At 57.9% G+C, this 115,343-nt stretch carries 99 protein-coding genes, 1 tRNA gene and 1 pseudogene (1 of these 101 running past the window's edge); 58 read left to right on the top strand and 43 right to left on the bottom strand.

Going from position 1 to position 115,343, the window contains the following annotated elements; translation table 11 throughout:
* A protein-coding gene (locus ACR0NF_RS09435) for an alpha/beta hydrolase (protein ID WP_480778143.1) crosses the window boundary here: on the bottom strand, window positions 1-825 show its 5' portion. The gene continues 273 nt to the left of window position 1, outside the view; only the first 825 of its 1,098 coding nucleotides appear in the window; it begins with the start codon at window positions 823-825; its stop codon lies beyond the left edge, outside the window.
* A 99-nt stretch (window positions 826-924) separates the two neighbouring features.
* Complete coding sequence (gene hslU, locus ACR0NF_RS09430) at window positions 925-2,232, bottom strand: ATP-dependent protease ATPase subunit HslU (protein WP_480471319.1); 1,308 nt, start codon at window positions 2,230-2,232, stop codon at window positions 925-927.
* A gap of 189 nt (window positions 2,233-2,421) precedes the next feature.
* Between hslU and ACR0NF_RS09425 the strand changes: the two genes are divergently transcribed.
* Together ACR0NF_RS09425 and ACR0NF_RS09420 are read left to right on the top strand one after the other, a co-directional pair.
* Window positions 2,422-2,823 (top strand): DM13 domain-containing protein, encoded by a 402-nt coding sequence (locus tag ACR0NF_RS09425; RefSeq protein ID WP_480471318.1) that lies wholly within the window; start codon window positions 2,422-2,424, stop codon window positions 2,821-2,823.
* A 104-nt stretch (window positions 2,824-2,927) separates the two neighbouring features.
* On the top strand, window positions 2,928-4,169 hold the full coding sequence (locus tag ACR0NF_RS09420) for an MFS transporter (protein WP_480471317.1): 1,242 nt from the start codon (window positions 2,928-2,930) through the stop codon (window positions 4,167-4,169).
* On the opposite strand, the gene hslV is transcribed toward ACR0NF_RS09420, so the two are convergent.
* Window positions 4,161-4,718, bottom strand: a complete 558-nt coding sequence (hslV, locus tag ACR0NF_RS09415; protein WP_170334334.1) for an ATP-dependent protease subunit HslV — start codon at window positions 4,716-4,718, stop codon at window positions 4,161-4,163. The two genes, ACR0NF_RS09420 and hslV, sit on opposite strands and share 9 nt — an antisense overlap.
* Before the next feature lie 196 nt (window positions 4,719-4,914).
* On the opposite strand from hslV, the gene ACR0NF_RS09410 reads away from it, so the two are divergent.
* Window positions 4,915-5,112, top strand: a complete 198-nt coding sequence (locus tag ACR0NF_RS09410) for a DUF1127 domain-containing protein (RefSeq protein WP_480471316.1) — start codon at window positions 4,915-4,917, stop codon at window positions 5,110-5,112.
* 56 nt (window positions 5,113-5,168) lie between these two features.
* Here the strand turns inward: ACR0NF_RS09410 and ACR0NF_RS09405 are convergent, their stop codons facing one another.
* From ACR0NF_RS09405 to regB, 10 genes are all read right to left on the bottom strand, one after another.
* Window positions 5,169-5,531 carry a Lin0512 family protein gene (locus ACR0NF_RS09405; protein WP_480471315.1) on the bottom strand — a complete coding sequence of 121 codons (363 nt, stop codon included), beginning with the start codon at window positions 5,529-5,531 and terminating at the stop codon, window positions 5,169-5,171.
* Window positions 5,531-5,878 carry a Lin0512 family protein gene (locus ACR0NF_RS09400; protein WP_480471314.1) on the bottom strand — a complete coding sequence of 116 codons (348 nt, stop codon included), beginning with the start codon at window positions 5,876-5,878 and terminating at the stop codon, window positions 5,531-5,533. The genes ACR0NF_RS09405 and ACR0NF_RS09400 overlap by 1 nt, the downstream gene beginning before the upstream one ends.
* A 75-nt stretch (window positions 5,879-5,953) precedes the next feature.
* Window positions 5,954-6,274 (bottom strand): thioredoxin, encoded by a 321-nt coding sequence (gene trxA, locus ACR0NF_RS09395; RefSeq protein WP_480471313.1) that lies wholly within the window; start codon window positions 6,272-6,274, stop codon window positions 5,954-5,956.
* 60 nt (window positions 6,275-6,334) lie between these two features.
* Window positions 6,335-9,694 carry a double-strand break repair helicase AddA gene (addA, locus tag ACR0NF_RS09390; RefSeq protein WP_480778142.1) on the bottom strand — a complete coding sequence of 1,120 codons (3,360 nt, stop codon included), beginning with the start codon at window positions 9,692-9,694 and terminating at the stop codon, window positions 6,335-6,337.
* Window positions 9,691-12,618 (bottom strand): double-strand break repair protein AddB, encoded by a 2,928-nt coding sequence (gene addB, locus ACR0NF_RS09385; RefSeq protein ID WP_480778141.1) that lies wholly within the window; start codon window positions 12,616-12,618, stop codon window positions 9,691-9,693. Before addB ends, addA begins: the two co-directional genes overlap by 4 nt.
* Window positions 12,611-13,297 (bottom strand): nucleotidyltransferase family protein, encoded by a 687-nt coding sequence (locus ACR0NF_RS09380; protein WP_480471310.1) that lies wholly within the window; start codon window positions 13,295-13,297, stop codon window positions 12,611-12,613. Before ACR0NF_RS09380 ends, addB begins: the two co-directional genes overlap by 8 nt.
* Window positions 13,294-14,298: an aminoglycoside phosphotransferase family protein gene (locus ACR0NF_RS09375; RefSeq protein WP_480667718.1), complete on the bottom strand. Its 1,005-nt coding sequence runs from the start codon at window positions 14,296-14,298 to the stop codon at window positions 13,294-13,296. Before ACR0NF_RS09375 ends, ACR0NF_RS09380 begins: the two co-directional genes overlap by 4 nt.
* Window positions 14,295-14,765, bottom strand: coding sequence for a tRNA (adenosine(37)-N6)-threonylcarbamoyltransferase complex ATPase subunit type 1 TsaE (gene tsaE / locus ACR0NF_RS09370; protein ID WP_480778140.1), 471 nt, complete (start codon window positions 14,763-14,765; stop codon window positions 14,295-14,297). The genes ACR0NF_RS09375 and tsaE overlap by 4 nt, the downstream gene beginning before the upstream one ends.
* 41 nt (window positions 14,766-14,806) lie before the next feature.
* Complete coding sequence (locus ACR0NF_RS09365; RefSeq protein ID WP_480778139.1) at window positions 14,807-16,300, bottom strand: PAS-domain containing protein; 1,494 nt, start codon at window positions 16,298-16,300, stop codon at window positions 14,807-14,809.
* A 65-nt stretch (window positions 16,301-16,365) separates the two neighbouring features.
* Window positions 16,366-17,757 carry a sensor histidine kinase RegB gene (gene regB, locus ACR0NF_RS09360; RefSeq protein ID WP_480471306.1) on the bottom strand — a complete coding sequence of 464 codons (1,392 nt, stop codon included), beginning with the start codon at window positions 17,755-17,757 and terminating at the stop codon, window positions 16,366-16,368.
* Between the two features lie 89 nt (window positions 17,758-17,846).
* On the opposite strand from regB, the gene ACR0NF_RS09355 reads away from it, so the two are divergent.
* From ACR0NF_RS09355 to ACR0NF_RS09345, 3 genes are all read left to right on the top strand, one after another.
* Complete coding sequence (locus tag ACR0NF_RS09355; RefSeq protein ID WP_480471305.1) at window positions 17,847-18,464, top strand: SCO family protein; 618 nt, start codon at window positions 17,847-17,849, stop codon at window positions 18,462-18,464.
* Window positions 18,465-18,550: 86 nt separating this feature from the next.
* Window positions 18,551-19,105, top strand: a complete 555-nt coding sequence (locus ACR0NF_RS09350) for an ActR/PrrA/RegA family redox response regulator transcription factor (RefSeq protein WP_050604676.1) — start codon at window positions 18,551-18,553, stop codon at window positions 19,103-19,105.
* A gap of 88 nt (window positions 19,106-19,193) precedes the next feature.
* Window positions 19,194-19,565, top strand: a complete 372-nt coding sequence (locus ACR0NF_RS09345; protein WP_480778138.1) for a VOC family protein — start codon at window positions 19,194-19,196, stop codon at window positions 19,563-19,565.
* Here ACR0NF_RS09345 and ACR0NF_RS09340 read toward each other — a convergent pair.
* Window positions 19,562-20,155: an HD domain-containing protein gene (locus ACR0NF_RS09340; protein WP_480471303.1), complete on the bottom strand. Its 594-nt coding sequence runs from the start codon at window positions 20,153-20,155 to the stop codon at window positions 19,562-19,564. The genes ACR0NF_RS09345 and ACR0NF_RS09340 overlap by 4 nt on opposite strands.
* 207 nt (window positions 20,156-20,362) lie before the next feature.
* Here ACR0NF_RS09340 and ACR0NF_RS09335 point away from each other — a divergent pair, with 207 nt between their 5' ends.
* From ACR0NF_RS09335 to ACR0NF_RS09320, 4 genes are all read left to right on the top strand, one after another.
* A complete protein-coding gene (locus ACR0NF_RS09335) occupies window positions 20,363-20,680 on the top strand; it encodes a hypothetical protein (protein WP_480471302.1) in 318 nt (105 codons plus the stop codon).
* Window positions 20,681-20,782: 102 nt separating this feature from the next.
* Window positions 20,783-22,171 (top strand): adenosylhomocysteinase, encoded by a 1,389-nt coding sequence (ahcY, locus tag ACR0NF_RS09330; protein WP_480660107.1) that lies wholly within the window; start codon window positions 20,783-20,785, stop codon window positions 22,169-22,171.
* A 14-nt stretch (window positions 22,172-22,185) separates the two neighbouring features.
* On the top strand, window positions 22,186-22,932 hold the full coding sequence (locus ACR0NF_RS09325; RefSeq protein ID WP_480778137.1) for an extensin-like domain-containing protein: 747 nt from the start codon (window positions 22,186-22,188) through the stop codon (window positions 22,930-22,932).
* Between the two features lie 367 nt (window positions 22,933-23,299).
* A complete protein-coding gene (locus ACR0NF_RS09320) occupies window positions 23,300-23,641 on the top strand; it encodes a DUF2853 family protein (protein WP_480471299.1) in 342 nt (113 codons plus the stop codon).
* Window positions 23,642-23,851: 210 nt separating this feature from the next.
* Here the strand turns inward: ACR0NF_RS09320 and ACR0NF_RS09315 are convergent, their stop codons facing one another.
* Genes ACR0NF_RS09315 through tsaD form a run of 4 tightly spaced genes read right to left on the bottom strand, consistent with a single transcriptional unit; the run spans window position 23,852 to window position 26,601 of the window.
* Window positions 23,852-24,274 carry an EVE domain-containing protein gene (locus tag ACR0NF_RS09315; protein ID WP_480778136.1) on the bottom strand — a complete coding sequence of 141 codons (423 nt, stop codon included), beginning with the start codon at window positions 24,272-24,274 and terminating at the stop codon, window positions 23,852-23,854.
* The gene (locus ACR0NF_RS09310; protein WP_480471297.1) at window positions 24,274-24,543 is read right to left on the bottom strand and encodes a YciI family protein; all 270 of its coding nucleotides are present in this window, start codon (window positions 24,541-24,543) and stop codon (window positions 24,274-24,276) included. Before ACR0NF_RS09310 ends, ACR0NF_RS09315 begins: the two co-directional genes overlap by 1 nt.
* A gap of 1 nt (window position 24,544) precedes the next feature.
* Window positions 24,545-25,507 (bottom strand): NAD(P)H-dependent glycerol-3-phosphate dehydrogenase, encoded by a 963-nt coding sequence (locus tag ACR0NF_RS09305; protein WP_480778135.1) that lies wholly within the window; start codon window positions 25,505-25,507, stop codon window positions 24,545-24,547.
* Window positions 25,504-26,601 (bottom strand): tRNA (adenosine(37)-N6)-threonylcarbamoyltransferase complex transferase subunit TsaD, encoded by a 1,098-nt coding sequence (gene tsaD, locus ACR0NF_RS09300; protein WP_480778215.1) that lies wholly within the window; start codon window positions 26,599-26,601, stop codon window positions 25,504-25,506. The genes ACR0NF_RS09305 and tsaD overlap by 4 nt, the downstream gene beginning before the upstream one ends.
* 97 nt (window positions 26,602-26,698) lie before the next feature.
* On the opposite strand from tsaD, the gene ACR0NF_RS09295 reads away from it, so the two are divergent.
* The 3 genes from ACR0NF_RS09295 to ACR0NF_RS09285 are packed head-to-tail and all read left to right on the top strand — an operon-like array spanning window position 26,699 to window position 30,257.
* Window positions 26,699-27,412 (top strand): uroporphyrinogen-III synthase, encoded by a 714-nt coding sequence (locus ACR0NF_RS09295; RefSeq protein ID WP_480778134.1) that lies wholly within the window; start codon window positions 26,699-26,701, stop codon window positions 27,410-27,412.
* Window positions 27,413-27,466: 54 nt separating this feature from the next.
* The gene (locus ACR0NF_RS09290) at window positions 27,467-28,759 is read left to right on the top strand and encodes a COG4223 family protein (protein ID WP_480778133.1); all 1,293 of its coding nucleotides are present in this window, start codon (window positions 27,467-27,469) and stop codon (window positions 28,757-28,759) included.
* Window positions 28,760-28,769: 10 nt separating this feature from the next.
* Window positions 28,770-30,257, top strand: a complete 1,488-nt coding sequence (locus ACR0NF_RS09285) for a heme biosynthesis HemY N-terminal domain-containing protein (RefSeq protein WP_480660682.1) — start codon at window positions 28,770-28,772, stop codon at window positions 30,255-30,257.
* A gap of 9 nt (window positions 30,258-30,266) precedes the next feature.
* On the opposite strand, the gene ACR0NF_RS09280 is transcribed toward ACR0NF_RS09285, so the two are convergent.
* The 5 genes from ACR0NF_RS09280 to ACR0NF_RS09260 all read right to left on the bottom strand — a co-directional run bounded on the left by ACR0NF_RS09280 (window position 30,267) and on the right by ACR0NF_RS09260 (window position 35,259).
* The gene (locus ACR0NF_RS09280; protein WP_480778132.1) at window positions 30,267-31,040 is read right to left on the bottom strand and encodes a citryl-CoA lyase; all 774 of its coding nucleotides are present in this window, start codon (window positions 31,038-31,040) and stop codon (window positions 30,267-30,269) included.
* The gene (locus ACR0NF_RS09275; protein ID WP_480778131.1) at window positions 31,037-32,224 is read right to left on the bottom strand and encodes a CaiB/BaiF CoA transferase family protein; all 1,188 of its coding nucleotides are present in this window, start codon (window positions 32,222-32,224) and stop codon (window positions 31,037-31,039) included. The genes ACR0NF_RS09280 and ACR0NF_RS09275 overlap by 4 nt, the downstream gene beginning before the upstream one ends.
* Window positions 32,214-33,725, bottom strand: coding sequence for a tripartite tricarboxylate transporter permease (locus ACR0NF_RS09270; RefSeq protein ID WP_480471289.1), 1,512 nt, complete (start codon window positions 33,723-33,725; stop codon window positions 32,214-32,216). The genes ACR0NF_RS09275 and ACR0NF_RS09270 overlap by 11 nt, the downstream gene beginning before the upstream one ends.
* A 1-nt stretch (window position 33,726) precedes the next feature.
* Window positions 33,727-34,209 carry a tripartite tricarboxylate transporter TctB family protein gene (locus ACR0NF_RS09265; RefSeq protein ID WP_480660676.1) on the bottom strand — a complete coding sequence of 161 codons (483 nt, stop codon included), beginning with the start codon at window positions 34,207-34,209 and terminating at the stop codon, window positions 33,727-33,729.
* A 69-nt stretch (window positions 34,210-34,278) separates the two neighbouring features.
* On the bottom strand, window positions 34,279-35,259 hold the full coding sequence (locus ACR0NF_RS09260; RefSeq protein WP_480660674.1) for a Bug family tripartite tricarboxylate transporter substrate binding protein: 981 nt from the start codon (window positions 35,257-35,259) through the stop codon (window positions 34,279-34,281).
* Window positions 35,260-35,368: 109 nt separating this feature from the next.
* On the opposite strand from ACR0NF_RS09260, the gene ACR0NF_RS09255 reads away from it, so the two are divergent.
* From ACR0NF_RS09255 to ACR0NF_RS09205, 11 genes are all read left to right on the top strand, one after another.
* The gene (locus ACR0NF_RS09255) at window positions 35,369-36,037 is read left to right on the top strand and encodes a response regulator transcription factor (protein ID WP_480471286.1); all 669 of its coding nucleotides are present in this window, start codon (window positions 35,369-35,371) and stop codon (window positions 36,035-36,037) included.
* Window positions 36,027-37,394, top strand: a complete 1,368-nt coding sequence (locus tag ACR0NF_RS09250) for a sensor histidine kinase (protein WP_480471285.1) — start codon at window positions 36,027-36,029, stop codon at window positions 37,392-37,394. Before ACR0NF_RS09255 ends, ACR0NF_RS09250 begins: the two co-directional genes overlap by 11 nt.
* Window positions 37,373-38,371 carry an ABC transporter substrate-binding protein gene (locus tag ACR0NF_RS09245; RefSeq protein ID WP_480471284.1) on the top strand — a complete coding sequence of 333 codons (999 nt, stop codon included), beginning with the start codon at window positions 37,373-37,375 and terminating at the stop codon, window positions 38,369-38,371. Before ACR0NF_RS09250 ends, ACR0NF_RS09245 begins: the two co-directional genes overlap by 22 nt.
* A gap of 77 nt (window positions 38,372-38,448) precedes the next feature.
* The gene (locus ACR0NF_RS09240; protein WP_480471935.1) at window positions 38,449-39,531 is read left to right on the top strand and encodes an MHYT domain-containing protein; all 1,083 of its coding nucleotides are present in this window, start codon (window positions 38,449-38,451) and stop codon (window positions 39,529-39,531) included.
* Between the two features lie 139 nt (window positions 39,532-39,670).
* A complete protein-coding gene (locus tag ACR0NF_RS09235) occupies window positions 39,671-40,504 on the top strand; it encodes an FAD binding domain-containing protein (RefSeq protein ID WP_480471283.1) in 834 nt (277 codons plus the stop codon).
* A 12-nt stretch (window positions 40,505-40,516) separates the two neighbouring features.
* On the top strand, window positions 40,517-41,011 hold the full coding sequence (locus ACR0NF_RS09230; protein ID WP_170752777.1) for a (2Fe-2S)-binding protein: 495 nt from the start codon (window positions 40,517-40,519) through the stop codon (window positions 41,009-41,011).
* Window positions 41,008-43,425 carry an aerobic carbon-monoxide dehydrogenase large subunit gene (locus tag ACR0NF_RS09225; RefSeq protein ID WP_480778130.1) on the top strand — a complete coding sequence of 806 codons (2,418 nt, stop codon included), beginning with the start codon at window positions 41,008-41,010 and terminating at the stop codon, window positions 43,423-43,425. Before ACR0NF_RS09230 ends, ACR0NF_RS09225 begins: the two co-directional genes overlap by 4 nt.
* 100 nt (window positions 43,426-43,525) lie before the next feature.
* Entirely contained in the window at window positions 43,526-44,392 is an 867-nt protein-coding gene (locus ACR0NF_RS09220) for an AAA family ATPase (protein WP_480485002.1), read from the top strand.
* Complete coding sequence (locus ACR0NF_RS09215) at window positions 44,392-45,582, top strand: vWA domain-containing protein (RefSeq protein ID WP_480471279.1); 1,191 nt, start codon at window positions 44,392-44,394, stop codon at window positions 45,580-45,582. Before ACR0NF_RS09220 ends, ACR0NF_RS09215 begins: the two co-directional genes overlap by 1 nt.
* 12 nt (window positions 45,583-45,594) lie before the next feature.
* Entirely contained in the window at window positions 45,595-46,404 is an 810-nt protein-coding gene (locus ACR0NF_RS09210; protein WP_480471278.1) for an XdhC family protein, read from the top strand.
* 107 nt (window positions 46,405-46,511) lie between these two features.
* Window positions 46,512-46,964, top strand: coding sequence for an SRPBCC family protein (locus ACR0NF_RS09205; RefSeq protein ID WP_480471277.1), 453 nt, complete (start codon window positions 46,512-46,514; stop codon window positions 46,962-46,964).
* Window positions 46,965-46,974: 10 nt separating this feature from the next.
* On the opposite strand, the gene ACR0NF_RS09200 is transcribed toward ACR0NF_RS09205, so the two are convergent.
* The 4 genes from ACR0NF_RS09200 to ACR0NF_RS09185 are packed head-to-tail and all read right to left on the bottom strand — an operon-like array spanning window position 46,975 to window position 51,736.
* A complete protein-coding gene (locus tag ACR0NF_RS09200) occupies window positions 46,975-47,979 on the bottom strand; it encodes an aldose epimerase family protein (RefSeq protein ID WP_480471276.1) in 1,005 nt (334 codons plus the stop codon).
* Window positions 47,980-47,985: 6 nt separating this feature from the next.
* Window positions 47,986-48,735 carry a phosphate/phosphite/phosphonate ABC transporter substrate-binding protein gene (locus tag ACR0NF_RS09195; protein ID WP_480471275.1) on the bottom strand — a complete coding sequence of 250 codons (750 nt, stop codon included), beginning with the start codon at window positions 48,733-48,735 and terminating at the stop codon, window positions 47,986-47,988.
* Window positions 48,732-49,349: a response regulator transcription factor gene (locus tag ACR0NF_RS09190; protein ID WP_480471274.1), complete on the bottom strand. Its 618-nt coding sequence runs from the start codon at window positions 49,347-49,349 to the stop codon at window positions 48,732-48,734. Before ACR0NF_RS09190 ends, ACR0NF_RS09195 begins: the two co-directional genes overlap by 4 nt.
* Window positions 49,346-51,736, bottom strand: coding sequence for an ATP-binding protein (locus ACR0NF_RS09185; protein WP_480778129.1), 2,391 nt, complete (start codon window positions 51,734-51,736; stop codon window positions 49,346-49,348). The genes ACR0NF_RS09190 and ACR0NF_RS09185 overlap by 4 nt, the downstream gene beginning before the upstream one ends.
* Before the next feature lie 244 nt (window positions 51,737-51,980).
* Between ACR0NF_RS09185 and ACR0NF_RS09180 the strand changes: the two genes are divergently transcribed.
* From ACR0NF_RS09180 to ACR0NF_RS09160, 5 genes are all read left to right on the top strand, one after another.
* Window positions 51,981-52,943 carry a TAXI family TRAP transporter solute-binding subunit gene (locus ACR0NF_RS09180; RefSeq protein WP_480660656.1) on the top strand — a complete coding sequence of 321 codons (963 nt, stop codon included), beginning with the start codon at window positions 51,981-51,983 and terminating at the stop codon, window positions 52,941-52,943.
* Window positions 52,944-53,050: 107 nt separating this feature from the next.
* A complete protein-coding gene (locus ACR0NF_RS09175; RefSeq protein WP_480471271.1) occupies window positions 53,051-55,675 on the top strand; it encodes a TRAP transporter permease in 2,625 nt (874 codons plus the stop codon).
* On the top strand, window positions 55,672-56,103 hold the full coding sequence (locus ACR0NF_RS09170; protein ID WP_480471270.1) for a universal stress protein: 432 nt from the start codon (window positions 55,672-55,674) through the stop codon (window positions 56,101-56,103). The genes ACR0NF_RS09175 and ACR0NF_RS09170 overlap by 4 nt, the downstream gene beginning before the upstream one ends.
* A 73-nt stretch (window positions 56,104-56,176) precedes the next feature.
* Window positions 56,177-57,925 carry a gamma-glutamyltransferase gene (ggt, locus tag ACR0NF_RS09165; protein ID WP_480471269.1) on the top strand — a complete coding sequence of 583 codons (1,749 nt, stop codon included), beginning with the start codon at window positions 56,177-56,179 and terminating at the stop codon, window positions 57,923-57,925.
* A gap of 95 nt (window positions 57,926-58,020) precedes the next feature.
* A complete protein-coding gene (locus ACR0NF_RS09160; protein ID WP_480778128.1) occupies window positions 58,021-59,226 on the top strand; it encodes an MFS transporter in 1,206 nt (401 codons plus the stop codon).
* Between the two features lie 59 nt (window positions 59,227-59,285).
* On the opposite strand, the gene ACR0NF_RS09155 is transcribed toward ACR0NF_RS09160, so the two are convergent.
* Both ACR0NF_RS09155 and ACR0NF_RS09150 read right to left on the bottom strand, forming a co-directional pair.
* Window positions 59,286-60,761 (bottom strand): NAD-dependent succinate-semialdehyde dehydrogenase, encoded by a 1,476-nt coding sequence (locus ACR0NF_RS09155; RefSeq protein WP_480778127.1) that lies wholly within the window; start codon window positions 60,759-60,761, stop codon window positions 59,286-59,288.
* Window positions 60,762-60,763: 2 nt separating this feature from the next.
* The gene (locus ACR0NF_RS09150; protein WP_480668092.1) at window positions 60,764-62,041 is read right to left on the bottom strand and encodes a 4-aminobutyrate--2-oxoglutarate transaminase; all 1,278 of its coding nucleotides are present in this window, start codon (window positions 62,039-62,041) and stop codon (window positions 60,764-60,766) included.
* Between the two features lie 151 nt (window positions 62,042-62,192).
* On the opposite strand from ACR0NF_RS09150, the gene ACR0NF_RS09145 reads away from it, so the two are divergent.
* The 8 genes from ACR0NF_RS09145 (at window position 62,193) to ACR0NF_RS09110 (ending at window position 71,322) form a co-directional block, all read left to right on the top strand.
* Entirely contained in the window at window positions 62,193-62,759 is a 567-nt protein-coding gene (locus ACR0NF_RS09145) for a cupin domain-containing protein (RefSeq protein WP_480471265.1), read from the top strand.
* 137 nt (window positions 62,760-62,896) lie between these two features.
* Window positions 62,897-63,418 carry a VOC family protein gene (locus tag ACR0NF_RS09140; protein WP_480778126.1) on the top strand — a complete coding sequence of 174 codons (522 nt, stop codon included), beginning with the start codon at window positions 62,897-62,899 and terminating at the stop codon, window positions 63,416-63,418.
* Window positions 63,419-63,488: 70 nt separating this feature from the next.
* Window positions 63,489-63,839 (top strand): hypothetical protein, encoded by a 351-nt coding sequence (locus ACR0NF_RS09135; protein WP_480471263.1) that lies wholly within the window; start codon window positions 63,489-63,491, stop codon window positions 63,837-63,839.
* 113 nt (window positions 63,840-63,952) lie between these two features.
* Window positions 63,953-64,921 (top strand): carbon-nitrogen hydrolase family protein, encoded by a 969-nt coding sequence (locus tag ACR0NF_RS09130; protein ID WP_480778125.1) that lies wholly within the window; start codon window positions 63,953-63,955, stop codon window positions 64,919-64,921.
* Between the two features lie 42 nt (window positions 64,922-64,963).
* Window positions 64,964-67,696: an aminotransferase class I/II-fold pyridoxal phosphate-dependent enzyme gene (locus ACR0NF_RS09125; RefSeq protein WP_480778124.1), complete on the top strand. Its 2,733-nt coding sequence runs from the start codon at window positions 64,964-64,966 to the stop codon at window positions 67,694-67,696.
* Window positions 67,697-67,718: 22 nt separating this feature from the next.
* Window positions 67,719-69,167, top strand: a complete 1,449-nt coding sequence (locus ACR0NF_RS09120; RefSeq protein WP_480778123.1) for a biotin carboxylase — start codon at window positions 67,719-67,721, stop codon at window positions 69,165-69,167.
* An 8-nt stretch (window positions 69,168-69,175) separates the two neighbouring features.
* Window positions 69,176-70,165 (top strand): C45 family autoproteolytic acyltransferase/hydolase, encoded by a 990-nt coding sequence (locus ACR0NF_RS09115; protein ID WP_480778122.1) that lies wholly within the window; start codon window positions 69,176-69,178, stop codon window positions 70,163-70,165.
* Between the two features lie 101 nt (window positions 70,166-70,266).
* Complete coding sequence (locus ACR0NF_RS09110; RefSeq protein ID WP_480471258.1) at window positions 70,267-71,322, top strand: glycosyltransferase family 2 protein; 1,056 nt, start codon at window positions 70,267-70,269, stop codon at window positions 71,320-71,322.
* Here the strand turns inward: ACR0NF_RS09110 and ACR0NF_RS09105 are convergent.
* Window positions 71,319-74,498 carry a glycosyltransferase family 2 protein gene (locus tag ACR0NF_RS09105; protein ID WP_480778121.1) on the bottom strand — a complete coding sequence of 1,060 codons (3,180 nt, stop codon included), beginning with the start codon at window positions 74,496-74,498 and terminating at the stop codon, window positions 71,319-71,321. The two genes, ACR0NF_RS09110 and ACR0NF_RS09105, sit on opposite strands and share 4 nt — an antisense overlap.
* Before the next feature lie 334 nt (window positions 74,499-74,832).
* Between ACR0NF_RS09105 and ACR0NF_RS09100 the strand changes: the two genes are divergently transcribed.
* The 6 genes from ACR0NF_RS09100 (at window position 74,833) to ACR0NF_RS09075 (ending at window position 83,042) form a co-directional block, all read left to right on the top strand.
* Complete coding sequence (locus tag ACR0NF_RS09100) at window positions 74,833-75,867, top strand: GSCFA domain-containing protein (protein ID WP_480485001.1); 1,035 nt, start codon at window positions 74,833-74,835, stop codon at window positions 75,865-75,867.
* Window positions 75,868-75,879: 12 nt separating this feature from the next.
* Window positions 75,880-76,686 (top strand): class I SAM-dependent methyltransferase, encoded by an 807-nt coding sequence (locus ACR0NF_RS09095; RefSeq protein ID WP_480471255.1) that lies wholly within the window; start codon window positions 75,880-75,882, stop codon window positions 76,684-76,686.
* Window position 76,687: 1 nt separating this feature from the next.
* The gene (locus tag ACR0NF_RS09090; protein WP_480778120.1) at window positions 76,688-78,466 is read left to right on the top strand and encodes an FkbM family methyltransferase; all 1,779 of its coding nucleotides are present in this window, start codon (window positions 76,688-76,690) and stop codon (window positions 78,464-78,466) included.
* 436 nt (window positions 78,467-78,902) lie between these two features.
* Window positions 78,903-80,249, top strand: a complete 1,347-nt coding sequence (locus tag ACR0NF_RS09085; protein WP_480471253.1) for an HAD hydrolase-like protein — start codon at window positions 78,903-78,905, stop codon at window positions 80,247-80,249.
* A gap of 242 nt (window positions 80,250-80,491) precedes the next feature.
* On the top strand, window positions 80,492-81,670 hold the full coding sequence (locus ACR0NF_RS09080; RefSeq protein WP_480471252.1) for an aminotransferase class III-fold pyridoxal phosphate-dependent enzyme: 1,179 nt from the start codon (window positions 80,492-80,494) through the stop codon (window positions 81,668-81,670).
* Between the two features lie 352 nt (window positions 81,671-82,022).
* Window positions 82,023-83,042 carry a GlxA family transcriptional regulator gene (locus tag ACR0NF_RS09075; protein WP_480471251.1) on the top strand — a complete coding sequence of 340 codons (1,020 nt, stop codon included), beginning with the start codon at window positions 82,023-82,025 and terminating at the stop codon, window positions 83,040-83,042.
* A 97-nt stretch (window positions 83,043-83,139) separates the two neighbouring features.
* Here the strand turns inward: ACR0NF_RS09075 and ACR0NF_RS09070 are convergent.
* A pseudogene (locus ACR0NF_RS09070) lies at window positions 83,140-83,349 on the bottom strand (transposase); the annotation flags it as partial.
* A 224-nt stretch (window positions 83,350-83,573) separates the two neighbouring features.
* A tRNA-Leu gene (locus tag ACR0NF_RS09065) sits at window positions 83,574-83,660 on the bottom strand.
* Window positions 83,661-83,858: 198 nt separating this feature from the next.
* Here ACR0NF_RS09065 and ACR0NF_RS09060 point away from each other — a divergent pair.
* Entirely contained in the window at window positions 83,859-84,842 is a 984-nt protein-coding gene (locus ACR0NF_RS09060) for a complex I NDUFA9 subunit family protein (protein WP_480778119.1), read from the top strand.
* Here the strand turns inward: ACR0NF_RS09060 and ACR0NF_RS09055 are convergent, their stop codons facing one another.
* Window positions 84,843-85,646, bottom strand: coding sequence for an undecaprenyl-diphosphate phosphatase (locus ACR0NF_RS09055; protein WP_480668085.1), 804 nt, complete (start codon window positions 85,644-85,646; stop codon window positions 84,843-84,845).
* Between the two features lie 229 nt (window positions 85,647-85,875).
* On the opposite strand from ACR0NF_RS09055, the gene ACR0NF_RS09050 reads away from it, so the two are divergent.
* From ACR0NF_RS09050 to ACR0NF_RS09015, 8 genes are all read left to right on the top strand, one after another.
* Window positions 85,876-87,309, top strand: coding sequence for an NAD(P)-dependent oxidoreductase (locus tag ACR0NF_RS09050; RefSeq protein ID WP_480668084.1), 1,434 nt, complete (start codon window positions 85,876-85,878; stop codon window positions 87,307-87,309).
* A 29-nt stretch (window positions 87,310-87,338) separates the two neighbouring features.
* Window positions 87,339-87,773: a GFA family protein gene (locus tag ACR0NF_RS09045; RefSeq protein WP_480471247.1), complete on the top strand. Its 435-nt coding sequence runs from the start codon at window positions 87,339-87,341 to the stop codon at window positions 87,771-87,773.
* Window positions 87,770-92,302, top strand: coding sequence for a glutamate synthase large subunit (gene gltB, locus ACR0NF_RS09040; RefSeq protein WP_480778118.1), 4,533 nt, complete (start codon window positions 87,770-87,772; stop codon window positions 92,300-92,302). Before ACR0NF_RS09045 ends, gltB begins: the two co-directional genes overlap by 4 nt.
* Before the next feature lie 184 nt (window positions 92,303-92,486).
* A complete protein-coding gene (locus ACR0NF_RS09035; RefSeq protein WP_480778117.1) occupies window positions 92,487-93,437 on the top strand; it encodes a Hint domain-containing protein in 951 nt (316 codons plus the stop codon).
* Window positions 93,438-93,475: 38 nt separating this feature from the next.
* The gene (gene mtgA / locus ACR0NF_RS09030; protein WP_480471244.1) at window positions 93,476-94,216 is read left to right on the top strand and encodes a monofunctional biosynthetic peptidoglycan transglycosylase; all 741 of its coding nucleotides are present in this window, start codon (window positions 93,476-93,478) and stop codon (window positions 94,214-94,216) included.
* 60 nt (window positions 94,217-94,276) lie between these two features.
* Entirely contained in the window at window positions 94,277-94,942 is a 666-nt protein-coding gene (gene fzlA / locus ACR0NF_RS09025; RefSeq protein ID WP_480471243.1) for an FtsZ-binding protein FzlA, read from the top strand.
* Between the two features lie 56 nt (window positions 94,943-94,998).
* Window positions 94,999-96,036 carry a tRNA epoxyqueuosine(34) reductase QueG gene (gene queG / locus ACR0NF_RS09020; RefSeq protein ID WP_480471242.1) on the top strand — a complete coding sequence of 346 codons (1,038 nt, stop codon included), beginning with the start codon at window positions 94,999-95,001 and terminating at the stop codon, window positions 96,034-96,036.
* Window positions 96,037-96,098: 62 nt separating this feature from the next.
* Complete coding sequence (locus tag ACR0NF_RS09015) at window positions 96,099-98,102, top strand: hydantoinase/oxoprolinase family protein (RefSeq protein WP_480471934.1); 2,004 nt, start codon at window positions 96,099-96,101, stop codon at window positions 98,100-98,102.
* 24 nt (window positions 98,103-98,126) lie between these two features.
* On the opposite strand, the gene msrA is transcribed toward ACR0NF_RS09015, so the two are convergent.
* Window positions 98,127-98,639 carry a peptide-methionine (S)-S-oxide reductase MsrA gene (msrA, locus tag ACR0NF_RS09010; protein WP_480471241.1) on the bottom strand — a complete coding sequence of 171 codons (513 nt, stop codon included), beginning with the start codon at window positions 98,637-98,639 and terminating at the stop codon, window positions 98,127-98,129.
* The gene (gene msrB, locus ACR0NF_RS09005; RefSeq protein ID WP_480668080.1) at window positions 98,639-99,085 is read right to left on the bottom strand and encodes a peptide-methionine (R)-S-oxide reductase MsrB; all 447 of its coding nucleotides are present in this window, start codon (window positions 99,083-99,085) and stop codon (window positions 98,639-98,641) included. The genes msrA and msrB overlap by 1 nt, the downstream gene beginning before the upstream one ends.
* Before the next feature lie 143 nt (window positions 99,086-99,228).
* Here msrB and ACR0NF_RS09000 point away from each other — a divergent pair, with 143 nt between their 5' ends.
* Entirely contained in the window at window positions 99,229-99,750 is a 522-nt protein-coding gene (locus ACR0NF_RS09000; RefSeq protein WP_480471239.1) for a glutathione peroxidase, read from the top strand.
* On the opposite strand, the gene ACR0NF_RS08995 is transcribed toward ACR0NF_RS09000, so the two are convergent.
* The 5 genes from ACR0NF_RS08995 to ACR0NF_RS08975 form a co-directional block, all read right to left on the bottom strand.
* Window positions 99,726-100,613: a DMT family transporter gene (locus ACR0NF_RS08995; RefSeq protein ID WP_480471238.1), complete on the bottom strand. Its 888-nt coding sequence runs from the start codon at window positions 100,611-100,613 to the stop codon at window positions 99,726-99,728. The genes ACR0NF_RS09000 and ACR0NF_RS08995 overlap by 25 nt on opposite strands.
* Window positions 100,614-100,724: 111 nt before the next feature.
* Window positions 100,725-101,012: an HU family DNA-binding protein gene (locus ACR0NF_RS08990; protein ID WP_010442901.1), complete on the bottom strand. Its 288-nt coding sequence runs from the start codon at window positions 101,010-101,012 to the stop codon at window positions 100,725-100,727.
* A 130-nt stretch (window positions 101,013-101,142) separates the two neighbouring features.
* Entirely contained in the window at window positions 101,143-102,606 is a 1,464-nt protein-coding gene (locus ACR0NF_RS08985) for an AMP nucleosidase (RefSeq protein WP_480778116.1), read from the bottom strand.
* On the bottom strand, window positions 102,603-104,405 hold the full coding sequence (gene ade, locus ACR0NF_RS08980) for an adenine deaminase (protein ID WP_480778115.1): 1,803 nt from the start codon (window positions 104,403-104,405) through the stop codon (window positions 102,603-102,605). Before ade ends, ACR0NF_RS08985 begins: the two co-directional genes overlap by 4 nt.
* 167 nt (window positions 104,406-104,572) lie before the next feature.
* Window positions 104,573-105,448: a LysR family transcriptional regulator gene (locus ACR0NF_RS08975; RefSeq protein ID WP_480778114.1), complete on the bottom strand. Its 876-nt coding sequence runs from the start codon at window positions 105,446-105,448 to the stop codon at window positions 104,573-104,575.
* Window positions 105,449-105,562: 114 nt separating this feature from the next.
* On the opposite strand from ACR0NF_RS08975, the gene ACR0NF_RS08970 reads away from it, so the two are divergent.
* Together ACR0NF_RS08970 and ACR0NF_RS08965 are read left to right on the top strand one after the other, a co-directional pair.
* A complete protein-coding gene (locus tag ACR0NF_RS08970) occupies window positions 105,563-106,318 on the top strand; it encodes a class II aldolase and adducin N-terminal domain-containing protein (protein WP_480471234.1) in 756 nt (251 codons plus the stop codon).
* Between the two features lie 23 nt (window positions 106,319-106,341).
* Window positions 106,342-107,328: a sterol desaturase family protein gene (locus ACR0NF_RS08965; protein ID WP_480668077.1), complete on the top strand. Its 987-nt coding sequence runs from the start codon at window positions 106,342-106,344 to the stop codon at window positions 107,326-107,328.
* 26 nt (window positions 107,329-107,354) lie between these two features.
* Here the strand turns inward: ACR0NF_RS08965 and ACR0NF_RS08960 are convergent, their stop codons facing one another.
* Window positions 107,355-107,987: a class I SAM-dependent DNA methyltransferase gene (locus ACR0NF_RS08960; protein ID WP_480471232.1), complete on the bottom strand. Its 633-nt coding sequence runs from the start codon at window positions 107,985-107,987 to the stop codon at window positions 107,355-107,357.
* An 87-nt stretch (window positions 107,988-108,074) separates the two neighbouring features.
* Between ACR0NF_RS08960 and ACR0NF_RS08955 the strand changes: the two genes are divergently transcribed.
* Entirely contained in the window at window positions 108,075-108,941 is an 867-nt protein-coding gene (locus ACR0NF_RS08955) for an SDR family oxidoreductase (protein ID WP_480471231.1), read from the top strand.
* Between the two features lie 39 nt (window positions 108,942-108,980).
* Window positions 108,981-109,964, top strand: a complete 984-nt coding sequence (locus ACR0NF_RS08950) for a glycosyltransferase (RefSeq protein ID WP_480471230.1) — start codon at window positions 108,981-108,983, stop codon at window positions 109,962-109,964.
* On the opposite strand, the gene ACR0NF_RS08945 is transcribed toward ACR0NF_RS08950, so the two are convergent.
* Window positions 109,961-110,743, bottom strand: coding sequence for an aldolase/citrate lyase family protein (locus tag ACR0NF_RS08945; protein WP_480471229.1), 783 nt, complete (start codon window positions 110,741-110,743; stop codon window positions 109,961-109,963). The genes ACR0NF_RS08950 and ACR0NF_RS08945 overlap by 4 nt on opposite strands.
* A 64-nt stretch (window positions 110,744-110,807) precedes the next feature.
* Window positions 110,808-112,424: a GMC family oxidoreductase gene (locus ACR0NF_RS08940; protein WP_480471228.1), complete on the bottom strand. Its 1,617-nt coding sequence runs from the start codon at window positions 112,422-112,424 to the stop codon at window positions 110,808-110,810.
* Between the two features lie 340 nt (window positions 112,425-112,764).
* Here ACR0NF_RS08940 and katG point away from each other — a divergent pair, with 340 nt between their 5' ends.
* The gene (katG, locus tag ACR0NF_RS08935) at window positions 112,765-114,966 is read left to right on the top strand and encodes a catalase/peroxidase HPI (protein ID WP_480660586.1); all 2,202 of its coding nucleotides are present in this window, start codon (window positions 112,765-112,767) and stop codon (window positions 114,964-114,966) included.
* Window positions 114,967-115,343 lie beyond the last annotated feature (377 nt).

Below are 115,343 nucleotides of genomic sequence, written 5' to 3'. Positions count from 1 at the left end.
CAGCCGTTCACCCTTGGTCGTGCCACGCAGCCTGGCTGAAATATTCAGCAGCTTGTCCTTTTGCGAAACCATTACGATGAACGGATCGGGCGGCGTTCTGATCGTATCCATTTGCGAACGGAACAGGTCCACATCCAGATCGGGCGAGATCAGAACGACCCCTTCAAGATTGCGGTTGGACCAACCGGGTTCGCGCAATTCGGCCTGGCGCATCATTTCCATCGTCAACGCGGTTCCCATGGAATGCGCCACCAGAACCACGCGCCGGACACCGATGGATTTCAAATGGCGGACGGTTTGTTCCAGCCCGTCACGCGCGAACAGCATACTGTCCAGATCATAGGCATAGCCATAACCTGTGGCCTGGCTCGGCCAGGAATAGACCATGGTTGCGCCCGGAATCTCAAGATCGCGCCTTAGCTGAGCAGCACGAAACGCGGTTTCCGCCTGGGTCGTGTTGTAGCCATGAATGAAGATCGACACTTCATCCATGCCGTGCAGGCGGGATCTCAGATCGGTTGGTCCCTGCAATTCTTCCACGCCCGCCATGACGAATTGCTTTTTCGGGTTTGGATTGGCGTAGGAAAAATCCAATGTCCCCGGCGTATGGTTTGGTGGGATCGAAACTGTCATTTCGAGAAACTGCAACGTCTCACCTCGTCGAAATCCGTAAGAGCCATCAGGCTCGCGCGCACGGGTTGTTGTCGCATAGATGGTTTCCGGCGTGCCGACGCTTAGCGCTGAGGGCACGGTTTCAGATATCGTGCGGTCGACACATGCGGTCAGCGTCACCGCCATTGATGCAATCAAGATATAATGAAGCACGATAACAGCCCTTGGGATTCCTTCCCCAAAGCTAACGGATTCCCGCCCTGCGTCCAGCGCCACAGGGCAGCAATAGCGGCGAAAACCGGCCTGTCCGTGTTACAGAACGTAACGGCTGAGATCGGTTGATTTGGTCAACTCGCCCAGATTGTCCTCAACGAACTGCGCATTCACCGTGATCTCGGCCCCAGCCTGATCGGGTGCGTTGAACGAGAGCTCCTCGAACACGCGCTCCATCACAGTATAAAGGCGCCGTGCACCGATATTCTCGACGCTTTGGTTGACGTCTGCCGCGATGCGGGCCAGAGCGGCGATGCCGTTTTCGGTAAAGCTGACGGTGACCTCTTCGGTGCCCATCAGGGCGGTGTATTGACGGGTCAGGGCGTTGTCCGTCTCGGTCAGGATGCGCACGAAATCCTCTTCGGTCAGTGCGCGCAGTTCGACGCGGATCGGCAGGCGGCCCTGCAGTTCCGGCAACAGGTCCGACGGCTTGGCGATGTGGAAGGCGCCTGAGGCGATGAACAGGATGTGGTCGGTTTTCACCGGGCCATGTTTGGTGCTGACGGTGGTCCCCTCGATCAGAGGCAGCAGGTCGCGCTGCACCCCTTCCCGGCTGACATCGCCGCCGCGCGCGTCCGAACGGGCGCAAACCTTGTCGATCTCGTCCAGGAAGACGATGCCGTTCTGTTCCACCGACTCCAGCGCCACGCGGCTGACGGTTTCATCATCCAGCAACTTGTCAGCCTCTTCCCCGATCAGCGCATCATAGCTTTCTGCAACGGTCATGCGTTTCTTGACGGTACGCCCGCCGAACGCCTTGCCAAAAATATCGCCCAGATTCATCATGCCCATCTGGCCTCCGGGCTGGCCGGGAATGTCGAACATCGGCATCGGGTTGGAAGTATCCGACAGTTCCAGCTCGATCACAGTATCGTCCAGCTCTCCTGCTTTCAGTTTCTTGCGGAACATATCGCGCGTCCCTTCACGGGCGTCTTCGCCAGCAATTGCAGCGATCACGCGATCTTCGGCAGCCTGATGGGCGCGCGCTTTGACGTCTTCACGCATGTATTCTCGGGTCTGGATGATCGCCGCATCGGCCAGATCGCGCACGATCTGCTCCACATCACGGCCCACGTAACCAACCTCGGTAAACTTGGTGGCCTCGACCTTGATGAAGGGCGCGCGGGCAAGTTTGGCCAGACGGCGGCTGATCTCGGTCTTGCCCACGCCGGTGGGTCCGATCATCAGAATATTTTTTGGATAAACTTCATCGCGGATGTCATCCGCCAGCTGCTTGCGCCGCCAGCGATTGCGCAGCGCCACGGCCACGGCGCGTTTTGCGTCTTTCTGCCCGATGATAAAGCGGTCCAGTTCCGAGACGATCTCGCGCGGGGTCAGGTCGGTCATGTCAATTCTATCCGTCTGTTTCGCAGCGGAACCTAATCATGCGGCGCGAAAACACAAGCCGATCACGAAAAACTCACGTCCAACACACGGAGATTCGTATTGATGTGAATCGCCGGACGCCTAGCGGCTGCCGCATAGTTCCTTGCGTCGGGCAAGACTGCCTGCGTTAATCAATGGAGATACCTCATCATGATGACTCGTCGTTCGCTTTTTGTGAAAGCTGCCGCCACCGGTGCGGCGCTGACCTTGGCCAGCACCGGTGCCGCGTTGGCTGGTGGTGCCAAAAAGAAGGGGTCGTTCGAAGGCCGCTCGAACCATATCACAACCGGTTCAGTGAAACTGGTCAAAGATGGCGAACGTTACATTGTTGAGCTGGGTGACGATTTCTCGCTGGATGGCGGCCCCGATCCGCGCGTGGCCTTCGGCAAAGACGGCACCTATGCTCCTGACAGCAAGCTGGGTGCGCTGCTGAACCTGACCGGCAAGCAATCCTACGCCGTGCCGCCTACTATGGATGTGTCGGGCTATAACGAAGTGTACATCTGGTGCGAAGTTGCCGGTGTGCCGCTGGGCGTTGCATCGCTGAAGTAAACGTCATGGTCAGAGGCTGTCTTTCCGGCCTCTGACACGCCGTTAGGTAACCAAGCCGCACTCTGATACACTCGCCCCAAGGCATTGGAACCGGGGGCGTTTTTATGACCAAGATTGCCAAGATCACCTTGTTGTTCGTGGTGTTTGTCGACCTGATCGGGCAGGGGTTGGTCTTTCCCATTATCAACTCTCTGATCATGGAGACGAAATCCGGTTTTCTGCCGGAAGGCACGCCCGAAGGCCGACGGCATTTCTACTACGGCCTGGTGATCGGTTGTTTCTTCCTGTCCTGGTTTCTGGGTGTTGTCTATGTCTCAAAAGTCTCGGACTCGATCGGACGCAAGAATGCCCTTCTGGTCTGTCTGGGCGGTGCGCTTGCCGGATACGCCATCACCATTGCCGCACTGTTCATGAACAGCCTGCTGTTGCTGATCATCGGGCGTTCGATCACGGGGTTCACTGCAGGAAACCAGCCAATCGCGCAGGCGGCGATGATTGACGGCAGCACCGATGCGGCCGACCGGGACCGCAACATGGGTTACATTGTGACCGGCGTCAGCTTTGGCCTTGTTGGCGGCCCGATTATCGGAGCGGTTCTGTCAGACGCCGCCCTTCTGGGCAGCTATGCCACCCTGAAAACACCGTTCTACGGCGCTTTCGTTCTGGTGCTGGTCGCCATCTTCCTTGTGACGACCTTCTTCAAGGATACCCGGACTGAGCGTGCACCCTTTGTTTTCCGGCCCCGTGACATCACCGACAGTCTTATTGCCGTGCGCGGTCATCCGATGGTTCTGAAAATCCTGCCGGTTTACTCGTTCTTCATGATCGCCAACGTGACATTCTATGTCTTCGTCGACAATTTCCTGACCAGCGCCTTTGGTTACGGCGTGATCGGAGGCAGCATGGCCATGGTTGTCATCGGCTTTGCGCTGGCCTTTTCAAGCACCTTCCTTGTCAAACCCGCACAGGAACGATTCAGCAAGCATTCGATCATCTATACATCGCTGATCGTGATGATCATTTGTGGCATCGCTTTTGCCTTCAGCCCCAATGGGGTCTTCAGCTATGTGCCGGTCTTCCTCTTCTATTTCCTGTTTGGTGTCGCCTACCCGACCATGCTGGGCCTGTTCTCCTCCAGCGTCAGCGAGGCGGATCAAGGCTGGGTCATGGGTGTGACCACCGCAGTCTTCTGTCTGGCGGGCGGTGTAATGTCTCTGATCGGGGGCGGATTGATGAGCATCGATATCCGCGTGCCCTACTACATCGTGGTTGTCGCCGCGATCTGCGGGCTGATCGGCATGCACCGACGCTGGAAAGGTAAAGAGATCAAGGCGCTCTTAGCCTGAGATCGTCTCGACCGTCAGATTGCCATTGGTATAGACGCAGATATCAGCAGCAATCGCCATCGCTTCGCGCGCGACCTGTTCGGCCTCTTTGTCGCTGTCCATCATTGCGCGCGCTGCGGCCAGCGCAAAGTTTCCACCCGATCCGATGGCGGCCACGTTATGCTCAGGCTCAAGCACATCCCCTGCCCCGGTGATGACCAGCAGGTCCTTGCCGTCGGTGACGATCAGCATCGCTTCAAGCTTTTGCAGATACTTGTCGGTGCGCCAGTCCTTGGCCAGCTCGACCGAAGCACGGGCCAGTTGGCCGGGCGTCGCTTCCAGCTTGGCCTCCAGCCGTTCCAGCAGGGTAAATGCATCCGCGGTCGATCCGGCAAAACCTGCCACAACCTCAAATCCGCCCGGCGACAGGCGGCGCACCTTGCGGGCGGTGCCCTTGATCACGGTCTGGCCCAGGCTGACCTGCCCGTCCCCGGCAATGACAACCTGCCCGCCCTTCTTGACGCCAATAATGGTCGTGCCGTGCCATCCGGGAAAATCGCTGTCTGCCATGGAAGCCTCCGTTTTCTCTGGCGTTCTATATGGGCCGCACGCGTCGGCGGCGCAACCGTTCTTAAACCGCTCAAAAGATATGCAATAGGCGCAAACCGGGACTGTTGAGTCAGCATTTGTGAGACTCAGTTGCCCGAGTTACATCAGCCTCACAACCGACAACGGGTCGGCTGTTTCTGTTATAAGGAATACGCACATGGCTAACGCAATCGCAAAAACCCATGCGCCGCTCGGAGCAGTCACCATCCTGCACGCAGTGGACGCAATCTTCCATCGCCTTGAAGACGTTGTCGAATGGCACCAATCGCGCAAGACGCGCAAGGAATTGTCACGCCTGACTAACGCTCAGCTGGATGATATCGGTCTGAGCCGCGGCGACATCGCCAAGTTCTGATCTGGCTTCAAACGGAAGCACAAGACAAGCCGCTCGACCGAGCGGCTTTTTCTTTGTCATCTCAGTACGTATTTTCCCGCCTGCGACGGTACAAAGGCCTCGATCGCGGCGGTTGCAACCACGTGGCGGGTGCCCGCTGCGTCATCCAACACATCCTGTCCGCCCGGAACCGCGAGCACTTCGGCGCGCCCCCTTGGCAGGTCCGCGGCGACAAGAGCGCAATCCACCTTGTCTGGGCGCTGGACGCCGATCGTCACCTTCACACGCATTTCATTGTGATCAATTCCCAGAGTCGAGAATAACGTGATTGAAGAATGGTGCAGCGCGTCCTGCACCGCGCGCCGGGCCGCCTTGGTATAATCCTGACCATACAGGTCGTTCCCCATACCCATTTCCAGAATGATGCGCTGTTCTTTCATCACGCGCCCTCCATATCGAACGAGACCGCAAGGGCAGCGTTGGCAATGACTGTGCGTCCCACACCGTCCGGCTTGTCGATATCCAGGCCGCCTTTGGTGACAGAGATATTTGGCGTCCCATAAGGGAATATAGCCTCAAGCTTGCCGATCTCGACCTGTTCAGGCTGCTGCACTCCGATCTCGACATCGATGATCATGGCTTCTTTTGGAAACCCAAACAGATCTGCCATGTTGATCGAGTTGTGCCACAGCGCATCCTTGATCGCACGCAGCGCCGCCTCGGTATAGTCGATACGCCGCAATGATGTGCCCATCCCGAATTCCACAAGCACCCGTGTCTTGGCCATCCGTCCTTCTCCGATATCTCAACAAAAAAGGCGCCCGATTACAGGCGCCTTTCATCGTATACTGATCACATCGGATCAGATCGATTCATCAATCCAGCTTTGCAGCGCGGCCTTGGGTGCGGCGCCGGCGCGGTTTGATACAACCTGACCGTCCTTGAAGATGAACAGCGCCGGAATGCCACGCACGCCCATGGCGGCGGCTGAGTTCGGGTTGCTGTCCACATCAACCTTGGCGATCTTCACCTTGCCGCCGTATTCCGTGGCCAGCTCTTCCAGAGCGGGGCCAATCTGCTTACAGGGTCCGCACCATTCGGCCCAGAAATCCACCACAACGGGGATGTCAGAGTTCTTGACTTCGGCGTCAAAGGTATCGTCGGTAACGGCAACGGTCGACATATTCTGTCTCCTGAATGGGGAATGCTTGGGCACAGAACCTAGGTGCCGCATTGAGGGAGGTCAAGATATCGAGTGGTGTGCCAGAGCATCTGTCACAAGATCGTGTGGCAACCACATAAGCTGCGCGCTGCGGGTCCAGAGGATCGCAGTCCGGATCCGGCGATCAGGGTAAATCTGCGCCAGCGCATGAGCATAGGCCCCCATCTGGCGCAACAGCCCGTCCGGACAGGTGCCAGCGCTGTCTGGAACAGTGGCATTTGATTTGAAATCAATCGCATGGATTTCGGTATCAGAGATAATCAATCGGTCGATGACGCCATGCATGCGGGTGCCATTCAGATCAGCAGAGATCGGAACCTCGGCCAGCGCCTCCGGCGCAAAAACCGCTTTCAGGTGATCCGCAGCCAGTACCGTTTCCGCCTCGTGAAACAGCTCTTGCCGATCCGCCTCGTGCATATCGGGTAGTAACTGCGTGCAAAGCTGTGGCCATTGGCCGCTGTCAACAGTGGGCAAGTGTTCGAGCAGCAGATGCAGGCGCGTTCCACGCAATTTCGCGGCCTCTTCATCCTGTCCGGCATCGCCGGGCAGCGCCTTTGCACCGCCTAGATCGGAAGGGCTGAGCGTTTCCGCAGGCGTGGGCGGTTCCTTTGCCATGTTGTGGAACATCTCGGGAAGGGTTTGGTCTTCGGGCATCTGGGTACGATGCTCAATCAAAGGCAACGCTTCCCAATCGCCATGCTCCAGTCGTTGCGTCTGCGTTCCGGGTATTTGCGTCGCGCCGGCACGGGTCATTGCGGCTTCAACCATCTGATACCAGCTGGTGCCGTCCTTGCCGACATCCCCCGCAGCAGCCACGATCAACCACTTTTCCGCTCGTGTTAGAGCCACATATAGCAGGCGAAGCCGTTCATTTTCCTCTCGTTGACGGGCCTCTTCCCGCGCCGTTGCGACAAGGGCGGGCGATGCATCGGACGGCACTTTCCACAGTGGTGTCTCTCCGGCCATCATGATCTCGGCATCACGCGGAGGTTGCCGTTTGCCCGTATCCGGTAGGATCACGATCGGTGCTTCCAGCCCTTTTGAGCCATGCACGGTCATCACCCGGATCATGTTGCCGACACCGCTCATCTGTCGTTTGATCTCAAGATCATCGGTCTGCATCCAGACCAGGAACCCGGTCAGGCTGGGGATATCCGTGCGCTCATAGGCCAGTGCTTGTGACAGCAACGCGTTGATCCCGTCCTCAGCCTCGGCCCCCAACCGACCGAGCAGCTTCCTTCGTCCGTCATGTCGGGTCAGAATCCGTTCGATCAGATCATAGGGGCGCAGAAAGTCGGTCTGCCCGCGCAGGTCATTCAGGATGACGAGTGTCTCGGGGAATTCTTCGGCTCGCTTGCGCAGTGCGGCCCACAGGAACCCCTCGTCCCGTCTGTGCGCCAGATCGAATAGTTGCTGTTCTGACCATCCGAACAGAGGCGATTTCAGCACGGTCGCCAGCGACAGGCTATCTTCGGGCGTGGCCAGAAAACTCAGCAGCGCGGCGAGGTCCTTGACCGCGAGTTCGGCACCGACTTTGAGACGGTCAGCGCCTGCGATGGGCAGATCTGCCGCTTTGCAAGCGCGAATGATTTCGGCAAACAGGTCCGAGCGGCGCTGAACCAGAATGAGGAAATCCCCTGGCTGCACCTTGCGGCGTACAAAATTGCCGGGTGTGTCGCCATCTTCCGGAATGGTCTCTTCGTTGTCGATCAAGTCTTTAATCGACTTTGCCACCTGCTCGGCCAGAACCACAGTATGGTGTCGCGCGCCGGGTCGATCTACGGGGTCGGTCCAGTCGCCTTCCTCGTCTTCTTCGACCTTTTCAACCACGGGCCACAGGTCGACGCGACCCGGAAGATCACCCTTGAACGCGCGGTGCAGCGCGTCTTTGTGAAACCCGGCCTCAGCGCTGTTTTCGAACAGAATATCCACCAATCCGAGGATCGCGCTGGACGATCGGAACGAATACTCCAACGTCGAATCCCACAGTTTAGAGCCTGATTCTTGCAGTTTTCTCCCAAACTCGGCCTGCATCTGATCGAAAGCCTGTGGATCGGCACCCTGGAAGGAGTAGATTGACTGTTTCTTATCCCCAACGACGAAGATCGTACGTTCAATCCCGGAGCGGGCCCCCTCCCCGCTGGTGAATTCCTGCGCCAGTTTTTCGATCACGTCCCACTGATCCGGGCTGGTATCTTGCGCCTCGTCCACAAGAATGTGGTCGATGCCACCGTCGAGGCGGTACAGAACCCATTCCGCCACCGTCGGGTCGTTCAGAACCTGCCGTGCGCGCAGGATCAGGTCGTCGAAATCAAGCCAGCCGCGCAGCTGTTTGCGCCGCTCGTATTCCGGTAGGAAGGCCGCGGCAAAGCGGTGTAAAACAAGGGTTTTCTGCGCTGCAACCAGCGCCAACCGTTGTTCTCGCGCAGCTTCGACGCGCAGCATCAGCGCTTCCAGCTGTGGCATACGATCCGCCAGCACGCCTTCGCGCAGCGCTTTGGTAGGAAAACTGTTGATCTTGGCAGAGAACGGCTCCTTTGCGCCTTTGCCGGTCAGCAGCACGTTTTCCAGCAGCGGCAAGTGACTAAGCCGGGCGTCGGAGAACGCGGCCAGTTTGTCGGCAGCCTTTGCATTGTTACCGCCGCTTTCGGTCAGCGCGGGCAGCATGGATTGGATCAGCTCAACCTCACCACCCAGATAAACCCGGCCCAGCAGCGCATTTTCGTCAAAACCTGCAGGCAGTTCAAACAGTTGCAGCACATCATCCCACTGCAATGATTGTGCAAAGTGGCTGCGTTTCTGTGTGACAGCGGCAGTCAGTTTTTCGAAGCCGGTATCGGTGACGAACCGGGCGACATCTTCGATCAAAGCAGCCTGCGGACCCTCGGCAAAGTCCTCGACAATCTCTTCGCGCAGCAAGGCAGCGGCGCGGTCCTCCATCTCGGCGAATTGCGGGCTGACCCCGGCCTCAAGCGGAAACCGCCGCAGCAGCGAGGCGCAGAATGAGTGGATGGTCTGGATCTTCAATCCGCCCGGTGTCTCGATGGCGCGGGCGAAAAGGGTCCGCGCTTGCGCCAGACGGTCTGGATCAATCGCACCAGTCACGCCGAGTTCGAGCAACTCGCCCTCAAGGTCGCTGTTGTCTAGCATCGCCCACTTACCCAGTCGTTTGAACAGCCGGTTCTGCATCTCGCTCGCGGCAGCTTTGGTGTAGGTCAGGCACAGAATATGCTGCGGCTGCACCCCATCCAACAACAACCGCGCCACCCGGTCGGTCAGAACCCGTGTCTTGCCCGAACCCGCATTTGCAGCAAGCCAGGTCGATGCATCCGGGCGGGCGGCCTGCACCTGCCGCTCGGTGGCGTCGTTGCGCGGGCTCATCTCAGGTCCTCCGGGCAGGTGTCGGCTGAACGGTCCCATTCGCCAAACCGGGCCAGATGATCATAATCACCGGTATCGGTATCCTTGTGCAGCATTCGACGAGAGGTGAAGCCCTGATCAGGCTCTAAATAAGTGGAAATGAGCTGTTTGAGTTCGGCCAGAACCTTGTCTGCCGGCTCTTTCGACAGCGGAGCATCCACCTCTTTATACGCGCCACCCATGCCAATGAAGACAGCTTGGGCCACCGGCAGCGGATCGAATCCTTCAATCCCGCCTTGCTCGGCAATCGCGGCTTCGATCAGGAGTTGTTTGTCGAACTTGGCCTGCTGGCTTTCAGACGGAGGCACGCCGGTCTTGTAGTCGATGATCCGCATCGCGCCGCGGCTGTTCAGATCGATCCGGTCGGCGCGGCCCGAGATGGTGAAATCCAACGGCGCAAGCGCCAGTTTCATCATCACTTCAAAGGCCACAGGCCCACCATCGCCGCGGCGCGAGCTTTCGGCGGCCAGAAAACTGTCGGTGATCCGTTCAAGCCGCGCGAGCCAGAGCTTTCGCGCCGTGGGCCAGGCGACGTGATTTTCCAGAAGTGCCTCGGCGCGTTTCAGGAAGTTTTCGCGGGTCAGCAGGGCCGGGTCCAACACGCTGTCACGTACGAACTGCTCCAGTACCTCGTGAATCACGATCCCTCGCAGCAAGGCATCGGGCGCGCGGACTAGAGGGTCCAACGGTTTCAGGCGCAGAACGTGGCGGGCATAGATCGCATATGGATCGCGGATCAGGCGCTTGATCTCGGTGACGCTCAGGCGCCGGGGCCGGGATACCACGGGGGGCCGCGGCGAGGGCCGGTGCGCCGCGTCGATCCGGGGAGCATGTTCCAGCGCCTCAGCCCAGCCCAGCAACTTGGCCCCTCGTGCACGCATCGCATCAAGGGCGTCGGTGCCGCCTTGGTCCGGCAAGCCCTGCAACAGGTTCGTCAGACGGTTGAGCCATCGCGACGGGACAGTTTCCGCATCATCCGAACGGGTGGAGCGGGACAGGACCACTTCGGTCGCTCCCACCGCCTGTTGAAAGTCGTGGGCCGACAAGCCGATACGGCGTTCGGGCAGCAACAATCCCGCAGCATTGCGCATCTGCCGGTTCAACCAGGGATCAGGCGCAGGGGCTTCGGGCCAGCTTCCCTCATTGAGGCCGCCAAGGATCAGCAGATCGGCGCCCTGAACCCGTGCCTCAAGGGTCCCCCAGATCATCAGATGCGGATGGGGCGCATCGCGATCACGTACCTCTTCGCCTGCCAGCAATGCACCCAGCAGATCCGCAAAATCATGCGCCGTCATCGCGCCGCCATGTTGCGCCTCAGTGTCCAGAGCAGCCATCACCGCCAGCGCTTTTTGACCGGCGTTTTTGTCCCAAAGCGTGCCGGTCTCACCATTTGATCCGGCTGAGATCGCTTCCGCCAACTCGCGCAAATGGGCAACCCAATCAGCCAGTGGGCGCTCTGCAGGGCTGTATTGGTCGCAGAAAGACTGGATCACCCAGCGGACCCAGTCCTCGGGCGCTTCTGCACGGATGGCAAAGGCGGTCAGGCTGGCGCTGTCGGGAAAAGGCGGGCCGTGGCGGCGCAGGTCGAGCTCCAGATCGCGGGTACGCAGCAGGTGCGCGCCGCGATCCGCCCCATCATGGCAGAGCGGATGCTTGAGCAGGGTCAGCAGTGCCTCGGCATCCAGCCGACGGGCAAACAGGCCCGCCACGTGGCGCAGGAACCGCCCCGGAGGCGACAATTGCAGCGGCAGGCCCGCGCTATCATCAGGCAGGATGTTCCAGCGATCCAGCGCAGCGCTGACCTGACGGGTCAGCATCCGATCGGGCGTGATCAGGGCGGCGGTCTGGCCGGTCTCGGCGGCTTGGCGCAAACGCAGGGCTATCGCCAATGCTTCGGCCCGGGGCGAAGTGGCCTCGATCAGCGTCACGTCTTTGGTTGCGCCCTGCAGATTGGTCAGGTTTGGACCTTCGGACATCCATGCATCGGTGACCGGGGCAGGGCGTAAGGCAAGCGAAATCAGCTTGTTACGTGCGGGCGAGGGGGGCTGTTCCTCTGTCCAGGGGTGAATCTGATCGGGTGTCAGATCAAGTTCGTGCATCAGCTTGCGAAAGCGGTATTGCGGATGATCTTCCGAGGTCAGAGCGTCATCGAGATTACGCCAAACCTGCCTTGGCTGGTCGAAATCATAGCCGGGCAGCACCAGCGCCCCTTGTGGCAGGCGCGCGATAGCTTGCATCAGCATCATTGTTGTGCCGCGCGATCCGGTAGAGCCGGCAAGGATGATCGGGTGGCCTGGAGGGGCCTCTTGCCAACGTGTGATCAGTGTCTCGACCACGCGCCGTTGCCGCGCCTGCGGGTCCATAGCGCCATCGCCTGCGTGCATGAAATGATCCGCGATACCGATGAAGGCCTGCGCGCGCGCCCAGTGGCCGGACATATCGCTGACATCCAGATTGCGGATCGCGTCGGGAGGAACGCCTTCGCCCTGCATCTCATCAATCAGCGCCGCCAGACTGTCGGACAAATCGAACAATGACGACCGCGCCGCCAGATCGGGCTGCTGATCCAGCAGCTTGGCGATCAGCTGAGTCAGTTCCAGCCGTCGCCGTAGCGGTGGAATTGCGGGCGGCACCTGCGCCAGATTGGCGCCTTCGCCCAGATCGGTGACCAGAGACAGCTTTGGCAGCAGGCAAGGTGGCCCCTGATCGAACAGCTCTCGCACGCGTCGCGCCATGCGGCGCGTGTTGACTACCAGCTGAACCCGCGCCAGTGCTTCGGGCGGGTGTGTTTCGAACCGTTTGCGCAGCCCGTCGACCAGCACACGGGGGAAGTCTGCACCCGGCGGGACGGCAAAGACCCGCGGCTGGAGGCTGGGCTCAAACATCGGCGATCAGACCTTCGGCGAGTGCGACCCCTTCGGGTCGGCCAACGTCGCACCAGCGACCGGGGTAGGACAACGCAAACAGGCGGCGGTCCTCCAGCATCCGATCCCACAGGAGATTCAACGAGAACACATCCTCGGCAACATCGTGCAGGCCTTCGGTTTTTAGAATTTGTGCCCCGCCATAGACCAGACCGGCGCCGCGGGTGATCCGACCGGTGTTGTCTTGCGCGAAATCACCCGGTCCTGAATGCCCAAGTGTTTGGCTTGTCGGGATGCACATGAGCAGCGCATCCATTTGGTCGGGGTCCCACCGCTCTTGCAGCATTTGCAACGGGTTGGGCCCGGCCCAGATCGCATCACTGTTGAGTGTAAACACCGGATCCGGCCCGAGCATTGGCAAAGCGGCCTTTAACCCACCTCCGGTTTCCAGAATCTTTGGTACTTCGTGTGATAGCAATACCCCTTTTGGGTCCAGATGCCTTGTCAACTGATCCGCGTGATAATGCGTATTGGCCACGACCCGCAAAGGCTGCAGCGGAGTGATCAGGTCCAGCGCGTGGTCGATCAGAGGCCGCCCGGCCACCTCAATCAGAGGTTTGGGACGGTTCTTGGTCAGCGCACCCATACGCGTGCCGAAACCGGCGGCAAACAACATTGCAGCCTTTGGTGCACGGGTCATTGCGACCTCAGCTTTGCAAGATTTTCAGGGCTGGGCGGGGGCAGGGCATCGCGCAGCAGATCGGCCACCGAAACAAGCGCCGGATGTTCCAGATCGCGCATCAGATGGGCCCAAGCGGCAGGGATCAGATCGACATAATGCGGCTTGCCATAGTCCGTCGCCAGCCGTGCGAACCCACCCAGGATGCGCAGGTTCCGCTGCGCACCCAACACTGCATAGGCGGTGCGAAAATCGTGACCATCGACACCAGTCGCCGAGATATAGCGGTCGATCATCCGCATCTCGATCCCGGCGGGTACATTGCGGCGCACGTCCTGCAGCAGGGACATCAGATCATAGGCGGGATGACCCAGCATCGCGCTTTGAAAGTCCAGCAGGCCGACACATGCGATCCCCTCGCGTTCGGGCAGCCAGATCAGGTTTTCGGCGTGATAATCGCGTTGTACCACCACCCGCGCGCCGCCGGTTTCCCGGTGCAGGATATCGGCAAAGCGCAACTCGAACCGCGTGCGCGTCTCGGTATCATGCGCGCCAAGAACGCCTTGCGCGTATTTGGTGAAAGACAATGCCGAAAATTCGGTCATCAGGGCGGGGTCGTAGCTGTCCAGTGACAGTGTCGGCCCCGCATGCAGATGCACCAGAACGTCCGTTGCCGCATCATAAAGCGTCCGCTCTTGCGATGGGTCGTCATCAAGCACGCGGGCAAACAGCGCATCGCCCAGATCTTCGAGCAACAGGAACCCGTATTCGGTATCTTCGGCGTAGATCTCCGGTGCGCTCAGGCCAAGCGATCGCAGGTAGTTTGCCATGCGCACAAAGGATTCAACATCTTCACCCTTGTCAGGCGGGGCATCCATCAACACGGCGGTCTGCCCTGTTGTGGGATCGGTTAAGCGTTCGTATCTGCGGTTCGACGCATCCCCGGCCAGAGGTGCTTGTTGCGCACCGCGCCATTTTGTTTGTGCAATCAGCGCTTCGGCCAGAATCGCTCGGTTCGTCATGGGGTCTTCTCCAGCCTGGACGTCCACTTCGGGCTGGTCCAGCTCAGTTCCAGATGCCGTAGGTCCTGATCGTCCGGGTCAGTTAAGAAGCGGATCAACAGCGCCGAATGCGGTTTCAGCGTGTCCAGTTTCTCGGGCCATTCGATCAGGCAAATGCTGGTTTCGAAGGCGTCAACCAGGCCCAGCTCTTCGATCTCTTCGACCGATGAAAGGCGATAGAGATCCGAGTGCCAGACCTCACCAACCTTCGTGTCATAGACCTGTACGAGCGTGAAAGTGGGCGAAGGGACATCTTCGGGTACGGCAAGAACGGATTGTATCAAAGCTCTTGCGAAATGAGTTTTGCCGCTGCCGATTGCCCCATCCAGCAGAATGGTATCACCCGGCCGAAGTGCACCCGCCAAATTGGCGGCGAGCGAGGCTGTTTCTTCGGGGGATTTCATGGTCAGAGTCAACGGCGCAGTCATGGCGCCACAATGAACCTGCGCCCGGTCGGCTGCAACCCGGTTCAGGCACTGATTTTCTGTGGCGCAGCGCGGCTTTCCAACGCGTCCAGGGTACCGAAACGAACGATTGTTGCACCGTTCTGCATCGGGTTGATTGTGCAGGTCAGTTTGGCCCCGGTCTTCAGGGTCAGATCAGCCGACCATTCGGCACGATTCTCGCGGATGTTCACGAAATCCCGAATCTCACCCAGAACTGGCGTTGCGGTGCAATGATCCTGCCATTGGCGCGTCACTTCCAGCACTGTCGCGCAGTCCAGTCCGGCCTCTTCTACCTCGCCCCAAAGCATGTGGTAGGCAAGATTTGTGAATGCCAGTGTTCCGTCATCCGCAAAGACTGCGATGGCATCGGCAAGCTTGTCGAGGATTGACTGCATCAAGTCCATCTCGGACCGGAAACGCCGGGTCAGAGTGATTTCGGCCGTGATGTCTTCGAACAGAAAGGCAACGGCGCCGTCCGGATGTGGACGGCCGCTGACTGAATACACCGACCCAGAGGGCAGCGACCATGTCTCTTGGTAATTGCCGTCTTCTGCGGCCTCGATCAGGTCGTTCATCTGCCGACGCCAGCTGCGGTAGTTCTTGGGCTCTGGCATCATGTGCTGATCCCGCAACCGGTCAAAGAAGCTGGACAAGCCCGGTCGACAACTGAGGAAGTCTGGCGGCAGCGTAGTCAGATCGATCAGCGCAGGATTGAACAAGGCCAACTGCCGGTTCCGGTCAAAGATTGCCAGTCCGATTGACAGCTGGGCGAAGGTCTTGGTCATGGTCTGAACGAATTTGCGTTGGGCAGTTTCAGCTTCGACAATCGCATTGATATCAACCGCATAGCACAGCTGCCCCTCATCGCGGATCACGCGGGTGAGGTCGAACCAGAGCCGGGCATTGCTGTCTTTCACCGCAACAGAAACGCGGGATTTCCGGCCCAGCTGAGCATCGTCCGTAGGCGCGGGAACCAGAGGTTCGGTCAAATCCGCATCGGGGCCGCCAACCTTGCGCACCAGCGCGACATAGGCAGCATTGCACCAGCTGACTCGATTGGAGGCATCCAGCAGCCAGACCGGATAGGGCGCCTGATCCATGGCCAGTCGGATCGGGTCATTTACATCCCGACGCTGAGTATGTGTCTGCCCGGTCAGGTCTCGCAGTTCGACGCGAATTATACCTTCGATCCATTCGCACTGCACCTCGCGGTCTACGGTGCAATCAATAGCGGATACCACCAGGGTACGGTTGGCGCGCACCGTGTCGGGGGTTTCGGGAAAGGCGGGGAAATCGCGCTGCAGCAAGCGTTTGAGATCGGCCCAGGAGTTGACCGTTTCAAAGCCGTTCAGGGCGATGTCGGAATGGCTGATCAATCGGGTGCCGTCGAACAGAAACACGGTGTCAGAGCACAATCCGTAGTCGTCGCGCCGTGGTGTCGGGCGTGGCGATAGCCAACGAATGGCAAAGCCTGCAGAAACCAGACTGATCGCAGCCAATATGATCCAGTCGGCCATGGATTGCGCACCCCGATTACCTCATCCGGACCTATATGACCAGCAAGTGTTAACGGGGTGTTAACTCAGATCTGAAACGGCTGGTTGGCGCCCGAGGGAACCGGCGTGTCACCGATCTGAGCGTCGATCAACTTGCGCGGCCAGACGACCTTGACAATTGCACCGCGTCGCTCGGGCTGATCCGTCAGGTTCTGATAGGGATCGGAGCCATTGGCGAAATAGAGCTGAGCCCCGCTGCGTTCCAACAACGTTTTGGCGATGAACAGGCCCAGGCCCATGCCTTCGTATTCGGGCCGGCTGCTGCGATCCGCCCGCCGCCGCCGCATGAAGGGATCGCCGATCCGTCCGATGATGTGAGACGGATACCCGCGCCCGTCATCCATGATGCAGACGGTGATCAGTTCCGAGGTCCATTCGGCCTCAACCCAGACAGTGTCACGTGCGAAGTCCACCGCATTCTGGATCAGGTTGCGCAGCCCGTGAATGATCTCGGGCTTGCGCAGGATCGAGGGTTGTTGCACGTCGCCGTCCAACACCGGACCTTCGGCAAAATGCACCTCTTTGCCCCGGTTGATGTGAGGTTCCGCCGATTCATGGATGACTGTCGACAGGGGTGCCTGACGCAGATGCAGGTCGTCTTTGCCTGCCCGTCCCATGTCGCGCAGAATATCGCGACAGCGGTCGGCCTGTTCGCGGATCAGGGCGGCGTCTTCCTTGAGCTCCGGCCGGTCGTCAAGTTCTTCGATCAGCTCGGAGCTGGCCAGCTTGATCGTGGCCAAAGGTGTCCCCAGCTCATGCGCGGCAGCGGCCACCACACCACCCAGATCGGTCAGCTTCTGTTCCCGCGCCAGCGCCATATGCGTGGCTGAGAGCGCCTCGGACATCGATTGCACTTCGGAACTGATGCGGTGGGAATAGGCGCCGATGAACACGATGGCGATGATGATCGCGGCCCAGTTGCCGAACAGCAGGATATCGGGGATATCCAGAACCAGCCCTAGATTGGTGCGCAGGGGCAAGTGAAACTGCGCCAACAACGTGGTCAAAATCACGGCGACCCCGCCGATAATCAGGGTTGAGCGCGTGCTCATGACGCTTGCGGAAATCGTTACCGGACCAACCAGAAGCAGGGCAAATGGATTGTTCAGCCCACCGGTGAGATAGAGCAGGACCGACAGCTGCGACAGATCGAACAGCACCATCAGAAAGTTTTCGAACTCTGACAGGCGCTTGTTCTCTGGAAACAGTAAGATGGCTGTGAGGTTGCCCATTACCGAGACGCCGATGGCAAAGTAACACAAGCCAAGCTCCAGCTGGACGTGGTAGTATTGCTGGGCCACCGTTATCGCAGTGAACTGGCCGACGATCGCGACCCATCGCAATAGGATCAGCGTGCGCAAACGAATCCAGGTGCTGCGTTCTTGTCCGCGCCAGAGGCTGGTCTTGGAATCGGTCATCGGTCGATTATGTCCTATTGCGTCGGCTCCTCATGTTGATAGGAGTGCGGGCCGAACCGATCAACAACCTTCGCATCAGGATAGTCCCAATGATTCGTCTTTACGCCGTGCTCGCAGCTGTTGTTCTGGCCGTTGGCGTGGGTGCAATGTGGCTGCTGACGCGCGGCGGGTCGGATGACAAGTTCGCGCAGTGCCGCTCAAGCCAGATTGCAGGCGGAACGGCGGCGATCGGCGGCCCGTTCGAGCTGATCAACAGCAAGGGCGAAACCGTGACCGACAAGGATGTGATCACCGAGCCCACATTGATTTATTTTGGCTATACTTTCTGCCCCGATGTCTGCCCCTTCGATATGTCCCGCAATGCCGAGGCCATCGATCTTCTGGCCGAGCGCGGGCTATCGGTAACGCCTTTGTTCATCTCGATCGATCCCGACCGCGACACGCCCGAGGTTGTAGGTGACTATGCCTTCAACCTGCATGAGCGCATGATCGCGCTGACCGGATCGCCAGAACAGGTCAAGGCTGCCAGCAAGGCCTATAAGACCTACTACAAGGCTCAGGACAAAAGCGACGAGTATTATCTGGTCGATCATTCCACCTTCACCTATCTGGTTACGCCCGAGAATGGATTCCTTGAATTCTTCAAGCGCGATGACACGGCCGAGCAGATGGCGGACAAGGTGGGCTGTTTCATTGATCAGATCTAGCAGGCAACGGGTTGTTTGACCTTTGGGGTGGCGCTGCTATTACTCATGTTCGAGCCAAAGGCATGAAATAGCGGAAAGACCAACATATGGCAGACAGTTCCCAGCTTGACATCGGCCCTGACAAATCGCTGCTCCTGGTAGATGATGACGAGCCGTTTCTGAGACGTCTGGCCAAAGCCATGGAAAAGCGCGGCTTTGAGGTTGAAACCGCCGGTTCCGTTGCCGCAGGCCGCGCCATATCCACCGCCCGCCCGCCTGCATATGCAGTTGTCGACTTGCGCTTGGAAGACGGCAATGGCTTGGACGTCGTCGAAGTGCTACGCGAGAAACGCCCTGACAGCCGGGTTGTGGTTCTGACCGGTTACGGCGCGATCGCCACTGCGGTCGCAGCGGTCAAGATCGGCGCAACGGATTATTTGTCAAAACCCGCTGACGCCACTGATATCACCAACGCATTGCTGGCCAAGGGCGACGAACTGCCCCCACCGCCGGAAAACCCCATGAGCGCGGATCGCGTGCGCTGGGAGCATATCCAGCGGGTCTATGAGCTGTGTGATCGGAATGTTTCTGAGACGGCGCGGCGCCTGAACATGCACCGCCGGACGTTGCAGCGGATTTTGGCGAAGCGTAGTCCTCGCTAAGTGTCAGTCACCGCTTCGTGATTTGCTAACTCGGGCTTTGTTTTCGAGTGTCCGCGTCGAAACATAAAACAACGCAGGAAACTCGAAAATGATTGGCTATGTAACCATTGGCGTCTCGGACATGGAGCGCGCCAAGAAGTTTTATACTGATTTACTCTCGGACCGGGATGCCAAGGTGACGTTCGATGCAGGGCGCATTGCATTTATCGGCAATGAACCCGGTGCGCCAATGTTGGCCGTATGTGAACCCTACGATGGTGCGGCCTGTGCGCCGGGCAACGGCACGATGGTGGCCTTTCCTGCAGACTCAAAAGAACACGCTCAATCATTGTATGAAAAGGCAATCAGCTTGGGTGCTACCGACGAAGGTGAACCCGGTCAGCGCGTTCCGGACGTGTTCTACGGGGCTTATGCTCGCGATGCAGACGGCAACAAGCTATGTTTCTACATCTTTGGCTAAATCTGTTTTAGCAGAGACTGATGTCGATCCGTATACGCCCGTCGCACTTCGACCGGCGGGCGTAATTTTATCTCCAAACCCTCCATCACTGCTTTATCAGGTCGACCAAAAAACTTCGTCGCTTCGGCCTCGGAAAAACCCGCGATCTGCGTTGCCTCCATCCAGGCGCTGATCTTGTCGGCCTTCTTGATCTGCCGTTTTACCGTCTTCGGCACCTCCGCAGGCAATCCGAACCTAATATGGATCGCCGCCGCCAGACGATCATCCAGCGCGCCGTAATCCGGGCCGACGGCGGATTTGACGGGCGAGATCATGTCTCCGATCACATATTCCGGCGCATCGTGTAACAGGGCCGCCAATCGCCATTTCACCGGCGCTTTGGGCGCGATACGGCCAAAAAGCTCTTCGACCAGCAAGGAATGCTCGGCCACGGAATAGGCGAAATCACCCGCCGTTTGACCGTTCCAGCGCGCCACAAAGGCAAGTCCATGGGCGATATCCTCAATCTCGATATCCACCGGTGTGGGATCCAGCAGGTCCAGCCTGCGGCCCGACAGCATTCTCTGCCATGCGCGGGGTTGTGTTGCCATTCTGCCATGCCTTGTGAAGTGGGACACATTAAAATCGTATTTTTCTGCTATGATGTACTTGTCAGGATCACCAGCTGCCAACGTTTTCTTGAGCATTCGTGCTTTGAAACCGAACCAACCGATCCCGACATCAAGGACTGAGGGGGGTGCTGACTCCTTTCAGTTGCGCCCCTCTCGAAACGAAACACGTATCGAAAGGAGCTTGCTATGTTCAAGCGTTTGTTTGCAATCGCCCTGACCTTTGGAATGGCTGCCACCGCGCCGCCTGTTTTTGCCCAGAATAACTGTGCCGATCGAGAGCAGCTGATTTCCAAGCTGCAGGACAACTATGCCGAAGAACTTGCCTTTGGTGGTCTGCAGAAATCTCGGGGCGCGCAGTCGGTGATGGAGGTCTGGACCTCGAAGGAAACGGGAAGTTACACCGTACTGGTCACGCAACCCAATGGCATAAGTTGTATCGTTGCCGTTGGCACGGATTTTTTCCAAGCGATCCCGAAGATCAAGGTCGAGGGTACGCCGAGCTGATTTTCAAGGCGTAGATTCCCGTTTCCGGCCATCCACATTGCCTCCTGTCCCAAGGAATGCTAGGGGCAGCCCGGACCGAGATTTACCGGAGTGGAGAACCTGATGGCCGGGGACTATATCGTTAAGGACATTTCATTGGCGGGCTTTGGCCGCAAAGAACTGGATATCGCTGAAACGGAAATGCCGGGGCTGATGGCCCTGCGCGCCGAATACGGTGACAGTAAACCGCTGAGCGGTGCTCGGATTGTGGGCTCGCTGCACATGACCATTCAGACGGCGGTTCTGATCGAAACGCTGGTCGCGCTGGGCGCGGATGTACGCTGGGCGTCGTGCAACATCTTCTCGACACAGGATCACGCAGCTGCGGCGATTGCCGAGGCGGGTATTCCGGTATTCGCGATCAAGGGTCAGACGCTGGAAGAGCACTGGGACTATCTGGACAAGTCCTTCCTGTTCGAAGATGGCCCGAACATGATCCTCGATGATGGCGGCGACGCAACGCTATACATCCTGCTGGGTGCTCGCGCCGAAGCCGGTGAGGACATTATTCCGGTTCCCGGTTCGGAAGAGGAAGAGGTGATCAAGAAGCAGATCGCCAAGCGTATGGCGGCTTCGCCCGGTTGGTTCACCAAGATGCGTGATCAGATCCAAGGCGTGTCTGAGGAAACCACCACCGGTGTGAATCGTCTGTATCAACTGGTGAAAGACGGCCACCTGCCGTTCCCGGCGATCAACGTGAACGACTCGGTCACCAAGTCGAAATTTGACAATAAATACGGCTGTAAAGAATCGCTGGTCGACGGTATCCGCCGCGCCACTGACACCATGCTGGCGGGCAAAGTTGCCGTGGTCTGCGGTTATGGCGACGTGGGCAAAGGCTCGGCCGCTTCGCTGTCCGGTGCCGGCGCGCGTGTGAAAGTGACAGAGGTCGACCCGATCTGCGCGCTGCAGGCTGCGATGGACGGCTATGAAGTGACATTGCTGGAAGATGAAGTTGCAACGGCGGATGTGTTCATCACCACCACCGGTAACAAGGACGTGATCCGCATCGAGCATATGCGCGCGATGAAGGACATGGCCATCGTCGGCAATATCGGCCATTTCGACAATGAAATTCAGGTGGCCAGCCTGAAGAACCACAAATGGACCAACATCAAGGAACAGGTGGACATGATCGAGATGCCCTCGGGCAACCGCATCATCCTGCTGTCCGAAGGTCGTCTGCTGAACCTCGGCAACGCCACCGGTCACCCCTCGTTCGTGATGTCGGCCTCGTTCACCAATCAGGTTCTGGCGCAGATCGAGCTGTTCACCAAGGGCGATCAGTACGAAAACAAGGTCTATATCTTGCCCAAGCATCTGGACGAGAAAGTGGCCCGCCTGCATCTGGACCGCATCGGTGTGAAACTGACCAAGATGGACAACGAACAGGCGGCTTATATCGGCGTTGCACCGGAAGGCCCTTACAAGCCTGAGCACTATCGCTACTGATTGCTGGTCCGGGTATGACCGAACCTTCTGGACGCCGCCGGGTTTTTCATCTGGCGGCGTCCTTTTTTTCTCTTCTTGTTTTCCTTTTTGTCTTCGGTGCGGGTGGTTACTGGCTATTGGCGCATCCTCAGTCTCCGGTGCCGGTGCACTGGAACCCGTTGCGCGATCTGAGCGTGAAAGCCCCGGTGACGCCAATCACGGCACTACAGCTGCGCAGAGCCCTGGCGGATGAAACGCAATGTCGACTGGCTTTGACTCAGGCCGATGTTGCGTTCACCGAGATGGAGGATCTGGTCGTCGATCAGAATTGCGGTATCGCTGGACGAGGTCGGCTGTCGGGCCTGGTCAGCGCCGACGTCAGGGCGGTCGAGACACGCTGCACCACCGCCTTGCGATTGACCATGTGGGAACACCACGTCGTGCAGCCTGCCGCGCGGGATATTCTGGGCACTGATGCGCGCGCCTTACGCCATATTGGCAGTTATAATTGTCGACGGATGCGCACCGCGCGGGGTGCAAACAATGGATGGAGCAGTCATGCGACCGCAGATTCGATTGACATCGTGGGCGTGGAACTGGGCGATGGGCGAACCCTTAGCCTGATCGACGACTGGTCCACACCCGGCCCCGAGGCTGACTTTCTTCATCAGATCGGGCGCGGCGCATGCGATTGGTTTCGCGTTGTTCTGGGTCCGAATTTCAACCGCTTGCATGCAGATCATTTCCACTTGCAAGGACCCGGTTGGGGCTATTGCCGATAGATGTTCCGGTCCCGCCAAACAGGGTCGGGAAAGGGGTCGGCGACCACTGACCGCTCGAAGCGGGCGGTCTTGTTGGATTTCTTGCGAGGATTCCTCTCCATTGTTCGGAACAGATGAGCGGAGCTTGGATACACTCTTCTGCATCGACACGAACATGCGCCCATCGGGTCCGATCGCCAAATCACCCGAGGGCACCGATTTTTCGAATTCAAGACAGGTTTCCAACTCGGTGGCAGAGTGATTCCGCTTACGGGGAATGTGCGGAATTTTTCCCTTTGTGTGAGCATATCTTCTGGCTAGGCTGCCTGCATCTGTTTTTAGGATATGAAAATAACACCACAACATCTGTACTACGGGAGAGTGCTTAATGGGAAAACGCGACGAGCTGATCGCCAAGTATGCCGAGGATCTGAAATCCAAATGTGGCGTGGATGCCGATATGGACTTGCTGACCAAGGTGACCATTGGCTGTGGTCCGGCCATTTATGACGCTGATGCTTCGACGGTGGCGGCCAGTCAGGAAAGCGAGCTTGAGACGGTCAAGAACAACTTCCTGGTCAAAAAGCTGGGTCTGGCTGATGGCCCTGAGCTGATGGAAGCGATCAACAAGGTTCTGGAAACCTATGGCATGTCCGAGCGGAACAAATACCGCGCCGTCGTTTATTACATGCTGACCAAGCATTTCGGCAAAGAATCGGTCTACGGCTGATCCCGGTACCAAGCCTGCAACGCCCGTCGAAACACGGCGGGCGTTTTGCATTTGAGATTTAATTTAAGGACTTGGCGTTTGAAACAACCGCCGGAATTCGGTTAGGGTCAGGTCGTGACCAGGACGGTCAGAACCAGATAATTCTATACACGTGTGGTGAGTTGGGAGCACGTGGGGTAGGGAAGGTTCTGCGCTGTCAGGGCCTTCCCTTTAATCCGATTTCGTCTCGCCCATGGCGCAGATCAACGCCCATTCTTCATCAGCAACGGGTTGCACAGACAGGCGCGAATTCTTGACCAGAACCATGTCATCCAGCCGTCCTTCTGCCTTGATCTGATCCAATGTGACATGCGTGGTGAAAGGGCGAACGGCCTTGATATCCACGCATTCCCAGCGTTCGTCATCGGTGGTGCTGTCGGGATGGGCTTCGGCACAGACCTCGACGATGCCGACAATCGCCTTGTCCTTTTGCGAATGGTAAAAGAATCCACGGTCCCCGACCTTCATCTGCCGCATGAAATTACGCGCCTGATAGTTGCGGACGCCATCCCATTCCTCGCCCGCATCCCCTTTGGCGACCTGCTGATCCCAGCTCCAGGTCGAGGGTTCGGATTTGAACAGCCAATATGCCATCAGCCGATCACCCGCTTCCATTGGATCAGCTCGACTGAGTCGAACAGTCCGGCCAGCGCATAGGGATCGTTGCGCGCCCACTCCTGCGCTTCGGCCATATCTTCGACATCCAGAACGATCAGAGAGCCAATCATGGCTTCCCCATCCAGCAACGGACCAGCCTGTGCCACCACGCCGGTCTCTTCGAGATAGGCCAGATGTGCGGGACGGTTATCCAGCCGGGTTTGCAGAGCGCCGGGTTTGTCACGGGCGATCAGGGCGATGAGCATCTTATTCCTCCTTGAGTGGGCGACCCAGCAGGGCCTGAATCGCGTCGGTCACACTGTAGGCACCGCTGCTGAGTTTCGCCACCGTTGTGCTGATGGGCATATCCAGCCCTTCGGATGCGGCGATATCAGACATGGCTTGCGCAGTGGCGACGCCTTCGACGGTCGTTGCACTGTCAAAGGGCTGATTTAGACCCAAACATAGGCCGAAACGGTAATTTCTGGACAATTCGGACGAACAGGTCAGCACCAGATCACCCAGCCCGGACAGCCCCATCAATGTTTCTGGCTGCGCACCGCGCAGGGCCGCAAAGCGTTGCATCTCGGCAAACCCGCGCGTAATGAGCGCGGCGCGGGCGCTGTCGCCCAATCCGGCCCCAATCGCGGCTCCGCAGCCGATCGCCATAACGTTCTTTAACGCGCCGCCAAGCTCGGCCCCGACCGTATCTGACGTGCGATAAAGGCGCAGGTTCGCGGTTGTCAGCTCTTGCTGAAGGGAAGTGCCCAGTGCAGCATCCGCGCAGGCAAGCGTCAAAGCGGTCGGCAGCCCTCGGGCAATATCGTCAGCAAAACTGGGCCCGGTCAGAAGTGCCGGATGCGCATCGGGGATTGTCTGCGCGATGACTGAGATCGGCCCAAGACCTGAAGACTGCTCAATCCCTTTGCAACAGGCCACGATAGTCTTGCCCGGCAGTAAAGCTGCGTGGTCTCGCAGCGCCCCGCGCAGCTTTTGCATCGGAACGGCCATCAGCAGGACGTCACTTTGTGCCGCGACCTGGATGTCTGATGTCACACGGATCGCATCCGGAAGTGAGACGCCCGGTAGCCGGGCAGCGTTCTCGCGATTTGCCGCCATCGACCGCGCATGTTCCGCGTTGCGTGCCCACAGGGTGACAGGCCCGTTTCCCGCGAGTGAGATCGCCAGCGCAGTCCCAAACGCCCCCGATCCCAATACAGAAACGCTCATGCCTTCGCCCCTTTCTTTCCGCTGCCCAGCATTGCCGGGCTGGTCTGGTCCAGCGGCCAGCGAGGGCGGGCGGTCAGGTCCAACCCATCCTGTGCGCCGGCGCGGAAACGCTCCAGACCTGCATAGGCGATCATCGCAGCGTTATCCGTACACAGGGCAAGCGGCGGGGCCGTAAATCGAGCGCCACAGTCTTGTGAAACAGTCTCTAACGCTGCACGAATTGCTGTATTTGCCGCTACACCCCCGGCCACTGCGATGACTGGCTCCAAAGGGGCGGCTTCGAGGTAGAGCGAAATTGCACGCCGGGTTTTTTCGGCCAGCGTATCCACTATGGCCTGCTGAAATCCCGCGCACAGATCGGCGCGGTCTTGCCGGGTGAGGCCTCCCTTCTCGGCCACGATCTGATCGCGCATCCGCATCAGCGCGGTCTTCAGCCCGGAAAATGACAGATCGCATCCGGGTCGATCTAGCAAAGGCCGTGGGAATCGAAATCGTTTGGGGTCTCCTACGCGGGCTTCGGCCTCGACCGATGGTCCGCCGGGTTGGGGTAGCCCCAACAGGCGCGCCGTCTTATCGAAGGCCTCACCGGGCGCATCGTCTATCGTTCCGCCCAATCGCGTGAACCGGTCCGACCCATGTGCGATCAGGTATTGGCAATGCCCGCCCGAGACCAACAGCATCAGGTAGGGGAACGCAATTCCGTCGGTCAGGCGAGGGGTCAAAGCGTGGCCAGCGAGATGATTCACTCCGATCAATGGCAGCCCGGTTGCGGCGCTCAGACCTTTGGCGCACATGACGCCGGACATGACCCCTCCGATAAGGCCGGGGCCGGCAGTGACGGCTATGGCATTGAGATTACCAAGGCCAATATTAGCCTGCGTTAGAGCCTGTTTGACACAGATATCCAGCTTTTCCGCATGCGCCCGCGCCGCGATCTCGGGCACGACGCCCCCATAGGCGCTGTGCAGATCGGTTTGACCATGTACCACGGATGACAGGATCTGAGGCAGCGCGCCTTCACCGTGGCGCACGACGGCTGCAGCTGTGTCATCGCAGCTGCTTTCCAGCCCGAGGACTGTAAGTGTTTGCACCATTGGCCCGATCCGTTGCATCATGATTGGCAAGCGGGGTATCACCCTGCGCGGATGCAAACAATCCCAAGGCCGAAGGCGCCGATAGTTGTATTTGTTGATGACCCGCCCGCGTGCCGCCTCTGACAGGTTCGTCGCGCAGCTACCGGACCGCGTCAGATCGCAGGTCTCGGTTCTTGTTTCCCCACTGTTGGAGATCAGACCCATGGCCGTCCCGGTAGAGACGGACGGTATCGGCGGGTTGATCTTTACCTCGGCTAACGGAGTCAACGCAGCGGCCGCGCTGGGCGTAGATCGAGACCTGCCCGCGTGGTGCGTGGGTCCGTCAACCACAGAAGCGGCGAAAACCGCAGGTTGGATGGCCCAAATGGTGGGCGCAACTGCTGAAGAGTTGGTCGCGGGCCTGTTACGCCTCAGACCCGGCAGCCCATTGTTGCATCTGCGCGGAGAACACAGCCGCGGCAATATTGCTGAACGGTTGACCGGTTCGGGCCTGACCACGCGTGAACAGCCGGTTTACCAGCAACATTTGTTGCCGCTGAGCGATGAGGCGTCTTTAGCGGCTGAAGGCAACCAACCGGTTATTGCCCCTCTTTTTTCACCCCGCTCGGCGCGACATTTTGCCGAGGTTTGGGCCGGGACTGCGCCTCTGTGGTTGGCTGCAATCAGCGATGCAACGGCGGAACCCCTTAATTCCTTGGCTTTCGAGAGGTTGAGGATCGCGAATGAACCGACTCCGGACCAAATGCAGAAAGCCGTTAAAAAACTTGTGAAACATGCGATGCGGGTTGAGAGCGCGCCGGGTGCAGATTAACTTGGTCTGGTCTGTTGTTCATGTGTTTTTGGAATCGATAAGGGGAATAAGGCGGTGGCTGATAAGAAAAAACCCGATCAGGAACCGGTCGAAGACCCCAAAGTTGAAGAGGTGGCAGGGGCCACCGAGGCCGAAAGCACTGCCGTTTCGGATGAGAAGTCTGTTGACGCCCAAGAGGCTGCAGATGAGGTAACTTCCGAAGCCGAAGCCGAAGCCGAAGCCGAAGCCGAAGCCGAAGCCGAAGCCGAAGCCGAAGCCGAAGCCGAAGCCGAAGCCGAAGCCGAAGCCGAAGCCGAAGCCGAAGCCGAAGCCGTCGAAACGACTGCGTCCCCAGAAGAAACCGCGCAAGAGAAAGTGATCGAACGCACCGTAGAAAAGCGCGGTGGGTTTGTGCCGGCTTTGCTGGGTGGTGTCGTTGCTGCCGGGATCGGATTTGCCGTGGGTAGCAGTGGGTTTTCTTCTCAGGGGACCGACAGCGCGGATGCGATTGCCGCACTTGAATCGAAGTTGACGGATCAATCGGATCAGATCACCAAGCTGACTGAATCTCTGAGCGACGGCCCGGATGTCTCGGCCCTGACCGATCAGATCAAAGCGCTTTCAGACAAGCTTGCGCCCGTTGAAACGGATCTGAGTTCGGTGAAATCCAGCGTTGATACGCTGGCGGGGCAGGTCAAACCGTTGGGAGACCGCCTCTCAGCGCTTGAAGCGAATCCGATTGAGGCGGGCGTTTCGCCTGAAACCGCCGCTGCTTTTGAGGCTGAACTGAAAAAACTGCAGGATTCGCTGGCCGCGCAACGCAGCGAAGTTGAGAAGATGGTGTCTGATGCGCAGGCGCTTGAAGCCAAAGCCTCGGCTGAGGCGCGCGCAGCGACCAATGCCGCGATCCTGTCGCGATTGCATGGCCAGTTGGATGCGGGTCAGCCGTACACAGAATTGGTTACCGAATTAAAGGCCGGTGGTGTTGATGTGCCGGATGCTTTGGTCGGTTCTGCGGATAACGGCGTCGAGACGATCTCAGCCTTGCGCGCCTCTTTTGCTCCGGCGGCGCGGACGGCATTGGCGGAAGCGCGGGACGCGAATAAGGGCACTGGCCTGGTCGCATTCCTGCAGCGTCAAACCGGCGCGCGCTCGGTCACCCCGCAAGAAGGCGACGATCCGGATGCAGTCCTGTCGCGCGCTCAGGCGGCGCTGTCGGATGGTGATTTGTCCAAGGTGCTGAGCGAATTGAACTCTTTGCCCGAAGCGGCGCAGACCGCGTTGGCGGATTGGGCGCAGGCGGCACAAACGCGGCTCTCGGCTGTTGAGGCTGCAAATACGCTGGCTTCAAGCCTGAACTCGAACTGAAGGACCTGCCATGCTGTGGTCATTGTTAAAGATCCTTGTTTTTGTTGCGATTATCGGTCTGCTGGCCATAGGTGCAGGGTACCTGATGGAAACCAGTGGTGGGGTGCAGATCACCGTCGCGGGCACCGAATACACGCTGGGGCCGCTGCAATCGGTGATCGCGCTGGGCGTGCTGGTGTTTGCGGTGTGGCTGTTCTTCAAGCTGCTGACGCTGTTGATTGCGACGCTGAAATTCCTCAACGGCGATGAAACAGCCCTGTCGCGGTATTTCGACCGCAGCCGCGAGCAGCGCGGGTATCAGGCGCTGGCGGATGGGCTGATGGCGCTGGCCTCGGGCGAAGGGCGCACAGCGATGACCAAGGCCAGCAAGGCCGAGAAGTTGTTGAATAAGCCTGAGCTGACCAACCTTCTGGTGGCGCAGGCCGCCGAGATGACGGGTGATACCAAGAAGGCGGAAGAGACTTACAAGAAGTTGGTGACCAATAATGCTACGCGGTTCGTGGGTGTGCGCGGGATCATGAAGCAAAAGCTGGCTTCGGGTGATGATGACACCGCGCGCAAGCTGGCCGAAAAGGCGCTGGCGCTGAAACCGCGCCATGAGGAAACGCAAGATATCTTGTTGAACCTGCAGACCAAGGCGCAGGATTGGGCCGGGGCGCGGTCGACTTTGACCTCCAAGCTGAAGGCGGGTCACCTGCCGCGTGACGTGTTCAAACGGCGTGATGCGGTTCTGGCCCTGTCCGAGGCCAAAGAGATTTTGGCAGACGGGGCGACGGTCGAACAGCAGGAACACGCGATTGAGGCCAACCGCCTGTCACCCGATCTGGTGCCCGCTGCCGCGATGGCGGCGCGGGCCTATATCGAAAAGGGCAAGGCGCGGGCTGCAACCAAGATTCTGAAAAAAGCGTGGGAGGTGCAGCCGCACCCCGATCTTGCCCATGCCTTTGCTGAAATCGCACCCGAAGAAACGCCGGAACAACGGATCAAGCGGTTTACCGCGCTGACGCGCATCCACCCGGAAAACATGGAAACCCGCCTGATCCTGGCCGAGCTGAACATCGTGGCCGAGGATTTCCCCGAAGCGCGTCGCGCGCTGGGTGATGTGGTTGAAAAGCAGGGCGATGCGCGCGCTTACACGCTGATGGCGGCCATTGAGCGGGGTGAGGGTGCCTCGGACGCGGTGGTGCAGGGCTGGCTGGCCAAAGCGCTGAATGCGCCGCGCGGGCCGCAATGGGTTTGTGACAACTGTCATGACATTCAGCCTGAATGGGGTCCGGTCTGCCAAAACTGCGGCAGCTTCGATACGCTCAGCTGGCAAACGCCCCAGACGCCTGAGATCGCAAGCGCGACTGGTGTGCATATGCTGCCGCTGATCGTGGGCGCGCTGGAGGATCAGTCTGAGGCCGAAGAAGAACCGGAAGCCGAAGCGCCCGAGGCGGAAGAGGTGATTGAGGTCAGCGCCGAACCGGTTGAAGTTGAGGAAGAGAAACGAGCTTAGCGGTTTGCGCTAGGAGGTTTCGCCCGTATAGGTCCAGCGGTATTTAGGCGGGGTGGGTCCTTTGTTGCGCCCACCTTGCTGCATCTGCTCCCATGCATGCGCCAGAATTCCGACCGAACGTGACAGGCAGAACAGACCGCGCGCAAGGGGCGGGGCAAATCCCAGCTCGGCATAGATTACGGCGGTGGCTCCATCGATATTCATCGGAACCGGCTTGCCTTTTTGCCGCCAAAGCGCAGCTTCCACAGCGCGCCCGATTTTCATGTATCGCCCTTCACAAGCTTCCGCTTCGACGGCTTGTTCGACCAATTCCATCAGTTTTGGCGCGCGCGGGTCGGTCGGAGTGTGAAACCTGTGGCCAAAGCCGGGCAGAATCTTTCCGCTAAGCGCGGTCCAGTCATCCAACGCGGTATCCAGGTCCTCGGAGTGGGTGTCTATGAAATGATATAGCTCGACCGCTTGCTCTCCGGCCCCGCCGTGGACGTCGCCCAACATATTGACTGCGCTGGCCATGGCGTTGTTCAGAGGTAGGCCGCAGGTCACCGCCATCCGCGCGGTCGCGATTGAGGGGGCTTGCGGGCCGTGATCCACGGCTGCGACCAAAGCTGCTTCGAATAATCGGGCCTGTGCGGATGTTGGCCTGTCACCACGCACCATCAGCCAGATCATTTCTGCGAAGCCAACTGTGCCGATCAGGTTTTCAATCAGCTGACCACGCAATGCAATCCGCCCAGGTTCCATATCAATGATGGCCGTCTGCCACCAGTCGGCCACGTCACTCATATGATTCCCTCTTTCTGCAGGGCGTCGATCTCGGCGTCTGACAAGCCCAGCTCGGACCAGATCGCAGCGTTGTCGGCGCCAAGTACGGGTGGGGCGGTTTGGGGCATCTTGCGTTGGCTATCCATGACCACCGGACTGCCCGCCAGACGCATGTCTTCACCGTAAGCCGAGAGAGTTCCGATCAACCCCCGGCCCTCCATTTGATCATCCGACAGTGCCTCAGGCACCGTCAAAACCTGCCCTGCAGGTACGCCGAGCGCGTTCAATTCGCGAACCCAATCTGTGGCTGGTCGGGTGATCAACGTGCGTTCGAGCTCTTGCCGAAGGGCATGACGGTTTTGTTTGCGATCTTCGCGAGTCTGATAGTCGGGATGGGTTAGCAAATCCTCTCGGCCCAGATGTCTCGCCAAGGTCAGCCACTGTTCATCCCGATTGGCCGCGATGTTGATCGGGCTGTCGGATGTGGCGAAGGTTCCTGACGGGGCTGAGGTCGTGTTTTCGTTGCCATGGGCACCCGGCTGAACACCCCCCAATATGTAGTTCGAAACAACCCATCCCATTGTCGAAATAACAGCCTCGGTCATGGCAACATCGAGAAACGCCCCGCGTGGATTGGCGTTCAAGGCCGCGCTGATGGCAAAGGCTGCAGTCAATCCGCCTACGGTATCCGCCAAAGGATAGCCGACGCGATAAGGCGCTGTATCGGGCGCGCCGGTGATGGACATGACTCCGCTGAGGCCCTGGGCAATCTGATCATAGGCCGGATCGTTACGGCGTGGACCGTTCTGACCGAACCCGCTGATCGCGCAATAGATCAGGTTGGGATATTCAGCGCGCAAGACCTCATAACCCAGCCCCAGCCGGTCCATCACGCCAGGGCGAAAGTTCTCAACCAAAACGTCTGCGGTTTGAACCAGCCTTTTAAGCAGTGCCTTTCCCTGCTCGGCCTTCATGTCTAGCGTGACAGACTTCTTATCGGCGTTTTGTGCCAGAAAGCTGATGCCCATTCCGGCCTTGTTCAGGTCGGGATCCGCGCCCAGCACGCGGGCCAGATCACCGGTGCCGGGGCGTTCAACCTTGATGACCTCGGCCCCCATAAGCGCTAGTTGATAGCAACAATAGGGGCCCGCCAGAACGTTAGTCAGGTCAAGGACGCGGACCCCCGAGAGCGGCTCAGTCGCCATCGGCCACGCCTGCCGCCCGCGCCTTTGCACGACGTGCGCGGTAGCTTGGCAGCAGGACCAACAGCACGGCGATGACCAGCAAGCCCAGCGTCATCGGGCGTTCCCAAATGAAGGCGATACCGTCGTAGAGCTGCATAGAGCGGGCGAAGTTGTCCTCCATCATTCCGCCAAGGATGAAGCCGATCAGCAGGGGCGCCAGCGGATAATCCGCAAATTTCAGCGCTGTTGCGCAGACCCCGAACCCGACGAGTATCAGCAGTTCGGTGGCGTTGTTCTGCCCGATATAGGCCCCCATAAGGGTGAAGAACAGAATGAACGGGATCAGATAGTTGCGCGGAACGGCCAGCACCTTGGCGATATAGGGGATCAGCGGCAGGTTCAGGATCAGCAGAACGAGGTTGCCGATGAACATCGACATGATGACTGCCCAGAAAATCTGTGGTTCGTCGATCATCAGACGCGGACCCGGTGTAACGTTCAGGGCGATCAGCGCGCCCAGCAGGATAGCGGTGGTACCAGAGCCGGGAATGCCCAGTGTCAGCAGCGGTACGAATGAACCGGTACAAGCCGCGTTATTTGCCGCTTCAGGCGCTGCAAGCCCTTTAATAGAGCCTTTTCCAAACTCTTCCTGCTCTTCTTTAGGGGCAATGTTACGCTCGACCGCATAGCCAAGGAAGCTGGCGATGGTCGCCCCCGCGCCTGGCAGGACGCCGATAAAGAATCCCTGAGTCGATTGGCGGCCAATGACCGGAGCGATGGCTTTTGCCTCGTCTTTCGTGATGCGCAAGTCTTTGATTTCGCCATCATCGCCTTGTAGGTCTTTGGGCTTGAGGACAAGGAACAAGGCTTCGGGTAAGGCGAACATCGCCATGGCCAGTGTGATGAAACCAAAGCCCGATTGCAGGTCCATGATACCCATGGTGAAGCGCGGTAGGTTGAACAGTGCACCTTCGCCAACCGTGGCCATGATCAGGCCGAGGATGGTCATGATCAGTGCCTTGGCCACCTGACCCGAACCCGCGAAGGCGGCGATCGCAGATAGGCCGACAACCATCAGTGCGAAATATTCGGCCGAATGGAACAAAAGCGCGACCGACGACAGGGCAGGGGCGAACACCATCAACAGAATTGCACCCAACGTCCCGCCGGCGAAACTTGCGATTGCAGCGATGGTCAGAGCTTTGCCGGCCTTGCCTTGTCGCGCCATCGGATAGCCGTCAAAGCTTGAGGCCACGGTGCCCGCGACCCCCGGCGCGTTCAGCAGAATGGATGAGGTCGAGCCGCCGAAAATCGCGCCATAGTAGACGCCCGCCAGAAGGATCAGAGCAGCGGATGGGTCTCCCATCGAAATCGCAACCGGGATCATGATCGCGATGATCGACATCGGTCCCAGCCCGGGCAGCATGCCAATGAATGTGCCAATAAGGCAGCCCGCGACGACCATCAGCAGGTTTTGAAGCGAGAAGGCCGTTTGCAGACCGATCAGAAGTCCTTCGAGCATGTCAGCCTCCCAACACGCCCGGCAGGGGACGCATGTAAATTCCAAGAACTTCCTGAACCAGATACCAGACTGCTCCGGTTGCGATCAGGGCCACAGGCACCATGATGTGCCACTTGCGCTCGCCCAGAATATACGAGCCGAGGATTAGGAAGGCCGAGGTGGCGATCAGAAAGCCGACCGGGCGCAGACACAGTGCATAGACGACCATCAGCACCAACAATGAGATTGCCTGCCCAAGGTGGTATTCGCCGAGACGGCGGTAATCGATATCCGCCTCTTTCAGCTCGCTTTTTTCAAAGCCCAGCAGGATGATCGTCGAGGCGATGATCCCGAGGATGGACAGGACCTTTGGGAAGGTACTGGGCCATATCGGGTTTCTTTGCATGAAAGGGGGCAAGCTGCCGTCCATCGTAAACCAGGCCGCATAACCGTAGGTTAAACAAATCCCAAGCAGAACAAGCGCGATCCAGCGATCCAGCGCCATGGTGTCCCCTCCCATTTTATTGTTGTGTGTTTTGGGGCAGAGCGGTGGCCCGCTCTGCCAAAGCCGCTTTTAGAGGAAGCCCAGTTTCTTCATCAGATCGCTGATCTGCTTTTCTTGATCTTCAAGGAACGCCGAAAAGTCGTCGCCTGAGTTATGGATGTTCACCCAACCATTCCGCGCGCGTACTTCTTCCCATTCGGGTGTGTCATACATCTTGGTGATGGCGTCCTGATAGGCTGCCAGCTTGTCCTCAGGCAGTCCGGGGGCTGCGAAGAAACCGCGCCAGTTGACGAAGGTGGTGTCGATCCCTTGTTCCTTCATGGTCTGTGCGTCCGGGGCGGCATCCACGCGCTCCTCGGCGGTTACGCCGATGATCTTCACCTCACCCTGATTGGCCAGATCGACAGCTTCCGAGAAGCCAGTCGACAATGCCGCGATCTCACCAGACAGCAGCGCCGCCATGGCTTTACCACCTGCATCATAGGGGATGTACTTGACGCCCAGCGCATCTTTGCCAGCCGCTTCCATCACCATGGCTGCCACCAGATGGTCCATGCCGCCCGGAACCGAACCGCCGCCAATGGCCGTGGCACCCGGATCCGCGTCATAGGCTGCCAGCAGGTCTGCCATCGAGTTGATCGGGCTGTCCTTGCCAACCACGATGGCCGCATAGTCGCCAATGGTGCCTGACACCAGGGTCAGGTCGCGGAAGTTATGCGGGAATACACCCGTCAGCGACCGGATCACGATGGGCGTCGAGTTCACCATCAGGGTTCCGTGATTGCTTTCGGCGTTTTCGATCAGATAGCCGATGGCCTTACCGCCGCCGCCGCCCGACATGTTCTCGTAAGACGCGGTGCCGACAAGGCCCGCATTTGTCAGCGCCTCTCCGGTCCCGCGCGCGGTTCCGTCCCAGCCGCCACCGGCGCCGCCGGGGATCAGAAAGTGGATGCTGTCCACAACCTGGTCCTGCGCCAGCACGGGGCCGGTCAGGCCGACTGCGGCCACAGCTGCGATCAGGGCGCGACGGCCCAGTTTGAATGTTGTCATGATGTCCTCCCATTTGACATCCGGCCGCGGGGCGGCTCAGATTATTGGGAAGTTTAACCACACGAACCTGACATCAACCTGTCACGCGTTAGGATACGCCCCCACCCTCATGAAATTCCTTCTGGTCGAAGATAATCTGGATCTCGCAAACGCGATGTGTGCCCGTATGCGTTTGGATGGACATGTCGTTGATCATGCAGCGAAATTGGACGATGCAACGGCCTATGCCGAGATCGAGGAATACGACCTGATCCTGTTGGATATCATGCTGCCTGACGGGGACGGGCGGGACTTTCTGGAGCGTCATCGGGCCCGTGATCCTGATACGCCTGTCATCGTTCTGACCGCGCGCAGTCAGGTTTCGGATCGAATCGGATCGCTCGATCTGGGGGCGGATGACTATGTGACCAAGCCCTTTGATCATGCCGAATTGGAGGCCCGGTGCCGGGCCGTTCTGCGCCGTAAATCCGGAATTGCCAAATCAAGGATTGAGGTCGGCGGGATCGTGTTTGACCCGGTGGCCGGTCATCTGAGCGTCCGGGGTGAGACGATATCCCTGCGTAACCGCGAGCTGCGAATGATGGAGCTGTTCATCAACGCGCCGGGGCAGGTTTTTTCGAAACAGAAGCTGGCCGACAGGTTGTTTTCTTACGACGACAACGTCTCGGATAACGCGATCGAGGTCTATGTGGGCCGATTGCGCAAGCACCTTGAAAAGTCCGAGTTGAAAATCACCACCCTGCGCGGGTTGGGCTACAGGCTGGATCATGACGGTTAGCCCGGCTGTATCAGGATCGCTCAGAAATCGTCTTGTGCTGGCACTGATCAGCGGCGCGGCGCTGCTGGCTGTTCTATTGTTCTTCGCGGTTCGAAATTATGCAGCACAAGTGGCGCAGCAGGGGCAGGACAACATCCTTGGTGCCTCGGCGGCGTCGATCCTCGATGCGGCGGCGCTGCGCGACGGGCAGCTTGAGATCGATATTCCCTATGCCGCATTTTCCATGCTGGCGACGCCATCGGATGACCGGGTTTTCTATGCGATCTATCAGGATGGTGCGTTCATATCGGGGTATGAGGATCTTGAGGTCGCTCAAGACACGGATGACGGCAATTGGACCTTTGGTGCGGGCGAGTTGCGGGGCGAGCGCATTCGGCAAGTCAATGCCAGTCGCACTCTGGTCGGTCTGGGCCGTCAGACAGAGATCGAGGTCGCACTTGCGCAGACACAGGATGCATTGGCCGAAACGCTGGATCAGATTTCGCGTAACGCGGCCTTTCTGGGGATCGGGTTTTTCATACTGACAGCAGCCCTGTCCTTCTGGGTCACAACCGCAACCATCGGACAGCTGAACAAGCTGACGACCTCGGTGACCCGTCGCGGACCACAGGACCTGAGCCCGTTCCGAAAACCGGTGCCCAAGGAAATGGCCCCTTTGGTGTCTTCGCTGAATTCATTGATGGGGCGATTGGATCAGTCCCTCAGCCAGTCGGAAGATTTCATCGCTGAGGCGGCGCATCGGGTGCGCACGCCCTTGGCGACCGTCCGGTCCTACGCCGAGGCGACCTTGCAACGTGTTGAACGCAAGGAAAACCGGGAAGCCCTGCGCGCGATGGTGCGTGCCATCGACGAAAGCTCTCGGGCGGCAGGGCAATTGCTGGATCATGCCATGATCACATTTCGCGCCGATCATCTGGAACGAGAGGATCTTGATCTTGTCGCCCTGACCCATGAACTTGTGCAGCGTTTGACGCCCATCGCCGAGATGAAAGACCTCTCGTTATCTCTGATAGGTGATGCATCGGTGCGGTACTCGGGCGATCCGATCCTGCTGCAGAACGCTGTGCGCAATATGGTCGATAACGCATTGAAATACGCGCCCTCCGACAGCACGGTCGAAATCAATGTCACCGCAATGCCTCAGACCCAGATCAGCGTCAAAGATTCAGGCCCCGGATTTCCGCCCGATGAGATCGGCATGCTGACCCGCCGCTTTGAACGGGGCCAGAATGCCACCGGAACCATCGGCTCGGGTCTGGGTCTGACCATCGTGCAGGACGTGGCGACCGCGCATGGCGGCACGCTCGTTTTGACCAATCAACCAGAGGGCGGCGCATGCGTTACTTTATCGCTCTGATCCTGCTTCTGCTGCCGAGTTTCGGAGCGGCCGAGGACTGGGAGGATCGTCAGCTGTTCAACGATGGGGCGGAGGGTGCGCCTCTGCGTGTCATATCAAGTACCGACACCGTTCTATTCGCACCGTTCATCGAGGACTTTGTAACCAGAAATCCCAATGTTAGTGTCGAATATTTGGTTTCCGGAACTGCCGATATTTATGAGCGCGTACGTGCGACGCCTGATGCATTCGATATCGTTATTTCCAGTGCGATGGATTTGCAGTTGAAGCTCACCAATGACGGTTTTGCGCTGCCACTGGACGATATGCCTGTTCCCACTTGGGCGCAGTGGCATGACAGTCTGTTTGCCTTCACTTCCGAGCCTGCCACCATCGTGGTAAACCGCGCCGCCTTCGAAGGTCAGCCCATTCCACAAACACGTCAGGGCTTGATCGAGGCGCTGCGTGAACGGCCCGAGACGTTTCGGGGTAAGGTCGGTACTTATGATGTGCGGCAGTCCGGGCTGGGCTATCTGTTTGCCACGCAGGATGCGCGCGTGTCGGAAACTTATTGGCGTTTGATGGAGGTAATGGGCAGTCTGGATGTCCGGTTGTATTGCTGTTCCGGGGACATGATCCGCGATCTGGCCGACGGAGAAATTCTCGTTGCCTATAACGTGCTGGGTAGCTACGCGGCGGTTCAGGCCGAAGGCAAAGACGCGCTTGAGATTATATTGCCGTCGGATTTCCAGACCACGATGATGCGAACGGTCATGGTTTCGAAGGCGACACAAAGACCTGAAGTTGCCGAAGCTTTCGTGCGTTATCTGATTACTGGCACAGCGCAATCGTCACAGCGACCACCACTGCCAGTCTTGTCTGCGTCCGCCGACGGTGAGCAGGAAGCAATCGGATTGAACCCGGCGTTGCTGACCTATCTGGATGTATTGAAACGCAGAAAATTCATATCCGCCTGGGAGAACGCCGTTATTCAATAGTGATGCCAGCACCGATTGTACCGGGCGATTCCGTTTGCTAACGTCGCCCTCGCGTCGGGGAGGGCGTGACAACCCAAATGCTGGACTATTCACATAACGCCTGGCTTGTGGCGGCCTCATTGGCCGTGGCGCTAATGGCCGGGTTCACCGGCCTCTACCTGACCCATGGCGCATCCCGGCTGGACAGTCAGCGACGCAAGCTTGTCGTTGCCCTAGCGGCGGTCATTCTGGGCGGTGGGATCTGGTCGATGCATTTCGTTGCTATGCTAGGTCTGCAACTGCCGATCCTGTTCTATTATGACGCTCTGATCACTCTGATCTCTGCTCTGGTGGCGATCCTGATGGTCGGGCTGGCACTGCTGCTGCTGCATTTTCGCCCGCGCACGTCGCAGACAATGATCGGGTCCGGGGTGATCGTGGGGCTCGGGATCGTGGTGATGCACTATATCGGCATGGCCGGAATGCAATTGTGCCGCCCGGTCTACAATGTTCTGGATGTTTTGCTTTCGACGCTGGCCTCGGTGATGCTGTCCGTGGCGGCCATCTGGGTCGCCTACGGCAACCGCACGCAGCGCAACATCCTGCTCGGAACGGTCTGCTTCGGGCTGGCCGTGTTTACCATGCATTTCGTTGCAACCGGTTTGACTGACTTCGTCGCCAGCGACAGTGCTGGTGGCGCAGGGCCAGTGCTGGATAATCAGGTTCTGGCGATGGGTGTCACAGTTTCGGTTTTTCTGATCTGTGGTGCCTTTCTGTTAACCGGGATTTCGTTCATCGAACCAAAAGAACAACCAAGTAGTGAGCCTGCGCCTGAACCGGCGACATTGCGCGCCGGTGTCCCGTTCGAGCGTGAGGGTCAGACCTTTTTCACCGAACCCGCCAGTATCGCCGCCATTCGGGCTGAAGGGCATTATACCGTCCTCTATATCGATGCCGAAAAACTGTTCTGTCCATGGTCGATAACCGAGGCAGAAGCGCGGTTGAAACCCGACGGTTTTTTGCGCGCCCATCGCAGTTATCTGGTGAACCCCAAACACGTCTCAAGTTTTGAGCGTCACAAGGACAATGGCACCTGTTATTTCGACGGTGTCGATGCATTGGCCAAGGTACCGGTTAGCCGGTCGCGCCTGACAGATATTCGCGAGGCGCTGGGCGTCTAATCGCAGCTCGTGCAGCTTATTCGCATTTCGTGAAACAAGCTGCGCGCCCTGTTTCTACATTCTGGAACGCCGGAGTGCGCCGTCCTTTTCTGACCTCAGGGCCCCCAAGGCATACCGCTCGGACCCAGGGAGGAAAAACATGATACCAGCCGGTTTTGAGTATCACCGGCCAGGCGACATCGCCTCGGCCATCGGCATTTTGCAGGAACACGGAGACGAGGCGCGCGTGATCGCGGGTGGGCACAGCCTGATCCCGATGATGAAGCTGCGCATGGCCGAGATGGGCCATCTGATCGATCTTCAGGCCATCGAGGAACTCAAGGGAATTCAGGTCGGGTCCGACAACGTGACGTTGGGTGCGATGGTCACTCAGCACGAAATGATTACCCATGACGGTCTGGCTACGGCCATCCCCCTGATCCGCGAAGCGGCATTGCAGATCGCTGATCCTCAGGTGCGCTATATGGGCACGGTCGGCGGCAACGTCGCCAATGGCGATCCGGGCAATGACATGCCGGGGTTGATGCAGTGCTTGAATGCGACGTTTGAGCTGTCTGGCCCCGATGGAAATCGTAGCGTTGCGGCGCGTGAGTTTTATGAGGCCGCCTACTTCACCGCGCGCGAGGATGAGGAAATCCTGACCCGGATTTCAATTCCAGTGCCGGGCGCAGGCGTGGGTCAGGCTTATGAAAAGCAAAAGCGCAAGATCGGAGATTATGCGACTGCAGCCGCCGCTGTGATGGTCGGAAATGGCACAGCCTCGGTCGCGATGACCAATCTGGCCGACACGCCAATCTGGTCCGAAGGCGCGAGCAGCGCTTTGGCGGGCGGTGATGTCGAAGGCTGCGTGGCCGCAATGCTCGACGCCATCGACCCGGTCGAAGACAATCGCGGCCCCGTCGAATTCAAGAAACACGTGGCCGCCGTCATGCTGCGCCGCGCCATCGACCGTGCGCAAAGCCGCGCGGGTTGAGGAGGGGAAACCATGTCAAAAATGCACGTCAAACTCACCGTGAACGGCAAGCAGGTCGAAGGTCTGGCCGAGCCGCGCACATTGCTCATTCACTTCCTGCGGGAAGATCTGAAGATCACCGGTCCCCATATCGGTTGCGAGACCAGTCATTGTGGGGCCTGCACCGTGGATATCGACGGCAAATCCGTCAAATCCTGCACAACCTTTGTGGCACAGGTGAACGGAGCCGATGTCACCACCGTTGAAGGGCTGACCAATGACGATGGCAGCCTTGGGGTTTTGCAAGAGATGTTCCGCGAACATCACGGGCTGCAGTGCGGTTTCTGCACGCCGGGTATGATCACCCGCGCGCATCGTCTGCTGCAGGAGAACCCGAACCCGACCGAGGAAGACATCCGCTTTGGAATGGCGGGGAACCTCTGCCGCTGCACCGGATATCAGAACATCGTCAAGGCGATCTCGGCCTCGGCTGACATGCTGAACGCTCAGAAGGAGGCTGCGGAATGAACGACCAGACTCTGACCCCCGAAGAACGCGCCGCCAACCTCAAAGGCATGGGCTGCGCCCGCAAACGTGTCGAGGACGTGCGATTTACCCAAGGCAAGGGCAACTATGTCGATGACATCAAACTGGACGGGATGCTGTTCGGTGATTTTGTGCGCTCCCCCTACGCACACGCCCGTGTCGTCAGCGTGAACAAAGAGGCGGCCTTGGCTTTGCCCGGTGTCGTTGCCGTTCTGACTGCCGAGGATCTGTCGCCGCTGGGCCTGCATTGGATGCCGACGCTGGCCGGTGACAAACAGATGGTTCTGGCCGACGGCAAGGTGCTGTTTCAGGGCCAGGAGGTTGCCTATGTGGTGGCCGAAGATCGGTATATCGCAGCGGATGCGGCGGAGCTGGTCGAGGTGGAATACGAAGAGCTGCCCGTCATTACCGACCCGTTCGAGGCGCTGAAATCCGACGTTGTACTGCGTGAAGATCTGGAAGGTCAGACCGAAGGCGCCCACGGCCCGCGCAAGCATCACAACCATATCTTCACTTGGGAACAAGGCGACAAGGACGCGACCGAAGCGGTTCTCGCCGAGGCTGATGTGGTTGCGGAAGAGATGGTCTATTACCACCGCACCCACCCTTGCCCGCTGGAGACCTGCGGCTGCGTGGCGTCAATGGACAAGGTGACCGGCAAGCTGACGCTCTACGGTACGTTCCAGGCCCCGCACGCGATCCGGACCGTGGTAGCGCTGATCTCGGGGATCGCTGAACACAATATCCGCGTGATCAGCCCAGATATCGGTGGCGGTTTCGGCAACAAGGTGGGGGCTTATGCGGGCTATGTCTGCTCGGTCGTGGCCTCGATCGTCACCGGCCAGCCGGTGAAATGGGTCGAGGATCGGATGGAGAACCTGATGTCCACCGCCTTTGCCCGCGACTACTGGATGCAGGGCAAGATCGCCGCGACCAAGGATGGCAAGATCACCGGGTTGTGGTGCCATACCACTGCGGATCACGGTGGCTTTGACGCCTGCGCCGATCCGTCCAAGTTCCCGGCGGGGTTCATGAATATCTGTACCGGGTCGTATGACATCCCGACCGCTTATCTGGCCGTCGATGGGGTCTATACCAATAAGGCTCCGGGTGGTGTGGCTTATCGCTGTTCCTTCCGAGTGACCGAGGCCGCCTATTTCATCGAACGGATGATCGAGGTTCTGGCCATCAAGCTGAACATGGATGCGGCCGAGCTGCGCCGGATCAACTTCATCAAGGCTGATCAGTTTCCATATCAGTCCGCGCTGGGCTGGGAGTATGACTCGGGCGACTATCACACCGCCTGGGACAAGGCGTTGAAAGCTGTCGACTACGAGGGCCTGCGGGCTGAGCAAGCGCAGCGGATCGAGGATTTCAAGGCCGGCAAGACCCGCAAACTGCTGGGGATTGGCCTGACGCATTTTACGGAAATCGTGGGCGCGGGACCGGTCAAGAACTGCGACATCCTTGGGCTGGGCATGTTCGACTCGTGCGAAATCCGCATCCACCCGACGGGCTCCGCCATCGCGCGGCTGGGGACGATCAGCCAGGGTCAGGGCCATGCCACGACCTTTGCCCAGATCATCGCCAGCGAGATTGGTCTACCCGCGGATGATATCACGCTTGAAGAAGGCGATACGGACACCGCGCCTTACGGGCTTGGAACCTATGGATCGCGGTCAACGCCTGTGGCAGGTGCTGCGACGGCGATGGCCGCACGTAAGATCCGCGCCAAGGCGCAGATGATCGCAGCCTATCTGCTTGAGGTCCACGACAACGATGTCGAATGGGACGTGGACCGCTTTGCCGTCAAAGGCGCGCCCGAGCGGTTCAAGACCATGAAAGAAATCGCCTTCGCCGCTTACAATCAGGCCATTCCCGGCTTGGAGCCCGGTTTGGAGGCGGTCAGCTATTATGATCCGCCGAATATGACTTATCCGTTCGGAGCCTATATCTGTGTCATGGAGATCGACGTGGATACCGGTGAATGGGAAGTCCGACAGTTCTATGCGCTGGACGATTGCGGCACCCGGATCAACCCGATGATCATCGAAGGCCAGGTCCATGGTGGCGTGACCGAGGCGCTGGCCATCGCGATGGGTCAGGAAATTGCCTATGATGAGATGGGCAATGTGAAGACTGGCACGCTGATGGACTTCTTCCTACCGACCGCGTGGGAGACGCCGAATTATACCACCGACCACACGGTAACGCCGTCTCCGCACCATCCGATTGGCGCCAAAGGCGTGGGCGAAAGCCCGAATGTGGGTGGTGTGCCTGCATTCTCGAATGCGGTGCATGATGCATTCCGGCCTTTTGGGTTGGTGCAGAGCCATATGCCGCATGACCACTGGCGGATCTGGAAGATCGCCAATGGGTTGGGGATGCATGGGTGATTGAGGTCGGACCGGCTATGGCCGGTCCGACCAAGCAAGGGGGCGCTGCCCCCTTGGACCCCCGGGATATTTTTAGCCAGATGAAGAATGGATCCTGGTTTTGACTTTGAATGATGTGCAGAACGGTTTGGTCGTGCAGGGCTATGTCGCCGATGAGCGATTAGCGATGGCGTTGCATTTGGCGCAGGCTTTGGGTCGGCCGTTGCTTTTGGAAGGGCCCGCCGGCGTGGGCAAGACCGAGGTCGCCAAGGCCGTGGCAGCGTGGCGGGATACGCGTTTGATCAGGCTGCAATGCTACGAAGGGTTGGATGCCAGTCATGCTATCTATGAGTGGAACTATCAGCGGCAATTGCTGGCGATCCGGGCCAGTGAAGCGCGGGGCGGAACCCATGAGGCGCAATTGTTTTCGGACGAGTATCTACTAAAACGTCCTTTGTTAGAGGCTATATCTGAAGAAAAGCCCCCGGTTCTTCTGATTGATGAGATCGATCGCGCGGATGAGGAATTTGAAGCGTATCTTTTGGAGATTCTGTCGGATTTTCAGATCACGATCCCTGAACTGGGCACTGTGAAAGCACAGGTTCGGCCGATTGTGATTCTGACGGCCAACGGGACGCGTGATTTGTCGGATGCGCTTCGGCGGCGCTGTTTGTACAGTTTTCTCGACTACCCGTCTAAGGAAACAGAGTTGGCGATCCTGCAGGCGCGGATGCCTCAGATTGAGGGTGTTTTGGCGCGGCAGATCATTGGGGTCGTTCAGGCACTGCGCAAGGAAGATCTTGAGAAGACGCCCGGTATTGCCGAGATGCTCGATTGGGCTGCGGCCTTGTCGGGATTGGGCGTCAACGATCTGGCGAAATCCCGGGATGAGGTGCAGGCGACCCTTGTTTGTCTGCTGAAGACTGCTGCTGATTATAATGTGGCACCGCCTGAGGTGATGGACCGTCTGATCGGGAAGGTGGCGTGATGCAGGTGACGCGTTTTCCTTCAAGGGCTGCGGGTCTGTCGGATCGTATGTCAGGGTTCATAGCGCATTTGCGGATGAACGGTCTGCGCGTTGGGTCGAAAGAAACGGCGGATGCTTTGGCGGCGCTTTCGGTGGTTGAGGCGACCAACGCGAACCAGGCGCGTCAGGCGCTATGCTCCTTGTTGGCGGGGGACGCCGAGGAATGGCGGCGCTTTGATGAGCTTTTTGATGCCTACTGGTTCAACGTGGGGAAGCAACGAGGGGGTTTGGCACAGAATGCACATGTGCAGGTTCAGTCAGCGAAACCGATGATCTGGCAGCGCCCGGATGAGGGCACGGATAACACCCAAACGGAGTCCAATCAGGCAGCCACCACTCCTGATCCGGGCGACAGCGAGGCTGAAGGGATGGACGGGACGCTGATTGCGACCCGAACGGCCAACCTGTCGCGTCGGGATTTGCGCGAATTGATGGATGAACAGAGTCTAAAACAGGCGGAGTTGGTCGCTGCGCGGATCGCCCGCGCTATTCGGGATCGTCGTTCGCGGCGACGGAAACGTGCTTTGCGTGGACCCGTGCTGGATATGCGGCGCATCCAGCGGGCCAGCTTGGCGCGTGGGGGTGAACCCATGGACCTGTATCGCCGCGCACGGCCACCGCGTCCGATGCGGATCGTGGCTCTTTGCGACGTCAGCGGATCGATGACCGTCTATTCCCGTGTGTTCCTGGCCTTTCTCAAAGGATTGATTGGCAGCGGGACCGAGGCAGATGCCTATCTGTTTCATACCCGACTGATGCGGGTCACAGATGCGTTGCGCGATCACGATACGCTGCGCGCTGCGGGGCGCTTGTCGCTGATGGCCGAAGGGTTTGGCGGCGGCACTGATATCTCGGGTAGTCTTGAGAGTTTTCTGAACGGTTATGGCGCGAGAGCGCTGAACGGGCGGACTATCGTGCTGATCCTGTCGGACGGCTATTGCAGTTCCGACCCGGACGCGCTGGGCGCCGTTTTGGCACGGATCAGGCGCAAGGCACGGCGGATCGTCTGGCTGAACCCGCTGAAAGGGTGGCCGAGCTACGAACCGGTTGCTGCAGCGATGCAGGCCGCACAGCCCCATCTGGATGCGCACTTGCCTGCAAATACGCTTGAGGCGCTAGCCGCGCTGGAACCCCAGTTTCGCAAGTTGTGAAAGGAGACCTGCATGCCCGGTTTCGACATATTCGACACAATCGAGGAGCTGCGCCAGAGTGGCGAGAATTTCTGTGTCGCCACCGTGTTGCGCACGGCGGATGTGACCTCGGCCAAGGCGGGGGCCAAGGCGGCGATCACGCGGGACGGCCGGATATTGGGTCATTTAGGTGGGGCCTGCGTGCAGCGCGCTGTTCGCGCTTCGGCCAAAGCTGCGCTGGACAGCGGTCAGCCGGGCATTATCCGTGTGAAGCCTTTGGACAAGGTGGTGGCCATGACAGACCCTGACGGCGTGCAGACATACAAAAGTGGATGCCCCAGTGGCGGGACGGTGGATCTGCTGGTTGAACCATATCAACACGCGCCGCGGCTGGTGATCTTCGGTGATTCTCCGATCGCCTCGGCATTGGCGGCACATGGTACTTTGGCCGGGTTGCGGGTTTGTCTGCCCTTCGGCGCAGAGGGGCCAGACCAGATCGGCTTTGACCCGCATGATCTGCCTGCACTGGGGCTTGAGGTGCGTGATTTCGTAGTTGTGGCCTCGCAGGGCAATGGGGACGGTGCTGCGCTGAAGGCGGCGTTGGAGTCTCCGGCGCTGCGTGTTTCGATGGTGGCCAGTCGCCGCAAGGCGCAGGTGCTGTGTGACAAGCTGATTGAAAACGGTCTGGACAAGGGTCGGGCCGCGCAGCTCAAAGCACCTGCCGGCTTGGATATCCAAGCGGTCGACCCCCATGAGATCGCACTTTCGATCCTGGCCGAGATCGTGCGCTGGCGAAACACCGATACTTCGAAGGAGAGTCGTGATGATGAGAAGATGGCGTAGCTTTGTGCGGGTGATCTGGCCTGCGCGTCCTGAGCTAAGTGTGAAAGAAGCGACGGAAGAGGCGCTGCGCGTCTATCCAAGGTGTTGTTGATCAAAGGAAAACACGAATGGAACTGAGTGATGAAATCCGCATTAGCGCCCCACGCGATGTCGTTTACCAGGCGCTGAACGACGTCGATGTGCTGCGCGAATGTATTCCCGGTTGTGAAGAACTGACGCAAGCGGGCCCGGATCAGCTTGAGGCGAAGGTCGTACTAAAAATCGGACCGGTAAAGGCGAAGTTCTCAGGCGAGGTGACGCTGGACACCTCAAATGCACCAGATGGGTTCTCGCTGATGGGCGAAGGCAAGGGCGGTGCTGCCGGGTTTGCCAAAGGCGGGGCCGATGTGACGTTGACCGAAGATGGAGACGAGACCATCCTCTCCTATACGGCCAAGGTTGATATCGGCGGCAAGATTGCGCAGCTGGGCAGCCGGTTGATTGCTGGAACGGCCAAGAAGCTTTCGGGCAAGTTCTTCACCAAGTTTGGAGAGGTTGTATCAGAGCAAACCGTTTCCTGAAGTGTCACTGTTACCGCGTGATCTGAAGCGTGGTCTCGTGCCGGTAGACCGAACCCGGATACAGGATCGTTGATGGAAAGCCGGACTGGTTCGGTGCATCGGGCCAGCCCTGCGGTTCGAGCGCCAGGCCGGCAAACGGGCGGTAGGGGTGACCGCGTAACCCAATCTGGTTGGGTTCATCCAGGGTGGCGGCGGAATATACCTGCAGCCCCGGTTCGGTTGAGGCAAGACGCAGGCAAAGCTCTGAGTTTGGACCGTAGAGCCATGCGACAGGTCGCACCTCTTGCTGTTCGTTGGATGTGCAGAAGCAGTGGTCGATCGCCTGTGATCCGATCGGTCGACGCGTTTGGAAATCCAGAGGGCTATCTTTCACAGGGCGCAGTGCCCCTGTTGGGATAAGGTCGTCATCCACTTCCAGATAGCTGGGTGCTTTGATCTGCAGTTCATGCCCTGCGATCGTCCTGTCGTCATCGAGGTTGAAATAGCTGTGCGGCGCAAAACTGCAGGGGCTTGGTTGGTCACACTCCGCGTGGATCATCAGGCGCAAAGTGTGATCGGCATCAAGTGAATAGGTCGCCCGGACAGCCATATTGCCAGCAAATCCCATGTGGCCATCGGGCAGGTCCAGCGACAGGGTGACCGAAGTCTCGTTCACCGCCTCGATCCGCCAGACTAGATGGGCGCTACCTTCGCGGCCGCCATGCAGCGTGTGCTTGCCGAGATAGTTGACATCTGTGTAGCAGACCTGCCCGTCGATCTCGTATCGTGCACCACCGATGCGGTTGGCAAAGCGTCCAACGATGGCACCAAGATAGGCGCTGCTGTTCAGATATCCCTCCAACGTTGGCCATCCCAGCACCAATGGGTGCGATATGTCCTCAAGTCTGAGGTCCTGCAACGTTGCACCATAGGTCAGAATGCAGGCTTGCATGCCGCCATTCTTCAGCTTGATGCGATCTATGGGCTGGCCATCTGGCAACTGTCCGAAAGCGCTGACATTTGAGTAGGACCCCATACTCATCTAGCCGTGTTCAGGAGGGTTGGGGACGGCGAGGTATTGCTGGGCAGAGATGCGCACAATGTCACGCAATCCAAGCGCTGTCCGGTCTGTCGCATCCAGCTGTCCGATGGCCGATTGAACCGCTGTAAAGATCGCCTCTGCGTCATTTCCTTTTGCGGTAATCAGGGGCAAACCCGGCGTGGGTTCGGTCCAGTCCAGATCACGTAAACTCGAAGCCCAATCCTCATGCTCGCGCATCAAACGCCACGAAACTGCATCCAGCGCGGCGATGTCTGCCCGGCCTTCGGCCACCGCGCGGGCTGAGTTCAGATGCCCTTTGGTCTGGAGCTGATCCCTGAACCAGAACCCGCGTGGGGCGAGGTGCCAATAGGGCGCCGCATAACCCGATTGCGAGAAGGTTTGGTTGTAGGCAAAGACCGCATCCTGATAAGCAGCCAGATCCTCGCGTGTATCATCAGAGCGCACGACCAGCGCGCTGCGGTAATAGCCGGGCGGGCATCCCTCAACGCCGTAGTCCGGCGTGCCCACCAGTTGCACCTTGTCGTGCAGCCACAAGCGAAAGGGCATGCCACAGGTTTGGCTGAGCACCAGATCGGAGGATTGCCAGACCGAAAACTCCTCGGCTTGCTGGGACAAATGTACGGGGCTGTCGATCCCCACGTGGCTCAGGTCGTTGCGGATCAGGGTCCAAAACCGCTCATGCGCGCCGTCAAGCTGGGGGCGGGCATACATCATCAGGCTGGCGATCATTGCATGTGTCCGAACAGCTCATAAAGCTCGATGGTGGTTTTCACCCCGACCTTCTGTTGAATACGCCCACGATGTATCTCGACCGTGCGTGGACTGATGCCCAGTTCGGCGGCGATCTCTTTGCTTGAGGTGCGGGCAGGGTGGGTCAGGATATGCTGCAGCACCTGCTCTTCCCGCTCGGTCAGCAGGCCGCGTTTGTCTGCCAGTGCCTGCCGGTGTGCCTTTTCTGCGCGCAGACCTGCGCCCACGTCCCAGGCCGCTTCTATGCGCTCAATCAACACGCTCAGGTCAAACGGCTTGACCAGAAAATCAATCGCCCCGGCCTTGGTGGCGCGCACCGATTCAGGAATGCCACCATGGCCTGAGATGAAGATGATCGGAAGGGTCGAGTTCTGTTGGACAAGGTGATCCTGCAGTTCCAGCCCATCCATTCCGGGCATGCCGTAGTCCAGGATCAGACAGCCCGCGGCATCTGCATCTACCTGATCCAGAAAGGACTGAGCATCGGGGAAATGCGCAACCTTCATGCCGCGCTTGCCAAGCGAGCGGGACAGGGCGATGCGCACGTCATCATCATCATCTACGATAAAGACGGTAAGCGGTTCCGGAGTCATGAAGTGTTTTCCTCAGCCCGGTCGCTGCGACGCAAGGTGAAACAGAACCGCGCGCCGGTACCCTCGGTCGGGTCGTGCCAGATCCGGCCGCCGTTGGCTTTGACGATGGTTCGGCAGATCGACAGGCCCAATCCCATGCCGTCGGTCTTTTGGGTATCAAACATATTGAACAGGGTTACATCCTCATTGACGCCGGGCCCATTGTCTTCGACGCGAACCTCGACACACTCTTCGCTTACAAGCGTGGAGATTGTGATCCGGCCCGCCTCACCCGGATCCCGGTCCAGTGCATCGATAGCATTTCGCAGCAGGTTGACCAGTACCTGAGCGATCTGGGTGCGGTTGCCGATGACAGCGGGTAGGGTGCTCTCGTCATAGACCAGCTTGATGTCATGCAGCTTGGCCTCGCCCTCCATTAGCGTGACGGTTTGATGGATCAGCCCGCCCAACTCGAACGGGGCCTGCCGACCGCGGTCTTTGCGCACTACGTCCCGCAAGGCACGGATGATGTCCCCCGCGCGGCGCGACTGACGGTCAATGTCGGATAGAATCTCGTTCAGTTCAGGATCGGGATCACCGATTTCCTCAAGCGTGATCTTGGCCGCATCGACATTGTAGGAGATCGCGCTGAGCGGTTGGTTCAGCTCATGCGCCAACCCCGAGGCCATCTCGCCCATCAGGTTCACCCGCGCCACATGGGACAGATCGCGGCTGAGGCGGCTTACCTCGTCTTCGGCCTGTTTCCGGTCGCTGACATTGTCGATGATGGCCACAGCATGATCGGGGACGCCATTCTCGTCCCGGATCAGGATCGCATTCACGCGCAGCCAGATGGTCGATCCATCTTTGCGGACGAATTGGTTTTCCGCGATGAACTCGGAATCCTGTAGCAGCGTTTCGCGGAACTTGACCGCGATTTGCTGGCCGTCTTCAGGTAGAATATCGGCCAGTGTCATCCTTTCCAGCTCATCTGGCTGATATCCCATGATGTCGCATAGCTGTTCGTTGGTGCGCAGAAACTGTCCCGTCTCGGGGGTGATCTGGGCCATCCCGCGCGAGGCCAGGTCGAAAGTGCGGCCATAGGCGGTTTCGAACCGTTGCCGTTGTCGAACTTCCTGTGTCAATGCCGCGCCGGTGTCTTCCAACTCGCGATAAGGGCTGTGCAAGCCTTCCTCGGGGGTGATCTCGCCGCTGGACAGCTGCTGGCTCTGGCTGGCGAATGTGCGTACCGGGGCATAGATCCGGTCGGCCATGGCTAACCCGATTGCACCAGTCAGAATAGCGATTGCCAGCGCGATCCAGACGCCTTGTGTCCGGTTTTTCTTGATCTCGCCGATAAAGTTGTCTTCAGCCGCATAAAGCCCGATCAGCCAGCGCAGCCCCGGTTCCGAGACCTCGATCAGCATCGCGACGTAATCCTGACCGTTCAGCTGGAAATCCGTATGGACAGGGCCATCAGCGTCACTCAGGCCGGTTTGCACCACATCTCCGAATGCCTTTTGCGCGATGGGGTCTGCGATCTGATCCACACGGGTCAGTTCCGGCGCTTCCATATGCGCCTCCTGCCGGATCAGGACCAGTGTTGGATGTGCCAGAACCGCACCGTCTTCGTTCAGGACAAGCGCGGCACCGCGCCGTTCGGACCAGATGTCCAGCAAAAACCCGGACAGGGCGTCGATCTGGATATCGACACCCAAAATTGCGCGGATATCTCCGGCGTCGTCCAATATGGGCACACTGTAGGTGATCCCCGGTTGGCGTGCCGTGAAGAATATGTAGGGTTCTGTCCAAATCGGTGCTTTGGTTTCAGAAACCATCCTGAACCAGGGACGGGTGCGAGCCTCATAGGTATCGGTTTGGGTGGTGGCCGTTTCCAGCAGTGTGAACTGATCGTTGCGCCATCGGAAATCGGCCGGATGTTCAGCGGTGCCCTGTAGAAATGGCGGAACGAACTTGGTACGATAGCGCCCAGGTTCTTCGGCGCGCATGACATAGACAAACCTGCCCGTCGCATCGGCCAGATACATCCCGGCAAGCTGAGGCGCGACCTGTAGCTGTTGGAAGAAATGGCTTTCCAGCGCGCTGGGATCGCTGATGTCCAGCACGTCATTTTCCGCAAGCCGCCGTGTTGCATCCAAGGCCTGCCGGGCCGGGTTCAAAAAGCTTTTGACCTGGCCGATGACATTGACACTGACCTCATTCAGCGAATTTCGCGATTGCCGCAACAAAGCGTTTTCCGAGCTGACAAAGGTCGACAGGATCACCGACAAGATGGCGAGGAACTGCAAGCCACCCAGACACAAGGCGAGCGTGGCACGCAGCGACCTGCGTCTGCGGGCAGGTTCGGCCTGTTCTTGGCGGAGTTCTTGTTGTCCAGCGTAGTTCAATTCCTGTCCAAATGACCTTCTGTTCGGGTCGATGCCACAGCTTTGGCTGCGATCAGTTACCCTCTTTCCCCTATTCTTCGAATCCGAGCCTATACGTAATCAACCGTATAGACACCTGCTGTTTGGTTTCGCTTTCCTCTTAATCATCGGGGGGCCTGATTCCAGTGCGATTTTTTCTGTTGTGTTCTGAAAGGTTTCAGGCACCCCAACAGATCAAAAAAAGACTGACAACAGGAGTGTCAAAGTGTTCAAGAAAACCTCAATTACCGCATTTGCCGCGGCGGCCTTGATGGCACCAGCGGCATATGCAGAAGAATTTATCACGATCGGAACCGGCGGAGTCACGGGTGTCTATTACCCGACGGGTGGCGCGATCTGCCGTCTGGTCAACAAGGGCCGGAAAGAACACGGGGTCCGGTGTTCGGTGGAGTCGACTGGGGGGTCGGTTTACAACATCAACACCATTCGCGAAGGCGAGCTTGAGTTTGGGGTGGCACAGTCGGACTGGCAGTACCACGCATTTAACGGCAGCTCGAAATTCGAAGAAGCCGGCCCGTTTGAGAACCTGCGTGCCGTGTTCTCGGTACATCCAGAGCCGTTTACGGTTGTGGCGCGTGCCGACGCGGGTATCACCAATTTTGAAGACCTGAAGGGTAAGCGCGTCAATATCGGCAACCCCGGTTCCGGTCAACGCGGCACCATGGAGGTTCTGCTGGGCGAAATGGGCTGGAGCACCGATGATTTCGAACTGGCGACCGAGCTGAAAGCGGCTGAACAGTCGGCAGCTCTGTGCGACAACCAGATCGATGCGATGGTTTACACCGTTGGTCACCCGTCCGGTTCGATCCAGGAAGCGACCACCGCCTGTGACTCGGTTCTGGTGAACGTCAGCGGTGATGCAGTCAGCAAGCTGGTCGACGATAACTCGTTCTACCGCACAGCGACTATCCCAGGTGGCATGTACCGTGGTTCGGACGGCGACACCCAGACCTTTGGTGTTGGCGCGACCTTCGTGACCTCGGCAGATGTGTCGGATGATGCGGTTTATGCGGTTGTCAGCTCGGTCTTCGAGAACTTCGATGACTTTAAAAAGCTGCACCCGGCCTTCGCCAACCTCAAGCCTGAAGAGATGATCGCGGACGGCTTGTCGGCTCCGCTGCATCCGGGTGCGGAGAAGTACTACAAAGAAAAAGGCTGGATTCAGTAACCAGACCTGACGCGGGGCGCCTTTCGGGGCGCCCCGATTCATATCCGGGTTAACCGGTGACAAGACGGCCACAAAAAACCAAGGCCGAAGGACGGGGAGATATCACCATGAGTTCCGACGACACACAGGGCAATCGCCCTCTATCCGAAGAAGAGCTTCAGGATCTGGTCGCCTCATCAGATGCGGGTGCGCGCAATCCGGCTGGGAATGTGGGGCTGTTTCTAGCGATCGTTGCTGTCTTGTGGTCGGTGTTTCAGGTCGTGTTGGCCTCGCCCCTGTCGAACTACCTGCTGCCGGGCAGCGTAGTGAACAACTCGCGCCAGATTCATCTGGCCTTTGCGATGTTCCTGGCCTTTGCGGCTTATCCGGCGCTTAAATCCAGCCCGCGAAACTATATCCCTGTTCAGGACTGGATTATGGGGATCGTGGGCGCCTTCCTGGCGCTGTACGGCTATTTCTTCTACCAAAAGATCGTTGATGCGGGCGGCCTTGCTGACGACACGGACAAGTGGTTTGCACTTGTCGGTCTGCTGCTTCTGTTCGAAGCCGCGCGTCGCGCACTTGGCCCCGCGATGGCAATCATCGCAACGATCTTTCTGGCTTACGTCTTCTTCGGCTCGTCCGATTGGGTCCCCGAAGTGATCCGCTGGAAAGGCGCCAGCCTGCAAAAGGCGATGAGCCATATGTGGATCACCTCCGAAGGTGTCTTTGGCATCGCGCTGGGCGTGTCGACCAAGTTCGTCTTCCTGTTCGTTCTGTTCGGCGCGCTGCTGGATAAGGCAGGCGCAGGCAACTACTTTATCAAGATGGCCTTTGGTGCGCTGGGCCACCTGCGCGGCGGACCGGCCAAGGCGGCTGTGGTGGGTTCAGCGGCGACTGGACTGATCTCGGGCTCGTCCATTGCGAACGTTGTGACCACCGGTACTTTCACCATCCCACTGATGAAGCGTGTGGGCTTTTCCAGCGAACAGGCTGGCTCGGTCGAGGTCGCCTCATCCGTGAATGGCCAGATCATGCCGCCGGTGATGGGCGCTGCTGCCTTCCTGATGGTGGAATATGTGGGCATCTCCTATGTCGAGGTGATCACCCATGCCTTCCTGCCTGCGGCGATTTCCTACATCGCGTTGGTCTATATCGTTCATCTTGAAGCGGTGAAGCGGAACATGCCGACGCTGGGCGACCGTGTCGTTTCGATGGGGCGCACGATTGGCGGCATGGCGCTGTTCTTCGTGGGTTTTGCCGGGCTGTGCTATGGCATCCAATACCCGATCAAGGCGATCATAGCGATCATGCCTGATGCGTCGGGACTGGTCCTGTCGGCGCTGATCGTGTTGGCTTATCTGTTCCTGTTGAAACTGGCCGCGGGGGTCGAGGATCTGGTTCCCGATGACCCCAACGCCAAAGAGGTCGAACTGCCGGTGATCGCCGAGATCTACAAGGCCGGTCTGCATTACCTGCTGCCGATCATCGTGCTGGTCTACTTCCTGATGATCGAACAGAAATCGCCCGGTCTGTCCGCCTTCTGGGCAACCTCTCTGCTGTTCGTGATCCTGCTGACGCAAAAGCCACTCAAGTCCATCTTCCGGGGTGAGAGTGACACCGCGAATGCGTTCAAAGATGGGGTTGTCGATCTGTGGAACGGGTTGATTGACGGCGCGCGCAATATGATCGGCATCGCTCTCGCGACCGCTACAGCGGGTGTGATCGTGGGCACTGTGACGCTGACCGGTGTGGGCCAGGTAATGGCCGATCTGGTCGAGTTCCTGTCGGGCGGCAACCTGATCGCCATGCTGGCGCTGGTGGGGCTGCTGAGCCTGATCCTAGGGATGGGTCTGCCGACCACGGCCAACTATATCGTCGTCAGCTCACTGATGGCGGGTGTGGTTGTCGAACTGGGCGCGCAGGATGGTCTGATCGTGCCGCTGATCGCGGTGCATCTGTTCGTGTTCTACTTCGGTATCATGGCTGATGTGACACCGCCCGTGGGTCTGGCGAGCTTTGCGGCTGCCGCTGTTTCGGGCGGGGACGCGATCAAGACAGGCTTCACGGCTTTCTTCTATTCCCTGCGCACCGTAGCCCTGCCTTTCGTGTTCATCTTCAACACCGATTTGTTGCTGATCGATGTGGGCTGGGTGCAGGGCATCTTGGTGGCCGTCTCTGCGACCATCGCGATCCTGATCTTCACCGCCGGTACCATGGGCTGGTTCCTGACCAAGAACCGCATCTATGAAAGCGTCGCGCTGATCCTGATCGCTTTCGCGCTGTTCCGTCCGGACTTCTTCATGAACCGCATCGCACCGCCCTTTGCGCAGATCGAACCGGCACAGCTGACACAGGCCGTGGGCGAGGCTGCACCCGGCAGCACCATGCGGATCGAGGTCGCAGGTCCTGACTTTGACACCGGCAATATGACCGAAACCACGGTGGTTCTGGACATTCCGGAAGGGGCCGATGGTGCTGCGCGCGTTGACGCTCTGGGTTTGATCACGCTGGAAGAAGACGGCCTGATCAAACTGGACGAGCCGCTGTTTGGCACTCCGGTCGCGGATGAGCTGGACATGTTCGACTATTATGCTGACGACGCTGTTCGCATCACCAGTATTCAAGCCCCGCAGAGCCAGCCACCGAAAGAGCTAATCTTCATTCCGGCGCTGCTTCTGCTGGGTCTCATTGCCTTCCTCCAGCGCGGCCGCGCCGCGCGCGTCAACGAAGAAGAGGTCGTTACATCATGATTAAATCTGTCCTCTGTGCCGTGGATATCAGCAATGACGATCTGGATGCAGGCGTTCTGGAACGGGCAGCGGTGTTGGCCGATCTGGACGGCGCGCAGCTGGATGTGGTGACGGTTCTGCCGGATTTTGGCGAAAGCTGGGTCTCGGGCTTCTTCCAGCCCGAGTTCCATGAAAAGGCGGTGGAGGCGGCGCAAGAAAAGCTGATCCAGCTTTGCGCCCGCACGCTGGGCGAGGAGCGAAACGCCAGCATCCGCCATGTGGTCGCCACTGGCACCGCCTATCAGAAAATTCTCGAAACTGCCGAAGGCGCAGGCTCTGACCTCATTGTCATCGGAGCGCACAAACCAGACCTCAAGGACTACCTTCTCGGACCAAACGCGTCCCGCGTCATCCGACACTCAAACGCGTCCGTCTATGTGGTCAGATAGTGGTCAATTCGGTTTGAAAGTGTTTTTGTAACGAGTGTTTCGGTTTCCAAAAAACTTTCAAAGGTGAATTGCTATGAAAACCCTGTTGAAGACAACAGCGGCGATGGTCTTTGGCACCGTCGCCAGCATGGCTGTTGCACAAGACCCTGCGCCAGAATTTGGCTATGGCTGGGAAGACAAAGACTCGGTCACCGGGACCGAGTTCATGGTTTCCGCCGCAAACCCGATTGCCGCAAAAGCCGGATATGACGTGCTGTTGGCGGGAGGCACCGCCGCGGACGCGATGATCGCGGTTCAGTTGATGCTGAATCTGGTGGAGCCGCAATCCTCGGGCATCGGTGGCGGTGCGTTCATGTTGTATTGGGACGCCTCAGCCAAAACTCTGACCACCTTTGATGCGCGTGAAAAAGCACCCGCCAAGGCCACGCCCGAACGCTTTCTGTTACCGGACGGGGAAAAGATGCCGTGGCCCGAAGCTGTTGTAGGGGGTCAATCTGTCGGCGTGCCGGGCATTCTGCGCCTGATGGAAGTGACCCATAACCTTTATGGAAAGAAAGACTGGGCCTCGCTGTTTCAGTCCACCATCGATCAGGCCGAGCAGGGGTTCGAGGTCTCGCCCCGCATGGCAAATTCGATCCAAAGCACCATTGAGCGTGAGCGTTCTGTCGGTGTGTTCCCGGCGGGTAAAGCGTATTTTTTCAACGAAGATGGCACCCCGCTGCAGGCCGGGACGTTGCTAAGGAACCCCGAATTTGCGCAAACCCTGCGTATTCTGGCCGATCAGGGCGCGGGCGCTTTCTACAGCGGTCCGATTGCCGAGGATATGGTTGCTGCGGTTGCGGCGACTTCGAAAGTCGAAAACAACATCACGCTTGAGGATCTGGCCGCCTACCGGGTCAAAATCCGTCCCGCCGTCTGTGCCGATTATCGCGGCTATGACGTCTGCGGTATGGGCCCGCCGACCTCTGGTGGTCTGACCGTGGGGCAGATTCTGGGCATCCTGAGCAATTTTGACCTCAATGGTACCGGTTGGAACGCAGAGATGGCGCATCTCTATGCCGAAGCGGCCAAGCTTGCCTATGCTGACCGCGCGCTCTATATGGCCGATAGCGATTTTGTCGATGTACCGGTCAAGGGCCTGCTGGATAAGGATTATCTAAAGCTGCGCTCAGAAATGATCGACCCAGCAGCGGCTGGTGAGAAGCGCCAAGCGGGTGAGCCACCGCGTGATCACACTGCTCTGTTTGCACCGTCACAGAATCCGGATCGCCCCGGCACCAGTCACATCGTGATCCGCGATCAGTATGGCAACGCGCTGTCGATGACGACCACGATCGAAACCGCCTTTGGCAGTCGGGTCTTTGTGCGGGGCTTTCTGCTGAATAATGAGCTGACCGACTTTGATCGCGCACCCATGGATGGTGACCGGCTGGTGGCCAACCGGGTCGAAGGGGGCAAGCGTCCGCGCAGCTCGATGTCGCCAACCATCGTGATGAAAGAGGGTGAGCCCTATTTGCTGATCGGCTCACCCGGAGGCAGCCGCATCATCAATTATGTGGCCAAGACCATCATCGCGATCCTTGATTGGGACATGGACCCGCAGGACGCCATCGAAACAGGGCACTTCGTCCATCGTAACGGGTCATCCATGGATCTGGAGCAGGGAACATCCGCTGCTGAATTCGCAGATGCGTTGACCGGCAAGGGGCATGAAGTGAAACAGGTTGACCTCAATAGCGGGCTGCACGCAATCCTGATCAAGGATGGCCAACTGATCGGCGCTGCCGATCCGCGTCGCGAAGGTGTGGCATTGGGTCAGTAGCTCAAGACGGCAAAGGGTTGCCACAGAGCATTCGCGAGGTGCTCTGCGCGGCCCTTTTCTCTTGCTTTGCCGGCGCACTCGTCCGATAGGGCGGTATGTTCAAAAGCCGCGCCATAACCTTCATTCTGATCACGTTGATGATCGATGCCATTGGCATTGGCATCGTGTTCCCCATCATGCCTGACCTGATGGATCGCGTGGGCGCGGGCGATACCGGGCAGGGGGCCTTCTGGGGCGGCTTGTTGATGGCTGCTTATGCCGGGGCGTTGTTTCTGTGTGGACCTGTTGTCGGTAGTATCTCGGACGCCGTTGGCCGCAGGCCGATCCTGATTGCGTCACTGGTCATGCTGGCGCTTGATTACGTGATCATGGCTCTGGCAGGCACGTTCTGGCTGCTGCTGCTTGGGCGTACGCTCGCGGGGTTGGCTGGGGCGACTTATATTACCGCAACAGCTTATATTGCAGATATATCCGCGCCGACCGAGAAGGCCGCGAATTTCGGCCTTATCGGGGCTGCGTTCGGGATCGGCTTTGTTCTTGGGCCCGCCATCGGCGGTATTGCCGCCGAGATTAGCATCACCGCACCTTTCTGGATTGCCGCTGTCTTATCGGCGGCGAACGCACTGTTCGGCGTGTTTGTCCTTCCCGAAAGCCTAACACCCGAGAAACGCCGACCTTTTGGCAAACGCGACCTGAACCCGTTCAAATCGATCTTCGATGCCTTTCGTTTTCCGGGGCTGGCCGTTCCGTTGTTGTGCATATTCATTTTCGAATTCGCCAACATGGTTTACCCCACGCTCTGGGCCTTTTGGATTCGTGAAGTCTTTGGCTGGTCCACGCTCTATATCGGTTTGTCTCTGGCGGCCTATGGCGTACTGCTGGCCTTCGTGCAGGCAGGTCTGATGCCGCTTTTCATCCGGTGGATTGGCGACTACCGAACCCTCCTCTTGGGAATGACATCAGCGCTGATCGGAATGATCGGTTTTGGGTTTACGGCAACGGTGACAGCACTTGTCATCTTTATTTTGCTGGCTGCGTTGTCTGATCTGGTGCCTGCACTGATCACGGCGATGGCCTCAAATCAGGCCGACGAAGACCGGCAGGGTGTTGTGCAGGGGGTGATTGCGTCGCTGTCTTCAGTGGCAGCGGTCTTGGCACCCCTGGCCATGACCGGCCTCTTTCAGGCCTCGGTCGATAGTAACGGGACCTACATGCCCGGCGCGCCATTTTTCTTTTCGGCAGCGCTGGTTCTGCTGATGATGCCCTTGGTGTTTCGACTGCGCGGACACGCATCGGTCTGAAATGAAAAACGCACCCGCAGCGGGCTGCGAGTGCGTTGAAATTTTAAGGCATTGGGCGTCTACTGGATTTCACCCATGCAGAGATATTTGATCTCAAGGAAATCCTCGATCCCGTATTTCGAACCCTCACGGCCAAGGCCCGATTGCTTGACGCCGCCAAATGGGGCGACCTCGGTCGAGATCAGTCCGGTGTTAATGCCCACCATGCCCGATTCCAACGCTTCGGCCACGCGCCAGACGCGGGCCAAATCGCGGCTGTAGAAATACGAGGCCAGACCGAACTCGCTGTCATTCGCCATGGCAACCACGTCGTCTTCTTCTTCGAATTTGAACAGAGGCGCGACGGGGCCAAAGGTTTCATCCTTCGCCACCACCATGTCACGGGTCACGCCGGTCAGAACGGTAGGTTCAAAGAATGTTCCGCCCAGTTCCGAGCGTTTGCCACCCAGCGTGACGGTCGCGCCTTTCGATACCGCGTCCGAGATGTGTTCTTCGACCTTGGCAACCGCCGCGTCGTTGATCAGCGGGCCTGTGGTGACACCATCGCCAAAACCGTCGCCAATGTTCAGCGTTTTGGTCTTTTCGGCCAGCTTGGCAGCGAATTCATCATAGACGCCCGCCTGCACATAGATGCGGTTGGCGCAGACGCAGGTCTGACCGTTGTTGCGGAACTTGGCGATCATCGCGCCGTCAACGGCGGCATCCACATCGGCGTCGTCGAACACGATGAAAGGCGCATTGCCGCCCAGTTCCAGCGACATCTTCTTGATGGTGCCTGCCGCCTGACGCATCAGGATCTGGCCTACGCGGGTCGAGCCGGTAAAGGTGATCTTGGCAACCTTATCGTTGGTGCAGAGTTCATTGCCCACGCCTGAGCTGTCGGTGCCCGGGATCACGTTGAACACCCCTGCCGGGATACCGGCACGTTCGCCCAGTACCGCCATCGCCGTTGCCGAGAGCGGTGTCAGCGTTGCAGGCCGCGCCACAAACGTGCAACCAACCGCCAGCGCCGGGCCAACCTTGCGCGCGATCATCGCGTTGGGGAAGTTCCACGGGGTGATTGAACCGACCACACCCACGGGCTGTTTCAGCACCACAATGCGCTTGTCGCGCTGGTGGCCGGGGATGACGTCTCCATAAACGCGCTTGGCCTCTTCCGAGAACCACTCAATGAACGATGCGCCATACAGGATCTCTCCGCGCGCTTCGGGCCAGGGCTTGCCCATCTCGGCGGTCAGGATAGTGGCCAGATCATCGGCGTTTTCGACCATCAGATCGAACCACTTGCGCAGGATCGCAGCGCGTTCCTTGCCTGTCTGAGCGGCCCACTCCTTCTTGGCGGCGTAGGCGGCATCGATAGTCTGCGTGGTGCCTTCGATGCTGACATCGGTCACGTTGGCGATCAGATCACCAGTGGCAGGGTTGTGAACCGGGAAAGTAGCCTCACCCTCAACCCATGCGCCGTTGATATAAGCACGGGTTTCCAGAAGGCTGGGATCTTTCAGTTCCAGCTTGGTCACTTTGGTATCCAGCATGTTCAGGCTCCTTTGACAGCGTCGACCGAGGCTTCGAGGATATCCATGGCCTCGGCGAAGATCTCGTCCTGCACCGTCAGCGGTGCGAGGAAACGAATTACGTTCCCATATACGCCACATGTCAGCAGGATCAATCCGCGCTTGAGCGCTTCGGCGCGCACGGCGTTCGCCATGTCGGGGTTCGGCGCGCTGCCATCGGAGGTGTTGAACTCGGCCGCGACCATGAAGCCCGGGCCGCGAATGTCGACGATCTCGGGCGTGCGTGCGCGGATCGATTCCAGCCGCTGTTTCAGACGCGAACCCAGCTCATTGGCGCGGGCGCACAGGTCTTCTTCTTCGATTACATCCATCACCGCATGGGCAGCGGCGATTCCCAGCGGGTTGCCGCCATAGGTGCCGCCCAGACCACCGGGGTGTGCCGCATCCATCAGCTCGGCGCGACCGGTGACAGCGGCCAGAGGCAGGCCACCGGCCAGACCTTTGGCCATGGTGGTGATGTCTGCGGACACATCATAGGCGTCCATCGCAAACAGGTTACCGGTGCGGGCAAAGCCGGTCTGAACTTCATCGGCGATCAGCACGATGCCGTGTTCATCACACAAGGTGCGCAGACCACGCATCAGCTCGGCAGGGGCGGGGTAGAAGCCGCCTTCGCCCTGAACCGGCTCGATGATAATCGCGGCAACGCGACCCGGATCGAGATCGGCCTTGAACAGCTTGGTCAAAGCGCCCAGCGAATCCTCGACCGAGGTGCCGTGCAGCTCAACCGGGAAAGGGACGTGATAGGTGTCAGGCATCATTGCACCGAAACCGGCCTTGTAGGGCTGCACCTTGCCGGTCAGGGACATGCCCATGAAGGTCCGTCCATGGAAACCACCACCGAAGGCGATCACAGCGGGGCGGCCGGTGGCGGCACGGGCGATCTTGACGGCGTTCTCGACTGCTTCGGCACCGGTGGTGACAAAGACGGTCTTCTTGTTGAAATCGCCCGGAACCTTCTCGTTCAGGCGCTCGGCCAGACGGATATAGGTTTCATAGGGCAGAACCTGATGGCAGGTATGGGTGAAGTTCGAGGCCTGTTTCTGCACCGCCTCCATCACCTTGGGGTGGCAATGCCCGGTATTCACAACGGCGATGCCTGCTGCGAAATCGATATAGCGCTTGCCTTCGACATCCCAGACCTCGGAGTTCACGGCACGGTCCACATAGACCTGCGTCTGCATTCCCACGCCCTGCGCGATCGAGGTGTTGCGGCGTTCAGCAATCTGAGCATTCAGCATCTTGCGTCCTTTCGGGTTATCGGGCGCGCGCGCCCGTAAATCTGACCGCGTGACTGTAGAGCCCACAGCCCCGAGCGAAAGCCTGTTTCTTGTGAATCATAAGTCCTTGATTTACGGTCCCGGCACCCCTCAAGTGATGCGGATAGTGAACATGAAGAACGCCAATCAAGATGATCTGACCCTCGGCTTGCGCCTGCGCACCCTGCGTGAACGGGCCGGCCTGTCACAACGGGCGCTGGCTAAAAAGTCGGATGTACCGAACTCCACCATCTCTTTGATCGAGTCTGGTAAGATGAACCCCTCTGTTGGTGCGTTGCGCCGGATATTGCAGGGTATTCCTATCGGCATGTCCGACTTTTTCTCGTTTGAGATCGAGCCCGAACAGACCGTGTTCTATGCCGCTGAAGAACTGACCGAGATCGGCAAGGGCGGGTTGTCGCTGCGGCAGGTGGGCTCGAACCTGCATGGCCGCGCAATGATGATCCTGCAGGAAACCTATGATCTGGGCGCTGACACGGGCCGCGTAATGTACGGGCATGAGGCGGAAGAGGGCGGCGTGGTGATCTCGGGCCGGGTCGAGGTCACTGTGGGCGATCAACGCAAGGTGCTGGGGCCTGGTGATGCTTACTACTTCGACAGCCGCGCGCCGCATCGGTTCCGGCAGGTGGGGCCTGAAAAATGCCGGATCATCAGCGCCTGCACCCCGCCGACATTTTGACCGCCGATGCAGGAATCTCAGCACTATGCATCATAGTGTTGCAATATTCGTCGAGTTGATCCACAGTATGATGCATAGTGTGGGATTTTCCTGCATATTCCAACGGGCGACCCCCGCCCTATTCGGAGATTTCGGATATGAAAAAGAAGCCTGCTACCCTGCCCCGCGGCTATCGCACCTGCACCGCATCGCTTGCCGTCTCGGACGTTCCCGCAGCGCTGCAGTTCTATGAAAAAGCCTTTGACGCCAAGATTCAGGCCTATGACGCGGAAGAGGCCCCCGGCTTTGCAGCCATCAAGATCGGCAACTCGATGCTGTTCGTCACCGCTGGCTGGGGCGCGCATGTTCCGTCTGTACCCGGCACCGTTATTCCGGTTGGCCATCATATGTATGTCGAAGATGCTGACGCCACGCTGACGACCGCCCTGGAAAATGGCGCGACGCTGATCTCAGACGCAAACGACACCTATTGGGGCGAGCGCTGCGCCACCGTTGCGGATCCGTTCGGTCATATCTGGACACTGGCGACACGGATCGAGAACCTGAAATCCGAGGATATCAGTGAGCGCCGCAAAGCGTTGTTCCGCGCCATTCAGGATCAGGATGCCGAGGCCGTGGTCGAATCCGTCGAGACAGCAGAGCAGACCGAGGCCGCGTGATCCTGACAGAGGTTGAACAACCGAAGGGTCGTGAGGTACCGGAATGGGTGTTTTCTTTAACAGGCTAATCATGAACGACGCACCCCTTCCCACTTTCACGATCCGCCAGAACGATCTGGCCATCCTCGCCGCCGAGAACCGGATCGGAGATTATCCGGTCGCCGTACGCACCGCCCGAGAGGTGGTCAGCGGCGGCTTTGCCAACCAGTCGGCGCATCCCAACACCTGGACAGTCTATTTTCTGGTCGACGGCCAATGGGCGCTGGTTGAATCCACGCGCGGGCTGCGGCGGGAATGGTCCAGCCTGGACCGGTTGGAAAAATGGCTGCGCAGCTGCGGCTTCCGGTTCTTCTGGGTGCGCAACGATATCGACTTTGTAGAAACGCTCGGCGAAGAGCTTACCGAGGAAGAGGCCGGATAAATCAACCGCCTGCGGATAGTGGGCTTGCGCTAACATACGGTTTTATGTTCCGATGAAGAACGCCGGGTCACAGCGGCGGTCGCAATCGGCAAGAAAATGAGAAGAAACGAAAAATGACCCCTTTTGCGATAACCGGAATCCAGATGCATGTCGGTGCGCTGCACTCGAATGTCGAGGCGATGCTGCATCGGATCGATGTGATGATGGCGCGGTTCCCCTGGACTCAGATGGCCTTGTTCAGCGAGCTGGCCCCCTATGGCCCGCTTGACCGTTTTGCCCAGCCCTTTCCCAATGATGACCTGTCGCGTTTTCAGGATGCAGCGCGGCGGTATGGTATTTGGCTGATCCCCGGCTCGATGTTTGAAAAGCGCGAGGATGGGCGGGTTTTCAACACCTCGGTTGTGATCAACCCGGATGGTGAGATCGTCTCGAAATACTCCAAGATGTTCCCATTCAAGCCATATGAACAGAACATCGCATCGGGCACTGATTTCTGCATCTTTGACGTGCCGGATGTGGGCCGGTTTGGCCTTTCGATCTGCTATGATATCTGGTTCCCCGAAACCACCCGCCATCTGACCAGCCAAGGGGTCGAGGTGCTGCTGCACCCGGTTCTGACCGGTACTACCGACCGCGAGGCCGAGCTGTCGATCGCCAAAGCTACTGCTGCGCAGTTCCAATGCTACGTGTTCGACGTGAACGGGCTGGCTGCTGGAGGCGTCGGCCGCTCGCTGGTCGTCGACCCATCGGCCACCGTGCTGCACCAATCCGCAGGGCAAGAGGATATTTTCCCGATTGAGATCGATCTTGATCAGGTTCGCCGCCAGCGCGAAGTTGGACTGAAAGGCTTGGGCCAGGTTCTCAAAAGCTTCCGCGACCGCGAAGCGGAGTTCCCGGTTTATGACCGCACCAGCGGAGCGGATGCTTATTTGCACACGCTCGGCCCGCTGAGTATTCCGCAGAAAGGCGACGTTGCGGGCGTCGCTGCATCCGACCCCAGAACGGCGCTGGGATATAGCGAAGACGCTGCGACCAAGCCCGACAATCTGTATCTCTACAAAGGGCGCTCTGGCACAGACTGATCCCGAAGTAGCTTTTCGGTATCGGCAGAAAGGAAAAACTTCATGCACGGCATTTCCGACAGCGAAAAGCTCCACACCATCTCGGACTACTACAGCGCCTCACAGCTGAGGGCAGACCGATGGAGCGCGCTGCGGGAAACGGCCGAGTCGCTGGACCAGGGCGGAAGCGAAAAGGATCGAGATCGCGCACGGCAGTTGCTGCAGGCATTGGCCCCGATCGAGGTGTATTTCGCTTTCCCTGGGGGGTCGGCCTTCGACTATCTGCGCCGACTGCTGGATCATGGCAATTTTTCCGATTTCTCGACTGCCGTGCGGCGGGTGTCGCGGGCGCTCACCTCGGGGGCTTATCGCCGCCGTTCTATCCCTCTGATCGCGGATGAAACCGAAGGTGATGAGTTCGAGGATGAAGCGGCCCAAAGCCATGAGGCCCGCGCGCTGGGGCGGCCCTATTTCGAGGTGATGATCGTCGACAATGTCAACGAACATCAGGAACGGTTCCTGCAATCCAGCCTGCAACGGATGCGCCGCAGCGAAGACCCGTTCATTTATGAAACCGTCATAGTCCCCAGTGTCGAGGACGCCCTGATCGGGGTTCTATTCAATCAGAATGTGCAGGCCGTAATCGTTCGTCCGGGCCTGAGTTTGAAATCCAAGAACGAAACCAACGTGTTGGGCCGCTATATTAGCCTTTATGGCGAAGGCGCTGATCTGGATGCTTTGTCCCCCTCGGAATACGGACCCGAGACCTGCCGCCGGATTGGAATGTTGCGCCCCGAACTGGACGCCTACCTGATCACGGATCGCTCGGCCGAGGATATCGCGGGTCTCGATCTGGGCCTGTGTCGGCGGGTCTTTTACAATCAGGAAGACTTTCTGGAACTGCACCTGAACATCCTGCGCGGGGTGCAGCGGCGGTATAAGACACCGTTCTTCACGGCTCTCAAGGAATACTCGAAACAACCCACCGGTGTGTTCCATGCGATGCCGATCAGTCGGGGCAAATCGATCAGCCGCAGCCATTGGATTCAGGACATGGGGGCGTTCTACGGATCGAACATCTTCATGGCCGAAACCTCAGCCACCTCGGGCGGGCTGGATTCGCTGCTGGAACCGCGTGGCCCGATCAAAGAGGCGCAGGAGGCTGCCGCCCGCGCATTCGGCTCTAAACAGACGTTTTTCGCCACCAACGGCACGTCGACCTGTAACAAGATCGTCGTTCAAGCTCTGGTCCGGCCCGGAGACATCGTTTTGGTCGACCGTGACTGCCACAAATCGCACCACTACGGCATGGTGTTGGCAGGCGCGAGCGTTGTCTACATGGACAGCTATCCGCTGCACGATTACTCGATGTACGGCGCGGTGCCGATCCGAGAGATCAAGCACAAGCTTTTGACCCTGAAGGCCGAAGGCAAGCTGGATCAGGTCCGTATGGTGTTGCTGACGAACTGCACTTTCGACGGCATCGTCTATAACGTGCAGCGGGTGATGCAGGAATGTCTGGCGATCAAGAAAGACCTTGTGTTCCTGTGGGATGAGGCCTGGTTCGGCTATGCCCGTTTTGCCCCGAATACGCGTGTGCGCACGGCGATGCGCTCGGCCAACCTGCTGCGCGAGCAGTTCCGCACCCCGGAACATGCCGAGGCTTATGCGGCGCAGCAGGCTGAACTGGAAGGCGCGGATGACGAGACCCTGCTGAACACCCGCCTGATCGCGCCGCCGGATGCGCGGGTGCGGGTCTATGCCACGCAATCAACGCACAAGACGCTGACCGCGCTACGGCAGGGCTCGATGATCCACGTCAACGACCAGCAGTTCAAAGGTGCGGTCGAAGAGGCCTTTCACGAGGCCTACATGACCCACACCTCGACCTCGCCCAACTACCAGATCATCGCTTCACTGGATGTGGGACGCAGGCAGGTCGAGATCGAGGGCTATGAATTCGTTCAGCGACAGGTCGAAAGCGCGATGGCAATCCGCCGGGCGGTGACGACCCATCCGCTGCTCAGGAAGTATTTCAAGCTGGTCACAGCGGGCGACATGATCCCCGAGGAATATCGCGAAAGCGGCATGACCAGCTATTTCGATCCCGATCAGGGCTGGGCTGATGTCTGGGATTGTTGGGCAAAGGACGAATTCGTTCTGGATGCCACCCGCATCACGCTGCATGTGGGCGCGACCGGCTGGGATGGCGATACGTTCAAGACAAAGATCCTGATGGATAAATACGGCATCCAGATCAACAAGACCTCGCGCAATACCGTGCTGTTCATGACCAATATCGGCACCACGCGCAGCTCGGTCGCCTATCTGATCGAGGTGCTGGTCGAGATCGCCAAGGAACTGGACGATCTGATGGACGATGCGTCCAAGATGGAAAAGCGAGCCTTTGAAAAGCGCGTCAGGAACCTGAGCGAGCACGTCCCACCGCTGCCAGATTTCAGCCGCTTCCACGATGCGTTCCGCTGCGAAAAGGGCACCGAAGCGGGGGATATCCGTACTGCCTTCTTCCTGTCTTACGACGAAGACAATTGCGATTATGTAGAGCCGGACAAGGAGATGCTGGACCGGCTGGAGGCCGGGGAAGAAATGGTCTCGGCTACCTTCGTGATCCCCTATCCGCCAGGGTTTCCCATTCTGGTGCCGGGACAGGTGATCAGCCCCGAAATCCTTAAATTCATGCAGGAACTGGACGTCTCGGAAATCCATGGATTTCGCGCCGATTTAGGCCTGCGCATTTTTACCGAAGACGCTTTGAAATCAATCAAGAACCCCTAAGGGGTCAGGGAGGACAACTATCATGCCAAAGAAGGTGCTTAAAAACATCTCGGAAATTCGCCGGTATTTCCACACCAACAAGGACCCGATCTATTTTGTATCGGCGACCAATTTCAACCTGTTGGGGCTGGATGAGTGGGTGATGAACTTCACCTATATATGTTACATGGATTGCTTTGACGGGCGACATCCGAACGTTTTCGTACCTTCTGAAATGCCGCATGACGAATTTCAATCCATCGAGGACATCAACAACTATCTGTTACAGCACAAAGAAGTCATTGATCTGGTCAAAAGGCGCGGCGGCAAGCCCAAGTTCGTCTTCCTGATGTTCGATGAAACCACCGAAAAGCTGGTCAAGGAACTGGGCGGTCAGCTGTGGTTCCCCAAAGCCAAGCTGCGCACCAAATGCGACAATAAGATCGAAACCGTCCGCATCGGCAACAAGGCGGGTGTACCCTCGGTGCCCAACACATTGAGCGTGGTCAAAAGCTATGATCACCTGAAAAAGATTTGTGACAAGGCCGGTTTGGGGAACGATCTGGTTCTGCAATCCGCCTTTGGTGACAGCGGCCACACGACGTTTTTCATCAAGTCCGAGGCTGATTTCAACAAGCATAAAGACGAGATCGTCGGCGAAGGCGAGATCAAGATCATGAAGCGGATCGACTGTCGCGGGGCAGCGATCGAGGCCTGTGCGACCTCGGAAGGCACAATCGTCGGCCCGCTGATGACCGAGCTTGTGGGCTTCAACGAACTCACCCCCTATCGCGGCGGCTGGTGCGGGAATGAAATCTTCTCGACTGCTTTCCCGCCCAAGGCCCGCGAACAGGCGCGGCAATTGACCTTCCAGTTCGGGGAAGAACTGCGCAAATCTGGCTATCGCGGGTATTTCGAGCTTGATTTCCTGATCGACAAGAAAACGGATGAGCTGTGGTTGGGTGAGTTGAACCCCCGTATCACCGGCGCCAGCTCGATGACCAACCACGCTGCCTTTGCCCATGCAGATGCGCCGCTGTTCCTGTTCCATCTGCTGGAGTTCTCAAAGAAACCCTTTGAGCTCGATGTCGAGGAACTCAATGCGCGCTGGGCGGATCCGGACATGATCGACAGTTGGTCGCAGATGGTGATCAAACACACCGATGACAGTGTCGATCGGATCACGCAGGCCCCGCAATCCGGCATCTACAAGATGCTGGAAGATGGCCGCGTCGTGTTCGACCGGTTCGACTATCACCGCCGCGCGGTGGGCGAGAACGAAGCGTTCTTCCTGCGTATCTCGAATGTCGGCGATTATCGCTATGAAGGCGCTGATCTGGGTATTCTGGTGACGCGCGGGCGGTCGATGACCAAAGGCTTCAAGCTGACGGACAAGTCGAAGAAATGGATCCATGGCATCACCTCGGCCTATACGGCTGAACCCCTGCCTGCTGCGCAACCGATGCAAGACCCCGCGTTCAAGATCATGTAGAAAGCCCCATGGCGCTTGTTTTTCGCTCAATCGACGAGGAACAGCCCGGTCCCAAGCTGGCCGGGCTGTTTGCCGAATACTGGCCCGCCTATCGCGATTGGTGGGCGCAAGAGGGGTATTCGGCCCGTCCCACCTATCGCGAATGCCTGCGCGCGTTGCAAAAGCACATGCCCGAGATTCTGCCGCTCTATGAAGAGGTGGTCGAACTGGTCGGAGGCAGCGATAGCCAGGCGCGGTTTCTCAGCTTCTACTGCCCGCCGAAATACCTGTCGGGCTGCAGTCAGGCGATCTGGCGTGGCAAGACCCCGTTTCTGGTGCGCAATTATGATTACCATCCGAGAATCTTCGATGCGGCACTGCTGAAAACCCACTGGGGCGGGCGCGGTGTGATCGGGATGAGCGACGGAGTTCTCGGTCTACTTGATGGGATCAACGATGCCGGTCTGACCGTTTCGCTGACATTTGGCGGGCGGCGTGAAGTCGGCGACGGTTTTGGCGTTCCATTGATCTTACGCTATGTGCTGCAAACCTGCGAGACGACGGCTGAGGCGGTCGACTGCCTGTGCCGCATCCCCTGCCACATGAGCTATAATGTCACCGTATTGGATGCGAAACATAACCACAGCACAGTTTACCTTGCCCCGGACCGGCATCCGCAGATTTCGGATGTGCCGGTGGCGACGAACCATCAGGGTCAGGTTGAATGGTCCAAACACGCGCGGTTTACAGCGACGGTCGAACGCGAACGCTTTCTTCTGAACCGGCTGAACCAGCACCGGGAAAGCGAAAAGCGTTTTATCGATGCCTTCCTGCGCCCGCCGCTTTATTCCACCGCGTTCAAATCCGGGTTCGGAACGCTTTACACAGCCGTCTACCGACCCGCAAAAAAGCAACTGCAACTGCTTTGGCCCGGGGCATCGTGGGATTTGTCTTTCGATGAATTCTCGGAAGGTGAGTTCAGCCTGTTGCTGCCCGATGAGGCCGAGGCCGCGTATTGACGTGCCCGCTGGCCGAATGATCAGGATTATGCGATCCTTGTTTCTGAGCGTCCAAAACCTTGATTTCTGGCGATCTTAACTTGTTGAACGGGATATGACCCATGCGCTGCCTGATCGTGACCACCATGCGCAACGAAGGCCCGTTCATTCTGGAATGGATTGCTTATCATCGGGCCATCGGCGTTACGGATTTCCTGATCTTCAGCAATGATTGCGAGGACGGAACCGATGAGATTCTGGATCGGTTGCATGCGCTGAAAATCGTCTACCACAAGCCCAACCCGCGCAAAGGCAAGAAAACGGTGCAGTGGCAGGCCCTGAGCCGCGCATCGAACCACCGGCTGGTCGAGCAGGCCGATTGGATATTGGTATCGGATGTGGATGAGTTCCTGTGCATTCACGAAGGCAGCGGCCAGATCGCCGATCTGATTGCGGCGCGGCCCGATGCGGATGGGTTTGCTGTACCGTGGCGGATGTTCGGGCATAATCAGCAAGTTGCCTTTCAGGATCAGCCGATGACGCGCCTCTTCACTCGCGCGGCCCCTGCAACATTGCTATGGCCATGGCGTGCGGTGCAGTTCAAGACACTGTTCCTTGCTGATCAGCGGCTGGACCGGCTGGGCGTGCACAGGCCCCGGTTAAAGGACGGTGCGGAATTCAACATGGTTGATGGCAATGGTGATCCGGCCCCTGCCATACCCGGCACGGTCATTCCCAGCGTCGCGCCGAGATATGGGTTGGCGCAGTTGAACCACTACGCTCTGGGCTCGGTCGAGAACTATCTGGTCAAGGCCGAACGGGGTCGCCCCAATCACAGCGAAGACCCGATTGATCTGGCCTATTGGATCGACCGCGATTTCAATCAGATCGAAGATGCCACGATCCTGCGCCACGCCGATGCGATTGCCGACGGCGTGGCCGAGCTGCGCGCCGACCCTGAACTGGATCAATTGCATACCCGATCCGTCGCGTGGCGGCACCAACGCATCAAAACGCTGATGCAGGATTCAGATATGTTCTACACGCACGCGCGCCTCTGTCAGATCGGCCCGACGCGCGTTCTGCCGATGACCGCACAGCGTCGCATGTGGAGCCAGCTCATGTCGATCCGCCGGGCGATCCACGCCGAGAAACAGGCGCGTGAGCAGGACGGCTAATCGGCCACCTCAGCTTCGGTGCGCTCGGGCATGAAAATCGCGTCAGGTTGGTCAGGCGCGGAAATCTTTTCGTAGAGGCGTGCATATTCAGGCAGGGCCTTCAATTCGGCCACCTTACGTTTGTGCGTCTCGACAGCTGACTTGTGCAGCGCCGCGATCTCGGCATCGGCCATAATCCGATACAGTTCTTCGCGGGCACGTGGCACATGCTGTTGAATTCGGGCGTCACGTTCACTGTTATAGTTCCGGCGGTCCCAGTAATACCCGCCCATATCTTCATCGACATGGTTCACCCGCCCCCGATCACGCTTGACCAGATAGCTGTCGGCAGATCGCAAAGTGTAGTGGTTCAGCGTGACGAGATCATAACCCAGCGACCGTTTGGTTGACCGCCAGCTGTTTGATGCATGCACCTGTTCCGGCATTTCCAGACCAGATCCATTAACCCACCGTATCTCAGACAGCCGATCTTCGTCCGGGCTCAGCGGCCTGTGAACGCCGAGCTTGGCATAGGGCGCAGATTTGTGGACCATTGTCTTGAAGCCCCAGCCCATGCGCGGCTTAGGGATGAATTGAGGCGCGCAGCGGTCGAAGGTTTCGATGACCCACTTGTCTTCGAAATCGGTAACGTCCGCATTCCCGAACAGCTTCCATGTCATCGAGATCAGGTTCGGTTCATTCATCGCCGCGAACAGCTCGGGCATGGTACCATCACCCACATGGATGTTTATGAACTCGTCACAATCCATGCACATGTACCAATCCGCATCCGAGATCAGAGGATGGGTGATCGCATGGTTCAGCGCTCCGCGTTGCGGTTTTTGCCCTTTGTCTGACTTGAATGGATTGTCCAGTCGCGTCACATATCCCAGCGCCTGCAAGCGGTCCAGCAGCTCAACCGTCTCATCGGTACAGCCATTGGTATAAATCAGAAAATCCGTCACCCCGATCGAGCGATGATAGGCGACCCATTCCAGTAGAAAAGGTGCCTCATTCCGCATTGTTGTTACAAGCGTGATCTTATCGCGTGAGAGGGGGGGGACGGGTTTGAGGGGCGAGAATAGTGTTTCGACACGTTTCTTGATGCTCTCATAAGCTTCTTGCGCGTCGTCTCCCAGTAGGATGGGATGACCCGAGGCTTGCAGAACCTCAGCTTGCGGTTCCGGTTCTTCGGGTGGTGTCGGTTGGGGCTGATCGCTGACAAAGGGCTCACCTGTCAGCGCGGTATGGGAAAGTGGTGCAAAACCTGGCTGAACGTCGTCCGATACACTGTGGGACAGGATGTCCTGAGACAGGATCTGGTAGAGCTGGTTGTATTCAGGCAGGTCCTTCAGAGCGTTGATCCGCGCGCGATGCCAGTTGCAGCTTGCCTCATGCAATTCTGCCAATCGTTGGTCCGCGAGCAGGTCGTCACGTACAGGCTTGGATTTCTCGAAATGTGACCGGATAGAGGTGTCCTGTTCGTCATTGCGGTTGTGGATATTCCAATACCCGATGCCCTGTTCGCGGTTGATGTGATTGGTGCGGCCGCGGTCGCGTTTGACCAGATAGCTGTCCAGCGACCGGATCGAGTAATGATTCAGCGTTACCAGATCGTAGCCCCAGCTTTCCAGCGACGACCGCCAGCCCTTTTCGTGATAACGGTCGGGCATCTGTCGGCCCGATCCGTTGACCCAATGGGGCATGGTCTCTGTCACCGGCTCCAATGGTCGGTGGATGCCGAATTTCGAATAGCTCGACGGTCTGCGTGCGAAGGTTTTGAAGCCCCAGTTGTGATGGGGCACGCGCACTTTCTGCGGGGCGCAGCGGTCAAACTGGAGCGGCACAGGGTTATCAGCGAAATCGACAACACCGGAACAACCGAAGAACCGCCAGGTCATTGCGATAAGTTCAGGATTTCCAGTGGCGTTCATGAGGGATCGCAAGGTGCCCTCGGGCGTGTGGATGTTGATATATTCATCCACGTCAAAGACCATGTAAGCATCTGCCGCCTGAATCACCGGATGATCCTGCGCCAGTGCCAGCGCCACGCGCTGCGGCCGTTCGCCTTTGTCTATGCGTGCTGGGTTGTCGACGCGAGTGACCAGCCCGCGTTCAGCAAGACAGTCAAGAATCTCATCTGTGCCGTCCGAGCAGTCGTTGGTGTAGATCAGGAAATGGGTAAATCCCAGCCACAGATGATAAGCGACCCAATCCAGAATATAGGGTCCCTCGTTCTTCATGGTTGTCACCCCAACAACCGATTTCAGGGGTGCAGTATCGCTGACCGCGGGTGTGGCCGCCGCATATTGCTTGCCGTCGATCTCTTCCCGAAACACCTTGGCGAAGGCGCTATTGGGATCGGCGTTTGGATAATCCCGCAATGGAGCATTCAGCGGGTTGATCTTGTGCTTGATTAGCAATTGCCCCAGCAGACCGGTCGGATCGGGTACACCCTTGTAATGCTCGGCCAGAAACTTGCGCATTCGCCGACCGTACAGATGCACCGAATAGGTATTGTCGGTGACGTAATCGCTGATCCGGTTGTTGGGCTTTACGATCTTGCGACGGTCTTTGAATGTGTAGGGATAGAGCCCCTCCTGCGGGAAGGCATAGCGATCTTCGCCGGTCTTGTGCAGGAAGTGCGAGACCGCATGCGGCCCCCAGACACCCCATGGCTGTTCGCCAGCGTGAACCGGGTTGCCAGCGGCTTTCTTCTCTTCCAGTTCCTTGACGTATTTCTCGCCATACCAAGTCGGGATGGCAAATTCGTCCGAGCAATGATCCAGCAGCAGACGCAGTGCTTCGCTATCGCGGGGCAGGCCTAATACACCACCATTGATGTGCTTCTTGCTTTCCCAGCCAAAGAAATGGCCGGTCTCGGTAACGAAGGGTTTGCGGCAATAGGCGTCCGTGTCGGCCCAGATCATTCGGTCGGCGTCACGCAGCATGTGGTATCGGAACAGATCGGAATGCAGCGCAGGCGAGCCGGTGCGTTCGTGTACCAGAAACCCGGTTTCAGGCAGGACATCGGCGGCATCGCGAAACTCGACCCCGTTCGGCACGCGATCGACATCCTCGTAGGTGTAAAGGATGGTATGGTGCCCCGCATCGAGGAAAGACTGAACGCAGAGCTGCTCGAGAAAGCTCAGCGAACCGCGCATCCACAGCATGCCGATTTGGTGAAGGTCTGTCATGTTATGCTCTGCAACCTCGCCTGAGCCGTCAGGGGACCCCGTCGACCTGTTTTTCGCAACTCTATTGGATCAGGTGGGGTGCGTCCAGCAAGCCTCAGCGAAAAGGCGGGCAACAAAACATCGCTAGAATTCAGATGGTGTTGTGGATAGATGTAGCTGCAACAAGGCGCAGCTTTCCGCCAACAATAAGCGCCAGGGCAACTGACTTGAGGGCGATATGGCAAGATCGAACCGTGCGCGTCACTTCAACTTTCAACGCACGACGAAAAATACACCTGAATTCAGAACCTGGTTTCGGGGTGAGCACACGAATGCCAACCCGAATGTAGCGCGCATGATTCCAGCGGATGCAGTTGGAAAATACGTGCTGAAAGGCTGGACCCCGAAAGAACCGTTCATCACCCCCGACACACAGATTACAGCCTTTGGCAGCTGTTTTGCGGCGAATATCTCGGAATGGCTGTCGCGTCGGAACTATCGTGTTCTCAACAAGGAAGAAGATGCCAAAGATGCCTATGTCGTGACCTGTGGCGAAGGCATGGTGAATTCTTTCGTGATCCGCCAGCAATTCGAGTGGGCATGGGAAAACAAGGTTTTCGAAGGAGAGCTCTGGCATGGCTACAAGGCCGAATCCTATGGTTATGACCCTGAGGTGCAGGCGGAAACCAAACGTATATTTGACGAAACCGATGTGTTCATCCTGACCTTCGGATTATCAGAGATCTGGTATGATGAGGTCACTGGGAACGTGTTCTGGCGCACCATTCCCAAAGATGTTTATGACCCATCGCGGCACAAGTTTCGCGTGTCGACGGTCGAAGAAAACAAAGATAACCTGCGTGCTATCTACCATCTGATCCGAAAACATCGGCCGGATGCCAAGATACTGTTTACCCTGTCTCCGATCCCGCTGATCGCGACGTTCCGGGATAACTCATGCCTGACGTCGAACTCCGTCTCGAAAAGTGTTCTGCGCGTGGCTCTGGACGAAGTGGTCCGTGAGTTCCAAGACGAAGGCGTTCTGCACTATTGGCCGTCCTATGAGATCGTCACAGATGTCTTCAAGCTGCCCTATGTTGCGGATCGAAGGCATCCGAAACAAGCACCTCTGAAGTTCATCATGACGCTGTTTGAACATACCTGGTGCGTGGACGGAGACACTCCCAAACCGTCGATTTTGCAAGCTTGGGCGCAGGCCGGTGCCGAAGCTGAGCTGTTTCCGCCCGCCATGTCGCGCTGCATTCTGGCCAAACGCTGGAGCAGGTTACAGACCCTGATCGAAAAGGACGAATTCGACAACGATCCCGCTATCAATACGGCGCTTTCGAAGCTTGCGCAGGAACTGGTCGATGCTTCGAACAAGAACTGAGGTCACCTGGTAATGGTTGCACCGAATACGCTGACGAATGACGATTTCAAACTCAAAGGACAGGTCGGCAGGCGCGGCACCCGCACCCTTATTAACGTGCAGGAGATTGCGGCCAAAGACGGCTCCTACCGGTATCTGGAGATCGGCTCGTATCTGGGGAAATCCTTGCAACCACATGTCATGGATGACGACTGTATCGAAGCGCTGTCGATCGACCTGCGCCCCGAAATGACCCCGGATGCGCGGGGGGCATTAGATCAGTACAAGCATGTGACGACCCAGGATATGCTGGATGGCCTTCGGCAATATGCAAACGACAGCCAGATGCAGAAACTGTCAACACGCGAGACGACGTCCGCATCGTTGCGCTCGGACCCGCCCGAGGCCCGGTTTGATCTTGCGTTCATTGACGGCGAACACACGATCGCGGCAGCCTTTACGGACTTTTTGAACGTGCTGACCGTGATGAAAGAGAAATGCATCGTGGTCTTTGACGATACGCACATCATCTATCCGGCGGTCCAGAACGCTACGAGCTATCTGGAGAGCCTGGGTGCTGAGCATGCGGTGGTTTTTGGCGGTGGATACATCTCCGCGATCTTTATCGGCCCAGATACTGGAGTTCGGGCGACCATGCTAAAGGACAGCAACCGGATACCACTTGAGGTGTTGGAGGCGAAATATGACGAAGTACTTGCAGATAGCTACGTAAAACGCAGCATGACGCGGTTACTGCGGCAGCAACCAGATCTGCGTAGCAAAGCTATCAGATGCCTGCGCAATTTAGGATACCGGATTTCGTCTCCGGACGGAGAATGACATGTCAGATGGCAATTCCATGCCTGCAAAGTTGGCGGAAACAGATTCAAGCTTTAACTATGCAGAGACGATTGAGGTTCAGGGGCTTCGCATCCCATTTGTACCTCAGGTCATAACACCGAAGATCGAGCGCCCTATGCGAAACAATCGCTATGAAAAGGGCGAATGCGAGGCGGTCAGAAAACTCTTGAGTTCTGGCGATCGGGTACTGGAGTTGGGTGCTGGCGTTGGTCTGATTTCCGGGGTGGCAGCTCAGGTGCCCGGTGTTGAAAAAGTTGTTGCGTTAGAAGCCAATCCTGAACTCATCGGGTTGATTGAAGAAACCCACCGCATCAACGACATTGCAAATGTCGATATTCGCAACGGAGTTGTCTGCGCGAAGAGCAGTCAAGCCATGGACTTCTATTTACGAAAGGATTTCTGGGCCGCTAGCATGGAGCCGGACTCTCGGCCTTTCACGCGGGTCGTATCTGTTCCAGGTTATGGCATTGACGAGCTGTTGAAGGAAGTACGTCCGACCGTCATCATCGCTGACATAGAGGGTGCCGAGCTCGATCTATTCAACAACACGTCGCTTCAAGGCGTGAACACGGTCATCCTTGAGCTACATCCAAAAGTTTATGGCGAAGCGGGACAGGATCGCGTGTTCGCCAGGTTTAATGCGCTCGGTTTTGAAGTGAACCAAGATTACCTCAAAGGTTCGGTTTGGGTTTTGGAGCGATCCACAGATCGCTTGCAACCTGCGAGAGCGGCACTCCCTGATCCAACGCACAATCTGGAAGACCCGACGGTCACCATCATCACCTGTATGAAGAATGAGGGGCCTTTCATCCTCGAATGGCTGGCGTTTCACAAATCAATCGGCATCAGTAATTTTGTCGTTTTCTCAAATCACTGCACGGATGGCACGGATCTTCTGCTGGACCGACTGGATGAGTTGGGTGAAATCATTCACTTGCCCAATCCGGCTGTTGTGATGCAGTCGACTTACTACCAGCCTGTTGCGATTAAGTATGCGCGACAAATGCCTGTTGTCAGACGGTCTGACTACGTCATCTCGATGGACGTGGATGAATTCGTCAACATCCGGGTTGGTGACGGTCATTTTACCGATCTGTTAAGGGCGGCGGGCCCCTTTCATGCTCTGTCCATGAGCGAGCTGAATTTCACATCAAGCGGGCATAAGGCATATCACGATGTATGGTTGACTGAGGAATATAAGGTTCACGATAATCCGACGCCAGGTCCCTGGAAGGCGCGCCGAGGTGTTAAGACGATCCTGCACGGATTAGCTGCGTTCGAACGTCCATCGAACCACCGCCCTTTGATACACCCGGGATCCGAAAATGATCTTGTATGGTTAGATGGTTCAGGCCGTCCAGCACCGTTTGAGTTCGTCACCGATGAAAAGCAGAAAAGCTATGATTGCAGGGGGGCCTATGATCTGGTGACGCTCAATCACCATGGATTACGCTCGGTAGACTCGTATCTGATCAAGATGGATCGGGGCGATGTTGTGAACAAAAACCGCAGAGTAAATAACAAATACTATCGTGTTCGGATGCGAGGCGGGTCATCAGAAAACTGGATCGCCCATCAGCTGCCAGCTGCACGGGCAGCAGAGGCTGAGTTGCTGCAGGACACAGAAACCAAGCGTTTGCATAAGCTGTGCGTCGCCCGTCACAAGGCACGGATCGCCGAAATCGCGGACCAGCCAGACGTACGCGAGTTGAGGGAATGGATAGAGGCCAAGTATTTCTCGCCTCAAACGGAAGACTAACGGCAAATACTAGGCAAGTTTTACTGCAGCGCGCGAAATGCCATTCCAATATCCGCTGTCATTCACCCAGGACTGGGAAGCGATGGAGGGCTGCGTGGGTGCTTGAGGCACTACCAGGCAATGCCTCACTCCCGATACAACCATCGTTTTTTTGTGACATGTACCTGCGGTTGATTGATCACTGGCCCACTACAAATATGACTAACCCATACGCAAATATTGAAGCCCTTAATGAATAGAAGGTGCAGCAACTGGATAGTTAGCAATTGGTTCTGCTGTAGCATCGAATCTGGGTTCGATATTCGCCTGTGCTGATGGAAGTGCGGCGCATCCTCACAGGACAAATTACTGGGGTTGCGAGTTAGTCTGGAAGTGGATAGTTCTCGGGCGCGTTTTCCAACAACGAATATCTGCTAATACACTCAAATTGGTATTCATGAATATGATCAAAGTTTCTGCTCTTGTGCCTCTAAAACTTCAGTCGAGGAGATTGCCAAACAAGAATTTTCTGCGTTTGGGCGATCACCCGCTTGCATACCACATTTTCAGAACGCTCGTGGAGTTGGAGAGTGTTGGAGACGTTTTTAGCTACTCAAGCCAACCTCAAGTAATGAAGCTGCTTCCTGCAGGCGCGAGATTTCTTGCTCGACCACCTTATCTGGATGGGGATGGAGTAAAGGCAAATGAGCTGTTTCGGTATGCCGTTGAGCGTATAGATGCTGATGTAATTGTCTTATGTCATGCGACTTCGCCGTTCATACGCAGCGAAACACTGCGAGACGCAATTGAGAAGGTGACGTCTGGAGAGTACCGCTCGGCAGCGGCGGTCGAGAAGTTACAAACCTATTGCTGGTTTGATGGTGAGCCGATTAACTACAATCCGGAGATGATCGCTCAAACTCAGAGTCTTACACCGGTGTTCGCAGAAACAAGCGGTGCCTATGTTTTTTGGAAAGAAGATTATCTCGCTCACAACACGAGAATAAACGCTCCGGTGTATTTGGCGGAAGTTGATCATCGTGAGGCCGTGGATATTGATGAGCTTTCAGATTTTAATCTTGCGGTTAAGTTGCTGGATTACACAGCCGAAAGTGTCAGTTCGACCCAGGACCACTTCTTTGTGAATTTGATGAATTCACAAGCAAGGAATAGAAACGTTGAGCTGGTAGCGTTTGACTTGGATGGTGTCTTGATCGATTCAGTGCCCGCAATGGAACTGTCTTGGGACGCTACAATGCGTGATGTGGGGTTGTCAGTACCGTTCTCTTCCTATGCACAGTTTATCGGATATCCGTTTAAGGCGATCCTGGAGCACTTGCAGATTGATGACGCCCATCATGATGAAATCGCTCGCCTTTACAATTTGTATTCGCTTGAAAATCAGCATCATATTCGGGTGTACGATGGGGTCGAAGACGGGCTAAAGCAGCTTGCTTCATATGGATTGAAGCTGGCTGTTGCAACCTCGAAGAACCGCGAGCGAACCACGGCAATACTTGATGCACTATTGCCTGACATCGCATTCGATTGCTTAACCACGCCTGACGATGTCAAAGCAGGCCGCGGAAAACCTTCCCCCGATCAACTCTTGAAGTGTGCCTTGACTACCAGTTCTGATCCATCGCGTTCGGTTTACATCGGGGATATGGAAGTCGACAAACAAGCTGCCGTAAGAGCAGGGTTTCACTTCGTACATGCCGGTTGGGGGTATGGAAGTATCGAGAATACTGAAGACGTCTGGTTCGCAAATATAACCGACTTCACCAGATACATCATTACATGATCTCCAGTCGCAAACTAACCAGACTTTTTTTCGCGATTAAAGGCTTAAAACCATGAGCGGGCCGGGCGTACGCGCAAGCCCGCCCCAAGATAAGAGTTAAGACTTTAATCGAACAAACAGGACTGAACTAGGCGGACTGTCAGCGTTTCCCTTTGAGATCATGTTTGGGAGCTCAAAGATCGGGGCGTTTTGGAACCCGATGCTACAGATCCCCAAAGCGCTCTTATGGTCGGACTGAGATTGTGGATGCGATCACTCAGCAAGCGCGCATGCTGCCTTATGCAAACCCGTTTCGCAATACGACGACTCCTCCGGCGGCGGAACTCACCGCAAAGCTGGCCGAGCTTGCTCCTGGCGATCTGAATCATGTTCTGTTTTCTAGCGGTGGGTCTACGTCTAACGACGCGGCCCTGCGAGTGATCCAGCTCTACTTCAACAGCATCGGCAAGCCCAATAAGAAGCAAATTCTTGCCCGCCATAGCGGCTATCACGGCAGCACAACGGTTTCGGCCGCGCTCTGCGGTATCCCATATAACAAGATCGGTTTTGACCTTCCTGAAGTGGGGGTTCATTACTTGTCGGCGCCTTACGCCTATCGAGATGCTGATGGTTTGTCGGACGCAGAGTTCTGCGACAAGCTGGTTGAGGAATTCCGGGCAAAAGTGGAAGAGGTCGGAGCGGAAAACATCTCATGCTTCTTCGCTGAACCAATTATGGGCATGGCCGGTGTGCTGCTTCCGCCTTCTGGTTACTTCAAACGGATTTCCAAGATCTGTAAAGATAACGATATTCTCATTCTGGCAGATGAGGTTGTGACGGCATTCGGCCGATTGGGGCATATGTTCGCGTCGCAGGCAATGTTTGAGATGGATCCCGATATTGTCGTGGTGGCGAAGGGCCTGACATCCGGCTATCTGCCGCTTGGTGCCACCATCTTGAGTGACAAGATCATGGAAGCCCTTAGAACGCCGATCGAAAAAGGCTCGATGTTCACACATGGGTTTACTTATGCGGAACACCCGGTCTGTTGTGCCGCCGCTTTGAAGAACATCGAAATCATGGAGCGTGAAAATCTGTGCGACCGTGTACTAGAATACGCGCCCTACTTCATGGGCAAGCTGAAAGCGCTTTCGGACCTGCCGATTGTGGGGGACGTGCGTGGCGAAGGTTTCATGGTCGCGATTGAAAATGTCGCGGACAAACAGAGTAAAGCTCTGTTTGATGCTGAAATTGATATCGGCGAACGCATCGCTGTCAATTGCCGTGAGATGGGGCTGATCATTCGACCGGCCGGTCACCTGAACATCCTGTCTCCACCCTTGACCATGTCCTATGAGAACATTGATTGCTTGGCCGATACGTTGCGTAAGGGCATCGAGAAAACACAGGATGAATTGGTGCGCGAAGGCTTGTTGAAGTGAGCACAGGCTAAGATCTCAGGATGTGCCCGTCGCATTTCTTCGTAGGGAATGTGGCGGCACCTTCGTCATTCGCCTTATCTCTTCGCTGATTGTTTGCTCAGGGCCGCGTGCAGCACGAGGCCTACAGCAAGATATGTCTGTCCGCGCGATGTGCGCGGCGCAGAGAACTGGTAAGACGCTGATGATTTAATCGTTTGCTTGCTAAATTTAACTTGTAGCGATGCAGATATTTAATGAACGGCCAAAAAAAGCGAATGGCAGAGGCGAGAAGGGCTTTTATATGCGTTGACGAAGGAAGGAATAATGCTGATCGACCGTGCCTTCCTGTCGGCGCATAAAATGGGGAGAAAAGATGGCTAAACTGGATCACAATGAATTCGCGCGATCGCGCGAGGTTATGCTGTATGTTCTTCCTGATTTCATTGTTACAGAACTGGCGGCAATTCTGGATATTCTGCAATGTGCAAATTCGGTTTCAGGCAAGGAGTTGTATACATGGAATATCGTTTCAAACTCAGAAGGCGCCATAGAATCGACCGCCGGGATTGAAGTTAAAGCCAGCGACTTCCGGACCGTGAGCAAACCGCCAGACATTATGGTTTTCCTCGACGGAAAAGAATGCAAAAAACATGCATTGGAGCTAAAAACAGCGGTAAACTGGGTTAGGCAACGGTCATCCGAAATGGTGATATTATCCGATGCCGTAACGTCTGTTTCGAGCACCGGTTTTTTTGGTCATAAGCCGGTTACAGCACATTGGAAAGAACTAGCCGCAGTTGACTTTGAGCTTCACCCAAGCGTTTTGGATGATGCAATATTTTCTGAGTCTGAGCGAATGCTCACATCCGGTGGTTATATCGCTACTTTTGATGTCATGTTATATATTATCGACAAACATTTGGGTCGCTCGTTTGCTGCTCATGTTGCGGATATTTTAATCAAGGGTGAAATTAGAGAGCAATGCACAAAACAAAGGAGATCATTACAGGACCGGTTAGGTGTTGATGATGTGAGAGTTTTAAAAGCGGTCAAAATCATGAAGAATTACAGCTATCCAGATTACAGCACATCAGAAATCGCAAAAGAGCTGAATATGAGTGCCCGTCACGTAGAGCGGTTATTCAAAAAATATTTCGATCAGAGTCCTATGAAATTTTTTATGGGACTAAAGCTGGAAAAAGCAAAGTCGATGGTTGAACAAACCAGTATTCCGATTTCTGAAGTTGCACACATCTGTGGATTTTCCAGCCTGTCAACGTTCAACCGATCCTTCCGAAGGAAATTCTCTGTAACTCCTTCTAGCATCCGACGTGCGCAGCTTAGTGAGTTGAAATCATCGCTCAATAGGTGGGAAAGGTCGAACATACATTGACGATTGGCTCAGGCTCAAGGCCATTGGTTTCCGAGCGTGTACGTGAGTCGCAGTTCGGAAACGGGTGGGGATGTGTCATCAGATTTAGGCTCAGTACTCATAGCCGGGAAATGACGAGAGCGGCAAGAACGATGGCAGACAGGAGCACTTTTGGGAACCTGTCGTATCGGATGGCAACACGCCTTCAATCCGTGAGTCTGCCGAACATGATCTCAATCTGGTTGCGGCGCCTGTACTTGCGCTTGTTGTGCTTCACTGGTGTTTAGCGCTGTTTGTGATCAGGGATGCACGCATGTATCCCTCGCTCCATGAAACGGCTCATTGTGGCGTCTGACAGCGGTTTTCCCTAGCTGACGGAAACAGGGCATACGACTGCGAAAGCGCCATACCCCAAGGATTGCATTCCGTTCGATACACTTAGGTATGATCAGAATCGCTCCTGCTTCAAAAATGACTAGAGGCACTGCGTCACCTTTACGAGGCGCGAGTTCTATCTAATCCATTGAAAATTATGTGCTTAAAGGGAAGAAATGGTGCCCAGGAGAGGACTCGAACCTCCACGTCCATACGGACACTAGCACCTGAAGCTAGCGCGTCTACCAATTCCGCCACCTGGGCAGGTGTCGTGGAGGGGCGTTTAAGCTGACTGGCGGGGGGCGTCAACCAGATTCGCGTCAGTTTTGTGAAGTTTTTTGTAACGCCCCCGTTAGATCGGTCAGGACCTCCGATTTTCGCAGACACGCGGCGTTATTGCGCCTTGTTCGCCGCGCGCTTGGGCGCTAGATCAAAACAGACCCAGACAGCAGGAGCGCCATCATGTCCAAACTGGTCACGATTTACGGTGGATCGGGCTTTGTCGGCCGCTATATCGCGCGCCGGATGGCCTCAGAAGGCTGGCGCGTGCGTGTGGCCGTTCGGCGACCCAATGAGGCGATGTTCGTAAAGCCATACGGTGCCGTTGGTCAGGTTGAACCCATCTTGTGCAACATTCGTGATGATGCCTCGGTCGCTGCAGCGATGCATGGGGTCGATGCTGTGGTCAATTGCGTGGGGGTTCTGAACGAACTGGGGCAAAACGCATTCGACGCTGTTCAGGCAGATGGGGCCGAGCGCATTGCCCGACTGGCTGCGGCTCAGGGCATTGAGCGGGTGGTGCACATTTCCGCGATTGGTGCAGATGTAGACTCGGACAGCGCGTATTCGCGCACCAAAGCTCAGGGTGAGGCAGCGGTGCTACAGCATATGCCGAACGCTGTCATTCTGCGTCCGTCTGTGATCTTCGGTACCGAGGATCAGTTCTTCAACCGCTTTGCCGGAATGACTCGGTTGAGCCCGTTCCTGCCGCTGGTGGGTGCAGAGACGCAGTTTCAGCCGGTCTATGTGGATGACGTGGCACAGGCCGCGGTTCAGGGTGTTCTGGGCAAGGCCCAGCCGGGGGTTTACGAACTGGGCGGGCCTGAGACCAAGACCTTCCGTGCCCTGATGCAGCAGATGCTGGGCGTGATTCATCGCCGTCGCGTCATTCTGAGCGTACCATTCCTGGCCGCGAAGGTTATGGCCGGGGTACTGGATATAATGAAATTCGTTAGTTTCCAGCTGTTCCCGAACAACATCCTGACCCGCGATCAGTTGAAGAACCTGCGGCGCGACAATGTCGTGTCGGAAGGCGCGAAAGGATTTGCTGAGTTGGGGATCGAGCCCACTACGCTCGAGTCGGTGCTGCCAGACTACCTGTGGAAGTTCCGCCCGTCGGGTCAATATGACGACATTCAGAATTCGGCCAAAAACCTGCGGATCTGATCAGCTGTAAGCGATCACAAGCAAGACCGCACCCAGAATGACCCGGTATATCACGTAGGGTGTAAAGCTGACGCTGCGCAGCAGTCGCATCATCAAGCTGAGCGCCAACAGGGCCGATGCAAAGGCAAAGACTGCCGCGATCGCTCCGTCCTTGGCCAGTTGCATATTGGCTTGCTGGATCAAATCAAAAGACAACAGCACGCCCGAGGCTAGAATGGTCGGGATCGACATCAGCATCGCAATCCGGGCACCATCTTCGCGGGTGTAACCAAGTTTGCGTGCGCCGGTAATGGTGATGCCCGAGCGTGACGTCCCCGGGATCAGTGCTAACATCTGCCAGACACCCATGATGAGTGCATCGCGTAAGTTCCAGTCGTCTGCTTGTTTGGTCTGTGCGCCCTTCTGATCCATCCAGTAAAGCAGCAGCCCGAAGCCCAGCATCGTCCAGCCGATTACGGCAATCGACCGTAGAGCTTGTTCGAGGCCGGTCATGTAAATGATTGCACCCGCGATCACGGTCGGGATCGTGGCGATGATCAAACCCAGTGCCAGACGCGCCTCTGGCCGGTCGGTGCGACCCTGCAGCGCCTCAGGAAGGCCGGACAGCGCTTTTCTTACATCGCTCCAGAAATACAAAACGACCGCACCCAGCGTTCCCACATGGACTGCGACGTCAATCGCAAGCCCTTGGTCGTCGATCCCTGTGAGGCTGGGCAGCAGAATCAGATGTCCCGATGATGACACGGGCAGAAACTCGGTGACGCCCTGAATAATCGCCACGAGAATCAGGTGGAAAAGGCTCATCTGCTCGACCCTGCGCTATGGTCATATTGTTATGACCAATGGGTATAAGTGTGGTGCGCGAAAGGAAAGTGTTCAAATAGGTCCGAATCGGAACTAAAATCAGGAATAATTTCGCGTCCAAAGCCGAATTTCCCTGAATATTTGATAAATAAGTCAGCAATATTGACTTTTAATCTGACTGTTCATCTTTTAAAGAGGCGTGACCTAGCCAATTCATGGAGTCTGACCCGTGGCCAAGCAACCGATGCTGAAATTTGTGCAGATCGATCGCGTCATGCCTGAAAAGCGTGCTGCAAATGACCGCAAGGAAGACTTTGATGAAATCTATGCCGAGTACGCGGCCGAGAAAGCAGCTGAGCAGGCCAGCCGCTGCAGCCAATGCGGTGTGCCCTATTGTCAGTCGCACTGCCCGTTGCACAACAATATCCCCGATTGGCTGAATCTGACAGCAACAGGGCGCCTTGAAGAGGCTTATCAGACCAGCCAGGCCACCAATACCTTCCCCGAGATTTGCGGACGTATCTGCCCGCAGGACCGCCTGTGCGAGGGGAATTGTGTGATCGAGCAATCCGGCCACGGCACGGTCACGATCGGCTCGATCGAGAAATACATCACCGACACCGCGTGGGACCAAGGCTGGGTGAAACCAGTCGCACCGGGCGCTGAGCGCAGCGAGAGTGTTGGTATCATTGGCGGCGGACCAGGTGGCCTTGCGGCTGCGGATATGCTGCGCCGTGCGGGCATTCAGGTGACCGTCTATGACCGCTATGACCGCGCGGGCGGTTTGCTGATGTATGGCATCCCCGGCTTCAAGCTGGAAAAAGACATTGTGCAACGGCGCAATGACCTGCTGGCCGATGGCGGCGTCGCGTTCGAATTGAACTGCGACGTGGATGCCGCCAAGTTTGCTGAGATCCGCGCCAAGCATGACGCGGTGATCATTGCCACCGGCGTTTACAAATCCCGCGATTTGTCCATGCCGGGCAGCGGTCTGGCCGGGATCGAGAAAGCCATCGACTTTCTGACCGCCTCGAACCGTAAGAGCTTCGGAGATGAGGTTGAAGACTTCGACAATGGCCGCTTGAATGCCGAGGGCAAAAAAGTTGTCGTGATCGGTGGCGGTGACACCGCGATGGATTGTGTGCGCACATCGATCCGTCAGGGCGCGACCTCGGTCAAATGCCTTTATCGCCGCGACCGTGCCAACATGCCGGGCTCGCAGCGTGAAACGCAGAATGCCGAGGAAGAAGGCGTAGTCTTCGAATGGCTGAGCGCGCCCAAAGGGTTCACCGGCGACGACACGGTTTCAGGCGTGATGGTGCAGAAGATGCGCTTGGGTCAGCCCGATGCGTCGGGACGCCAGGCCCCCGAGGTGATCGAAGGCGCGGATTATGTCGAAGAGGCCGATCTGGTGATCAAGGCACTGGGGTTCGAGCCCGAAGACCTGCCAACCCTGTTCGGTCAATCTGACCTGCCGGTGACCCGCTGGGGTACCGTCAAAGCGGCCTTCCAGACTGGTGAGACCGAGATGGACGGTGTCTATGCCATCGGTGACATCGTGCGCGGTGCCTCTTTGGTCGTATGGGCGATACGCGATGGTCGTGACTGCGCCGAGGCCATTATCGACCGGTTTAACAGCAAGGCTGCAGTCGCAGCCGAGTAACCCCAAGCCCAGCGACAGGAGGGACAGCAATGCCCGAATTGCAAGGCCAATGCATGTGCGGCGCGGTCACCGTGACCGCCACTCCGGCGAAGGACACGCTGGGGGCCTGCCATTGCGACCAGTGCCGCCGCTGGACAAGTTCGATGCTGGTGACGTTTCCGGCCGAGCCCGGCTATGCTGCTTTGGGCCCGGTCAAAACCTTCACCTCGTCGGAATGGGCCGAGCGTACCTTTTGCGCCGATTGTGGCTCGGCGCTCTGGTACCGGATCACACTGCCGGGCGAGATGCACGGCCAGACACAGATGGCGGCGGGCCTGTTTGATGACACAGGCCACGCGCTGAAACTTGAACTTTATATCGACAAAAAGCCCGAGGGCTATGCGTTTGCAGGCGAGCGCCGGCAGATGACCAAAGCTGAGGTCGAAGCCATGTATGCCCAACCGGAAGAAGGAGACAGCCAATGACCAAATATGATGCCGATTGGGTGCGGGCCGAGGAAGCCAAGCGTCAGTGGATGGCCGAAAACGGTCTCTATTCCGAGGAAGAAGAGCATTCCTCCTGTGGTGTGGGTCTTGTTGTATCCGTTGATGGCAAGCCGTCGCGCAAGGTTGTCGACGCTGGGATCGATGCGCTCAAGGCTGTCTGGCATCGCGGTGCCGTCGATGCCGATGGCAGAACCGGCGATGGGGCGGGTATCCACGTGCAGATCCCGGTGCCCTTCTTCTATGACCAGATCCGTCGCACGGGCCATGAGCCCAACATGGGTCAGTTGATCGCGGTTGGTCAGGTCTTTCTACCGCGCACTGATTTCGGGGCGCAGGAGCAATGCCGGACCATCGTAGAAACTGAAGTTCTGCGCATGGGCTACTATATCTACGGCTGGCGTCATGTGCCTGTCGATGTCACCTGCCTGGGTGACAAGGCCAACGCAACCCGTCCTGAGATCGAGCAGATCCTGATCTCGAACTCCAAAGGCGTAGACGAAGAGACGTTCGAGCGTGAGCTGTATGTCATTCGTCGCCGCATCGAGAAGGCAGCGATGGCCGCTGGTATTTCCGGTCTGTATCTGGCGTCGTTGTCCTGTCGCTCGATCATTTACAAAGGTATGATGCTGGCCGAGCAGGTCGCGGTTTTCTACCCCGACCTGATGGATAAACGGTTCGAGTCCGCCTTTGCGATCTATCACCAGCGCTATTCGACCAACACCTTCCCGCAATGGTGGCTGGCGCAGCCGTTCCGCATGCTGGCCCATAATGGTGAGATCAATACGCTCAAGGGTAACGTCAACTGGATGAAGAGCCATGAGATCCGCATGGCCAGTGGAACCTTTGGCGACTATGCCGAAGACATCAAGCCGATCATCGCCGGTGGATCATCAGATTCGGCCGCATTAGACTCGGTTTTTGAGGTTCTGGTACGCGCGGGCCGCTCGGCCCCGATGGCGAAAACCATGTTGGTTCCGGAAAGCTGGTCCAAGCAGGCGGTGGAACTGCCGCAGGCCTGGCGCGACATGTATTCCTACTGCAACTCGGTGATGGAGCCGTGGGATGGTCCTGCCGCTCTGGCCATGACCGATGGTCGCTGGGTCTGCGCCGGTCTGGACCGGAACGGTCTGCGCCCGATGCGCTATGTGGTCACCGGCGATGGTCTGGTGATTGCCGGGTCCGAGGCCGGGATGGTCCCGATTGATGAGGCCTCGGTGGCCGAAAAGGGCGCTCTGGGTCCGGGTCAGATGCTGGCCGTGGATATGAAGAAGGGCAAGCTCTTCCGCGACAAGCAGATCAAAGACAAGCTGGCGCGGGCGCTGCCGTTCGGAGAATGGGTCAGCAAGATCAACGACGTGGATGCCACGTTGGGCAGTGCGAGCGAAAAACCTCTGTTTTCGGGCGAAGAGCTGCGCAAGCGTCAAATCGCTGCCGGCTACTCAGTTGAAGAGCTGGAACAGATTCTTGCGCCAATGGCCGAAGATGGCAAAGAGGCGCTGGCGTCGATGGGGGATGACACACCCTCGGCCGTGCTGTCGAAGCAGTATCGCCCGCTCAGCCACTTCTTCCGGCAGAATTTTAGCCAGGTCACCAACCCACCGATCGACAGCTTGCGCGAATATCGCGTCATGTCGTTGAAGACACGGTTCGGCAACCTGAAGAACGTGCTTGACGAGGACAGCAGTCAAACCGAGATCGTGGTTCTGGAAAGCCCCTTTGTAGGCAATGCGCAATGGGAGTTGCTGGTTGGGCAGTTCAATGCCCCTCTGGCCGAGATTGACTGCAGCTTTACCCCGGGCGAGGGGCAGTTGGACGTGGCCCTTAGCCGTATCCGTGCCGAGGCGGAGGAGGCCGTGCGCTCGGGCGCTGGGCATCTGGTGCTAACGGATCATCATTCGGGGCCGGACAAGGTGGCGATGCCGATGATTCTGGCCACCAGCGCGGTGCACAGTCACCTGACTCGGCAAGGTCTGCGAACGTTCTGCTCGCTCAACGTACGGTCGGCTGAATGCGTCGATCCACACTATTTCGCGGTGCTGATTGGTTGTGGTGCGACCGTCGTGAACGCCTATCTGGCCGAGGATTCTTTGGCGGACCGGATCGATCGGGGACTGCTGGACGGCACCCTGACCGAAAACGTGGCGCGGTATCGCGAGGCGATTGATCAGGGTCTGCTCAAGATCATGGCAAAGATGGGCATTTCCGTCGTATCCTCGTATCGCGGCGGTCTGAATTTCGAAGCAGTCGGTCTGAGCCGCGCCATGGTGGCCGAGTATTTCCCCGGTATGACGAGCCGGATTTCAGGCATTGGTATCCATGGCATTCGCGTCAAGGCCGAGGCGATACATGCCAAGGGTTGGACCAATGGCTTGGATGTGCTGCCCATCGGTGGTTTCTACAAGGCGCGCAAATCAGGTGAGACCCACGCGTGGGAAGCGACCTCAATGCATATGATGCAAATGGCCTGTAATAGAGCCTCATATGAGCTGTGGAAGCAGTATTCGGCAAAGATGCAGTCGAATCCGCCGATCCACCTACGCGATCTGATGGATTTCAAACCGCTGGGCAAGCCGGTGCCGATTGAAGAGGTGGAATCGATCACTTCGATCCGTAAACGCTTTGTCACGCCGGGCATGTCGCTGGGCGCGCTGAGCCCTGAGGCGCACAAGACGCTGAACGTGGCGATGAACCGGATTGGTGCGAAATCCGACTCAGGCGAGGGCGGAGAAGACCCGGCGCATTTCGTGCCGGAACCCAATGGCGACAATCCCTCGGCCAAGATCAAACAGGTAGCCTCGGGTCGGTTCGGTGTAACCGCCGAGTATCTGAACCAGTGTGAAGAGTTGGAGATCAAGGTCGCCCAAGGTGCGAAACCCGGTGAGGGTGGCCAGCTGCCGGGCATGAAGGTCACCGACCTGATCGCACGTCTGCGTCATTCGACCAAGGGCGTTACGCTGATCTCACCGCCGCCACACCACGACATCTACTCGATCGAGGATCTGGCGCAGCTGATCTATGACCTGAAGCAGATCAACCCGCGCTGCAAGGTGACGGTGAAACTGGTGGCGTCCTCGGGCGTTGGCACGATTGCTGCCGGTGTGGCCAAGGCGAAGGCGGATATCATCCTGATTTCGGGCCACAATGGTGGTACCGGCGCGTCGCCCGCGACCAGCATCAAGTATGCTGGCCTTCCGTGGGAGATGGGCCTGACCGAGGCGCATCAGGTTCTGGCTATGAACAACCTGCGCGACCGCGTCACCCTGCGGACCGATGGTGGCCTACGGACCGGTCGTGACATCGTCATGGCTGCGATGATGGGGGCCGAGGAATACGGCATCGGCACCGCCGCACTGATTGCGATGGGCTGTATCATGGTACGTCAGTGCCAGTCGAACACCTGCCCTGTCGGTGTCTGTACGCAGGACGAAGACCTGCGGGCCAAGTTCACCGGCAATGCGGATAAGGTCGTAAACCTGATCACCTTCTACGCGCAGGAGGTGCGCGAGCTGTTGGCAAGCCTGGGTGCGCGTTCGATTGATGAGATCATCGGCCGGGCCGATCTGCTGGCTCAGGTCAGCCGTGGCTCGGCGCATCTGGACGATCTGGACCTGAACCCGCTGCTGATCACTGTCGATGGGGCGCATGACATCGTTTACAACCGCGACAAGGATCGGAATGCGGTGCCGGATACTCTGGACGCCGAGATTGTGCGTGACGCCGCCCGGTTCCTGAAAGACGGTGAGAAGATGCAGCTTTCTTATGCTGTACAGAATACGCATCGGACCGTGGGTACGCGGGTTTCCAGCCATATCGTGCAGAATTTCGGTATGCGGAACACGTTCCAGGATGACCACCTGCATGTGAAACTGCAGGGCTCAGCCGGGCAGTCTTTGGGGGCCTTTGCGGCTCCAGGCCTCAAGCTGGAGGTCTCGGGTGATGCCAACGACTATGTTGGCAAGGGTCTGTCAGGCGGCATGATCGTCGTGCGCCCACCGCAGGTTAGCCCGCTGAAGGCGGATGACAACACCATCATCGGCAACACCGTCCTCTACGGTGCCACCGACGGCTATCTGTTCGCAGCAGGCCGTGCTGGTGAGCGCTTTGCGGTGCGAAACTCGGGCGCGAAGGTGGTGATCGAAGGCTGTGGCTCGAACGGATGTGAATACATGACCGGCGGTGTGGCCGTGATCCTGGGCGATATTGGTGCCAATTTCGGAGCGGGCATGACCGGGGGCATGGCCTATCTGTACGACCCGGACGGTAAAGCCGGGGCCCTGATGAACAAGGAGACCCTGGTCACCTGTCCAGTGACGGTCGACCACTGGGAAGATCAGCTGAAATCGTTGATCGAGCGCCACGCTGCAGAAACCTATAGCCGCAAGGCCGCAGATCTGCTTCAGCATTGGGATGTCGAAAAGGCACACTTCCTGCAGGTTTGCCCGAAAGAGATGCTGAACAAGCTCAGCCATCCATTGACTACGGAAGTGGCAGCCATGCCGGCAGAATAGGCTCTGATGCAGGCAGAATCTTAACCTTGCGTGTTTGAAAAGACACGCAAGGCCCTCATTTGCGTATGCATAATGCACCGATTCTTGCCCGCATTGGCAAAAAACACCTAGCTTTGGACATAGTTTGTTCTGGAATTGCGGGCATGCTGCGTTCCTACAGATATGAGTGAAGTGGAGTTGTTACATGCCCACGAGTTATACAGATCAGTTCTTTTTGCTCGACCCGGCAAACCCCGGGGCGAACGGTACGGTGGTGGGCTCCACTCTGACTGTGCAAAGTTTCGAGATCATCGACCAGAATGACAATGATCTGATCAACCGGCTGAATGGCGACTCGGTGGATGGGGTGGATATTACCGCCTCGTATTTCAACGATATGGTGACAATCGAGCTGCCAGATGGAACTCAGGTCACTTATACCGGCGTCACCTTCTATCTGGCCGATGGGCGAGAGGTATTCACGCCAACCGATGGATCGGTACTGCAGCAGGGCACATTTGTATCTTCGTCTGTGACCGATTTCAGCGACAACGGCGGGTCCTTTGGTTCGGTCGACATCAACAATGGTGATCTTGGCCCGCCCTGTTTCACGCCAGGCACTTTGATCGACACTCCCGATGGACCGCGTTTGATTGAAGACCTCGAATCCGGTGATCTGGTGACAACCGCCGACAGCGGTGCAAAACCTCTTCTTTGGGTGGGACGCACGGTGGTGGAGGCCGATGGAAAATTCGCTCCGATCCGGTTCGAGGCCGGTTTGTTTGGGCTGACGAGTCCGCTGCTAGTGTCACCGCAGCACCGGATGCTGATCGATGATTGGCGCGCGCCCTATCTTTTTGGCCATGCTGAGGTGTTGATCGCTGCCCATTGTCTGGTGAACGGTACCACTGTGACCCGTGTTGAAGGCGGAAAGGTGGAATATATCCACCTGCTGTTCCGGCGTCATGAGATCATATTTGCCAACGGCGCCAAGAGCGAAAGCTATTATCCCGCCCATGCGGTTTCGCAATCAGAACGTGACACGCAAGCCGAAGTCCTTGCATTATTCCCCGAGTTGCAAGCCCGTGGGGCGGTTGCGGCCAAGACCGCACGCCCGGTGATCCGACCGCGCGATGCGCGCCTGATGGCGAAATAATCCGTTTCAAATACGCTGGTCGCGGCGTATAGCAGGGCATGGCAAAAAAAGCAGGCCGCAAGACAGGCGGTAAGAAAAAGCAGGCGACTAAGACAAACAGTATATCAGGCGCGATCGTGTGGATCCGGCGCTGGGCTTTGCGCGCCGTTCTGGCCATGTCGGTGGTTTTTGCGGCTTTGGTGCTGCTCTATTCGGTCGTGAATCCGCCCGTCACACACACCATCTGGTCCGAATGGCGGCGGCTGGGCAAGATCGAGCGTGAATGGGTGCCGATCGATGAGATCGCGCCTGTCATGGCACGGTCGGTCGTCGCGGCCGAAGACGCCAACTTCTGCCTGCATTGGGGGTTTGACGTTGAAGCGATCAGAGACGCGTTAGAAGACGGCGGCAATCGCGGGGCCTCAACAATCACGCAACAAGTGGTGAAGAACGTGTTCCTGTGGCAGGGACGTAGCTGGGTGCGCAAGGCACTGGAGACCTCGATGACTCCGGTCGTTGAGCTGATCTGGAGCAAGCAGCGCATCCTTGAAGTTTATCTGAATGTCGCTGAAACCGGACAGGGTGTCTTTGGCGTCGAGGCAGCGGCACAGAAATACTATGGCGTCAGCGCCGACAAGATGTCCCCCGTGCAGGCGGCGCGGCTGGCAGCGATCCTGCCGTCTCCACGCAACCGCTCGGTGACGGACCCGTCGGTCCGAACCCGGCGACGCGCGGCTTCGATCCTTGATGGAGCGGCCACCATCCGCGCAGATGGACGCGCCGATTGTTTCGAGGATTGAAACCTCGCCCCCTCAACGGCTAAAGCTTGAGGCGTATTCTACTGGTTCGAATGGAAGTCCATGGCGCGTCTGTTTCACGTTCCCCTCTCACCCTATTGCCGCAAAGTTCGCCTGTCTCTGGCCGAAAAGAAGATCGAGGTTGAGCTGGTCGAAGAACGATACTGGGAGCAGGACCCGGATTTCCTGCGTCGCAATCCGGCGGGGAAAATTCCGGTGCTGCGGCTCGACGGTCAGATCATGGCCGAGAGTGCGGCGATCTGTGAATATATCGAAGAGACCCGCCCCGAGCCGCCTCTGATGCCCAAGAAACCCGAAGCGCGGTATGAAGTGCGGCGTTTGGTGGGATGGTTTGATGACAAGTTCCATCACGAGGTCACTTCAAAACTGCTTTATGAGCGGGTGAACAAGAAGGTGACGGGGCAGGGCTATCCGGACAGCAAGAACGTCAAGGAGGGGGCGCGGGCGATCAAGTACCATCTGGATTACATGGCCTGGCTGCTGGACCATCGCCGCTGGCTGGCCGGGGATCAGATGACATTGGCCGATTTTGCCGCTGCGGCGCATTTGTCGGCGTTGGATTATATTTCGGACGTGGACTGGAACCGGAGTTCCGCGGTGAAGGATTGGTACGCCAAGATCAAGTCCCGTCCGGCTTTCCGTTCGATTCTGGCGGATCAGGTTCCGGGATTCCGGCCGCCTCCGCATTACGCTGATTTGGATTTCTGATATTCAGGATAGGACCGGGGCTGTCTGTCCCTGGCCCCGAAGGTATTTTTGGCCAGATGAAGAGCGGATCGGAGCTGAAGGAGCGGTTGGTGGAGCAAGCCCTGTCTGAGGGGTTTGTCGCTTGTCGAGTGTGTCGTCCATGGGATGTACCACAGGTACCTGAGCGGTTGGCTGCTTTTCTGGAGGCCGGGTATCATGGGCAGATGGGCTGGATGGCCGAGCGTAGTCATTGGCGCGGCGATCCATCTGTGCTGTGGCCAGAGGCGCGGTCGGTGATCATGCTGGCTGAGAGTTATACGCCCGCTCATGATCCGACTGAGGTGTTGGCGCATCCTGAGCTGGGCGCGATCTCGGTCTATGCACAAAACAAGGATTATCATGATCTGGTCAAGAAACGCCTGAAGCGCCTGGCGCGTTGGTTGATTGCCGAAGCAGGCGGCGAGGTTAAGGTCTTTGTGGATACCGCGCCGGTGCCAGAGAAAGCACTGGGGCAGGCTGCCGGGTTGGGCTGGCAGGGCAAGCATACGAATCTAGTCAGTCAGGATTGGGGGAATTGGGCCTTTTTAGGGTCTGTTTTCACCACATTGGATTTGCCCGTGGATGGCGCTGAGGTTGATCACTGCGGATCGTGCCGGGCCTGTTTGACAGCCTGTCCAACTGATGCCTTCCCGGCGCCCTATCAGTTGGATGCGCGCCGTTGTATCTCGTATCTGACCATCGAGCATAAGGGCCCGGTAGATGAGGATTTACGGGCGCTGTTGGGGAATCGGATATATGGCTGTGATGATTGTCTGGCCGCGTGCCCCTGGAACAAGTTTGCGGTCGCGGCGAGCGACTTTCGCTATGCGGCGCGTGAAGATTTGAACGCGCCACCGCTGGCGGAACTGGCGATGCTGGACGATGCGGCGTTTCGGGCGAAGTTCTCGGGGTCGCCAATCAAACGGATTGGGCGGGATCGGTTTGTGCGGAACGTGCTTTACGCGATCGGAAATTCCTCTCAACCCGCGTTGAGGCATATTGCCCAAGGACTGACCGATGATCCCGATCCAACCGTGGCTGACGCTGCGCGCTGGGCGGTGTCTCAGTTGTCGTAAACGGGCTGGACGCGCCGCAGGAAAACGCTACACCCGATTCTGGCGAACAGATGGAGGACCCGATGGCGCTGGCTTTGGGGGTAGACACGGGCGGAACCTATACGGACGCAGTGCTGATCCGGGATGAGAGCGAGGTGATTGCCTCGGCCAAATCCCTGACCACGCGGGCGGATCTGGCCATTGGCGTTGGTCGGGCGGTTTCTGCGGTGCTTGAGACGGCTGGGGTTGCGCCCGATCAGATCGGCATGGCGTCGTTATCGACCACATTGGCCACAAATGCTCTGGTCGAGGGGCAGGGTGGACGCGTAGCACTGATCTATGTCGGGTTCCGGGAAAGCGATCTGGAAAAGCACGGGCTGCGCGATGCATTGAAAGGTGACCCAGCTTTGGTTCTGGCTGGTGGACACAATCATGCAGGTGGTCAGGCTGCGGAATTGGACATTCCGGCGTTAGAGGCTTTTTTAGATTCACATACGGGCATCTCTGGCTATGCGGTCGCGGCGCAGTTCGCCACCAGAAATCCGGCGCATGAACTGGAGGTCGCACGCGTAATTTCTGAGCGTACGGGTGTTCCCGTGACATGCTCTCACCATCTGTCGGCCAAGTTGAACGGACCGAAGCGGGCGGTGACGGCTGTGCTGAATGCGCGGTTGATCGGCATGATCGACCGGCTGATCGGACGGGCGCAGGATCAACTGCGTGCACAGGGCATTACTGCTCCGATGATGGTTGTGCGCGGGGATGGTGCGCTGATGAGCGCCGAGCAAGCGCGGGAGCGACCGATTGAGACGATTCTGAGCGGCCCCGCGGCCTCGATTGTAGGCGCGCGCTGGTTGACCGAGGCTGAGAATGCACTGGTGTCAGATATCGGAGGCACCACAACCGATGTGGCGCTGATCCGGGATGGGAAACCAGCCATCGACCCTGCTGGCGCGCAGGTGGGCGGTTTTCGGACCATGGTCGAGGCGGTGGCGATGCGCACCCATGGTCTTGGTGGTGACAGTCAGGTGCATGTGGTGACCGAGGGCCTGGGCGGTGGTGTCTTCCTTGGGCCGCGCCGGGTGCTGCCAGTGTCGCTGATCGCATCCGAGGCTCCGGATGTGGTGCATGCTGCACTGGATGAGCAGCTACGGACCACGACGGTAGGCGAGCACGACACTCGGTTTGCCCGCCGGGTGCCGGGCATTCCCGCCGAAGGAGTGGGGCCGCGCGAATCCGTATTGCTGGACCGCCTGGGGAATGATGTCGTGCCCCTCGGCAATCTGTTGCAGACACGTATGGAGCATGGGGCTCTGAACCGTTTGGTGGATCGCGGAATAGTGCAGGTTTCGGGCGTCACGCCATCGGATGCCAGCCATGTTCTGGGACGGCTTGAGGATTGGGATCGCTCGGCTGCGCTCAAGGCGTTGGAACTGGTTGCGCGCAAGCGTGTTGGGTCGGGAGATCGCCTGGAACTATCGGCTGAAGCATTGGCGCAGATCATTGTAGATCAACTGACAGAACAGACCGCTTTGACCTTGTTAGAGACTGCTTTTGCCGAAGAAAGCGATGGACTCGGATTGCCAGCTAAAGATCTGGCGCGGCATGTGCTGACGCAGCGCGGGTTGGCAAAGCATCGTGGGCTAGTGGCGCTGGATACGGCGTTGAATGTGGATGTGGTGGGTCTTGGGGCCTCGGCCCCCAGTTATTATCCAGCGGTCGGAGAGCGGCTGCATTGCAAGATGGTGCTACCCGAACATGCCGGTGTTGCAAATGCTATCGGTGCGGTTGTCGGGCGCTTGACTCTGCGGCGGACCGGGTCCGTTACATCTCCGGCTGAAGGCCGCTATCGGGTGCATCTGGAAGAAGGGCCGCAGGATTTCTCGGACTCGAATACTGCCCTGAAGTTGCTTGAAGACGTGTTGCGCGGTGAGGCTGAAGGCGCGGTGCGCGAAGCGGGCGCTGAAGATATCCGCGTGAGCGTCGAACGCGACATCCGTACCGCCAAGATCGAGGCGCAGGAGGTGTTCGTCGAAGCGCTGATTACCGTCGAAGCCAGTGGAAGACCTCGGGTGGCGGTCGGGTAGCCCCGCGCGGGGCTACCGGAGTCCTTACTCTGCTGCGCTGGATCGCTTTGGCAGTACCCAATCCGGGCGTGGGAAATGGCAGGTATAGCCGTTGGGGATACGCTCCAGGTAATCCTGATGCTCGGGCTCGGCCTCCCAGAAATCACCAACCGGTTCGACCTCGGTCACGACCTTGCCGGGCCAGATGCCGCTGGCATTCACATCGGCAATCGTGTCTTCGGCCACCTGTTTCTGTGCATCATCCACGTAATAAATGGCCGAGCGATAACTCATCCCGCGGTCATTGCCCTGACGGTTAGGCGTGGTGGGATCGTGAATCTGGAAGAAGAACTCCAGCAGATCGCGATAGGTAATCCGGGTCGGGTCGAACCAGATCTCAATTCCCTCGGCATGGGTGCCATGGTTGCGATAGGTGGCGTTGGGCACATCACCACCGGTATAGCCGACGCGGGTGCGGGACACGCCCGGCAGTTTGCGGATAAGGTCCTGCATGCCCCAAAAGCAGCCTCCGGCCAGAACGGCGCGTTGATCGGTCATCAGATTTCCTCCACATGGATTAGGAATTCGCCGTACCCTTCGGCCTCCATCTCGTCGCGATGGATGAACCGCAGCGAGGCGGAATTGATGCAATACCGTAGCCCACCATGTTCGCGAGGGCCATCGGGGAACACGTGGCCCAGATGGCTGTCCCCATGTTTCGAGCGTACTTCGGTCCGGATCATGCCCAAGGTGCGGTCTTCCAATTCTTCGACATGTTCATGGACGATGGGCTTGGTGAAGCTTGGCCAGCCACAACCGGATTCGTACTTATGGGTGGACGCAAACAAAGGCTCACCCGAGACGATATCCACATAGATACCCGGTTCCTTGTTGTTCAACAGTTTGCCGGTGCCCGGGCGCTCGGTCCCGCTGCGCTGGGTCACATGAAACTCTTCCGGTGACAGGGCGGCGATGGCCTGGGGGTCCTTGGTATAGCGGGACATGGCTCCTCTGGTATTTTGTTAGTGGTGTACTATTTGGGCACATCCGCGGGAAAATCAAAATCATATTTCAGTCTGCTCGCGGGTCTGTGCAGATGATCCAAACCGCCGCAGATCGCGTATCTTGTGCAAGAGGAGGTAAAAAGATGATTCGGATGGCTCTGTTGACGGCTCTGATTTTGCTGGCAAAGGTGGTGCAGGCCGCACCGCTGACTGCCGAGTTCTCCTCGATCGATGGAGGAAAGTTGTCATTGGAAGACTGGCGCGGGCAGCCTGTGCTTGTGGTCAACACCGCGTCCCTTTGCGGGTTTACCGGGCAGTACTCTGCCCTGCAGGACCTGCATGAGGCTTACGAGGATCGTGGATTGGTGGTTCTGGCGGTTCCGTCGAATTCCTTCAATCAGGAGTTGGAAACGACTGTAGAGGTCAAGGAGTTCTGTGAGTTCAACTATAATCTGACGCTGCCGATGACCGATATTACCGAGGTCAAAGGCCCCAATGCTCACCCGTTCTACAAAGAGGTCGCAGCTGAGGTGGGTTTTGTACCCAGCTGGAACTTCAATAAGATTCTCATCGGCCCGCAGGGCACTGTTGTCGCCACCTATGGATCGGGCACCAAGCCCAATGCGTCGAAACTGATCAATCAGATTGAAGCTTTGCTGCGCTGAGCGGGTTGCCGCGACAGCTGCACCGCAAGAATGCCCAATGTGGTGATGCCGACTCCAAGCAGATCCAGCGGGCCGAGATTCTCGCCCAAGAGCATTGCTGCGATGGCAACACCGAAGACGGGGTTCAGAAAGTGGAACGTTGCAGCCCGGATCGGGCCGATGCGATCCAGCAGCAGGAACCAGATCAGAGTGGCCAGAAGGCCAGGGAACAGGGTCGTATAGGTAAATGCCAGTACAAACGGCAGTGTAGGATGGATATAGATCGTCTCGAACACTGGGGCGGCGAGGAACAGTGCTGCTGAGCCCACAAGCATTTGCAGACCGACCACCATCATGAAGTTCCCGCCCGAGGTCGCCCCCCGCACTGCCAGTGTGGCGAAGGTCAGCGCCAGTGCTCCGATCCCGCAAAGGAACACACCGAACAGATCAACGCCGGCGCTGATCCGGCTGCTCATGATCAGCGCAACTCCGACAAAGCCTGCCAGTAACCCGAGGATACCTAATGGGCGCAACCGCTCACTCAGCAGCAACCACCCGGCCAGCGCGACCAGCAGGGGCATGGTTGATGCGATAATTGCCGCCACCGAGGCTTCGACGGTTTGCATCGCATAGAAATTCAGACCCAAATACAGGGCATTTTGGCAGATTCCGAACAAAATGGTTGCGCGCCATTGCGGTCGGGTCAGACGCCAGCTCTGCCCCATGGCCCGTGCAATCGCTACGCCAATCAACCCGGAAATCAGAAATCGCAGCGCGAGCGAAAACAGGGGCGATGCATCAGCCACAATGATCCGGGCCGAGGTAAAGGCCGAGGACCAGATCAGGGCAAACACAAGCCCCATGGCAATGGCGCGCAGATCCATTTCGGCCTCCTGATGAAATCCGGGCGACTTTCACTGGTTTTTGCATCAACCGCAAGGAAAAGGGGCCGCCCGATGGCGACCCCTTCGATCTTGCGATCTGTCAGCGGCGGATTAGCCGTTGACGCTGTCCTTCAGAGCCTTCGCGATGGTCATCTTGACCACTTTGTCGGCTTCTTTCTTGAACTGCTCGCCGGTGGCGGGGTTGCGCACCATGCGCTCGGGGCGCTCGCGGCAGTAGATTTTGCCAACGCCGGGCAGGGTGACGGCGCCACCGGCCGAAACTTCGCGGGTGATCAGGCCGGTCATGGCCTCCAGCGCGGCATTCGCGGATTTCTTGTCAGTTCCCATTTCCTCAGCGAGAGCAGCAACCAGCTGAGTCTTTGTCATAGGCTTTGCCATTTCTTGGTCTCCTTAACGTGCCCGATAATTTGGGCCTCACCGCGTAACTGTAACGGGATATTGTGGATGAACACAACGAATAGTAGCGCTGAAAACCCTAAAAATATGGGGAAATCGTTGCTTTTTTGCTTCAGAGAAAGGCCGTTTCGTCGAAGGAACGCAATTTCCGGCTGTGCAGACGCTCCAACGGCATTCCGCGCAGATGTTCCATTGCCCGAATTCCGATGGCCAGATGACGACTGACTTGGGTGGTATAGAACGCCGAGGCCATGCCGGGAAGCTTTAATTCGCCATGCAACGGCTTATCCGACACACACAGCAAGGTTCCGTAAGGTACGCGGAAGCGATAACCATTTGCGGCAATCGTTGCGCTTTCCATATCCAGTGCGATGGCCCTCGACTGGCTGAGCCTTTGTACCGGTCCTGACTGGTCCCGCAGTTCCCAGTTGCGGTTGTCGACCGAAGCGACGGTGCCGGTGCGCATGATCCGTTTCAGCTCATACCCTTCCAGTTTGGTCACCTCGGCGACGGCTTGTTCAAGTGCGACCTGAACCTCAGCCAGCGGCGGGATCGGCACCCAGACCGGCAGATCGTCGTCCAGCACTTTGTCCTCGCGCAGATAAGCATGGGCCAATACGAAATCACCCAAGGCCTGCGTGTTGCGCAATCCGGCGCAATGCCCAACCATCAGCCAGGCGTGGGGGCGCAAAACAGCGATGTGGTCGGTGGCAGTTTTCGCATTCGACGGCCCGACGCCGATATTGACCAGCGTAATGCCCGATCCATCGGCACGTTTCAGATGATAGGTGGGCATCTGCGGCAGTTTCAGCGGCTGCTCAATCGGGGCGTTTGCGTCGGTGATCTCGACATTCCCGGTTGAGACAAAGCTGGTGTAGCCGCTACTCGGATCGGCGAGTTGGGTACGGGCGTAGTTCTCGAATTCCGAGACGTAGAACTGGTAGTTGGTGAACAGAACATGGTTCTGGAAATGGCTGGGATCGGTGGCGGTGTAATGAGACAGCCGAGACAATGAATAATCGACGCGCTGGGCAGTAAAGAGAGCCAAAGGCCCGATATCGTCGTCGTGGTCATATACACCGTTGACGATATCATCATTGGTCGTCGTCAGATCTGGTACGTCAAACACATCGCGCAGGGTGAAACCTGCGGCACCCTGATGTGGAACATGCAGATCTGGATTGCTGGCAACGGCAAAATGAACCGGGATCGGTGTGTCAGAGGCTCCGATCGTGACCGGCTGATCGTGGTTTCTGATCAACAGCGCGATCTGCTGGGTCAGGTAGGACCGGAACAGATCCGGTCGGGTCACGGTTGTTGTATGTATGCCGGGTTCCGACACGTGACCAAAGCTCAGGCGGCTATCGACCTGAGCGTAGGACGAGGTTTTGATGCGAATTTCCGGGTAATAGGCTCTGAATCGATCGGTAGGCGTACCGTTTTTCATCGCTTCGGCAAAGCTATTGCAGAGGTAGGTCGTGGCCTGTTCATAGAGCATTTCCAAACGCGCTACCGCAGCAGCTGGATCGGTGAATTGCTCGGGCTTTGGGACGTCGGGTGTATTGAGAACGGTCATGCAAGAGGTTCCAGAAGATCAATCTTTTCGAATGTGCGCACATCCACCAGCCCAAGGTCCGAGATCCGCAACTCGGGGATTACGACCAGGGCCAGAAGCGAGTGCTGCATATATGCGTTGTTCAACTGACAGCCGCAGGCTTGCATCGCCTCGACCATCTTTTGCGCTTTGGCGGCCACTTCTGCTGCCGGGCTATCAGACATCAACCCCGCAATGGGCAGCTCCACCAGCGCCAACTCCTCACCATCGCGGAAGATCGTGATGCCTCCGCCAACTTCTGCCAGCCGATTGGCGGCCAGCGCCATTTGTTCGCGGTCGGTCCCCACGACAATCATATGGTGACTGTCATGCGCCACGGTCGATGCCATGGCCATCTGCCCCCGATACCCGAACCCCGAGACAAAGGCGTTGGTCACACTGCCCGTGGCGCGATGTCGTTCAACCAACGCGATCTGACAAACGTCGCCTTCCCCTTCGACCAGACCGCCGATAATCGGCAGTTCCGATTTCAACGCCTGTGTCGGCGCCTGATTTTCAACCACACCGATGACATTGGCCCTGACACGATTAGCGCCAGCAGGTGCTGTGATCTCAAAATCAGCGGCGCACAGCACATGGCCCAGATGCACTGTGTTGCGGGCATTTTCTGGCCAGTCGAGATGCGGGCAGTCAACGGTGACTTTGCCCTGTTCTGCAACGATCTGGCCTCGGGCGATCACCGTTTCGATGGGCAGCTCGGTTAAGTCTGAGGTCAGGATCACGTCTGCGCGCCGCCCTGGGGTGATTGAGCCAATCTCACGCTCCAGTCCGAAATGAGTCGCTGTGTTGAGGGTCGCCATCTGCAGCGCGACCACAGGATCGCATCCGCAGGCAATCGCGTGCCGCACAACGCGGTTCATATGGCCGTCATTGACCAGAGTGCCCGAATGGCAGTCATCCGTGCACAAGATGAAGTTGCGCGGATCCAGCCCCTTCTCGGTGACGGCGGTAATCTGACTTTCCACATCATACCAGGCCGAGCCCAATCGCATCATTGAGCGCATCCCCTGCCGTACCCGTGCAATGGCATCGGCTTCACAGGTGCCTTCGTGATCGTCGGCGGGGCCTCCGGCCACATAAGCGGCAAAATCAGACCCTAAATCGGGCGAAGCATAGTGTCCGCCCACGGTTTTACTCGCCCGTTGCGTCGCCGCGATCTCGGCCAGCATCTTTGGGTCGCCGTGGATCACACCGGGAAAGTTCATCATCTCGCCCAACCCGATGATACCGGGCCAGGACATCGCCTCGGCCACATCCTCGGCGGTGATCTCATAACCTGTCGTCTCAAGCCCCGGCGCTGAGGGCGCGCAGGATGGCATCTGGGTGAAAATGTTCACGGGCTGCATCAAAGCTTCATCATGCATCAGCCGTACACCCTCCAGCCCCAGCACATTGGCGATCTCATGGGGGTCGGTAAACATCGAGGTCGTGCCGTGCGGGATCACGGCGCGGGCAAATTCCGCTGGGGTTAGCATCCCCGATTCGATGTGCATATGCGCGTCACACAATCCGGGGATCATGTAACGGCCTTTCGCCTCAATGATCTGAGTGTCGGGCCCGGTGCAATGAGAGGCGTCAGGTCCGACATAAGCCACACGTCCAGCGGCAATCGCTATGTCATGATCCGGCAGCAGTTCACGCGTATGTACGTTCACCCAGATCCCGCCACAGATGACCATATCGGCGGGCTCGCGGCCTGAGGCCACAGCAATAAGGCGGGGGGCGGTGTCGGGCCAACTGGGGAAAGTCTTGTATTCCATGGCCCAACTTTCCCGAATGCGACAGAAGGTGCAACCCCTGCCAGCGGGGTATCATCAAATCATCATAATGCCTGAATGATGAGCGACCCTCAGCGCGTCAGCGCTGCCACGCCCAACCAGAGGATTAGCCCCGCAGGGGCCATGACGATGGGCGGGAGGGCACCGCCTCAATCCTGCAGATCCGCCTCGATCTCGGCGCGTACCCAGTTGGCGAACGCCATCGCTCCGGGATTCTCCTCGGCCTGAGGGGACAATAGCAGGTAATACGCTTCGGGCATCTCGGCGCGGTGAGCGAAAGGCGCGATCAACCGTCCTTGCTCGATCAGATGCCGGACGATGGTGTCATGTGCCAGACAAAGGCCGCCGCCTGCCATCGCGATCGACAGGCTGACCAGATAGGTCGTCGCATATGTGATCTGTGGATTCTTCCAGATTAGACTCTGTTCTTCGGCCCAATTCGCCCAGTTTGACAGCAAATTTGAGCAATCGAACAAGGGTTGCTGTTGAAGATCCTCCAACGTAACGGCGAAATCGGGCGCGCAGACCGGATAGTAGTGATCGGTGCGCAGCAGCTCGGTCCGAACCGTGTCGGCGGGGCGCAGGGAATATCGAATCTCGACTGCCGCGCCTTCTGCCATTTCGCGCGGCTCCCACAGCTCAGTGAATATGTTCAGATGCACCTCCGGATGCTGTTCCCAAAACCTTGGCAGTCGCGGCGACAGCCAATTGACCGCAAAGCTGATGTTGCTTTGCACCTGCACTGCATTTTGCTGTGCGCCCGTCACCGCTTGTGTGCCGCGCACGAGCGTACGGAAGGCCTCGCGCACAACGGGCAGATAGGTGATGCCCGCCTCGGTCAGCTCCAGCGCGCGAGGACGACGCAGGAACAAAGGCTGCCCCAGATAGCCCTCCAGCGACTTGATCTGTTGGCTGACCGCGCTTTGCGTCATGTTCAGATCGCGCGCTGCGCCGGTAAAGGACAGATGTCTGGCTGCCGCCTCGAATGTGCGCAGCCATCCCAGCGGAGGAAGTTGTTTCTGCATCTGTATAACCTCGCCATTAGTTTAGCTAATGAGATAGGTGTGTTTTTTTCGTTGGTCAAACTTTTGCGGTGCAGGCACCATTTTTTGAAACCTCTTCCGCCCAAGGAGCACGATATGAGCGTGACCAACCTGCGCCCCAACATGGATTACTGGCCTGAACGCGTCGACATGGCCGCCGCCTTTCGCTGGACCGAGCGGTTGAATATGCACGAAGGCGTGGCCAATCACTTCAGTCTGGCCGTGAATCCAGACGGCACGCAGTTCCTGATGAATGCCAACCAGATGCACTTTTCAAGGATCAAGGCGTCCAATCTGTTGCTGTTGGATGCCAATGACAACGAAGTTATGGACCAACCCGGCGCACCAGATCCGACCGCCTGGGGGCTGCACGGGTCGATTCATCGTCATTGCCCTCACGCGCGTTGCGTAATGCATGTGCATTCTATCTTCGCCACTGTTCTGGCGTCATTGGCGGACAGCACTTTGCCGCCGATCGATCAGAACACGGCCACTTTCTATAACCGCTATGTCATCGATGAGGAGTTCGGGGGGCTGGCGTTTGAAAGTGAGGGCGAGCGCTGCGCATCGATGCTGTCGGACCCTAAGAAGAAGGTCATGATCATGGGGAACCATGGCGTTTTGGTGATCGGTGACAGCCCGGCAGATGCCTTTAATAGACTCTATTATTTTGAACGTGCCGCCGAAACCTATATCCGCGCGTTGCAGACGGGCCAGCCTCTGCGCGTCCTGTCGGGCGAGACCGCCGAGAAGACCGCGCAGGAGCTGGATGATTATCCCGATCAGGCCGAGGCGCATCTGCGCGAGATTAAGGCCATTCTGGATGCCGAAGACTCGGATTACGCAACCTGAAGACTCTGCAAGGAGCATCTGCCATGACCGACGTTCATGACCCGGAAGCAGCGCGTTGGAATTATCGCCCTGAAGGGCCGGTTGGGCTGAATCCACTGTTCAGCTGGCCTCCGCGCCCCATGGCCGTTTTGCGGTGGTATCGCGGGGCCTGGCTGCCATTGACTTCGCTAACCCTGTGCATGGTGCTGGCCAGCATTGCATATGTCGCGTTTTTCCCCGCGTTAGAGACAATGCAGAACTTTGCACCCGGCTGGATGTTCCGCATCTGGCTGCTGAACATGGTACCGCAAATCCTCGTGGCAGGTGGGCTGCATTGGTGGCTTTACATGCGCAAGGGACAGGGCATGTACAAGAAGTTCGACCGTCGGGATCTGACCCGCGACAACGGAACTTTCACCTTCCGCAATCAGGTGTGGGATAACATCTGGTGGACACTCGGCAGCGCCATGACGGTGGCGACCGTCTATCAATGGGTCATCTACTGGGCGATGGCCAACGCCTATGTACCGGTTGTTACATGGGCCGCTGCACCCGTCTGGTTCGTGATCTGGATGCTGTTTATTCCCATGTGGTCCGGTCTGCATTTCTATTGGGTGCATCGGCTTGAACATCACCCGAAGCTCTATAAGCATGTCCATGCCGTGCATCACCGCAACGTCAATATCGGACCGTGGTCAGGCATTTCGAACCACTGGTTCGAGAACATGCTCTACTTCACCACCTATTTCATCCACCTGATTGTGCCGTCTCACCCGCTGCATCTGCTGTTCCACGCCTATTTTCAGCAGATCAGCCCGGTGCTGTCCCATTCGGGGTTCGAGAAACTCAAAGCGGGTGAAACAGAGGCGGCCCGCGCGGGGGATTTCTTCCACCAGCTGCACCACCGCTATTTCGAGTGCAACTATGGTACTTCCGAAATTCCGTTCGATAAGTGGTTTGGCACCTATCATGATGGGTCGGCCGAGGCGACGGTGCGGACACGGGCCTACAAGAAACAGATGTATACCTGAGGGAGAATGACCCAATTATGGTCTGATCAGCAGGTCTCGAACAGGGCGATCAGCGCGCGGTCGTCTTTGTTCGGGCCTGCTGCCAGCTCACCGTAGATCCGGACTTCGGGCAGTGAAAGATTGCTGATCTGACTGTCCTCCAGATCCCGGAGGGCCTCTGCAAATCCCATCGTTTCAAAGTGCTTTGCGTTGATAGACAGGGCGAACTGAGCGCCCGGGCGGGCGACGCGCAGTAGGGCGGGCAGCACCTCGGGGCCGAGATGACCGTGAGTGAAGGTCCCAGAAGAGACGACGCCGGCATAACTCTCACGCGGGACCGGCAGACCATCGTTCAGATCAGCTTCGATCGCGTCGCGATAGATATCCTTGCGCATGGCCTGGTCCAGCATCTCGGCGCTGATATCGGTGGCATCGATTGGGCCAACGCCAAATCCGGCCAGAATACCGCCACACAGCCCCGTACCGGCACCGACGTCCAGAACCGGACCCTGCCCACCGGCGCTGACAAAGGCGCGGGCTGTGTGGATATGTAGCTGATAATCTTCCCGCGCAGCAAAGCCGTCATCATAATCCCCGGCCCATTCGGCGTAGAGGCGTTTGTTGTCTTCGGGTGATTTCAACGCGTAGGCCGCGTGCAGGTCTGGGGTTTTGTCGCTCATACATCAATGAATGCGCATCCGAGGATTCGAATCAAGTGCGGCCATCCGGCGCTTGCATCCCTGCGTTTGGCGGATCATCAAAGGGGTATGACACAGTGTTTGCTCTCTTTTGGTCACGGCTATTCGGCCCGCGCCACGTCCAAACAGATGGACCCGAACTCATGGCGCGTCATCGGGACCACGCGAGATGCCAGCCAGCTTGAGGTCATCCGGGCCACGGGCGCCGAACCGCATGTTTGGCCGGGAGAGGTGCCAGATCTGGATGGTGTGACGCATCTGCTGATCTCGACCGCGCCAACCGCCGAGGGCGACCCGGTGCTGGCGCAACTGCGGGACGAGATCGTTGCCCGCGCTGGGCAATTCACATGGGTTGGGTATCTGTCGACCACTGCGGTTTATGGCGATCATCAGGGCGAGTGGGTGGACGAGACAACGCCCACGGCCCCCACCGCTGAACGGGGCCGCTGGCGTGTTCAGGCCGAGAATCAGTGGGCTGAGATTCCGAACCTGTCGCTGCACATTTTTCGGCTGGCGGGCATCTACGGGCCGGGTCGGGGGCCGTTCTCGAAGCTCAAGCGCGGCGGCTTGCGGCGGATCATCAAACCGGGGCAGGTGTTTTCTCGCATCCATGTGGATGACATTGCGCAGGTTCTGATCGCCTCGATGGCGCAGCCTAATCCGGGGGCGATCTACAATGTCTGTGATGATGAGCCCGTCCCACCGCAGGATGTGATTGGCTATGCTGCCGAGTTGCAGGGCCTGCCGATGCCGCCCGCTGTGTCCTTCGATGAGGCTGATCTGACCCCGATGGCGCGGAGTTTTTACAATGAAAACAAACGGGTTCGGAATGATCGGATCAAATCCGAGCTTGGTATCTCACTGCTTTATCCCAATTACCGGGTCGGGCTGGAGTCGTTGATGCAGCATCAGGATGCGGCTGCGGCTGAGCGCTGAACCTTGTCAACAAAGTGTCGCGGGTTGTAAGGGGGTTCGATGGATGACCGCTCTGCCCCTTTGAAGATCACCGTGTCGACGCTGACCCGTCAGCGTCCCGAGATGTTGGCTGCACTGATCCAAAGCTGGGGCGAAATGACTCTGCCACCCGATTGCTCAGTCCGGTGTCTGGTGGTCGAGAATGACGCCTCGTCCTTCAGTGAAGCCACGGTTCGTGCGGCAGGAGCGACACTGCCCAATGGCGCTGCGCTTGAATATGTGTTGGAAACCGAGCCTGGCATCCCCTTTGGCCGCAATCGCGCTGCGCGTGAGGCGCTGGCGCAGGGGTCTGACCTGCTCTGCTTTGTGGATGACGATGAGGTCGTTGCGCCCGACTGGCTGGAGCGTCTGGTCGCCGGGTACCGGATCAGTTCGGCGGTTCTGCTGGGGGCTCCGCTGCGGGCTGCGGGACCGTCAGGTGCGGAGACTGCGCTGCAACGGCTGATGTTGCGCAACATCAGCAATCGGTATCTCGACAAGGAACGCGCCGCTGCCAGGAAGGCCACGTTGAACGATACCGGTGGAGTGACGATCGTCACCAATAACTGGTTGGGTGAGACGCGGTTGTTCAGTGAAACCGGCCTGTGGTTCGACGAGGCGATGCGCATGACCGGCGGCACGGACGCCAAGTTTTATGCAGAGACGGTTGCCGCAGGTTTGCCTGTAGGTTGGGTGCCGGATGCCTTTGTCTATGAGACTATTCCCCCAGCTCGGCTGTCTTTCTGGTATCAGGCCGCGCGCGGGCGGGATCAGGCCAACACTCATATGCGCCGCAAGCTGGATCAGAAACCTTCGCGCGCCATGGTCGGATTCCTTAGCGCGCCGTTCCGCCTTGTCGCGCTGTTGGTGCTGATGCTGCTCTTCCCGTTTCAGCCGGATCGGCGACTGATCCAGATCGCCCGGACCGCCGGTTGGCTGGTGGGCGTTCTGGGGATTCCGTTTGGCTATAAATCAGCGCTCTATAAGAAAGTGAGCGGTCACTAGCCCGGCAGAAGACGCGCGCGTGCGTCGTTGGCTTCGGCCCGCATCGCTTTTGCAAACAGAACCACATCAATTGCGGTGGCCATAAAGGTCACGCCAATATCTGCGCAGCGTTTCTGCATCGTCGGATCAAGCGTCAGGATGCCTGCGGCTTTGCTAGCCTTCACGATCCGGCTGAGCGCATCCATGATGGCTGCGTCTACATCGGGGTGATCCGCGTTGCCGATATGGCCCAGATCGGCCGCCAGATCCGCGGGGCCGATAAAGACGCCGTCAACGCCCTCGACCGCAAGGATGTCGTCCAGCGCGGCAAGTCCAGCACGGTTTTCAACCTGAACCAATAGGCAAACCTGCTCATCCGCTGTTTGCAGATAATCGGGAATGGCCGAGAATTTCGAGGCGCGTGCAAGGGCCGAGCCCACGCCACGCGTCCCGTTGGGAGGGTAGGTCACAGCGCGGACCAGTTCGCGCGCCTGTTCAGCGCTTTCGACCATCGGGATCAGCAGTGTCTGTGCGCCCGCATCCAACACCTGCTTGATCATCCAGGTTTCGCCCACCGGCAACCGAACCGCCGCATGCGCACCCGAGGCCTGAACGATCTGTAGCTGCCCGAGGATCGAACGCAGGTCATTCGGCGCGTGCTCTCCGTCAATCAGCAACCAGTCGAAACTGGCGGTTGCAGCGATCTCGGCAGCATATGTATCGGCCAGGCCCAGCCAGCACCCCAGCTGCAGCTGGCCATCCTTGAGGGCGTGTTTGAAAGTATTTGTCGGCGCCGGCATATCTCTCTCCGCTTATTACGTAGCGGTGTAGAGCTTTATGCGGGGCGCCTCAACGCATGTTTGGTCATGCGACCGAGAGAATCATGTCCGCAGCCTTTTCCGCGATCATGATGGTCGGCGCGTTTGTATTGCCTGAAACCAGGGTCGGCATGATCGATGCATCAACCACCCGCAGACCTTCTATCCCACGCACGCGCAGGTCTGGGGTCACAACCGCCAGTTCGTCCAGACCCATTTTGCAGGTGCCGACAGGGTGATAGATCGTATCAGCGCGCGCGCGGATATGGCGCTCCCAATCCGCGTCGCTTTGTGCGGTATCGGTGCCGAACATCTCTTTGTGACGGTAAGGCTCCAGCGCCGGGGCTTGCATGATTTCGCGTGTCAGACGTGCCCCCTTGATCATTGTGTCCAGGTCGCGCGGGTCGGACAGGAAATTTGGATCGATGGCGGGCGGTGCTTCCGGGTCTGAACTGTTCAGCGAGACGGTGCCCCGGCTTTCAGGTCTCAGCTTGCAGACATGGCAACTGTAACCATATCCCATATGCAATTTGCGCGCGTGGTCGTCGACCATGGCGATGGTGAAATGCAGCTGAATATCAGGTCGGTCAAGATCCGGAGTTGTTTTCAGAAATGCGGCTCCCTCTGCGAAGGGTGTGGCCGCCATCGACGTTCCATCTTTTCGCCAACGCCAGAGATGGCCAAGCAGTTTCAATGCCCCGACCGGACCGATGCCGAATGTGTCGGTGTCTCTGGTTTTGTAGGAGATCGTGAAGTCCAGATGATCCTGTAAGTTCTGCCCCACGCCCGGCAAATCATGTGCAACTGCGATTCCATGGCGCGAGAAGGTCTCAGCGTCGCCGATTCCCGACAGCATCAAAACCTGAGGCGATTTGAGAGCACCGGCGCAGACAAGAACCTCTCGCGTGGCGGTCACCTGCAGATTGCGCGCCTTACCCCGCCTCCGATACAGCACACCGGTTGCGCGTTTTCCCTCCAGCAGCAGCCGCTGTACGTGCGCGCCTGTGATGACGGTCAGATTGGGCCGCCTCATCACCGGGAACAGATAGGCGGCGGCGGCCGAGCACCGCTCGCCATTGCGGTCGGGGTCGTGAAACTGAGTGACCTGATAGAGGCCCGCGCCTTCATTGTCGCCCCTATTGAAATCCTCGGTCCGGCGATGCTGCATTTGGGTGGCGGCATCCACGAAGGCGCGCGTGATTGGGCGTTCCTCTTTCTGGTCTGAGACCTGAAGCGGCCCTGTCGCACCACGCAGATCGTCCGCCCCGCGCTCATTGTTTTCCGAGCGTTTGAAATAAGGCAGCACGCTGTCCCAGTCCCAGCCCTCGCAACCCAGATCGGCCCAGCCGTCATAATCCTGACGTTGGCCCCGGACATAAAGCATCGCATTGATCGCGCTTGAGCCTCCAAGGGCGCGTCCGCGCGGCTGGTATCCTTTGCGCCCGTTCAGTCCGGGTTGTGGAGTGGTTTCAAACGCCCAGTTGTTGATCCGGGGCCGACCCGGCAGCATGCCCACCACTGCTGCGGGCATGCGCACCATCAAGCTGTCACCGCGCCCGCCCGCCTCAAGCAGGCAAACGCGGGTTCGTGGATTCGCGCTCAGGCGGTTGGCCAGAACAGTGCCCGCCGAACCGCCGCCGACAATCACATAGTCGAATTGCATCTTGCTTTGACCTCCCTGCCGATGACGGTCACTGTGAAGGGCAATCACAGGAACGCAATTGTGACGCTGCGGCGAATAGAGGTCGTTCAAGAGCAATAGTTTTAAATTATTAATATCATCGAAAAACAAAACTTATATGCATCACCCAGAGTTGCTAAATCTACGCCAAGCAGAAAGAACGAGTCGTTAATGCTATTCTCCAAGATGAGGTCAGGGCCGACCCTTGCGAACAAGCGACGTGCCCGGACCAGTAAAGGATGCAAAGACACTCACGACCCCTGTTTCTCGTATTCAGAGTTAACCGCGCGACACACACATCTAGCCAGGACTGGAGACCGATATGGACGGAAGTGATACCCCTAACATGGGCAAATGCCCGGTGATGCATGGCGCCGAGGCCCGGACCAACCGGGATTGGTGGCCGAACCAGCTGAACCTGTCGATCCTGCACCAGCACGGGGTCGCCTCGAACCCGATGGGTGAGGCGTTCGACTACGCGGAAGAGTTCAAGAAGCTCGACCTGAAAGCGTTGAAAGAGGATCTCTATGCTTTGATGACCGACTCGCAGGATTGGTGGCCTGCGGATTATGGTCACTATGGCGGCTTGTTCATCCGCATGGCGTGGCACAGCGCGGGCACCTACCGGACGGCGGATGGCCGTGGCGGTGCTTCGACCGGCAATCAGCGTTTCGCACCGCTCAACAGCTGGCCCGACAACGGCAACCTGGACAAGGCGCGTCGCCTGCTGTGGCCGATTAAACAGAAATACGGCAACCAGATCTCTTGGGCCGACCTCTATATTCTGGCGGGCAACTGCGCCATTGAGTCCATGGGTGGCAAGACCTTTGGCTTCTCTGGTGGGCGCGAGGATATCTGGGCACCCGAAGAAGACATCTATTGGGGTGCCGAGACCGATTGGCTGGCCCCCACCGAGAATCCGCACAGCCGTTATTCGGGCGAGCGAGATCTGGAGAACCCGCTGGCCGCTGTGCAGATGGGTCTGATCTATGTGAACCCTGAAGGCCCGGATGGTGAGCCGAACGTATTGGCATCAGGCCGTGACATCCGCGACACCTTTGGCCGGATGGCGATGAACGACGAGGAAACTGTGGCTCTGGTCGCCGGTGGCCACACCTTTGGTAAGGCGCACGGCGCAGGCGATCCCGGCCTTGTTGGCCCCGAGCCCGAAGCCGCCCCGATCGAGGCTATGGGTTTTGGCTGGATCAACGATTTCGGCAGCGGCAAGGGCGATGACACCACGACCTCGGGTATCGAAGGCGCTTGGACCGCAAATCCGATCAAATGGGACAATGGCTATTTCGACCTACTTTTCGGCTATGACTGGAACCTGACCAAAAGCCCCTCGGGTGCCTATATCTGGGAACCGGTCGGCGTTAAGGAAGAAGACATGGCCCCGGCGGCGCATGATCCGTCCAAGAAGGTCAAGACCATGATGACCACCGCCGACATGGCGATGCGCATGGACCCGATCTATGGCCCGATCTCGAAGCGCTTCCACGAAAACCCCGAAGAGTTCGCCGATGCCTTTGCCCGCGCCTGGTTCAAACTGACCCATCGCGACATGGGCCCCCGCTCGCGCTATCTGGGCGTCGAAGCACCCACTGAAGAGCTGTTGTGGCAGGATAATGTTCCGGCCGTTGATCATGATCTGATCGACGACGCGGATGTGGCAGATCTGAAAGCAAAGATTCTCGCTACCGGTCTGTCGGTATCGGATCTGGTTTCGACCGCATGGGCCTCGGCTTCGACCTTCCGTGGATCGGACATGCGTGGCGGCGCCAATGGTGCGCGCGTTCGTCTGGCCCCGCAGAAGGATTGGGAGGTCAACGAACCGCTGAAACTGGCCAAGGCGCTGGATGCGTTGGAAGGCGTTCAGACCGCGTTTAATGACGCACAATCGGGTGGCAAGAAGGTCTCATTGGCGGATGTCATCGTCCTGGGTGGCGCCGCAGCCATCGAAAAGGCCGCCAAGGCCGCAGGCCATGACGTAGATGTGCCCTTCGCCCCGGGTCGCACCGATGCCTCGCAAGAGCAGACGGATGTCGAGTCCTTCACAGTGATGGAACCCATCGCGGACGGTTTCCGTAACTACCTGCGCAAAGAATACTCGATTCCGGCCGAGGCCCTGTTGTTAGACAAGGCGCAACTTCTGACACTGTCGGCCCCTGAAATGACGGCGCTGGTTGGCGGGATGCGTGTACTGGGTGCAAACTTCGGCGGCACGTCTCATGGGGTGTTCACCGACCGGGTTGGCACGCTCAGCACCGACTTCTTTGTGAACCTTTTGGATATGAGCACCGAATGGAAGCCATCCGGTGACGGCGTCTATGAAGGCCGCGACCGCGCAAGCGGTAACGTGAAATGGACTGGCACCCGCACGGATCTGGTCTTTGGGTCGAATTCGCAATTGCGGGCACTGGCCGAGGTCTATGGTCAGGAAGATGCAGGCGGCAAATTTGTCTGCGATTTCGTTTCGGCTTGGAACAAGGTGATGAATGCGGATCGTTTTGATCTGAAGTAACCCTGTGACCATCGCAGTAAATTGCGCCGCCCGAAGAGACTCGGGCGGCGTTTTCATTCGCCTGATTTAGGGCTGTATACCGAGCATTGGGTATGATTCCGCTGAAAGGTCGTCCATTTCGTTGCTGTGAACGTCCTTTCAGCAAGTTTTCGGGGCGAATTATGAAGCTAACGTATTGTTTTTATTAAGGTGGAGAAGAAACCGAACGGAAATGCGAAGTTTTTTCAAAATGGGGGTTGCAGGTCCCAGACCTAATCCGTAAATACCCCTTCACCGGCGCTGCTGAGGTGGTTGTTGGGACGCTGGGAACGGCGGAGACGGGCCGGAGAGACGGTTGGACGCTCGGGAGAGACTGGGGGCATCTGAGGTTTGGATTT

This window comes from Ruegeria sp. CF4 (assembly GCF_056537345.1).
This window is presented reverse-complemented; position numbering and strand designations above follow the sequence as displayed.

Excerpts from the sequence above, each read along its gene's own strand:
- gltB (WP_480778118.1), top strand. The coding sequence starts at position 87,770 with ATGACCAAATATGATGCCGATTGGGTGCGGGCCGAGGAAGCCAAGCGT.
- ACR0NF_RS09175 (WP_480471271.1), top strand. The coding sequence starts at position 53,051 with ATGAGTTCCGACGACACACAGGGCAATCGCCCTCTATCCGAAGAAGAG.
- ACR0NF_RS08955 (WP_480471231.1), top strand. The coding sequence starts at position 108,075 with ATGACACAGTGTTTGCTCTCTTTTGGTCACGGCTATTCGGCCCGCGCC.
- msrA (WP_480471241.1), bottom strand. The coding sequence starts at position 98,639 with ATGACCGATCAACGCGCCGTTCTGGCCGGAGGCTGCTTTTGGGGCATG.
- ACR0NF_RS09265 (WP_480660676.1), bottom strand. The coding sequence starts at position 34,209 with ATGGCGCTGGATCGCTGGATCGCGCTTGTTCTGCTTGGGATTTGTTTA.
- ACR0NF_RS09075 (WP_480471251.1), top strand. The coding sequence starts at position 82,023 with ATGGCTAAACTGGATCACAATGAATTCGCGCGATCGCGCGAGGTTATG.
- tsaE (WP_480778140.1), bottom strand. The coding sequence starts at position 14,765 with ATGACTGCGCCGTTGACTCTGACCATGAAATCCCCCGAAGAAACAGCC.
- ACR0NF_RS09305 (WP_480778135.1), bottom strand. The coding sequence starts at position 25,507 with ATGAGCGTTTCTGTATTGGGATCGGGGGCGTTTGGGACTGCGCTGGCG.
- ACR0NF_RS08950 (WP_480471230.1), top strand. The coding sequence starts at position 108,981 with ATGGATGACCGCTCTGCCCCTTTGAAGATCACCGTGTCGACGCTGACC.
- ACR0NF_RS09000 (WP_480471239.1), top strand. The coding sequence starts at position 99,229 with ATGATTCGGATGGCTCTGTTGACGGCTCTGATTTTGCTGGCAAAGGTG.
- ACR0NF_RS09205 (WP_480471277.1), top strand. The coding sequence starts at position 46,512 with ATGGAACTGAGTGATGAAATCCGCATTAGCGCCCCACGCGATGTCGTT.
- ACR0NF_RS09275 (WP_480778131.1), bottom strand. The coding sequence starts at position 32,224 with ATGGCGACTGAGCCGCTCTCGGGGGTCCGCGTCCTTGACCTGACTAAC.
- addB (WP_480778141.1), bottom strand. The coding sequence starts at position 12,618 with ATGTTTGAGCCCAGCCTCCAGCCGCGGGTCTTTGCCGTCCCGCCGGGT.
- addA (WP_480778142.1), bottom strand. The coding sequence starts at position 9,694 with ATGAGCCCGCGCAACGACGCCACCGAGCGGCAGGTGCAGGCCGCCCGC.
- mtgA (WP_480471244.1), top strand. The coding sequence starts at position 93,476 with ATGGCAAAAAAAGCAGGCCGCAAGACAGGCGGTAAGAAAAAGCAGGCG.
- ACR0NF_RS09190 (WP_480471274.1), bottom strand. The coding sequence starts at position 49,349 with ATGACTCCGGAACCGCTTACCGTCTTTATCGTAGATGATGATGATGAC.
- ACR0NF_RS09215 (WP_480471279.1), top strand. The coding sequence starts at position 44,392 with ATGCAGGTGACGCGTTTTCCTTCAAGGGCTGCGGGTCTGTCGGATCGT.
- ACR0NF_RS09280 (WP_480778132.1), bottom strand. The coding sequence starts at position 31,040 with ATGAGTGACGTGGCCGACTGGTGGCAGACGGCCATCATTGATATGGAA.
- ACR0NF_RS09145 (WP_480471265.1), top strand. The coding sequence starts at position 62,193 with ATGAAGAACGCCAATCAAGATGATCTGACCCTCGGCTTGCGCCTGCGC.
- ACR0NF_RS09320 (WP_480471299.1), top strand. The coding sequence starts at position 23,300 with ATGGGAAAACGCGACGAGCTGATCGCCAAGTATGCCGAGGATCTGAAA.
- ACR0NF_RS09140 (WP_480778126.1), top strand. The coding sequence starts at position 62,897 with ATGAAAAAGAAGCCTGCTACCCTGCCCCGCGGCTATCGCACCTGCACC.
- trxA (WP_480471313.1), bottom strand. The coding sequence starts at position 6,274 with ATGTCGACCGTTGCCGTTACCGACGATACCTTTGACGCCGAAGTCAAG.
- ACR0NF_RS09125 (WP_480778124.1), top strand. The coding sequence starts at position 64,964 with ATGCACGGCATTTCCGACAGCGAAAAGCTCCACACCATCTCGGACTAC.
- ACR0NF_RS09420 (WP_480471317.1), top strand. The coding sequence starts at position 2,928 with ATGACCAAGATTGCCAAGATCACCTTGTTGTTCGTGGTGTTTGTCGAC.
- ACR0NF_RS08965 (WP_480668077.1), top strand. The coding sequence starts at position 106,342 with ATGACCGACGTTCATGACCCGGAAGCAGCGCGTTGGAATTATCGCCCT.
- ACR0NF_RS09225 (WP_480778130.1), top strand. The coding sequence starts at position 41,008 with ATGAACGACCAGACTCTGACCCCCGAAGAACGCGCCGCCAACCTCAAA.
- ACR0NF_RS09295 (WP_480778134.1), top strand. The coding sequence starts at position 26,699 with ATGACCCGCCCGCGTGCCGCCTCTGACAGGTTCGTCGCGCAGCTACCG.
- ACR0NF_RS09100 (WP_480485001.1), top strand. The coding sequence starts at position 74,833 with ATGATTCCAGCGGATGCAGTTGGAAAATACGTGCTGAAAGGCTGGACC.
- ACR0NF_RS08940 (WP_480471228.1), bottom strand. The coding sequence starts at position 112,424 with ATGCAATTCGACTATGTGATTGTCGGCGGCGGTTCGGCGGGCACTGTT.
- ACR0NF_RS08975 (WP_480778114.1), bottom strand. The coding sequence starts at position 105,448 with ATGCAGAAACAACTTCCTCCGCTGGGATGGCTGCGCACATTCGAGGCG.
- queG (WP_480471242.1), top strand. The coding sequence starts at position 94,999 with ATGAAGAGCGGATCGGAGCTGAAGGAGCGGTTGGTGGAGCAAGCCCTG.
- ACR0NF_RS09130 (WP_480778125.1), top strand. The coding sequence starts at position 63,953 with ATGACCCCTTTTGCGATAACCGGAATCCAGATGCATGTCGGTGCGCTG.
- ACR0NF_RS09340 (WP_480471303.1), bottom strand. The coding sequence starts at position 20,155 with ATGGCAACACAACCCCGCGCATGGCAGAGAATGCTGTCGGGCCGCAGG.
- ACR0NF_RS09045 (WP_480471247.1), top strand. The coding sequence starts at position 87,339 with ATGCCCGAATTGCAAGGCCAATGCATGTGCGGCGCGGTCACCGTGACC.
- ACR0NF_RS09410 (WP_480471316.1), top strand. The coding sequence starts at position 4,915 with ATGGCTAACGCAATCGCAAAAACCCATGCGCCGCTCGGAGCAGTCACC.
- ACR0NF_RS09085 (WP_480471253.1), top strand. The coding sequence starts at position 78,903 with ATGAATATGATCAAAGTTTCTGCTCTTGTGCCTCTAAAACTTCAGTCG.
- ACR0NF_RS09110 (WP_480471258.1), top strand. The coding sequence starts at position 70,267 with ATGCGCTGCCTGATCGTGACCACCATGCGCAACGAAGGCCCGTTCATT.
- ACR0NF_RS09155 (WP_480778127.1), bottom strand. The coding sequence starts at position 60,761 with ATGCTGGATACCAAAGTGACCAAGCTGGAACTGAAAGATCCCAGCCTT.
- ACR0NF_RS09195 (WP_480471275.1), bottom strand. The coding sequence starts at position 48,735 with ATGATCGCCAGCCTGATGATGTATGCCCGCCCCCAGCTTGACGGCGCG.
- ACR0NF_RS09160 (WP_480778128.1), top strand. The coding sequence starts at position 58,021 with ATGTTCAAAAGCCGCGCCATAACCTTCATTCTGATCACGTTGATGATC.
- ACR0NF_RS09235 (WP_480471283.1), top strand. The coding sequence starts at position 39,671 with ATGATACCAGCCGGTTTTGAGTATCACCGGCCAGGCGACATCGCCTCG.
- ACR0NF_RS08990 (WP_010442901.1), bottom strand. The coding sequence starts at position 101,012 with ATGGCAAAGCCTATGACAAAGACTCAGCTGGTTGCTGCTCTCGCTGAG.
- ACR0NF_RS09115 (WP_480778122.1), top strand. The coding sequence starts at position 69,176 with ATGGCGCTTGTTTTTCGCTCAATCGACGAGGAACAGCCCGGTCCCAAG.
- ACR0NF_RS09425 (WP_480471318.1), top strand. The coding sequence starts at position 2,422 with ATGATGACTCGTCGTTCGCTTTTTGTGAAAGCTGCCGCCACCGGTGCG.
- ACR0NF_RS09210 (WP_480471278.1), top strand. The coding sequence starts at position 45,595 with ATGCCCGGTTTCGACATATTCGACACAATCGAGGAGCTGCGCCAGAGT.
- ACR0NF_RS09365 (WP_480778139.1), bottom strand. The coding sequence starts at position 16,300 with ATGGCCGACTGGATCATATTGGCTGCGATCAGTCTGGTTTCTGCAGGC.
- ACR0NF_RS09035 (WP_480778117.1), top strand. The coding sequence starts at position 92,487 with ATGCCCACGAGTTATACAGATCAGTTCTTTTTGCTCGACCCGGCAAAC.
- ACR0NF_RS09135 (WP_480471263.1), top strand. The coding sequence starts at position 63,489 with ATGAACGACGCACCCCTTCCCACTTTCACGATCCGCCAGAACGATCTG.
- ACR0NF_RS09200 (WP_480471276.1), bottom strand. The coding sequence starts at position 47,979 with ATGGGGTCCTACTCAAATGTCAGCGCTTTCGGACAGTTGCCAGATGGC.
- ACR0NF_RS09260 (WP_480660674.1), bottom strand. The coding sequence starts at position 35,259 with ATGACAACATTCAAACTGGGCCGTCGCGCCCTGATCGCAGCTGTGGCC.
- ACR0NF_RS09310 (WP_480471297.1), bottom strand. The coding sequence starts at position 24,543 with ATGCTCATCGCCCTGATCGCCCGTGACAAACCCGGCGCTCTGCAAACC.
- ACR0NF_RS09355 (WP_480471305.1), top strand. The coding sequence starts at position 17,847 with ATGATTCGTCTTTACGCCGTGCTCGCAGCTGTTGTTCTGGCCGTTGGC.
- ACR0NF_RS09055 (WP_480668085.1), bottom strand. The coding sequence starts at position 85,646 with ATGAGCCTTTTCCACCTGATTCTCGTGGCGATTATTCAGGGCGTCACC.
- hslV (WP_170334334.1), bottom strand. The coding sequence starts at position 4,718 with ATGGCAGACAGCGATTTTCCCGGATGGCACGGCACGACCATTATTGGC.
- ACR0NF_RS09150 (WP_480668092.1), bottom strand. The coding sequence starts at position 62,041 with ATGCTGAATGCTCAGATTGCTGAACGCCGCAACACCTCGATCGCGCAG.
- ACR0NF_RS09335 (WP_480471302.1), top strand. The coding sequence starts at position 20,363 with ATGTTCAAGCGTTTGTTTGCAATCGCCCTGACCTTTGGAATGGCTGCC.
- ACR0NF_RS09245 (WP_480471284.1), top strand. The coding sequence starts at position 37,373 with ATGCGTTACTTTATCGCTCTGATCCTGCTTCTGCTGCCGAGTTTCGGA.
- ACR0NF_RS09350 (WP_050604676.1), top strand. The coding sequence starts at position 18,551 with ATGGCAGACAGTTCCCAGCTTGACATCGGCCCTGACAAATCGCTGCTC.
- ggt (WP_480471269.1), top strand. The coding sequence starts at position 56,177 with ATGAAAACCCTGTTGAAGACAACAGCGGCGATGGTCTTTGGCACCGTC.
- ACR0NF_RS09090 (WP_480778120.1), top strand. The coding sequence starts at position 76,688 with ATGTCAGATGGCAATTCCATGCCTGCAAAGTTGGCGGAAACAGATTCA.
- ahcY (WP_480660107.1), top strand. The coding sequence starts at position 20,783 with ATGGCCGGGGACTATATCGTTAAGGACATTTCATTGGCGGGCTTTGGC.
- ACR0NF_RS09230 (WP_170752777.1), top strand. The coding sequence starts at position 40,517 with ATGTCAAAAATGCACGTCAAACTCACCGTGAACGGCAAGCAGGTCGAA.
- msrB (WP_480668080.1), bottom strand. The coding sequence starts at position 99,085 with ATGTCCCGCTATACCAAGGACCCCCAGGCCATCGCCGCCCTGTCACCG.
- ACR0NF_RS09255 (WP_480471286.1), top strand. The coding sequence starts at position 35,369 with ATGAAATTCCTTCTGGTCGAAGATAATCTGGATCTCGCAAACGCGATG.
- ACR0NF_RS08995 (WP_480471238.1), bottom strand. The coding sequence starts at position 100,613 with ATGGATCTGCGCGCCATTGCCATGGGGCTTGTGTTTGCCCTGATCTGG.
- ACR0NF_RS09285 (WP_480660682.1), top strand. The coding sequence starts at position 28,770 with ATGCTGTGGTCATTGTTAAAGATCCTTGTTTTTGTTGCGATTATCGGT.
- ACR0NF_RS08945 (WP_480471229.1), bottom strand. The coding sequence starts at position 110,743 with ATGCCGGCGCCGACAAATACTTTCAAACACGCCCTCAAGGATGGCCAG.
- ACR0NF_RS09105 (WP_480778121.1), bottom strand. The coding sequence starts at position 74,498 with ATGACAGACCTTCACCAAATCGGCATGCTGTGGATGCGCGGTTCGCTG.
- ACR0NF_RS09400 (WP_480471314.1), bottom strand. The coding sequence starts at position 5,878 with ATGGCCAAGACACGGGTGCTTGTGGAATTCGGGATGGGCACATCATTG.
- ACR0NF_RS09380 (WP_480471310.1), bottom strand. The coding sequence starts at position 13,297 with ATGACCCGTGCACCAAAGGCTGCAATGTTGTTTGCCGCCGGTTTCGGC.
- ACR0NF_RS09095 (WP_480471255.1), top strand. The coding sequence starts at position 75,880 with ATGGTTGCACCGAATACGCTGACGAATGACGATTTCAAACTCAAAGGA.
- fzlA (WP_480471243.1), top strand. The coding sequence starts at position 94,277 with ATGGCGCGTCTGTTTCACGTTCCCCTCTCACCCTATTGCCGCAAAGTT.
- ACR0NF_RS09315 (WP_480778136.1), bottom strand. The coding sequence starts at position 24,274 with ATGGCATATTGGCTGTTCAAATCCGAACCCTCGACCTGGAGCTGGGAT.
- ACR0NF_RS09120 (WP_480778123.1), top strand. The coding sequence starts at position 67,719 with ATGCCAAAGAAGGTGCTTAAAAACATCTCGGAAATTCGCCGGTATTTC.
- hslU (WP_480471319.1), bottom strand. The coding sequence starts at position 2,232 with ATGACCGACCTGACCCCGCGCGAGATCGTCTCGGAACTGGACCGCTTT.
- katG (WP_480660586.1), top strand. The coding sequence starts at position 112,765 with ATGGACGGAAGTGATACCCCTAACATGGGCAAATGCCCGGTGATGCAT.
- regB (WP_480471306.1), bottom strand. The coding sequence starts at position 17,757 with ATGACCGATTCCAAGACCAGCCTCTGGCGCGGACAAGAACGCAGCACC.
- ACR0NF_RS09170 (WP_480471270.1), top strand. The coding sequence starts at position 55,672 with ATGATTAAATCTGTCCTCTGTGCCGTGGATATCAGCAATGACGATCTG.
- ACR0NF_RS09405 (WP_480471315.1), bottom strand. The coding sequence starts at position 5,531 with ATGAAAGAACAGCGCATCATTCTGGAAATGGGTATGGGGAACGACCTG.
- ACR0NF_RS09015 (WP_480471934.1), top strand. The coding sequence starts at position 96,099 with ATGGCGCTGGCTTTGGGGGTAGACACGGGCGGAACCTATACGGACGCA.
- ACR0NF_RS09060 (WP_480778119.1), top strand. The coding sequence starts at position 83,859 with ATGTCCAAACTGGTCACGATTTACGGTGGATCGGGCTTTGTCGGCCGC.
- ACR0NF_RS08960 (WP_480471232.1), bottom strand. The coding sequence starts at position 107,987 with ATGAGCGACAAAACCCCAGACCTGCACGCGGCCTACGCGTTGAAATCA.
- ACR0NF_RS08985 (WP_480778116.1), bottom strand. The coding sequence starts at position 102,606 with ATGACCGTTCTCAATACACCCGACGTCCCAAAGCCCGAGCAATTCACC.
- ACR0NF_RS09375 (WP_480667718.1), bottom strand. The coding sequence starts at position 14,298 with ATGACGAACCGAGCGATTCTGGCCGAAGCGCTGATTGCACAAACAAAA.
- ACR0NF_RS09240 (WP_480471935.1), top strand. The coding sequence starts at position 38,449 with ATGCTGGACTATTCACATAACGCCTGGCTTGTGGCGGCCTCATTGGCC.
- ade (WP_480778115.1), bottom strand. The coding sequence starts at position 104,405 with ATGGAATACAAGACTTTCCCCAGTTGGCCCGACACCGCCCCCCGCCTT.
- ACR0NF_RS09325 (WP_480778137.1), top strand. The coding sequence starts at position 22,186 with ATGACCGAACCTTCTGGACGCCGCCGGGTTTTTCATCTGGCGGCGTCC.
- ACR0NF_RS09270 (WP_480471289.1), bottom strand. The coding sequence starts at position 33,725 with ATGCTCGAAGGACTTCTGATCGGTCTGCAAACGGCCTTCTCGCTTCAA.
- ACR0NF_RS08970 (WP_480471234.1), top strand. The coding sequence starts at position 105,563 with ATGAGCGTGACCAACCTGCGCCCCAACATGGATTACTGGCCTGAACGC.
- tsaD (WP_480778215.1), bottom strand. The coding sequence starts at position 26,601 with ATGGTGCAAACACTTACAGTCCTCGGGCTGGAAAGCAGCTGCGATGAC.
- ACR0NF_RS09345 (WP_480778138.1), top strand. The coding sequence starts at position 19,194 with ATGATTGGCTATGTAACCATTGGCGTCTCGGACATGGAGCGCGCCAAG.
- ACR0NF_RS09250 (WP_480471285.1), top strand. The coding sequence starts at position 36,027 with ATGACGGTTAGCCCGGCTGTATCAGGATCGCTCAGAAATCGTCTTGTG.